The 81,808-nt window shown below is 44.0% G+C and carries 56 protein-coding genes and 3 pseudogenes; 16 read left to right on the plus strand and 43 right to left on the minus strand.

Annotated elements, in window-relative coordinates; all coding sequences use genetic code 11:
* Nucleotides 1-1,094 precede the first annotated feature (1,094 nt).
* The 3 genes from C5471_RS08130 to C5471_RS08140 all read right to left on the minus strand — a co-directional run bounded on the left by C5471_RS08130 (nucleotide 1,095) and on the right by C5471_RS08140 (nucleotide 6,799).
* Nucleotides 1,095-1,730, minus strand: a complete 636-nt coding sequence (locus C5471_RS08130; RefSeq protein WP_133813262.1) for a two component system response regulator — start codon at nucleotides 1,728-1,730, stop codon at nucleotides 1,095-1,097.
* 9 nt (nucleotides 1,731-1,739) lie between these two features.
* The gene (locus C5471_RS08135; RefSeq protein WP_133813261.1) at nucleotides 1,740-4,532 is read right to left on the minus strand and encodes a two component system sensor kinase; all 2,793 of its coding nucleotides are present in this window, start codon (nucleotides 4,530-4,532) and stop codon (nucleotides 1,740-1,742) included.
* 431 nt (nucleotides 4,533-4,963) lie between these two features.
* On the minus strand, nucleotides 4,964-6,799 hold the full coding sequence (locus C5471_RS08140; RefSeq protein WP_133813260.1) for an inverse autotransporter beta domain-containing protein: 1,836 nt from the start codon (nucleotides 6,797-6,799) through the stop codon (nucleotides 4,964-4,966).
* Between the two features lie 322 nt (nucleotides 6,800-7,121).
* Here C5471_RS08140 and C5471_RS08145 point away from each other — a divergent pair, with 322 nt between their 5' ends.
* The 11 genes from C5471_RS08145 (at nucleotide 7,122) to C5471_RS25055 (ending at nucleotide 19,590) form a co-directional block, all read left to right on the plus strand.
* Nucleotides 7,122-7,514 carry a DUF4150 domain-containing protein gene (locus tag C5471_RS08145; protein ID WP_133813259.1) on the plus strand — a complete coding sequence of 131 codons (393 nt, stop codon included), beginning with the start codon at nucleotides 7,122-7,124 and terminating at the stop codon, nucleotides 7,512-7,514.
* A 13-nt stretch (nucleotides 7,515-7,527) separates the two neighbouring features.
* Nucleotides 7,528-8,055, plus strand: coding sequence for a type VI secretion system lipoprotein TssJ (gene tssJ / locus C5471_RS08150; protein ID WP_133813258.1), 528 nt, complete (start codon nucleotides 7,528-7,530; stop codon nucleotides 8,053-8,055).
* Nucleotides 8,056-8,080: 25 nt separating this feature from the next.
* On the plus strand, nucleotides 8,081-9,430 hold the full coding sequence (gene tssK, locus C5471_RS08155) for a type VI secretion system baseplate subunit TssK (protein ID WP_166295770.1): 1,350 nt from the start codon (nucleotides 8,081-8,083) through the stop codon (nucleotides 9,428-9,430).
* Entirely contained in the window at nucleotides 9,427-10,590 is a 1,164-nt protein-coding gene (gene icmH / locus C5471_RS08160; protein WP_133813256.1) for a type IVB secretion system protein IcmH/DotU, read from the plus strand. The genes tssK and icmH overlap by 4 nt, the downstream gene beginning before the upstream one ends.
* Nucleotides 10,591-10,606: 16 nt before the next feature.
* Entirely contained in the window at nucleotides 10,607-14,167 is a 3,561-nt protein-coding gene (gene tssM, locus C5471_RS08165; RefSeq protein ID WP_133813255.1) for a type VI secretion system membrane subunit TssM, read from the plus strand.
* Nucleotides 14,168-14,179: 12 nt separating this feature from the next.
* Nucleotides 14,180-15,193 (plus strand): type VI secretion system protein TssA, encoded by a 1,014-nt coding sequence (gene tssA / locus C5471_RS08170; RefSeq protein ID WP_133813254.1) that lies wholly within the window; start codon nucleotides 14,180-14,182, stop codon nucleotides 15,191-15,193.
* A gap of 100 nt (nucleotides 15,194-15,293) precedes the next feature.
* The gene (tssB, locus tag C5471_RS08175) at nucleotides 15,294-15,851 is read left to right on the plus strand and encodes a type VI secretion system contractile sheath small subunit (RefSeq protein ID WP_133813253.1); all 558 of its coding nucleotides are present in this window, start codon (nucleotides 15,294-15,296) and stop codon (nucleotides 15,849-15,851) included.
* Nucleotides 15,838-17,346: a type VI secretion system contractile sheath large subunit gene (tssC, locus tag C5471_RS08180; RefSeq protein ID WP_133813252.1), complete on the plus strand. Its 1,509-nt coding sequence runs from the start codon at nucleotides 15,838-15,840 to the stop codon at nucleotides 17,344-17,346. Before tssB ends, tssC begins: the two co-directional genes overlap by 14 nt.
* A 35-nt stretch (nucleotides 17,347-17,381) precedes the next feature.
* On the plus strand, nucleotides 17,382-17,903 hold the full coding sequence (locus C5471_RS08185; RefSeq protein WP_133813251.1) for an Hcp family type VI secretion system effector: 522 nt from the start codon (nucleotides 17,382-17,384) through the stop codon (nucleotides 17,901-17,903).
* Between the two features lie 139 nt (nucleotides 17,904-18,042).
* Nucleotides 18,043-19,032: a type VI secretion system-associated FHA domain protein gene (locus C5471_RS08190; protein ID WP_133813250.1), complete on the plus strand. Its 990-nt coding sequence runs from the start codon at nucleotides 18,043-18,045 to the stop codon at nucleotides 19,030-19,032.
* Between the two features lie 237 nt (nucleotides 19,033-19,269).
* Nucleotides 19,270-19,590 (plus strand): type II toxin-antitoxin system RelE/ParE family toxin, encoded by a 321-nt coding sequence (locus C5471_RS25055; protein WP_133814219.1) that lies wholly within the window; start codon nucleotides 19,270-19,272, stop codon nucleotides 19,588-19,590.
* A 219-nt stretch (nucleotides 19,591-19,809) separates the two neighbouring features.
* Here the strand turns inward: C5471_RS25055 and tssH are convergent, their stop codons facing one another.
* From tssH to C5471_RS08235, 8 genes are read right to left on the minus strand one after another with little or no spacing between them, the layout of a single operon-like run.
* Entirely contained in the window at nucleotides 19,810-22,434 is a 2,625-nt protein-coding gene (gene tssH / locus C5471_RS08200; protein ID WP_133813249.1) for a type VI secretion system ATPase TssH, read from the minus strand.
* Nucleotides 22,435-22,494: 60 nt separating this feature from the next.
* Nucleotides 22,495-23,586 carry a type VI secretion system baseplate subunit TssG gene (tssG, locus tag C5471_RS08205; protein ID WP_133813248.1) on the minus strand — a complete coding sequence of 364 codons (1,092 nt, stop codon included), beginning with the start codon at nucleotides 23,584-23,586 and terminating at the stop codon, nucleotides 22,495-22,497.
* Nucleotides 23,583-25,451 (minus strand): type VI secretion system baseplate subunit TssF, encoded by a 1,869-nt coding sequence (tssF, locus tag C5471_RS08210; RefSeq protein WP_133813247.1) that lies wholly within the window; start codon nucleotides 25,449-25,451, stop codon nucleotides 23,583-23,585. Before tssF ends, tssG begins: the two co-directional genes overlap by 4 nt.
* Nucleotides 25,452-25,454: 3 nt before the next feature.
* A complete protein-coding gene (gene tssE, locus C5471_RS08215; protein ID WP_133813246.1) occupies nucleotides 25,455-25,988 on the minus strand; it encodes a type VI secretion system baseplate subunit TssE in 534 nt (177 codons plus the stop codon).
* A gap of 3 nt (nucleotides 25,989-25,991) precedes the next feature.
* The gene (locus C5471_RS08220; RefSeq protein ID WP_133813245.1) at nucleotides 25,992-26,627 is read right to left on the minus strand and encodes a DUF3540 domain-containing protein; all 636 of its coding nucleotides are present in this window, start codon (nucleotides 26,625-26,627) and stop codon (nucleotides 25,992-25,994) included.
* 24 nt (nucleotides 26,628-26,651) lie between these two features.
* Nucleotides 26,652-27,710 carry a pentapeptide repeat-containing protein gene (locus C5471_RS08225; RefSeq protein ID WP_133813244.1) on the minus strand — a complete coding sequence of 353 codons (1,059 nt, stop codon included), beginning with the start codon at nucleotides 27,708-27,710 and terminating at the stop codon, nucleotides 26,652-26,654.
* Entirely contained in the window at nucleotides 27,707-30,256 is a 2,550-nt protein-coding gene (locus C5471_RS08230) for a DUF2169 family type VI secretion system accessory protein (protein WP_133813243.1), read from the minus strand. The genes C5471_RS08225 and C5471_RS08230 overlap by 4 nt, the downstream gene beginning before the upstream one ends.
* A gap of 21 nt (nucleotides 30,257-30,277) precedes the next feature.
* Nucleotides 30,278-32,782 carry a type VI secretion system Vgr family protein gene (locus C5471_RS08235; RefSeq protein WP_133813242.1) on the minus strand — a complete coding sequence of 835 codons (2,505 nt, stop codon included), beginning with the start codon at nucleotides 32,780-32,782 and terminating at the stop codon, nucleotides 30,278-30,280.
* A 278-nt stretch (nucleotides 32,783-33,060) separates the two neighbouring features.
* Between C5471_RS08235 and C5471_RS08240 the strand changes: the two genes are divergently transcribed.
* On the plus strand, nucleotides 33,061-33,462 hold the full coding sequence (locus C5471_RS08240) for a hypothetical protein (RefSeq protein ID WP_133813241.1): 402 nt from the start codon (nucleotides 33,061-33,063) through the stop codon (nucleotides 33,460-33,462).
* 181 nt (nucleotides 33,463-33,643) lie between these two features.
* Nucleotides 33,644-34,582, plus strand: a complete 939-nt coding sequence (locus C5471_RS08245; RefSeq protein WP_133813240.1) for an Rpn family recombination-promoting nuclease/putative transposase — start codon at nucleotides 33,644-33,646, stop codon at nucleotides 34,580-34,582.
* 371 nt (nucleotides 34,583-34,953) lie between these two features.
* Here the strand turns inward: C5471_RS08245 and tccC are convergent, their stop codons facing one another.
* The 12 genes and pseudogenes from tccC to C5471_RS08305 form a co-directional block, all read right to left on the minus strand.
* On the minus strand, nucleotides 34,954-38,085 hold the full coding sequence (gene tccC / locus C5471_RS08250; RefSeq protein WP_133813239.1) for an insecticidal toxin complex protein TccC: 3,132 nt from the start codon (nucleotides 38,083-38,085) through the stop codon (nucleotides 34,954-34,956).
* 138 nt (nucleotides 38,086-38,223) lie between these two features.
* A complete protein-coding gene (tccB, locus tag C5471_RS08255; protein ID WP_133813238.1) occupies nucleotides 38,224-42,921 on the minus strand; it encodes an insecticidal toxin complex protein TccB in 4,698 nt (1,565 codons plus the stop codon).
* Nucleotides 42,922-43,013: 92 nt separating this feature from the next.
* Nucleotides 43,014-45,917, minus strand: coding sequence for an insecticidal toxin complex protein TccA (tccA, locus tag C5471_RS08260; RefSeq protein ID WP_166295773.1), 2,904 nt, complete (start codon nucleotides 45,915-45,917; stop codon nucleotides 43,014-43,016).
* Nucleotides 45,918-46,536: 619 nt separating this feature from the next.
* Nucleotides 46,537-47,004 carry a DUF6392 family protein gene (locus tag C5471_RS08265; protein WP_133813236.1) on the minus strand — a complete coding sequence of 156 codons (468 nt, stop codon included), beginning with the start codon at nucleotides 47,002-47,004 and terminating at the stop codon, nucleotides 46,537-46,539.
* A gap of 382 nt (nucleotides 47,005-47,386) precedes the next feature.
* Nucleotides 47,387-47,530 (minus strand): annotated as a pseudogene (locus tag C5471_RS08270) (DUF6392 family protein); the annotation flags it as partial.
* A gap of 108 nt (nucleotides 47,531-47,638) precedes the next feature.
* A complete protein-coding gene (locus C5471_RS08275) occupies nucleotides 47,639-48,103 on the minus strand; it encodes a DUF6392 family protein (RefSeq protein WP_133813235.1) in 465 nt (154 codons plus the stop codon).
* A gap of 91 nt (nucleotides 48,104-48,194) precedes the next feature.
* Complete coding sequence (locus C5471_RS08280; protein WP_133813234.1) at nucleotides 48,195-48,662, minus strand: DUF6392 family protein; 468 nt, start codon at nucleotides 48,660-48,662, stop codon at nucleotides 48,195-48,197.
* A gap of 133 nt (nucleotides 48,663-48,795) precedes the next feature.
* Nucleotides 48,796-49,692: pseudogene (locus C5471_RS08285) on the minus strand (PAAR domain-containing protein); the annotation flags it as partial.
* Between the two features lie 398 nt (nucleotides 49,693-50,090).
* Nucleotides 50,091-51,014, minus strand: coding sequence for a GNAT family N-acetyltransferase (locus C5471_RS08290; RefSeq protein WP_133813233.1), 924 nt, complete (start codon nucleotides 51,012-51,014; stop codon nucleotides 50,091-50,093).
* Entirely contained in the window at nucleotides 51,011-52,282 is a 1,272-nt protein-coding gene (locus C5471_RS08295) for a phenylacetate--CoA ligase family protein (protein ID WP_133813232.1), read from the minus strand. The genes C5471_RS08290 and C5471_RS08295 overlap by 4 nt, the downstream gene beginning before the upstream one ends.
* Before the next feature lie 29 nt (nucleotides 52,283-52,311).
* Entirely contained in the window at nucleotides 52,312-54,717 is a 2,406-nt protein-coding gene (locus C5471_RS08300; protein ID WP_133813231.1) for an acyl-CoA reductase, read from the minus strand.
* Nucleotide 54,718: 1 nt separating this feature from the next.
* The gene (locus tag C5471_RS08305) at nucleotides 54,719-55,849 is read right to left on the minus strand and encodes a LuxE/PaaK family acyltransferase (RefSeq protein WP_133813230.1); all 1,131 of its coding nucleotides are present in this window, start codon (nucleotides 55,847-55,849) and stop codon (nucleotides 54,719-54,721) included.
* A gap of 1,726 nt (nucleotides 55,850-57,575) precedes the next feature.
* On the opposite strand from C5471_RS08305, the gene C5471_RS08310 reads away from it, so the two are divergent.
* Complete coding sequence (locus C5471_RS08310; RefSeq protein WP_133813229.1) at nucleotides 57,576-57,920, plus strand: hypothetical protein; 345 nt, start codon at nucleotides 57,576-57,578, stop codon at nucleotides 57,918-57,920.
* A 384-nt stretch (nucleotides 57,921-58,304) separates the two neighbouring features.
* Here the strand turns inward: C5471_RS08310 and C5471_RS08315 are convergent, their stop codons facing one another.
* From C5471_RS08315 to C5471_RS08385, 15 genes are all read right to left on the minus strand, one after another.
* The gene (locus C5471_RS08315) at nucleotides 58,305-59,006 is read right to left on the minus strand and encodes a helix-turn-helix transcriptional regulator (RefSeq protein WP_166295776.1); all 702 of its coding nucleotides are present in this window, start codon (nucleotides 59,004-59,006) and stop codon (nucleotides 58,305-58,307) included.
* Between the two features lie 786 nt (nucleotides 59,007-59,792).
* Complete coding sequence (locus C5471_RS08320; protein ID WP_133813227.1) at nucleotides 59,793-60,944, minus strand: alpha/beta hydrolase family protein; 1,152 nt, start codon at nucleotides 60,942-60,944, stop codon at nucleotides 59,793-59,795.
* A 16-nt stretch (nucleotides 60,945-60,960) separates the two neighbouring features.
* The gene (locus tag C5471_RS08325) at nucleotides 60,961-62,406 is read right to left on the minus strand and encodes an SRPBCC family protein (RefSeq protein ID WP_133813226.1); all 1,446 of its coding nucleotides are present in this window, start codon (nucleotides 62,404-62,406) and stop codon (nucleotides 60,961-60,963) included.
* Complete coding sequence (locus C5471_RS08330; protein ID WP_133813225.1) at nucleotides 62,403-63,950, minus strand: class I adenylate-forming enzyme family protein; 1,548 nt, start codon at nucleotides 63,948-63,950, stop codon at nucleotides 62,403-62,405. The genes C5471_RS08325 and C5471_RS08330 overlap by 4 nt, the downstream gene beginning before the upstream one ends.
* Nucleotides 63,951-63,973: 23 nt before the next feature.
* Entirely contained in the window at nucleotides 63,974-64,222 is a 249-nt protein-coding gene (locus tag C5471_RS08335; RefSeq protein WP_133813224.1) for an acyl carrier protein, read from the minus strand.
* Nucleotides 64,223-64,255: 33 nt separating this feature from the next.
* Nucleotides 64,256-65,365 carry a beta-ketoacyl synthase N-terminal-like domain-containing protein gene (locus tag C5471_RS08340; protein WP_133813223.1) on the minus strand — a complete coding sequence of 370 codons (1,110 nt, stop codon included), beginning with the start codon at nucleotides 65,363-65,365 and terminating at the stop codon, nucleotides 64,256-64,258.
* The gene (locus C5471_RS08345) at nucleotides 65,358-66,710 is read right to left on the minus strand and encodes a beta-ketoacyl-[acyl-carrier-protein] synthase family protein (RefSeq protein ID WP_242688624.1); all 1,353 of its coding nucleotides are present in this window, start codon (nucleotides 66,708-66,710) and stop codon (nucleotides 65,358-65,360) included. Before C5471_RS08345 ends, C5471_RS08340 begins: the two co-directional genes overlap by 8 nt.
* Nucleotides 66,711-67,169: 459 nt before the next feature.
* Entirely contained in the window at nucleotides 67,170-67,997 is an 828-nt protein-coding gene (locus tag C5471_RS08350) for a cyclase family protein (RefSeq protein ID WP_133813221.1), read from the minus strand.
* Nucleotides 67,990-68,703, minus strand: coding sequence for a 4'-phosphopantetheinyl transferase family protein (locus C5471_RS08355; RefSeq protein WP_133813220.1), 714 nt, complete (start codon nucleotides 68,701-68,703; stop codon nucleotides 67,990-67,992). Before C5471_RS08355 ends, C5471_RS08350 begins: the two co-directional genes overlap by 8 nt.
* A 2-nt stretch (nucleotides 68,704-68,705) precedes the next feature.
* Nucleotides 68,706-69,482, minus strand: coding sequence for an SDR family NAD(P)-dependent oxidoreductase (locus C5471_RS08360; protein WP_166295779.1), 777 nt, complete (start codon nucleotides 69,480-69,482; stop codon nucleotides 68,706-68,708).
* A 618-nt stretch (nucleotides 69,483-70,100) separates the two neighbouring features.
* Nucleotides 70,101-71,543 (minus strand): alkaline phosphatase, encoded by a 1,443-nt coding sequence (gene phoA, locus C5471_RS08365; protein ID WP_166295782.1) that lies wholly within the window; start codon nucleotides 71,541-71,543, stop codon nucleotides 70,101-70,103.
* A gap of 109 nt (nucleotides 71,544-71,652) precedes the next feature.
* A complete protein-coding gene (locus C5471_RS08370; RefSeq protein ID WP_242688619.1) occupies nucleotides 71,653-71,964 on the minus strand; it encodes an alpha/beta hydrolase in 312 nt (103 codons plus the stop codon).
* A gap of 280 nt (nucleotides 71,965-72,244) precedes the next feature.
* Nucleotides 72,245-73,690: a 4-hydroxyphenylacetate 3-hydroxylase family protein gene (locus tag C5471_RS08375; protein ID WP_133813219.1), complete on the minus strand. Its 1,446-nt coding sequence runs from the start codon at nucleotides 73,688-73,690 to the stop codon at nucleotides 72,245-72,247.
* Nucleotides 73,691-74,135: 445 nt separating this feature from the next.
* Complete coding sequence (locus tag C5471_RS08380; RefSeq protein ID WP_166295785.1) at nucleotides 74,136-74,732, minus strand: DUF3156 family protein; 597 nt, start codon at nucleotides 74,730-74,732, stop codon at nucleotides 74,136-74,138.
* Nucleotides 74,707-76,200 (minus strand): APC family permease, encoded by a 1,494-nt coding sequence (locus tag C5471_RS08385; protein WP_133814217.1) that lies wholly within the window; start codon nucleotides 76,198-76,200, stop codon nucleotides 74,707-74,709. Before C5471_RS08385 ends, C5471_RS08380 begins: the two co-directional genes overlap by 26 nt.
* A 444-nt stretch (nucleotides 76,201-76,644) precedes the next feature.
* Here C5471_RS08385 and C5471_RS08390 point away from each other — a divergent pair.
* Nucleotides 76,645-77,304 (plus strand): annotated as a pseudogene (locus C5471_RS08390) (response regulator transcription factor).
* Between the two features lie 177 nt (nucleotides 77,305-77,481).
* On the opposite strand, the gene C5471_RS08395 reads toward C5471_RS08390, so the two are convergent.
* Entirely contained in the window at nucleotides 77,482-78,054 is a 573-nt protein-coding gene (locus C5471_RS08395) for a nuclear transport factor 2 family protein (RefSeq protein WP_133813218.1), read from the minus strand.
* A 702-nt stretch (nucleotides 78,055-78,756) separates the two neighbouring features.
* Here C5471_RS08395 and C5471_RS25275 point away from each other — a divergent pair.
* Complete coding sequence (locus C5471_RS25275; protein WP_422630915.1) at nucleotides 78,757-78,873, plus strand: DUF7706 family protein; 117 nt, start codon at nucleotides 78,757-78,759, stop codon at nucleotides 78,871-78,873.
* 43 nt (nucleotides 78,874-78,916) lie between these two features.
* Here C5471_RS25275 and C5471_RS08405 read toward each other — a convergent pair whose 3' ends face one another.
* The 4 genes from C5471_RS08405 to C5471_RS08420 form a co-directional block, all read right to left on the minus strand.
* Complete coding sequence (locus tag C5471_RS08405; protein WP_133813217.1) at nucleotides 78,917-79,438, minus strand: SMI1/KNR4 family protein; 522 nt, start codon at nucleotides 79,436-79,438, stop codon at nucleotides 78,917-78,919.
* A gap of 22 nt (nucleotides 79,439-79,460) precedes the next feature.
* Nucleotides 79,461-79,904 carry an RHS repeat-associated core domain-containing protein gene (locus tag C5471_RS24285; protein WP_242688620.1) on the minus strand — a complete coding sequence of 148 codons (444 nt, stop codon included), beginning with the start codon at nucleotides 79,902-79,904 and terminating at the stop codon, nucleotides 79,461-79,463.
* A 104-nt stretch (nucleotides 79,905-80,008) separates the two neighbouring features.
* Nucleotides 80,009-80,623: a hypothetical protein gene (locus C5471_RS08415; RefSeq protein WP_133813216.1), complete on the minus strand. Its 615-nt coding sequence runs from the start codon at nucleotides 80,621-80,623 to the stop codon at nucleotides 80,009-80,011.
* A gap of 16 nt (nucleotides 80,624-80,639) precedes the next feature.
* Nucleotides 80,640-80,906: a hypothetical protein gene (locus tag C5471_RS08420; RefSeq protein ID WP_242688621.1), complete on the minus strand. Its 267-nt coding sequence runs from the start codon at nucleotides 80,904-80,906 to the stop codon at nucleotides 80,640-80,642.
* Between the last annotated feature and the right edge of the window lie 902 nt (nucleotides 80,907-81,808).

Consider the following 81,808-nt stretch of genomic DNA (forward strand, 5'->3'; position numbering starts at 1 on the left):
ATATCGTGTTTTATGTTTAACGAACGCGGATTATATTCGCTTTTTATCTTTTTTGATGCTGTTAAATAACTGGCGAGAAAGCGCTTTAATATCCGTTTATTCGGGTAATGTTATTTTACGTGCGATTTCTTTTCAACTTTGGATTAATGGTTAATGATTTTCGATTAAATGCCATTAATGGTTATTTTTAAAAGTTGCATTTATTACGTTAAATCCGCTTTTGATATAAAATCTTTAATGCTTTTATATTCGCGTTTTTAAATGATGATGACAGTTAACCTGTTATCGGAAGTCGTTTTTTTACTCGATGGATTTAATTAGTATAGAGTTTTAACCGTTGTTTTTATCCTTTTTAACACCTGTTTTTTATTAAGTTTAATCATCATCGGATATTGTGTTTTATGTTTAACGAACACAGATTATATTCACTTTTTATCTTTTCTGATGCTGTTAAATAACTGGCGAGAAAGCGCTTTAATATCCGTTTATTCGGGTAATGTTATTTTACGTGCGATTTCTTTTCAACTTTGGATTAATGGTTAATGATTTTTCGATTAAATGCCATTAATGGTTGTTTTTAAAAGTTACATTTATTAAATTAAATCCGATTTTGATATAAAAGGTTTAATGCTTTTATATTCGCGTTTTTAAATGATGATGACAGTTAACCTGTTATCGGAAGTCGTTTTTTTACTCGATGGATTTAATGGGTATAAAGTTTTAACCGTCGTTTTTATCCCTTTTAACACCTGCTTTTTGTTAAGTTTAATCATCATCGGGTATCGTGTTTTATGTTTAACGAACGCGGATTATATTCGCTTTTTATCTTTTTTGATGCTGTTAAATAACTGGCGAGAAAGCGCTTTAATATCCGTTTATTCGGGTAATGTTATTTTACGTGCGATTTCTTTTCAACTTTGGATTAATGGTTAATGATTTTCGATTAAATGCCATTAATGGTTGTTTTTAAAAGTTGCATTTATTAGTCGAATCCGCCACTTACAAACACAAAAACAGCTCCATAATCGAGCTGTTTCTGCCTGCTATTTTTAATAGCCACTTGCCATCCAGCAGCATTAACGCTAACTGTATGATCAAGCTATCAACCCCAGTTTTCTTGAATATTTAAGTAATTCAGTCACCTTATGAACTTTGAGTTTTCGCATCATATTAAGGCGGTGAGTTTCTACTGTTTTAACACTAATACTTAATATCTCAGCAATATGGCGATTACCATTGCCTTCACTGATTAGCTGTAATATTTGACGCTCGCGCCGGGTAAGCAATGTGTTGTCATCATTTATTCCTTCCCCCAATAAGTGGATTGCTTCCTGATTCAGGTGAGGATCAATGTAACTCTTTTTGGCAGCAACGCTGGTAATCGCAGCAAGTAATATCTGCTGCGAACTGGTTTTCAACACATAAGCTAATGCCCCCGCACGCAGTACACGGCTGGCAGTCAGCTCATCGTCATGGGCCGTCAGGGCAAGTATGCGTAAATCCGGCCAGCGCTGGCAAAGTTGTGGAATAATATCTAATCCATTCAGCCCCGGAAGGCCAATATCAAGAATAACAATATCCGGTGCAAGATCCCGGCAGGCAGCATAAACAGACAGTCCATCATCAACCTGCGCGACAACCTGATAACGCGGATATGCAGCAAGAAGGTTCTTTATTCCATCTATGATCAGCTCATGATCATCCACCAGCAAAACTTTATAGCAAATCATATTAGGACCTCACGGAAAAGGTGCATTCTGCCCGTGTTCCTCAGCAGAGCACAGTGTTGCGTTAATCAATTTGCGTAGTTTCATCAGCTCATTTTTTTGCGGCAGCGAACCGTTATGTACCTGGTTTTCCATTTCAACAATCATACATAACAACGAATTAAGCCCTGCCTGCCCACTCACTCCCTTCATGGAATGTAAGAGCTTTTCTAATACCTCCTGTTGAGTCATATGTTGTTCAGCTTCATTGAGTAAAATTAATAATTCCCTGCGGACTTTTTCCTGCATACGCAACAAGTTTATGGACAATAGCGGTTTGTCTGTTTCCTGTTGCACAGTCAGATGAATATCACGCCGTAACTGATATTCAGCAGTCATCTCCAGTATCTGAGCCAATTGATTAATGGTGACCGGCTTGGATATGTAATCATTCATCCCAGCCTGAGCGGCACGTTCCTTTTCTTCCGCAACGGTATTTGCTGTCAGCGCCACAATCATGCAATCAGGGTCCTGATTGTCAGGAGCAATACGCCAAAGCCGGGTCGTTTCCAGGCCATCACATTGTCCCGGCATCAATATATCCATTAGCACCAGGTCAAAACGGTAACGCTGCCCCAACAATAATGCTTCTGCACCATCCTGAGCATGTTGCACTTCCTGCCCTAATCGGGTCAGCATCATGCCAATGATATCCCGGTTGGTCACCGCATCATCAACCAGTAATACCCGCATACGCCAAGGCTGTAGCGGTACATTATCCTGAACCGGTGGCGGAGTACCGGACAACTGACGTTCTACAATATCCCGCAGGCGACCGGGTAAAAACAGTAAATCATTAGCGGACAGCTCACCAACGTGCTTTTCCGGTAAACAGGTGAGACCCCACGCTATCAGTTGATGATGTAAGACAAGCGGCGCATCTATCTCTCCCTGCAACAACTCCGGCTCAGTAAAATCCATCAGTGGTAACTGAAATACCACACTAGTGCCAAAACCAAGAGCACTGTTAAATTCCAGATTACCTCCCATCATTCTGGCCAGCGTAGCCGCAATAGCCAGCCCAAGCCCCGTTCCTTGAGCATGTTCCTGCACCTGATAAAAGGGATTAAATACCAAGGCAATATTTTCTCGCGCTACGCCACACCCACTGTCAGTTACAGCAAAAATCAACGTGTTATCCGAGCGGGTAACAGTCAGACAAATGCCACCATCATCGGTAAATTTGCAAGCATTTCCCAATAGATTCACCAGAATCTGCCTAACTCGGCTTGCATCAAGCACTAATACCTGTGGAACATCAGCAGCGACAAAGGTTTCTAACATCAAATTTTTATTGTGCGCCATTCCCTGTATCGTCGCCATTGACTGATCCAACAAGGGTAGCAACTGACTGGTGGCGTACTGTAATTCAACCTGCCCGGCTTCAATGCGCGAAAAATCAAGTAATTTATTGATAATAAATAATAAAGATAACGTACACTGGTGTGCTGTCTCTGCAAGTTGCAATTGTTCATTGCTCATCTCACTGGTTTTCAGCAATTCCAATGCACCCAGCGTTCCACTCAGCGGCGTTCTTAATTCATGGCTGATCGTCGTCAAATGGCTACTTTTACGTTTATTAGCCAACTCAGCTTGTTGTTTTGCTTCTGTTAATGCCTTGGTACGTTCTGCTACCTTGTTTTCCAGTGTGGAATATTGCTGATTCAGGGTATCAAGTAACGCATTGTAAGCCCTGGCTATTTGACCCAGTTCATCACGCCGGTTCTCCGGTAAACGAACATCCAACGCACGTGGCCCAGTCTTATCGATAATATTCACAAACTGCCATAACGGTTTAGCCAGATAATGGTGCAACATCCAGAATATGGTCAGCGTTATCATTAATAAAATAACCAGCGCAAAGGGAAACTGAATAATCGCTTGATCGATGACTTCCTCAAATACACTTTTGGTAGGATAAAGCACCAATTGCTGCCAGCCAGGACCTCTAAGCTGGATACGTAATACCTGATAACCGGGAATATATTGCCAGCCATCATGCAACTTGACATCTTTCAGTAATGCTAAAATATGGTGTTCTGTATCCTGCGGTAATTTCCCTTTGAAAAACGGCAATAACTGCTGATTACTGTCCAGCCAGAGATCGATGTCATAATTAGTTACCGCTTGTCCATATGACAATAGATCATTGAACTTAATCGCATATCCGGTCAGCCGGCCTATTTTATCGCTCGCAGCAACAGAGATACTCCACCCACTGCCGGGAATATGCTCAGGCTGTCCCCAATAAATATTATCGTGGTTGGGGATCATGGGGAAATTCGCCAACTCAAGACATCGTTTGATAAAATAGTCATCTGAAATTTTTTCCGGGGGATAAATAGATATTCCCTGAGATCGCTTAAAAATAAAGCTGTCCAGATAATAAGCTTGTCCGGCAGCGCCATATGCCTGAATAAACCAGTTATCCTGGCTTATTTCGTGATCAGGCTGGCAAATACTGCCATTAATAGGAAGATATTTGCTATCAGTATTCGACGAAATATTTTTATTATTTTCATACTTTTCATAATAAGCGTCATAGCGCCTCGCCAGTTCCTGCGCATCTTTCTCTGCGCCCTCAAAGCGATGATTACTTAAATCTGCCCGTAAGATCGCAAGATGTGATAACTCATCCATCACATGTTGGTGTGCGTGTTTGAAAGAAAAAAATGCCGTCGCTACGACAGAAATCAACCATATAAGAAACAACGTCAATGATAGAAACATCGTGAGTTTAATCACTAATGATGAGCGTGTTCTCATTTTATAATCTCCTTATTATTCAGAGATATTTTCTTGTAAAAAACCCAAATGACTCCACGCCTATCACGTTAATTAACAGCAGATTTAGAACCTGCCTCATTGGGCTATATTTTTCCAGCACTCTATAATTTAAGAAAAACACACCAAAAGATAATAAATGCTTTACGGCAGATAACAATCAGATAAAATTTATCAGAATCTCGTAATCAAATTGTGACTAAAATCAATTTTACACCTCTTTAACATCAACAGAACCCAAACGAAAATCAATATTTGCCAACGAAACGTTTTTCTCATTACTGGCAACCGATTATGCAGAAACCGAGTTTTTCCTTTCCCACAAATAATGCTTATGTGGGAAGGGATGATCGCTTTTTACTCAGGTTTCCGGGTTAAACTACTTGGTAAATAGTTGGTATGAGAGTTATTTGTTATTCATCTTTCCATTCATCGCCACTGTCATCGTCATGTACTACATGATTACCTAGCACTCTATTAGTTTGTTCAAAGATAGCTTTAGCTTCTGGACTTAGCCTATTCATTCTTCTTCTGCCTTCTTGTTCTTTATCTATGTCTTCACTCGATCTCGTTTTACGCGATTTTAATTTTCTTTCGAGCTCTGTCATAAGATCTTCTCCTCCTTGTGGCTCTCCTGTTCCCACTTGGGACCTTCCCGTACCCCCTTGAGGTCCTCCTGTTCCTCCTTGAAACCCTCCTTGAGGTAGAGGTGGCGGTGGCGGGCCTGCTGGTTGACGCTGTTCATGTTCCAACCTCTCTTGTTCCAAGTGTTCTCGTTCCAGCCGTTCCTGCTCCAACTGCTCTTGTTCCAAGCGCTCCCGTTCCAGCCTCTCCTGCTCTGAATATTCTTGTTCCAAACGCTCCTGCTCTAACTGCCCCTGTTCCAATTCCTGCCGTTCTTCCCTTTCCTCCAATAAAGGTGGCTCTTCATCACCTTCACCGGTCCTCATAACTAATTTAGATTCATCGTCTTCCACCAGCTCTATTGCAGGCGCAGACAACACAACCGGCTCATTAATCAATATGACCATCTCACTACTATTTGATATATTTTCCTGTTCATCATGTGCCATAGCCGAAATCGTAAGATGGTTACTTTGCTGGCTGCTATAACGGGGAAAATGTACTGCGTAACTATTATCCGACAATGGGACTATCCTGCCGCCCCGCGCGCGTAATACGCTGTCATCCCACTGGATATATTTCAGGCAGTATTTTCCGTTGAAAGAGAAATTAATCAGTTTCCTCTCGCCACCAAATCCACTGAGTATTGTTGGCAAATTCAGGCTCAGTTGCGATCTTTCCCGATGCTTCAACACAATATTGTTGTTACGTTCAACCAGACGGTGACGATTATCAGCCAAAGTGCGTCTTACCGGTGCTGTCGTCGGATCAATCTGTTGGGATAAAGGCACTCCAAGCTGATAATTGAAGGACAAGCCAACCTTTGTGTCATCCTTGCCACTATGACTAAAAGTTCTATCAACACCTAATGAAATCAATGGAATAGGCGTATAATCCAGCCCCACCGTCAGTACTCGCGGGTCCTTATAACGATTCTCATGATTAAACAGCGCAACATCATCACCGAAATATTGCTCAAATTTCAGTTTACCACTCAGTTGCGGGTAAGAGGGAAGCCAGCCCTGAGCGCGGATATCATAACCATTCGCCACCCGTTCAGCATAACCATTCAATGCAGAAGATGAGTGCCAGTCCGTCAGACCGAAATAACCGTTAGCAGCCAAATGCAGATAATCACGCCAATACTCCAAGCCGATCCCCAACCGCTGGTGAGCATTGCCCGAGATCTGAGCATCGTAAAAAGTGTTGTAACCTATAGCCCAGTCTCCTTGAAAATGACGTTGACCAACCCCCAAGTTAACTATACTGCGCCCATCAAAGCGGCGAGCACCTGCCTGACCAAACAGGATACGCTCATCTCCATCATATAATGGATAAAAAAGATCGATTGAACCACTGGTCAATTCACCATCAGATAAAGGTAAATTAGCACGCACTTCCCCGGCGGAATCCTTTTCTGTACCCAGTTTAGGAATATCGCCTCCTTGTTTTACATTTTCATCAGTCTGAGGCTGTAGCCACCTTTTTTTCCGTTTATGTTCGCTGCCAATGGTATTAAGATTTTCTTCTTGCACCACGGGTTCTTTTTTCTTATTGGGTTTATAGCAACTTGCCAATAGCAATGCTACGCTGATGGCAGATACATACCCTATTTTTTTATTCATGAGCGCTTTTATTTAAATATCATTATATTAGAAATAGATCCAGGCACTGCCATGCCACTAAACAGAGAAAGACAATGCCATTCCATCCACACATTAATTACCAATTTTATCTCCTACGACTGCTGAAATTCTTCCGAAATACAACTCTCATTGAAATCAGCCAAAACCCTTATTTTTAGAATGAAAAAATCAACATCATTAATATTCAAACATCCACAATCACTTTCTAAGTAAAATAAGGTCAACACCTTATTGGTTATATTTTTTCCTTTGCTAATCTATTTGACAGAAATAGCAACACGTTAATTAGATAGGTGATGATATGTTTGCAAACTGTCAACTTTTTGGTATGGATCTGGCATTTCCAGATGTCTGTATGACACCTTTACCTATCCCAGTGCCCGTTCCCTATCCCAATATGACTCTGGGTCTGATGGCGACACCTCACACTTATAAAGTGCTGTTTATGGGAATGCCTGCACATAATATGGCGACAGTGACTAACTCAAGCTTCGGCGATAATCTTGGCATCAATCTCGGTATTGTTTCCGGTACCGTCATGGGGCCTTCACGCCATTTAATCGGCTCATTTACCACTTTAATTAAAGGATTTCCTGCAACGCGCGTCACCAGCCTGAGTTTGCAAAACAGCACCAACATGATCGGTATGCGTTTAATTCCCAGCCAGCTTAAGGTACTCCTGCTGGGCCTGTGATGGAGGACTTTCTATGCTGTTTTTTCCTCACTATAAAAATTACTGTTTTTCCTCTTTTATTCTGTTGAGCATATTTCTGACTGTGAGTTGCTCTGCAAATAAAGTGGAAAAAACTATTCCCTACACCATTAAATTTCAAGCTCAAGGAAATATTAACAATAGCGCGCCTTTAAGATTAAATATATTTCTGTTAAATGATCCGGATAAATTTAATCAGGCAGACACCTCTGCTTTACAAAAAACGCCTAATTCAGCGCTGGACAATACTGTACTTTATCGAAAATCAATCTTCTTTATGCCAATAAAAGGAAAAAATGATATCAGCATTACGATTAATACGCCGTCAGCAGAAAAATATATTGCCATTTGGGCAGAATACCAAAATATTACCGATAAACAGTGGCGGCTTGTTATTCCTTTATCATCATTTCCAACCGTATCTTATTTATCGGTTTTAAATCCTTTTTCATCCTCTGAGACTTCTCAGTTGATTACCGTTACTTCACACGGATTACGGATGACATCTGAATCTGCCAAATGAATCACACATGCTCAGGAGACTACCCATGAAAAATGCACACAAAGTTCTCTGGATGGAAGGCATGTTTTTACGACCCCACCATTTTCAGCAAGCAGATGAATATGTGGATGCACGCCTGCGTCAATGGGGAGCCCTGCAACGAGCCTACAATTGGGGATTTTCATCATTAAAACTTGATGAGAGCCAACTTGCTTTGGGGAAAATCTCACTGCTGGCCGCCAGTGGTATTATGCCTGATGGCACAGCTTTTGGATTCACTGAAACTGACGAGGCACCACCCGCGTTAACTATCAGCACTTCACTGCGTTCGCAGATTATCACTCTGGCTATACCGGCATATCTGGCCGGGCGCGAATCCGTCAGTTTCGATGATGCGCCAGACTCTCTGGCACGTTATCAGGCATTTGAAAAGGAGGTTAGCGACGTTAACTCTTTGGCCCTTGGCAGTACCACCCTGCATTGCGGCAAATTACGCCTGCGCCTGCTACCAGAAAATGAACTCAACGGCGAATGGGTTGCTATGGGAGTACTGAGGGTTTTAGAAAAAAATCAGGATGGCTCCGTCATGCTGGATACCGGATATATTCCACCGTTACTTAATTGTTGGGCAAATCCGTTGTTACAGAGCATGACTCACGATCTTTACGGTCTGTTACTGCAACGCAGCCGACAACTCAGCCGCCATCTGCAATGTAACAGCGCCAACACCTGTGATTTGTTACGGCTGGCGCTATTAAACCGCTTCAGTGCTCAACTTCAACACATCATGCATCTACCTCAACAGGCACCGGAAACGCTTTTTCTCATCTGGATCGGCTACGCACTGGAAATGAGCGCCTTTCAAGCACCCTATACACTGGAAGGAGAGCTACCCCGCTACAATCATCTGGATACTGGCGGTTGTTTCACCCGCCTCTGTACTTTACTGCAACGCAACTTGTCCATTGTGTTGGAAGAGCATGTTGTACCACTGCCCCTAACCAAACGTCTGCCAGGATTAAGCGTAGCATCATTGCCGGAACAAATGAGCCTGGATGATTACCATTTTATTCTGGTTGTGAAGTCAGAGATGGCGCATGACACTTTTATGGCTCACTTTCCGGCCCAAATTAAAATCGCGTCAGCCGACTGTATACGCGATCTGGTGCGTTTGCAGTTGCCGGGTATCGCCTTACGCCACCAGGTACAGATCCCCAGACAACTTCCCTATCAGAATGGGTACTGCTACTTCAAATTGGAATTCGACGATAAAACTGAACAGTCGCTGGAGAAATCCAGGGTATTTGCTTTTTACGTCGCTGGTGAATTTCCTGGTCTGAAAATGGCATTTTGGGCACTCAAACACCTGCCTGATGATGAGGATATCAGTATATGAATCGTGACTATCGTAATGCTTTAGTGCAGGCGGCTCATCCTCTGTTAAACGCTATGCCACATATTCGTTATACAGCCAAGCCGGAAGACTCTGGTCAGTTACGTCAACAATTGATCGGAGAAATATATCGCTTTGAGAAACAGTGCCAACAAGCGGGATTCAGTTATGAAACTGTCCTCGGTGCCCGTTATTGTCTGTGTACTTCTCTGGACGAAGCGGTCGCATTGACCTCCTGGGGAGACAATAGCATATGGTCAGGTAATGGCTTGCTGATTACATTCCACAAAGAGAGCAGCGGCGGTGAAAAATTTTTCAAGTTACTGGATATGTTGCTGCAACAACCCAGTAAACATATCGATCTGCTCGAACTGTTCTACTTCTGTCTGCTTCTGGGATTTGGTGGGCGCTACCGCCTGATTGACAACGGCCTCGCTCAACTGGAAACCCTGATCCAGCGTTTGGCAATACGCCTGCGTCAGGTAAGAGGGGAATATCCTGCCGCATTGAGCGCGCTTCCTCCTCTCGCAATCAATACCCATCAACCATCACGGTTATCCCGTTTTTTGGTGTTTTTCACGCTATCTGGCACATTGATGACCAGTCTGCTCTACATCGGTCTGAACACCCGGCTTAATCAGCAGACAGAACCCGTGTTGGCATCCATATACAATTTGCCACTACCAGAAGCCACCATACCAGCTGAAAGCTTTTCTGTTGCGCATCTACGGCAAGTACTGCAACCCGCGATAGAACAGCAGGACATCACCATCAGCCAAAACGCGGATCATGTCAGTGTTACCCTACAAGGGGGAGACTTGTTTGCTTCTGCATCAGCAACACTCAATCCGCGTTATCAGGCACCTCTCCAGGCTCTTGCCAAACAACTGAACCTGACTACCGGAAAGATCATCGTACGCGGACACAGTGACAACTTGCCAATTCATACACATGCCTATTCCTCCAACTATGCCCTGTCACTGGCGCGAGCGGAAACCGTAGCACAGCCGTTACGCACCGGCTTACTCCAACCACAACGGCTAAAGGTTGAAAGTGCCGGCGCAGAAGCCCCTTTAGTCCCCAACACCAATGCCAAAAACCGAGCCTTGAATCGTCGTATTGAAATTATTTTCAGCACCACGCCAGATAATTCAGATCAGTAGGCAGGAGAGAAAGAAAATGTTGAAAGCATTTATCGCCATCATCACCAATCGCCTGTTTTGGGGGGCTCTCATTGTTGCCGCATTGTGTCTGCTCATCTGGATCATGGGGCCATTTATTGCCATCGGTGATCTGCATCCACTGATGACGGAAACACAACGCCAAATCGCCATCACCGCGCTAATTTCGCTGTGGTTGTTACTACGGCTGTTACCTTTTCTTTATCAAGTTTGGGTAAATGGCCGTTTGCGCCGCCGCTTACACCATGTCAGTAATGTCGTCACACCAACAACCCGTAGTGCTGCCCAGTCCCTGACAGACAGCTTTAAACAGGCAGCAATCCTGATTAAACGCGGGCTGCGTCTGAATGGTGAACGGTTAACCACACGTCTGGGCAAACTCTATCTCTATCATCTGCCCTGGTATCTGGTTCTGGGTACCCAAGGATGCGGCAAAGACAAAGCCTTGCTAAACTCAGGATTAGATTTCTACCACACAACCTATCCCAGTCAGTTTGCTTTTCCTGAAACCAGTGCCGAATCACACTGCTCATGGTATTTCACGTTTCAGGGCGTCATCCTTAGCCCCGCCGGAGAATACCTTAAAGAAGGTAATCCCCTGTGGCAGATTTTATTGAAATTGTTAAAACGTTATCGTCCACGCCAACCAATCAACGCCGTTATTCTGGCGATCAGTGTGCAGGATCTACTGCAACAGGATAATGACGCGCAATACCATCAAGCTCTACTGCTGCGTAAGCGACTGATGGACCTGCGTTTGCAACTGAAAATTGATTTTCCCATCTATGTGATGATCACCAAAACCGATCTCCTGCCAGGATTCAGTAGCTATTTCAGCCATTTTTACGGCGAAGAGCTGGATCAGGTCTGGGGCTTTACCTTCCCCTGGCAGCAGGAACTGCATTCCCATACTGATTTACAACAGATGCTGGATGAACAGTACAACCACCTGCAACAGCGTCTGGATGCCGCACTGGCGGATACCTTATTAACTCAGCAGGATATCACTCAGCGGGAACAAAGCTTCGCCTTCCCGCAGGCATTTGCAACCCTGCGTCCGGTGCTAATGCGTTATTTGAGTATTATTTTCGCCACCTCTGGCTTTGATCGGCCGTGGTTGCCACACGGTCTCTATTTCACCAGCGCCAATCAAAAACAGGGGGAATCATGGCACAACAACGGCGTTATGCAGAATAATCTGTTTGACTACAGTTATGCGCTCTCCTCTGTAAGCAACAGCGATAGCAATGTAACCAGCCGCACTGCCCGCAGTTACTTCCTAAGAGAGTTATTTCAAAAAGTCATTTTGGCTGAAAGCGGGCTGGCCGGGATCAACCGCATGTATGCATTACGCCAACGCTTTGCCCTGTTAATAGGGTGTAGTTTATTACTCTCTTTAATGGCCGGGATCTGCGTACTGTTACTGACCAGTTATCACAATAATAACGGCTATCTGGCACAAATTACGGCTAGGCTCCCAGTGCTGGAACGGCAGGGACAGGCACTGAGCCAGCCATCAACCCGTGATCTGCCCCACTTGATCCAATATTTGACACAATTACAGTCACTCACCGCAAATCACCAAATTGATTCAGACAGCCCCCCACTGGTTTATGGCATGGGGTTGTATCGGGGCCCTCAACTGAACAGCACGAGCTATCCGGTTTATCAGCATGCGTTAAAGAATTTATTGCTGCCGCTGGTGACACAGCAAGTCGAGAGTATTTTGCGCCAACAAACCGATGGCGATAGCAACGAATCAACCTACGAGGCGCTGAAAGCCTACCAGATGCTATTTCAGCCACAACATTATGACGGCAAATTCCTTACTGCCTGGCTGATGCTGAACCTGTCTCATATCCCCGGTAGTGAAAAGTTGGATGAAACACAGCGCAAAGCACTCCAAGGGCATCTCTATCAACTACTGAATCAGAATCAGCCTGCCTGGTCTCAGGGCAAAGATCAGCAACTGATACAGGAAGCGATAAAAAATATCATGTGCTCCACATTTTCCCTGCGGGTTTATACCAGCATCAAAAAAAGACTGCTCAATAACGGACGTTTTAAATCCGTCAATCTGATTGATTTGGCCGGATCTCAGGCTGAATTGGTGTTAAAACGAAAAAGTGCCCTGCCGGATACCGCAGCAATCCCCGGCTTCTTTACACCAGACGGATACTGGCACGGCCTGATTGCACAAGTAGATGATACGGTAAAAGCACTGCATGACACTGATCGCTGGGTCCTCAATATACCGTCGCAGGTACAGGAAAAACCGGATGCGGCTTACCAGGTGCGCCAGCTTTATATCAGTGATTTCATGTTGGAATGGGATACATTTCTCAATGATATCGCCCTCATTCCAGCCAATAACCTGAACCAGCGTATTAATAATGTCCGTATTCTCTCCGGCGCTCATTCCCCTCTGCGCAATCTGCTGATCAATACCAGTCATGTTGTCGCACTCTCTCCACCGGAAGATAACGGCAAACTCGCACAACTGGGCCAGCAATTGAATGACGAAGCAACCCGTAAACTGCAAAACCTGTTTCCGGCTGTCAGCCCTCCCCCTACACTGCCTTCACCAGAACAGATTGTCAGAAACCACTACCGCGACCTGCTCGATCTGGCTCGTCCACAGGGCGATCACAGCGATACTATCGCCTTTGACGATCTATTCAAAAAACTGGGTGATCTGTATCGCTATCTCACCGCTTTACAGGAAAATGGCGAAAACACCGCTGCCGCCTCCGACACCATACTGACACAATTACAGGCTGACGCAGGCCGTCTGCCTGAGCCGTTCCGCAGCATGATCATGGATATGACGCAGGGTGCAAAAGGCGATACACAACAACAAGCTGTTTCACGCATACACCAACTCGCCGGGGCACAACTCAGTGACTTCTGCCGTGAAGCCATTGCCGGACGTTATCCACTGTCCCACTACAGCAAACGTGATATTACACCTGATGATATGGCGCATATGTTTGCACCGAATCAAGGGTTGATGGATCGCTTTTTTAATCAATATCTGGCGGATAAAGTCAATACTCAGGGTGATGAATGGCGCTTTTTCCCCTGGGCACTGGGCAGTACCAAACAGCAAGATCAATCACTGTTGAAAACATTCCGGCAGGCGCAATTTATCCGTGATGCATTCTTTAGTACGGCCTCTTCACAGCCTTCATTCTCTTTTACCTTGCAACCGCTGCAAATGGATAACGATATTCTTACCTTGTCGTTAACCCTTAACGATCAGCGCGTCAGCTACAGCCACGGTCCCCTGACACCCTGGTATTTCACCTGGCCCAGCAGTAACAACACCGGTACAGCCAAACTCACCATGCTGCTGGCGAATGGCAAAACCAAATCACTGGAAACCTTAGGGCCTTGGGCATTAAACAGGCTGATTGACGCTGGAAAGTGGGTTCAGGAAGACAGCATACATTACCGGATCACCTTCAATCTGGCAGGACATCAAGCCACATTGATACTCACCCCCGATAGCATACACAACCCGTTTGTCATACCGGAATTTACCTGCATCAAACCCTAAGGAGAACCTTAAATGGATATCGCACCTTTACTTAACCCGGTCAGCCAAGAACATCCTTGCGGCGAAGATCTGGAGTACAGCGCTGAATTCATCCACCTGATTCAACTGGCTCAAGGAAAAGCTGAACAGCAATTTGGCGACTTTATCATTCCGACACAGGAACCTGACTGGCACCAGATAGAGAAAAACGCACTGGCTCTGCTCACCCGTAGCAAAGATTTGCACATTATTATCTTGCTGATACAAGCCTGGTGCCGCCAACACGGTCTGGCAGGATATGCGCAAGGCTTGATGCTATTAGAACAAATAGTCGCACATTATTGGGAAACATTGTGGCCGGCCACAGAGCTGGATGGTGAACCCGATCCGCTGATGCGTATCAACGCGTTACAGGGATTAGGAGATGGTTTCGCACTGGCTAAACAAGTGCGCCTTTGCGAATTTGCCCGCCTGAATGGGATCACTCTCACAATGGCAGATGTGATGAAATGCCTGGATGGCAACAATACGGAGGAGAGCCCGTTTCCCGGAGGGATCGATCGGTTGATCGCTGAATTACAGCAAAGTGACGCACCGGTCACGAAGCTGATCCCACAAATCACAAACACCCTTCATTGTTTGTTTAACACACTACGTGGTCATCTTGGTGATAGCGGACTACCGGATATGCGCCGTCAGATGGCGACGCTTCATCGTCTGACGCAGCTTCTCACTCCCCAATCCGACACGGTTCAAACGACGGAGGATAGCGGGCATTCACTGCCGGACAAAGGCAACAATGTGCACCAACCAAAGGCCTCCAACGGTTGGCAAACATCCGGTATCCAGAATCGTGAACAAGCTCAACAGGCGCTGGAAGCCGTGCGACAGTACTTTCTATTACATGAATCCAGTCATCCGGCACCATTGATGATTGAGCGGATACAAAACCTGATTAGCCAGGATTTTATGAGCATTATGCGCAACCTTGCACCAGAGGCCACCGCTCAGCTTGAACATTTTTTTGGCCGAAAAAATCACACATAACGAAGGTGGAGAACACCACAGAATGAAGGCAATACACCAGAAAAACGGTTGTTATTCCGTCAATTATCTATAACCACTGATTTTGCCGATGGAGAATATTATGTCAGGATCAAACAGCGGGCAAAAATTCATCGCCCGTAACCGTGCTCCACGAGTACAAATTGAATACGATGTCGAACTATACGGTGATGAACGTAAGGTTCAACTGCCTTTTGTCATGGGCGTTATGTCGGATTTAGCCGGAAAATCTGCCGATCAACTTCCTCCCCTGAGTCAGCGAAAATTCCTCGACATTGATGTTGATAATTTCGATGACCGCATGAAATCACTGCGCCCAAGTGTCGCCTATCCGGTGGACAATACCCTGAGCGGTGAAGGCAAGATCCAGGTCGCCCTCACGTTCAACACGATGGATGATTTTCTGCCGGATGCGATAGCACGCCAGGTAGAACCCCTTAACCAACTCCTGGCAGCACGTACTCAACTCGCCAACCTGCTGTCCTATATGGATGGCAAAAGCGGGGCCGAAGAGCTGATCGCTTCTATCCTGCAAAATCCTGAATTGCTGAAATCGCTCAGTACCGCACCGCTGAATGATGCGGAATCCACTGATCCCGTCGCAGAACAAGATCAAGGAGGCACTAATGAGCCAATCTGAAATCAATGTTGCCAGTGAAACTCAAACTCAGACTACCAGTTACAATCAAGGTGAACTCAGTGCTCTACTCAGGAAAGAGTTTCGCCCTAAAACAGATCAGGCACGTCTCGCCGTGGAAAACGCGGTGAAAACCTTGGCACATCAGGCTTTGGAAAATAGCCTGACCTTATCGAGCGACACTTTCAGCACCATTCAGGCGCTGATTGCCGCCATTGACAACAAACTCTCTCAGCAGATCAATGAAATACTCCATCATCCTGACTTTCAAGCTCTAGAGGGCGCATGGCGTGGTCTGCTCTATCTGGTGAGCAATACCGAAACCAGCGAAATGCTGAAAATACGGATTATGAGCGTCGAAAAGAAAGAATTAGGGCGCACACTGAAATGCTATAAAGGAACGGCTTGGGATCAGAGCCCGGTTTTCAAACGGATTTATGAAGAAGAGTATGGTCAATTCGGTGGAGAGCCACTCGGCTGCCTAGTGGGTGATTACTATTTCGACCACAATCCGCAAGATGTCGAAATGTTGGGAGAAATGGCCCGTATCGCCGCTGCCGCCCACTGCCCTTTTATCAGTAGCGCCTCGCCTGGCGTTATGCAGATGGAAACCTGGCAGGAATTGGCAAATCCGCGCGATCTGAGCAAAATCTTTCTCAATACCGAATACGCCTCCTGGCGCAGCCTGCGTGAATCAGAAGATGCCCGTTACATTGGTTTGGTGATGCCACGTTTTCTAGCTCGCTTACCTTACGGTATCAGCACCAATCCGGTTGAAGGATTCGATTTTGAAGAAAAAACCGCAGGAGCCACGCACAGTAATTATGTGTGGAGCAACGCAGCCTATGCGATGGCAGTGAATATTAACCGTTCCTTTAAAGAATATGGTTGGTGCGCATCTATCCGGGGCGTCGAATCAGGCGGAGCGGTAGATAAACTGATATGTCACACCTTCCCGACGGATGATGGCGGTTTAGATATCAAATGTCCGACAGAGATTGCCATCAGTGACCGCCGTGAAGCGGAATTAGCAAAAAACGGCTTTATCCCGTTGGTTTACCGCAAAAACTCTGATTTTGCCGCGTTTATCGGCGCTCAATCACTGCAAAAACCGGCGGAGTATATGGATGCTGATGCCACAGCAAACGCTAATCTGGCTGCCCGCTTACCTTACTTGTTTGCCTGCTGCCGATTTGCGCATTACCTGAAATGTATCGTGCGTGACAAAGTGGGTTCATTCCAGAGTCGCGATGATATTGAACGTTGGCTGAATAAATGGATCATCAACTATGTTGATGGCGATCCCTCCAACTCCTCACAACAGACCAAAGCGCGCAAACCGCTGGCGTCTGCCGAAGTACAAGTCAACGAACAGGAAGATAATCCCGGCTACTATCAGGCCAAATTTTTCCTGCGTCCCCATTATCAACTGGAGGGATTGACGGTTTCCCTGCGGTTGGTATCAAAACTGCCCTCCTTAAAACAGAGTGGTGGTTAATTCTGCAACTCACTGAATAAATAAAGAATACGATTATGAACAACAGCATCTATTTGGATATCAAAGATATCTCCGGTGAATGCAAAGACAGCAATCACCCCAACGGCATTGATGTGCATACCTTTGAATGGAAACTGTCACAGCCGGTGGAAACCGGTAGCGGCGGCGGTGGAGGAAGTGGGCGTGCTAAAGTTCATTCTCTGGTGGTCTATGCCCGTATGGATAAAGCAATGCCAACGTTAATGCAGAAATTAGCGCAGGGTGCTCATCTTCCTGAAGTGAAATTAACCATGCGCAAAGCCGGAGGCGAGCAACAGGAGTTCACCACAATTACGCTGGGAAGTGCATTACTTGACAGCATCGAATTGGTTGACTTTAACCGCGATATTCCGCACCTGACAGAAGGTTCGGCTGCCATTATGCCCGGCACTATCGGTGTGAAATACAGCTTCTCACCGAATATTGCCAAAGTAGTTTATAAGGAACAGGATAATGAAGGAAAAAATGGCGCTGAGGTGGAATTTAATTGGGATACACAAAAGAACATCAGTAAATAATAAAACATTCACTGACAACTAAGTCAGTAAAAAAATAACCTCCCGCCCGGAATACGATATGTTCGTGTCCGTTAGGATACTGCATACTTTTTTGTGGCGGAAGGTTAAGTGATGACTCAAGATAATAAGCGACGTTGTTATGAAAATAACCTTTATCAATATTCCATCAGATAAGGGGATAGAAAATAGTAGTCATATTTTCTATCATCCGGGTGGAACTATCGGTACCAGCGAAAATAATCATTTTGTGTTGCCAGATCCGAATGGTTGTATTTCGGCATTACAAGCCAGTGTACATATTTCTACCCAGGGTGCCTGCACTATTACTAATATTGGAACTGCTTTCATGATGATTAACACTATTCCATTAGCACGTGGAGAAACCACCTCTCTGCAAGAAAATAATAAGCTCCAGATTGGTGACTACCACCTGACCGTGAATGAAATAGAGACAGCAAAAGATCATTCTGTCGAACAGGAAATGACAACCGATTTTTCCGGAGCACTATGGGACGAGTTAAATGAAACAGTGCCCACAGAAAAAAGTTCAGAAGCGCGCTATCAACTTTCTCCGGCAGATTTTATGTTGCCGAAACAAGGGACAGAACCCACGCTATCTCTTGATCAGCTCGCTGTACGCTCCATCGATCCAATACAACTTTTTACGGCCCAACGTCATAGTGTCGACAGCCATCCCCTGTTTCAACAGCCCCCTCGCCTTTCTGTCACACCGCTACAGTTGTGGGAAGAGCAAGTAAAACAACTTGATCCATTATGTTTATTCCAGAAAGATCCACCAACAGCGACAGCCAACGACATGACTGCACCACAGACATATCAAATACCAGACGGGCATGAGCAGGCAATGAAAGAAGCGCTTTTTTATTGTCTTAACACCATCATCAATCGCTTTAACCCATCCTATGATGAAAATAGTGTCCCTGCGGCATACTTCTGGCACATGAATGGCACGCAACACCGTAAGGCAAAGTTATGGGATAACTTTACTGATCGCTATCAGCAAACCGCCGAAGAGATACGTCAACAATCGCCAACGTTATTCAACGCTTTTTTCCTTAGCGTTTACCAGCAGAAGCTGAATGCTGCTTTCGACAGCAGCGATGATTGATAAAACGGGCGATAATTTTGTTCCATTAATGATGCCACTATCATCAGTCAGCCTCCGAGAAATATCGTCCTTGAGGTATTCGGTATCTACACAATAGAGATACGGCCAGACTCACAAGTGTTTCGGAGAGAACAGTGATCTGAGTTAGTGAAGAATGCGAAGCACGGAGATCGGTGAAAAGTGGCAAAAGGGTTGAAAATATAAGCTATAACTTATGAGGGTTGGATTTTGTGGACAGTGGTTTTAACCTCAAGGTTTCACGCTTTACGCATACAGTATTCAGGTCGTCCGGTACGCGCATTTTTTGCTTTCGATCCCAAACGACAAGCCATCGTACTGTGTGCCGGTGACAAAAGTAACGACAAACGGTTTTACAATACGATGATCCGCATTGCGGATGAAGAACTTACCGCACATTTAGCCGCGATGAAAGCAGGCGTTTCACGTGAGACGCTATATCGAACACTGTCACCTAAAGGCAATCCAACGCTGAAAACTTTGCGCAATGTCGTTGCAGCAACAGGATTCCAGTTCTCTCATATTGCTGTAATGATTTAATCTGACCAGATGAAGGGGCTGAAGCTTAATAGCACGGAAGTGTACAATTGGTCTTCAAACCTCTCCATCATAGCAGAAGCTAGCTCATCCAAAGCGATACACGGAATATACGGATGTCATAGTGACTTGCTCCCGCAGCTAAATCTCAATGATGACATAATATTTTCTCACGACTGTAGTGAATAAAGGCAACTTAGTTAACCGTTACGCTTAGCTATCTCAGCAAAAATGGCACTGAAATACCGCATTCTCCCAAATCACGTCCAATTGTGAATAATGCTGGTTCTCCATCGTTGCGGTAAGTAACCTGCGACTTATCTGCGGCAACAAAATATTCGTAATGATCGAATCGATCCTGCGAGCACCGGATTCCTGTTCCATACAACAAGCCATAATCTGTTGCGTCACACTGTGGTCAAATTGTGCCTCAATTCCATAATTTTCCCACAGACGTTGTACTATCCGCGCCAATTGCAGTTGCACAATATTTTCCAGTGCTTCGTTACTCAGTGATAAAAAAGGAATGATCGTCAGACGGCCAAGCAAAGCAGCGGGAAACGTCCGTAACAGCGGTTGACGTAACTGTTGCGTCAACGTTTCCACATCCGGCAAGCCATCCTGCCGGGTACAGACCTTGATAACTTCCTGACTGCCAACATTCGAGGTCAATATGATCAGCGTATTACGGAAATCAATGCGACGGCCTTCACCGTCTTCCATCCAGCCTTTATCGAATACCTGAAAAAACAGTTCATGCACATCAGGATGTGCTTTTTCCACCTCATCAAGCAACACTAGACTATACGGACGTCGTCGAACCGCCTCCGTTAACACACCACCTTCACCATAACCGACATATCCCGGCGGTGCCCCTTTCAAGGTTGATACGCTGTGTGGCTCCTGAAACTCACTCATATTGATGGTAATCAGGTTCTGCTCACCACCATACAGGCTTTCAGCCAACGCCAGCGCCGTTTCGGTCTTCCCTACTCCAGAGGGGCCACATAGCAAAAATACCCCCACAGGTTTATTGGGATCACCCAGATGTGCACGCGCTGTACGTACCCGTTCACTGATAGTGCTTAACGCGTGTTGCTGACTAATCACTCGCTGTCCGAGGCTGTGTTCCAAATTCTGGACAACATTGATCTCATTCTTCACCATCCGGCCAAGGGGAATACCGGTCCAATCCGCCACCACTGCGGCAACGCTGTGTGCGTCCACCGCAACCGTAATTAATGGCTGCTCTCCCTGCAATAAACTTAACTGTTGCCGGCAATCCTGTAATTTTGTCTGCCAGACCAAACGCTGTGGATCATCCTCAAGTCTTTCATCACCAGAAATCAGTTGCTGGCGTAAGCCGATAATCTGTTGAGCCAGCGTCATTTCATCCTGCCAACGCTGCGCCATTTGCTGCTCTTCTGCCTGCAATTCATGGCGCTGACCGTCAAGCTGTGCCAAGCGGGCACGATGATCACCACCCAGTTGCTGCTCACGGCAGACAATCTCATATTCAATCTGGAGTGCAGCAAGCTGGCGGCGATAATCTTCCAATACCGCCGGCAGACTGTGCTGACTGACAGCCACTCGTGCGCAAGTGGTGTCAAGCAGCGCGATGGCCTTATCAGGCAACTGGCGAGCCGGGATATAGCGATGGGAGAGCGAGACCGCGGCTTCCAGCGCCTCATCCAGTAATAATACGCCATGATGCTGTTCCAACTTCGCGGATAGACTACGTATCATCTGTAAAGCCTGCGCTTCGTCCGGCTGTTCAACCTGCAACACCTGAAAACGTCGCGTTAATGCCGAATCTTTTTCAATATGTTTTTTGTATTCCGCCCAGGTGGTCGCACCAATGGTGCGTAACTGCCCACGCGCCAGTGCCGGTTTCAACAAGTTAGCCGCATCACCAACCCCTTGCGCCCCTCCGGCACCAATCAGCATATGAATCTCATCAATAAACAGAATAATGGGAACCGGGCTTTGCTGAACTTCATTAATCACCGCCTGTAAACGTGCCTCAAATTCTCCCTTCATTCCGGCACCCGCCTCCAAACGGCCAATATCCAATGACCAAAGCTGAACATGGCACAATGACGGCGGCAAATCACCCGATGCAATGCGTAGCGCCAATCCTTCCACCAGCGCTGTTTTACCCACCCCCGCCTCACCGGTAATCAGCGGGTTGTTCTGCCTGCGACGCAGCAAAATATCAACCAGTTGGCGGATCTCTTTATCCCGCCCGACAACCGGATCAATTCGCCCGGCACGCGCCAGTGCAGTCATATCCTGCGCATAACATTGCAGCGAACTCTCTGACGTTGGTTGACAGTTTTCACTCTCTGCCATTGTTTTCTGAGAGCTGTTTTCCATACTGTCATGCAGGATGCGGTTCAAATCCTGTGCCAAACTTTCTGCGTTAATACAGGAAAACTGAGCAGAAATAGCCAGCAGATGCTGACGCAGATTAAAAGTGGTTAACAATGCCAGCAATAGATGCGCCCCACGAATCTCGTCTGCCGCAAAAGTGACTGAACTACACACCCAAGCCCGTTCTACTGCCTCATCAATATGAGTAGAGAGATCAGAAATCGCGCTGGCTCCGCGCGGCAATGCATCCAGAGAGCGAACGATATCCTGTGCCACCTGCTGCTCATCCAGTGCAAAGTGGCCTATGATTTGTTGCAAATCACCCACTTTCTGCTGCATCAGTTGATGCAGCCAGTGCGCCAATTCAACATAAGGATTGCCCCGCAGTTTACAAAATACACTGGCTCTCTCCAGGGCACTAAACAATGGCGGATTAAGTTTATTAAACAGTGACTGGCGATTGATATCTGACATAGAACCCTCGTCCATATTGTCCATATTGATAGAAAAGAAAACAGGTGCAGTCTGTTATGACTACGCAGCGTTATCCGGACGGAAACAGAGATCACTGCGATCATGATGGGGGATGTTAAGTCCTAACCAACAGCTCTGCCCCAGCGGCTGATGGCCTCCTAGTGAACATCCCTGATAATGCTGATGATCCAGCGTGATTCTGAGCTTCCAGGTATATTCAAGGCCGACATAACCCCGAACCCAGTCACACAATTGCCGGAAATCATCACAATTGGATGTGGTAAACCGTGAAGCCGGCAAGAAACGCTGATATGCCGACCAAGAGAGTGGGCCAAGCTCCAGACAAAATGCATATTGCACATCAGCCACAGCAATACCGAGACGGGCAGTATTCCCTAACCGGGCACCACCATGACCGTTATGCAGCCGCAACTGTTCATCACGGTCAATCGCCAGCCAGTGAAACTGATTTTCATGTAACGTCACCGGCAAACCAAAGTGGTAACGCAGCAAGCACAGCAAACCGTCTTTATTACGCGGATAACGGCTCAGGTGCCCGGCCATATAGTGATGTGTCCGCTCCTGACGGAGACGGTAGCCCGGAACATGTCCCATACCGATCAGACTGGCAAAAAAGTGATCGAAACGGCGGTTATCGTTACGGTCAAAGGAGAGACAAGGCTGGGCATCCGCCCACGCCCGCCAGAATAGCGTTATCAAACGATGCTGAAACAGATTGAAAAAGGCACTCAGCACATAATCTTTATGTTGCTTCTGACGTTGCCAGGCAAATTCAGTGACATGTAAAGGCAGGGGGCCATTCGGGCCAAACAGACCAAAGTTATTGATATTAATCTGATAGCGGATGCCATCTGGGTCAGGCACGATAGCCGCAATTTCTGCCGGCGCAAAGCATAATGCCGGCTGTTGCCCCAGACGCAATGGTTCATAGCGCGGTAAAGGTGCACGCCCCAATGGATAAGGGGCGCCTGACTGTGCATCAATACGCCGCAACAACTGAAACAAATCGAAATCCCACGGCGCTTTTTCTCTTGCTGTCCAAAAATGATCATCAAGTGCAGATGAAACGCTATGCGCTTTCTCCCCGACCAGTACTATCTGATTGTCGGCATGTATGGCAAATATCTTCATAACAGTGCCCTCACGCCATTACGTCCCGACCAGAACCCGATCGTTCCCCGCTGCACACTGGACAGCGTCGTTTCCGCAAAACTGTTCACGGTCACCAAACGGCTAAACAGGTGCGCCAGCACACTCCCCATTAACCAAGGAGATCGACCAGAAAATGCCTGCTCGTCTACCTCCAACTGCACACTAATTCCACGTCGAAACAGTGGCGTACCGGTCATATGACGATGTTGCGCTTGCAATCGACAACACCGGATACCACTAATCTGCTGTGCAATAACCGCATCCGCCTGACTGGCATGAAAACGTAATAGCCGCCGTAATTCCGTTTCACCCTGTTTAGTGGCGCAATCCTGCAAACTAAAGTAATTAAGCTGTAACTGATTGATCAACTGCCAGCAAACCCGGCTCTCTGCCAGAGCCGGGCGGGGTTCACTGGGACCTTTGCGCAACCGCACAGCGGAGACGGGAACCGAATCCTGCATCACCAGGCTCTCCTGTGCCTGTCGTTGCAGTAATAGCGGCAGATCACGATTGGTACACAGAACTTCCGCACTGAGGTATTTCAAATCACTGCGCCAGGGCGGATGATGCTCATCCGCCAGAGAGAGATAAACTTCACTGCCAAGATAATCAGAACGCATACCATAGCGGTTCATATTCTGTGGCAGCAAACGTGATTCACGGCGGATAGAAAAATACCCCGCATTAACCAATGTGTCATCATGCTGCGTGTGATAAAGGGGATGAAAAATGTAGCGCTCGTCACCGTCATGCTGGCTACCAATACCGCGTAATGCTGTGACGGAAAAAACCTCATAATCAAGCGGACGCATGTTATCAACCACCACATGGTATTCATGTTGCTGCTCATTGATCGTCATCGGTTCGGCTGCACGTGGAAAAAGATTGATGGCAGGGGTACAATGCAAAGCCAGATGGCTGACATCCACCACCTTTTCCAATTGTGGCGAACGCACATCCAACAAGATCTGAATTTCCAAGCACTGTCGCTTGCTTGCCTGCGCCAGCAGCGGCTGTAAACCACTGATGCTGAAAAACTGGAAACGGGCCGGAAAAGCAAAGTATTCCTGTAACAAGCGATACGCTTCAACATTGCGCAAATCAACCGGCAATAATGCCTGCTCCGGGGCAAAGCCCTCATGACATAATGCCTGTGGCGGTAGCAATAACCGTTGCACCGAACTGCCGGGAATATGGCACAACACCCCCTGACAGTGCGCCATCAGTAATTCCAGCAGTTGTAAGGCTGGAACATCACCGCCACTGAGGTAGAACATCAGCTCATCACATTGCAATTCGCCCAGTAACACATTATCAAAACACGATAGTTGAATACGCAAAGCACCCTGCACCTCAGCACCACCAAACGCAGAAAGAGGGATATCCGCAGGCACACCGCCCAATTCCACTAGGGATAAACGCAACGGCTGCAAACTCACATCCTGCGCGGTACGGTAACGGCAACTGAGCCCCTGCTTTTTCAGTGCCGGACTTTCCATCAGTGAACCACGAGGCACCAGAAAACCTTTGCTCAGATCCCCTTTCGTGGGATCGGGCTGTAATTCCACAATTGCCATTGAAGGCAAACCCGCAAGATAGTTAGGATAAAGCGCTTCCAGTAACTGAGCGGAGAAACGCGGAAACTCAGCATCCATCTTGAGTTGAATACGCGAAGTCAGAAAAGCGACGCCCTCCAGCAAACGCTCAACGTAAGGATCGGTCACTTCATTACCCTGCATTCCTAATCGCCCGGCCACACCAGGATAATGGCGGGCAAACTCATCCCCCATTTCACGCAACCATGCCAACTCACGGTTGTAATACTCCAGTAGTTTTTCATGCATGATTTATCCTCCATCCACCAGCTCAAAACGCCCGTTTTCCAGATCAACATGGCTGCTGAAAGTGAATGCCAATGGGCGGGAAGAACCCCGCAAATGCCCCCGGATTTCAAAGCAGAGAATATTGTGAGCATCCAGCTCCTGATTACCCTGTATACCCGTGATAGTTAATTCCTGCGGCATAATGCGCGGTTCAAAATAAATAATGGCTTCACATATCGTGTGTTCAATACTTTCCCAGCTCACCTGAGAAACAAACTTTCCTGCCAGTGCCCGGATACCGAAATTCAAAGTACTGGTACTAACATGCGGCCATGATGAGAGATCGGCTCCAGAGGAATAATGGTCGCAGTTAAATAACGCCTGCAAATTATGCAGTATCGACAGACGATACTGCCGAGCGCAGCTGCCATACGATGCCTCTTCCCGGCCATTGCTGTTTTCTGTCAGACGTTCAAGCAACATAGGAAAGGTTTGATAACCGGTATATATCGCCGAAGCTCTGCGTTCTCCGGTGTTTTTCTCTGATATTCTGCTCATCGTTCAGCCTATATGAATCTGTTCAGAGTCCACTTTTGTCACCGCCTGCGAGGTAATAATGGTATTACGTGCATGCAAACGGACATAATCACGAGCCTGACAATCCAGTTGTCCAACACGCACATGTTCTGTCTGTTCGACCTTACGCAATACACGCTGACTGATTTGCACCACGGTTTTCCACAATGCTTCCACGCGCCGGCCAAGCAAACAGGCTACATTGACCCACGCCGTCAACTCATCACCGCTGTAACGCATATGGGTGATATGACAATCACTCTGTTGCGCTGTGATCTGTACAGATTGACTATCAATACTGATCTGTTCAGCGCTATGGAGCATCAGCTCTCCTTGCGGAGCAATATGTAAATCTCCCGGAACACTGAGCGTCACCGGCTGCTGTTCATCAGCGCGGCTTAACACCGCCAGCACCCATAGCCGCTGGCTATCGTCACCACAAATCAGTACCTCATCACCGATTTGTGGTATGAGCAAACAACTTATGGCAACACTGCATTGCCAGCCACGCTGCTGATACTCCACGATCACATCCCCTGTTGGCAATGTATTGACGATCTGCCCCGCGGCCTGTTGAGGAAGATTAATCTCTAATGGGAACGATTTTTGTATTGCGTTCATAAGCTAACCTCATAATTAATAGCGCTAACTGCGCGCACTCCACGTCTCTGCCGCAAACAGTGCGTCATCTCGTTCCAAAATGCCCTGACGATCGGAAAATTGGCTGCCCTGCTGGCAAGCCCGGTGCATCAACGTGCGCTTAAAACGCGCCTGACGCAGATCAGCATTACTGATATCCGCCCAACTGAAATCGGCATAGCTCAAATCGCAGGCGGCAAGAGAACAGCCATCCGCTTGCGCATAACGCCACTGGCTTTGTACTAACGTGCTATGGGAGAAATCAGCCTGATGCAGACGGGCAGCAATAAACTGTCCATGATTGATTTTTGCCTGCCGGCACTGTGCTTCACGTAAATCACTTTCAATAAATAACGCGCCTTCGGCCTGTACCTCGTCCAAACAGGCACCGCGCAATGATGCGCCTTTAAAACAGCTTTGCGTCAGTATCGCCTGCCGGAAATCGGCGTGGTCCAGCTGGTTATCGGTAAACTGGCAAGCCAAAAAGGTCAGCCCCTGAAACTGACCTTCGCGCAGATCGCAATGTGCAAACACCCCCCGTTCAAAATAACTGCCTGTAAAGGTGATCTTGCGCAGATCCATGCCGAATAGAGTCAAACTCTGGCAACGGCAGTTATGCATAACACCATTGTGAATATCACTGTCACACAGTATGACTTTATCAAGAGTACTATCGATAAAACGCACCCGATTAAGCCGGGAAGCAATGAAATAGGTACAGCCAAGAACGGCGTTTTGCAAAGAGAGCTGTTCCAACTGGCAATCATTAAATACGCAGTTATCCAGATGAACGAGATCAAAACAGGCTTGTGACAAGGTACATTGCTGAAACGAACACCCTTTCAGCGTCATTCCCTGAAAAGAGGCATATGATAACTGGCATTGCTGAAACACAGTTTCATCAAGCCGACAACAACTGAGATCAACGCTGTCAAAGACAACATTGACAAACACCATACCGGCAAGATCCCGTCCTGCCAGCAAATCACTCGTCAGGCATGTATCTTGAATAATTTCCCCTTGCGCAATCAGCGCACTCAACTGTTCCGATGTTAAAGTTTTCATATTAATTTCCCGCTGGCACAAGGCAGGGTTTTGCACTGATCAAACAGAGCACCTTGTAACTGAGTATTCACATCAACACTGGATTGAGAAATATCGGCACGAAACAGATTGGCACGACGCAAATCCGCTCCGGCTAAATGAGACTTTTGCAGTAATGCCCCCATCAGATTGGCGTCTTGCAAATGACTATGGGTCAGCCGGGTACGAATGAACAGAGAATGACTGCCATTGACGGCACGCATTTGGGCAAAACTGAGATCCGCTTCGCTAAAATCACAGTTTTGCAATATGGCCTCTGAAAAATCAGCCGCTTCAAGAACGATGAGTCGGAAGTTACAACTGGTCAGCCGCGCATGCTGGAACAGACCAGCACGAATATGAGTCTTACCGGTAAACACACAATTTTCTAAATGTGCGTGCTGGTATTGGGCATGATCCAGTACGCTGTCCAGAAAAGTACAACTCTCCATCATGGCATGGTTGAAACGTACCGCAGTAAAACCGCCATTGATGACGGTCATGCGCGTCAAATGCGCATGACTGAAATCCAACTCTTCCGGCACCAGATCCATAAACAGGCAGTTTTCCAATCGTGCCTGAGAGAAGTGACAATGATGCAGCGTACACTGCCGCAACAAAATATCACTCAGAGCAGCTTGGGAAAAATCACACATGACCAGTTCGGCCTGCTCCAGCGACACACCACCAAGGCATGCTCCGGTAAAATAACTGTTGTGACACCGTGCTCCAATCAGGGAAGCATTATCCAGACAAGCGGCCTTTAGCGAAGTATTGTTCAATGAAGCATAAGCCAACATAGCTTCACTCAGATCGGCTTCATCCAGACAACAATGATCCAGATTGGCATTTTCTAACAGAGTACGTTGTAAATTGGCCTGACGAAGATCCAAACCAGAAAGATCCGCACCCGTCAGATCCATGCCACTCAGATCCCGTTTTGTTGCCATGCAAGTGATCACATGACGACGTAACACTTCCGCCTGTTCACCTTGTAACCTGGCTGCCGGCGAGCGCGTATCCGCTGATAGTCGATACATCTGATGTAAACTGCGGTGCGTGCGTTTCAACGCCTCTGGTGTCTGGGACTCCGGCGTTTTTTGTGACTGCTTGTGCAACAGATCCAGCATACGGTAGTAACTTGCCGGGCCAGCCGGGGGAGTACTGGCACGTTCAGCCGCCACATACGCAGTATTTTTTTGCTGAACCCGCTGCTGTATACGCTCTGCCTGCCGTTCCAGACTGGCAACCAGATTGGGTAATTGATCGGCCGTCAGCGCTTTTCCCTCTTTCTGCGGCAACCCGGCAAGCAGTTGATTGATATCCTGCTCTTGCCCCTGACTTCTCGCCTGATGCTGTCGGCGCAAATAGGTTTCACGCCTTGTCATGGTCTCCGCCAACGCACTGGGCGTAACCTGTACGTCATTATCTATCCAGGGCGCAATCAGGCTTTCATCCATCAGATCCTGCTCCCGCAGAGTAAAAAGAGCGCCCTTCTCTTTTTCTGCCCGTTGCGCCATCACCTGCTGATAATGGGTAATCGGACGCTCTGTCTGTGCCAACTCCATCGCCACCAGCATTTGATGTACATCCACAGCATCATCTTCATTAATCGGGCAAGCACCGTGCCAGATGAGCACCATCCGTTCCAAATGAGGCATAAACCATACCGTGGTGGCACGTAAATGGATCTCCTCAAGGCGCATTTCTTCACCGCGCTGGCGGGTAATAAAACAGCGTGCTTGCCAGCACGGTAACGTTCCCTGTTGTACCGCCTGAGTTGGATGCATATTCCAAATACGCCAGATGGCACCCAATGGTAAAGCAGGTTTCCCATCCCACCATTGATCCTGCCCAGCCATATTGAAGAGATGCCAGTCGGTATCACGGGCAAAACCGGGGAATTCATGTGCCAGCCACTGCTTATCGTATTTTTTCCCCATTAAACGACTACGTTGCGGCCAGCTAAAATCCAATGGTGCGAAACTGGCGGGCTGAACACGCTGATGCACTGAATGCAGAAGCTGATCGGGATGTTCAACGTTAGGTAATGGATGCCAAAATATCCCGTCACGGGCAATAGGTTCATCTCCCTTACCTAATGGATTTTCCGCAATACGGCTACCGCCGAACGCATTTTTCCAATCAAGGTGCATCTTCTCGAACGGTTGGGGCGATGAAGGATGCCCGTTCTGCCAGTAGCGATCACCAAACACCAGCAAACTTTTTTCTTTATCAGCAACCTGAATTCTCGCCATGCAAGCCTCTTTTTGCTGCTGATGATTGGTCCAGGCGTAACCGGTAGCAAAGAATTCTGCACAGGGTTTAGGAATCGAGAGATCCAGCACCCCACCGGTACTTTGTAACTCCTGCGCAACCAATTGCCACAACTCCGGTTCCGGCCTGATTTGTGGTGAATCACTCATATCCGTCAGCGCCATCACAGCCACCCCCAGATAGTTTTGCTGCTGCCAGCGCCACGGGCGGTGCAAGACACCCAACCGCAGAGGTTTCATGATTTTCATCATCGGTTCTCCTGTCTTGGTGCGTCAGATAAAAATACTTAAACCGCTGAGACTCAGATTCAGTGCCACGGCATTGATATTTATCTGGCCCATACTGAGGCTAAGAGTACTGGTTGACATATGCAGCGTGGTATTACCGATGTTCAGCATGTTATTCGACATCACCACGCCTTCATTTTTCATGGCAATGGAAGAGTTGGTATAGTTGAGCATATTGACACTTTCTGTCGTGCCACAGACGGTCAAGGTATTGCCGGCATGGGTTTCTATGTGGCCCTCAATTTTATGCACCATATCTTTGGTTTCGATGCACACCTCACCACCACAGTTAAGATGAGCATCGGCATCGGCCTGAATTTTCAGGTTATCTTTAACATGCTCTTGCCAACTACCCTCAATACTCCGTGTTACCGCTCCCTTAATTTCTACTTTTTGATCCTTATCCACGCGCTGCTGATCAACGCCATTGATCTCAACACTAACCCCCTTCTTGTAAACCACTGAGGTCGGGATCTTCTGCTGTTGCTGCTGTTCCGATGCTTTCTGATCCGCTACTTCCTCAGACGTCAATCCTTGCAATGTCGTCAACTTCTTTTGCGCTTGATTATCGGCATCGCTGCTTTCTTTGTTGAGATACAGGCTGTCTCCATAGATTATTTGCTTACCGGCATCAAACAAAATATTGCCCCGCGCATGATGGCTGATGTTTTCTCCGGCATGTTGGCTGATACTCTGGCTGGCCTGCGTCTCTGATTTACCGTGGATACGTTCATACCTGCCACCGGCAATAAAATCTGCACGCCCACCGGCAGCGATAATGGCAGTTTTTCCCAACCGGAAAGTTTGCATATCCGGCATCATTTTCAAGGTATTACACACACCATGATGTTTGAGATGAGTTTCGCCTTTTATCTCCTGAGCTAAGACACCATCGACCGTGATATTTTTATCGTGCTCAACGGAGATATTCATGTCGCGCTCAGCGTGCATGGTGAATGATTCACGTCCCGGCGCATCTTCGAGAAACAGAAAACTGGCATTTTCTACCCCGCCTTTCTTGCTACGGCTCATAAACCCCATCCGAGTCGCGTCATCAGGTAGCTGCCAAGGCGGCATACACTCCTCGTTATAAACCCGTCCGGTCACTAACGGGCGGTCCGGATCACCGTTAATAAAATCAACCACCACCTCTTCACCGATCCGGGGGATCTGCAAGCTGCCATATTTCCAACCGGCCCAACTGCTGGAAACACGCACCCAGCAGGAACTTCGATCATCCGGCTGACCATATCTATCCCAGCGAAACTTCAATTTGACGCGACCGTACTTATCGGTCCAGATGCTTTCTCCCGCCGGACCAGCAACTTCCGCCGTTTGGGGGCCACAGGTTTTCGGCCAGGGCGTTATTCGCTGCGGACGCCAGACAATATCAGCCGGTATCGCGTGGAATGCAGCCCGGAACGGCCCTTTGTCCTGAGGAGTCCTATTCAATTCGTCATACAGAGTGCAGTCATACAACTCATATTCCGCATGAGTCACCAAAAAAGACGGTGTATCAGGTGGACAAGGGTTATTTTGCAAGGTAAAAGTGCATCCCGGAGCCAATCCACATGCCGTCGTATTGCCGTACATCTGTTGCTGCTGCGCTTCAAACGCTTGTTGGCGGATTTGCGCATAAAACTGACCGTGCTGATTGTCGATATAACGTCCCGGCCATTCGAAAACATCCGCCTTATTAACCGCAAACGAGGCTGGATTGCTGCACACTTCCAATAAATGCGCCCGTGGTTTGCGAAAATCGTAATCATCCAGCGTATAAACCCGCGGCGTAATTTCCTGTGCTGTACTCCAGCACATAATACCTTCCTGATGATCAACCACGCCGGGCTGTGCAGCTAAATAGGGAATATGAGCATAGTCATCGTTAAATGGCCGATGTGCATTTGGAGAATCCGCCAGAATTAACGTATGCCCCTTTTCATGATGACTGAAATAATAGTAGATGCCTTCGTGTTCCATTAATCGACTGATAAAATCAAAAGCACTCTCCTGATATTGGACACAATACTCCCATTGATGATAATGGCTGCTGAGACGGTTTTCTATATTGATATGATATTCTGCCAGTAGAACGGCAATAATATCCGGCACACTCTGTCCCTGCCAAATACGACAATCACGGTTTTGGGTCAAATACCATAAGGAAGGATGCAAAGTGAAAATATATAATTTATCGTTTTCTTCCTGTAAATGATGTCCAATATAGTCAATACGTGTAATATCACCATGCAGGAAGCGGGAACCACCCTGTGCCAGCGGGATCTCCAGAGCCATACTCTTACCCAATAATGACTTCATATCGAGATCATTACGTGTACAGAGAAACTCTACTTTAAACTGATACAGCTGCGACAATGATTCACTGCCAGTTAATTTTCTGAAATACAATCTGTCGCCATCAGAAGTATTAAGCGGTATATGCGCAATAACGCGGACATCTGTACGATAATCGGATGTATGACTCGCCATAATCTTCTCCCATAAAACAGGCCCGTATCACTGTCACGGAGCGACACCAGCGCTGACATTCTCAGACAATTATAGGCTTTACCCATCCAGGCAGAACATCAGGTAATAACATGAATATTACGGTTATATCCCGGTTATTTGTTGCTTTCTTATGTAATATCATTACCTTCCAGAAAAATGCTATTATCTGGTGGTTATTTTGATATATTGTTAATTGCAACTCTGCTTAAATAGACTTTATATTACATGTGATTACTCAATATAGCAGGATCGGAATCATGAAAAATTTGTTTGTTATTATGTTACTTCTCTCTGTAATAACCGGGTGCGCGGGTAAAAATAACCCAGACAGACAAACGCAAGCCGAAGAGGGATTGAAATTTGAATTTTCATCCGGAGACAATTTTATCTTAACTCACTCCTGTACAGATAAAATAGATTACTTAGGGCCAGATGAAGGCGGTAATGACCAGATAGAAATAGCGATAAAAAACGATAAACAATGCTTTCCCCACTTTGATGTTTTAATCAATAAAAACATCCGCACCCAAATGACAGTATCATTTAAAGGTACTCATATTGTCACGGCGACTATTCAGACCGCTTTAGGTCCTTCATTCAGGATGGGAGTAAAAGATAAAGAGCAAGCTATGAGTATTGTGAAAACATTGAAAAATTAAAGAATAATATGAGGCGATTTTTGGGGCCTCTATTTATTTTTCGAGTAGGATTAAATCCCACACACCTAACTGGAGGGATACGATCAACGTTTTTGTCAAAGAAAATTCAAGACATCACAATCCGCTCGGTTTTTTGCTTAATATTCCTTCAATATAAAAGAAAATATGCTACCATTCACCGATGAAGAGAAAACACACACCAACGCCACATGACGCTGTTTTTAAACAGTTTTTAAGTCATATTGATACGGCCAGAGACTTTCTAGAGATACATTTGCCCGCGACATTACGGGCCGTTTGTGATCTGGATACACTGCGGTTGGAATCCGGATCGTTTATTGAAGACAATCTGCGGGCGCATTATTCCGACATTTTGTATTCATTGAAAACGGCGCGAGGTGACGGTTACGTGTATTGCGTGATCGAACACCAGAGCACTCCGGACAAGATGATAGCATATCGGCTTATGCGTTACAGTATTTCAGCCATGCAACGGCATCTGGAGCAGGGACATGAAAAATTGCCGCTGGTCATTCCGGTGTTGTTCTATCACGGGAAAATACAGCCGTATCCCTGGAGTACCCATTGGCTCGACTGCTTCGATGATCCGGCGCTGGCGAAGGAAATCTATTCCGGTCCATTCCCGCTGGTCGATGTGACGGTCATCTCGGATGATGAGATCCTGACGCATAAACGGGTTGCGCTACTGGAAATGGTGCAAAAGCATATCCGCCAGCGTGATATGGCGGAGCTGCTGCAAGAGTTGGTTATACTGCTGACGTATGATTACTATACGGATGAACAGCTAAAAAGCGTGCTAAACTACTTATTACAGGCGGGAGATACCGCCGATCCCGAGGGTTTTATCCGGCGACTGGCAGAACAGTCCCCGAAGTATGAGGAGGTACTGATGACAATAGCGCAGAAACTGGAGCAGAAGGGGCACCAGAAAGGGTTTATTGAAGGGCGTCAGGAAGGACTCCAAGAAGGATTGCATAAAGGCGAAAAACAGGGGATCCTGAAAATCGCGTGTACGATGATCGACATGGGTATCGACCGTGAAACGATAATGAAAACTACCGGGTTGAGCCAGAACGAGCTTGAGCAAATACGCCACTAACTCGTGCTGAGAACTCTTAATCAGCATTCAACGATGCGTGTTAAACGAGGATCTTACGGTGACTGTCAGAACAGTCACCGAAGTATGGGTATCGACCGTGAAACGGTGATGAAAATCACCGAACTGAGCCAGTGAGCTTGAACAAATATCCAACAAACTTACTGTTGATACGTTATCGGCATAAAAATGCTTGAGTCAATGCACGAAACACATAGAAGCGGCACATTTACATTCCAAGCGATAAGACCGAGTTTGAATCTACGTGTTTCTGAAATCTCTGTTCTTAAGCAGAGTTGGGGTTAATTAAAGTAACTGCTCCCTGCCCTGATATCTCCGCCCATATATTGGGCGAAGATATCCAGCGATGTTTGCTACAAAGAGATAGCTCGTCGTGCTGCTCCCACAGCACTGGTTCCATAATCTATCGCATTGGCGATCCCGGTTGTGGTCAGCACCCTGCCTCTGATCTGATTACCAATCATGCCGGCAACATTATCTATACCACTGCCGATAGCACTTAGCCCTCTGGAAATCCAACTGTCTCTTCCCATTGTTCTGTGCAGGCCGGTTCCAATACCACCCACAAGCCCGCCGATAAGGCTAAATATAGGCTCAAAAACAGGTCTGGCTACACTGAAATGCACTAATTGTCTGGCTAAACCTGCTACATATGGGCTAATAACCCGCCCTAAGATCCTCCCCAAAAATCCACCACCGGTTATTCGGTTAATAGCCATTTCAGCCCCCAGACCAGCGGCATAACCCACCGCATAGTTAGCTAAATGTCCGGCAGGATTACTGGCAACATCTAAACCAAAACCAACCCAGGAGCCGTAATACGTTCCAATACCTGCATGAATTCCTGCTCTGGTACTCCCTTGTGTACCCGTGATCATCCCACCAGCCGCACCTCCCGCCGCTGCCGATATTTCATGTGTAAGGGTAGAGGAAGTACCCAGTATGGTATCAATAGTGCCTACCGCACTCCCGGCCCCAATAGCTCCACCTATTCCACGGTCAGCATTATTGATTAATGATCCTATGGCTCCGGTGGCCGCACCGGCTGCTGATGCAACACCAACCCCTTGTGCTCTCGCACCATAAGCCGCAGCTGAACCCGCTCCGGCGGCAGCGCCAGCCGCTGACTGCACTAACGTCGATTTTCCCTGTACAAGACGGGCGAGTAATGCTCCCCCCTTTTCCAGGAGACTTCCCACGTTATACCCCATCAACGCACCGATCCCTGCCCCTATGGCAGCAACACCTAAAATGACGGGAATAGCCGCTCCAGCGGTACCTGCAATGGTGGCGGCAAGACCGCCAATCGCAATCCCTCCGGCAATGGCTCTGCCAATTTTTTGTCCCCGTCTCATTGAAGCAGACATCCCCTCATCCGGTTTACGAAACAGAAATGAAGCAAACCAAAATGTATTCCGATTTCGGTTCGGAGAAGGCGCTAATCCGTCGTGGTCAATCAATGTGATTGGGTTATTCCTTACCATCCGATACAGATTCAACCCATCCACGGTTCCCGCCGGATCCGCATTCAACCACCGCCCCACCCACGGCTGGTAATACCGGTAGCCGTAATAATACAGCCCAGTGGCATCCCGCTCTTTACCGGAGTAACGAATAAATTTGTAACTGGCTTCTGTCTGGTTTTTCGCCGCCCACACCGCCGTGCCGCCATACGGATAATACTCTTCCTGACTGAGAATCTGCCCCTCGCTATCCAGTTCAAGCTGGCTGGAGCCAAGAAGATTGTCGTAGCTGTAGCGCACCTGATTGTTGTTGATATCTTCTGGCTTACCATTTTCCCAGTGCAATACCCTTACCTGTGCGCGACCCGCTTCACCCACCGTAATCACTTGTAAACTTTTGGTTGTTTTATCTGCAACCTGGGTTGTACGTAGTTCTAATCCCGGCAGGTAAGTCACCCGTTGTACTTGGGTACTGTTACCGGTCTGCTGTTCACTCACTTTTAGCAATCGCATTCCATCACTGCCATAACGATACCATTCCCGATCACTGGCATCTTCACGGCTCACTGGCGTTACCTGTTGCAATTCCCCTCGGATATTCCAATTCAGGTTTTGCCCTGGCATTAACGTTTTCTGATGACCACCGGAATCAAATAGCACATCCACCTGGGTTGGATCTGTCGTTAATGTACTCAATACCGCCCAGTTACTGCGGCTTGAAACTGTCATGTCTGTGGTGTAATTATTTTGCGTTGCAGGTGAACTGTGCCGGATTTGAACCAAATTACCACCACGATCATAAGTATAGGTACGAAGGTAATTGGTATAGGTGCTGTCGTCGGCAGGGACAGGTATGGCTGGTGAGGGAAGTTTGCTGCTTTGCTGGCCGATATTCGCCATTTCACGCCCTGTCGCACTAATAAGCTGATACAGGGAATCATAAACATAACGATTCTCCGGCACCACTGTCTGATTACGCCAAAAGCGAGTGGCTTCCGCATCATTATGGATACTGATAACATTCCCCACCGGATCATACTCATAACGCAGATCCTGCAACACTTTGGCTGTTGATTCTCTGTTATCTGCACGTCGGGTGGTGATACCTATCAGACGTTGCGTTTCTGGTTCATAACTGTACTGCGTAATCACACCATTACCATGCTCTTCACGCAACTTATGACCTGCGGCTGACCAAGTTAAGGATTTAACAATAATCTGCTCATTCTGGCCTTTCACAGTCAACCAGCTACCTTTTAACTGACCGGCAATGTCATAAGCCAGACGTTGAATATTTCCTTTAGCATCGGTTTGGGTGAGTAAAGTGCCAATGGCATTGGTTGTACTTTGCGTCGTATAGACCTCACTTGCCAGCCTACTCTGCCAGACGGTTTCATCGTCACCCATCCAGTTCGCTTTCTGCTCTTCGGCCAGCAATTGGTGAGATTGGGATAAAATGGTGCCTGCCAGTGACTGGCTCTCCAACCGGGTAACTCCCGCCGTGTCATAGTGGCGTATACATTGACCGGAAAGGTTATAGTCTTTCTCCGCGGTTGTATTCTCAGCCCAGATAAAGCGCTCTGTTACATCGGGAGTCTCTTCATCGGAAACCCGTTCGCTAACAGACAACAGACGACCGGGCAAAGTGTTGCCTTCATAGAGACGAGTCTGATGAACACCTGTCGCATTAACGGTCATGACCAGACGGCCTTCAACATCATTTAATGAGATGATACGACCAGCATCAACACTCTCTGTCCTCAGGGCATTACCAGCCAGATCATGTTGCCAGATAAAATTAGGTTTCACCGCGTCATTGGTCTGTTTTGCATCATATAAACGCTGATCAATACTGTGGTTCAGATGTCTGCGGTTATCATATTGATGACGAGTGATACGGGTGTCAGTATCACCACTTGCCACAGTACGGTGAAAACCGATATCACGAACGGACAAGCCGCGATTATCCAACACGCTGACTGTTGGAGTTTGGGTATAAAGAGTAATATCAGACGTACTCATAATCATATTCCTTTTATTTTGTGTCAAAGCTTCCCTTCCAATGATGAAATGGAGAAAGATCGCAAGATTGATTTCAGGTATGACAGACGTTCTCCCACCCTGGCATGCCAGAGTGGGAGGTATTAGTTAAAAGTTGATTTAAACAAGTGTTTTCTTGACCTGCCCCGCAAAGCTAGCCCCACCGTCGCAGGCCGTGTAGTGCACCTGCACCAGTACATCGTCCATATTGGCCAACAGTGATGCCTGCATGTCATCCGCCTTCAGTGTGTTGCCATCAATATGCTCATCCACAGCGCGCGGGAAGCTGAGTGTCCATTTGGAAACCGCTCCGGTCCCCTCAAACGACAGATAACGCTCATCTTCCAGACGCAGCTCAAAACTACCGGCATCATTCAAGCCAGAAGAGAGTGCCACTTGCTGGCTGGCACGCAGGTTGGTGACAATATGAGTCGCATTGCCCTCTTGATCTGCCGAATTATTGAGGTATTTAACACCACGAATATCTGCCGTAAGCAACGTACTGCTACTGGTCTGGGTAAGTGTCGCCTTCACATTTTGATACGGCCCGATCAGGGTCGGCAATGTCACCGATACCGTTTTAATCTGGCGCAAATAATGTCCCGGATAGTCGTTGTCGAACAACTTTTCACTCAATGGAAAATCGACTTTGCCTTCGGTTTTTAACTTGTTGAAACCATCATCACCCAATAGAGTCCTGAGCGACACAGTACGGATCACATTAAGACGACGCTCATGACGGCCCAAATAAGCTGCTTCCATCTGGTGCAGGTTAAGTTGTAATGCCTCACCCACTTGCAACCCACGGTAGTGGTCATTCCAGGTACCAGTCTGGATAAAAGTGGTAGCGTAATCCCCCAGTTCATACTGCCAACAAGCCTGGGCAGACAAACACAGAGAAACCACTGTGTCATACGCCTGATAGTACAGCGCTGCCAGTTGACCACTCAACCACTGGTACAGAGTCGCCTGGGTAAAACGGGTGGTCAGGTAAGTCAGCATGGTCCGGATTTGTACCTGCTGCGCCTTCGCCTGTTGCAGAGAAGTCTGAGCCGCTTTCTCGCGCACCGCCAGTGCATCCAGTTGTTTGGTCAATGCCTCCACTTCAGACTGCGCTTGCTGATACTGGATTTGCCACTCTTCACGACGACGGCGGTAGTTCTCAGTGGTCGCCAGACGATCCGCCACCACGCTGGTGGCCTGGCCGGAAGCCATCAACCCGATAGCAATCGCCTCAGTCACCCCTTCATAACGTGAACCGCCATCGGCCAGACCGAAGATATTCGGAATCACTTTTAACGCTCCACTGGCGGTTTGTACACCGGTGGAAGCAGAAATCAGGGCTTGTGCTGAAGTTTGGGTGTCCATCACCAGTTGTTCCGCACTGGAGATGTTGTTTTGATACAAGGTGTAATAATGGTCATAACGTTGTTGCGCTGTTGCCTGACTGGCTTGCAACGCCAGACGATCCGCAGCCAGTCCGTCCAACGCCTGTTGTTGCAACGTGATGGCATAGCTGGACATATCCAACAATTGCTGTTGCGCCAACTCTTCCTGACCAGCACGTTCACTGCGCTCCAGCAGACTGAGCAGGTTCTGACCAAAACCGGTCAGCGTACCCACGGCGCTGTAAGCACGTGGCAACAAAGCGCTGAAACGGTACGGTGGCACCGTTAACATTGCACCGCTGACACCATTCGTCAAAGTGCCGGATTGAGCACGCTGGGCCAACAACGCTACCGGATCAGCAGGCGCAGCATACAACGGCAGGGAAAGTGGTTTGCCATCAACGGTCAGGTTATGACGCAAATTATATAACCGTGCATCCAACGTATCCCAATGGGACAACATCAGAACATTAAGCGGTTCAATAAAGTAACCATTATCTGCCAGTTTCAAGTGGCTGACATTGCGGCCCGACAATGCGGGTAAAGCAGTATTACTGTTACCCAGTTGATGTTCGAAGTCACGTAAAGCCGTTTTTTGCCCGGCGGCCAAGGTACCAAGGGCTTGCGGTATCCAGATGCTGCTCAACGACACATCTGGACGAGGCCCCAGCAATTCAGCGGCCAGATTGTAATAGACACGGGCCTGAGTCAGACCATCACGAGACAACTGGCGGTACCACATATCTCCCTGAGCAATCAGGTTGCTGACATAGGCGATAAACACCGCTTTCTGATATATCACCGGATTGGCATAGGCTTGAGTATCGGGATCGATAGGATCGCCCAAATGACGTGACAGATCGCTGTGTCCTTCAACCAGCGGACGCACATTCCAGTAAGCCGGAGCATGTTGCGGTTTGTTTTTCATGGCTGGATCAAAGATATAATGCAGCCACTTCTGTGCCTGTGAGAACTGCTGTTCGCTGGCAAAACGTGAAGAGATCAGGAACGGCAAGTGGAAAAACAGCTCCCAGAAATAGAGACCGTTTGAACCGTTAAAATCCATTGGTTCACTTTTGCCATTGGTGACTAGATCGGCCTCCAGAGAAGGATCCGCCTGCAAGGTATAATCCAGCAAACTATCCAGTCCTAAATTAGCTTTCTCAATCAAGGTGCGTACAAAGGTGGTGTTAAGACGGGTTTTCGCGGGTAATGATGAGGTCCAGAAATCCAGATATTGCACCAGACCACGCTTGCTATCGTAACGGGAAACCAAACGAGGAATAGCATCCGGTGCCTTACTATCCTGCAACGCAACATAGACATTGAACCACTTACTCACCCAAGAATAAGCCCCTTTTTTCCCGGATGGGCGGTCATAATGATCCCAAACTACGTTCAAACAAACCTGTAGGTAGTTTTTATTCGGATCGGTGGAAAAATTCGCTTCAGACAGAGTATGCGTAGTCGAGTAAGTTGCATTTTTGCTAAGTTCGAAAGTTTGGCTACTATAGCGTTTGAACAGATTGCTCCCATCTGCCGTCTCAGCATTGATTTCCTGATAGAATTTGCGATTATCAGCGATTTTCTTGAAGTTTTTGATAGTGGTTAGTGTTGGCCAATCTGGAGACGTAAATACAGATTCAAGCTTATCAAGACTAATAGCGTAATTTATTTTATCAGACCAATCTAGCAACCTTGTACCGTCTGGGATAGGTAAATAATAACTAGCAGGTGTATCCCCTTCCCAAGCGATATAACTGCCCTTCACAGTAACAGTATGACGCTCAGCAAGCAGGGGAGTAATAGACCATGCATCATTAACCCGCTGCTCTAACGCCCATGTTCCATTAGGAACAGAACTTCCACCATATCCGGAAGGAAAGTAGTTAATTGCTGCATTATGAAAAGTGTAATAATCTCCATCATGGTAATCTAGATAAAAACCTTCATCCCCTGACCATGAAAAGCCATAACCAGATTTGGAATCGTACACAATATCGTTATACCCAAACGTATGGCGGTTAACAAACCCCCCATTGGTCGTAGTTTGGATATGGAGTGTCAGACCATCTTGATCAATATATGCATAGGCTCCGGTAGTGCCCTGCTTCAAGTCATCAACTTTACCTACCCAGCCCGTTTTTTCAGGATCTTCTGTTGGCTTGCCCGGTTCAATCTTAGTAATCACATACTTTTTATCGTACACCGCAAATTGTAAACAGTTCTGAGCATCCGTTTCATCACGATAAGTACTGAACAAAAAGTTCTTACTCAACGGCTTGAGAATATGGCGATTGAAAGCTGAGTCACAATACAAGTAGCCGTACACAGTAGGGCGGTTCTGATATGGGTTTCCCGTAAAATTGCGCACGAATACACCTAACATCAGACGACCGTACGGGTTACTGTCCGTTTCCTCCGTCGGATCAATACTAAAGTCGGTGGTAGCCAGCAAATTCACATCGCGTAGCGTGATTCCATTTTCATTAATCAGCAAACTGGTACGCGATATATCCTGATCACCATCTCCGTTTTGTCGCGTCATCAGCGTAGTAGTATTCGGTGCCGTCCAAGTATCATCGTAGCGTTTATAGCCAAACTTTATGCTATAGGCATGCGTCTTATCGATATCTTTGCCACTCGCATCTTTCTGTACCGCCGGATCACGCTCAACCCAAGCCACATACAGCCGGTCGTTATAAAACACCGGACGAACCGTATGCTCTAACACCGAATCACCCGCCAGCGGCAACGTGATTTCCTGCCAATCATTCCAACAATTTGGTGTTACCGGATTCCCCGCCGGGTCCTGACGGTTTTTACTCAAGTCCATCTGACGCCAGTAGTAGCGATACGGTTTAGTGGTAGTGCGACCAATAAAGTAATAGATGGCTTGGTCAAACTTGTCCTGATTAATATAACCACTGAGCACATACAGATTACTCACTGCCTCAAACTCATTGAGATATGCCAAAGCTGCATCCTGAACCCGGTCTGGATCGAGTTGGTTCTGGTTTAAAGTCGTCTCCAGCTCAGAAAAATAATGGCTTTTTTCCTGCCGGGTGATGGGGGAAATGTAGTTTTCAGCGTAATTTCGCACCTCAGCACCAGCGGCCCAGATAGCATACTGATTATCATTGTCACGCCATTCGTTAGCCGTGGAGGGTTCCATCGCCTGACGCCCCGGCTCAGAGCCATTAACCAGACGGGTCATGTATTGCTGTATACTGGCAATCGCTTGTGCTACCCGGCTGGTCTCAACCTCATCAGCCACTTCCGGGTCAATCAGCAAATATTCGTACAAGTCTTCCACCGTCACTGGCTGACCACTGACGCCTTTCAGGGTTGGTGCCACAAAATTCATATAGCCGGTCACCAGCGCATCACGCTGGGATTCATTCAGTTGTTTTTCCATTGTCGATAACATAATTATCTGCCTTACTTAAATGGCGGTTTAGAAACAGCCCAATTGGGCCATCCGGAAAAATCAAATCCACTCAGGTAGTGAACTCTGCATACTCAGTTATTACCCTTGACATGAGATACACCAGCGACCAGCGCCTGACCGGTGCTTTGCCAAAGGGCATAATCACTGTCACGGTTCAGGACATAGCCTTGCTGTTGCTGCGTAACACCCAAACCGGTTTGACTCTGTGCTTGTTGCAGACGCAAAAGCGTATCCAGTTGCAGCGTAGTTTTGGCTATCCCACCTAATACTGCCCAAGCGGCTTGCAGCTCGTTAGCTTCCCAGCCCAACAGCGTTGCCAGCGTTTGTGCAGCATCAGATTGGCTCAACGGCGTGGCAGCATTAGCCGAACGCAAATAGGCCAGTACATCATTTTCAGTACCACCACCGGCTTTACCCACCTGGAGCAGCAAATCGCCGTAACGACTCAGGGTATAAAGCGTCCACAAACTGATATTTGTCACCGTTTCTGCGGCAGTCCCAAAATAGGCCGGATTATCCAGCAGGGTCTGTACCATTACGGGACTCAGAGTAAATTGTTGGGTCAACAAGGATCGGCGCACCACTTCACGTAATTGATGCAGATAGTTGGCTGGAATATCGGCGGCTATTTTGACGGTATCCTTCAATGCCCAAGTCGCACTGAGCCACTGATAGGTTGTTTGTCCACTCCAGCGCAGCAACAATGCAGGCAGTGACTGACTCACGTTCAGCGTCTGCGTCAACAGACTGACCGCAACACCTTGCTGAGTTTGCTGCGCCTGATTCAGCGTATTAGTCAGAGTAGTAACTGCCAGCTTCTTATCTGCATCAGACAGATTTTGTGTATTGACCACCCTTGCTATGACACCATCTATGCCGGCATCGGTCACCAGCCCCACCTTATCGATAAGCGGGCTATTACCTGCTGAGAGCAGAGTAAACCAGTCAATGGAGTGACCACTGGTATCGACTAATGGCGCGCCACTGCGGGATAACAATGTTGCATCCACAAACGTACTGCCCAGGTTCTGCCACACCTGACGGATAAAGTTCAACTGGTCGTCAGTGCCTTGCGTGGGGAAAGTGGAATTATCACTCAACAATAAAAGCAGGGTTTCAACCGATAAATTGTGCTGCTGTTGCCATTGAACGATAGCGCTTGATGCTTGCAGCAAACTCAAAATATCCGCCGCCAAAGGAGAATCTTTTTTCGGTCCTGTGATCGCCGGTTTGCCTGCCAGTTGCTGCCAAACGATTCCTGTGCCTGCATCCAATCGGTCAGCCAAAGCACAGAAGGCCTCCGGATCTATCCCCAATGTACGCGCCAGATTAGCCAGGCGGTAAAACGCCGACACAACCAACAGATTACAGTTCAGGGTACTTAGCGTGATATTTCCCTGTTGACGAGCAATATTATCAGCCAGCAACAAGAACTGACGATGATTGAGTCCCAACGCAGTGCTGATATGTTTGACACGCGCCCCATCACCACCCGTGGTTGATGTATAAACAAAATCCTGATTATCTACCAACAATGACGTATCAAAAGTGCCAATGGCATTAAACACCTGATCTAAGAACGGCATTGCTGGCGTAATAGCAAACGGCGTCACCACGCGCAACCAGCCGGCAAACTGCTTAGCGGTGACACCGTACTGCGCCTGATAATGTTTGAACACACCTAACATACGCAAGGTATTGTCGTTCATCAGCAAGGCAGTATTCGTCTCTCCCTCAGCATCCATAGCTGAAGTCACCAACAGGTCAACATCCTCATAGGGCAGATTCAACCATTTTTGCAGACGAACCATACGATTGATGCGGTTTAACTTATCATCTGCCAGATTATTAACCGTCAGAGCAAAATGAGCCTCTTTTCCACTACGACTAAGAGTAATAGCCTCCGGCTTGCCGGCATGAATAAAACGGGCACCGTATACAAATGGAGTCGCTGTAATGTCACCAGCGGTGACATTATCAGACTTAATAACCGTAGAACCCCCGACGGTAGAGCACAACATCAGCTCCACCTGGGGTACAGTCAGATTAGTTCGGCTGGTCAGTATGGTCATATCGCTGAAACTGTCCGCAGTAAGCGAACTATCACCATAATTAAGCTGATAGAAATCCTGACCAACGGTTTCAGTAATAATTTTCTGCTGTTCCGGCGAAAGCTGGCTCGCCATTATTTGCAATCGGGTCAACGCGCCGGCGGTCGCGTCGCTCAATTTTTCTTTTGCCGTTTCCCAGAAGTTTTGCGGCAGATCCAGGGTCTGAGGCAAAGTAATATCTTGCAAAGTCGTGCTCAATACCGACTGGGCGGTCTGAATTTGCTGATGACCGTAATGATACGGCAAATTATTCGGGAAACGGGTAGTGGAGAGTTTAGTATTTACCGCTTCCAGATCAGTCAGACTCAGTTTTTTCTGGATGGCCTTGGACAAGATTTCATTGACCAGTTGCAATTGCGGTATTACCTCATTGATTGCCTTATCATTAATTAACAAAGTTCCCAGATCTGGGCGACGCTCCGCCAACGTATTCATAATGGTGCCGGTACCATTCTTTTCCTGTTCAAGGACCAATTGATAGATATGAGTCAGATAGGCCACCGGCGCATCGTTCGCTTCCGGTGAACCACTTGGCGCTTTATCTTTCCAACCGGTATCTGCATCCAGAAACTGATTGGCATAATCTGGACCCGCTACAGAGAACGGACTTCTCAAGCTAACCTGAACAGCCTGGCTAAGAGAATTGCGGCGAAAATGGTGCAGTACCTGATGAGCATAGCCTACCGCCAGGTCATACATTTTCTCAGCATTGCGCCCAAGATCAGCACGATGCTCACGAATAAAACGCTCACGCGGTATACGTACCACATCAAACACTGAAGCATAACCAAGTTCGGTCAATTTACCGGGTAGGTTATGGATCTCTTCGGTACGGGAAATCAGGGGGCTGGCGAGTTGATTCATACGAACTCCTGAATTGAGATTTATCATGAGAAACAGGTTTTTTCGTGCAAAAAGATGATCACTATCGCTATGTTCAAGAGAGGTACCAGATCAAACATGCACATTAGGACATCAGGTCGTCTGGCCTTCCAAAGACGTCATATACAGCGACAATGTGTGAGGAAAAATATAATAAATCACAAAACTTGATTACATTAAAAAATAAAACACAAACAATAAAATAACTTTATCTTCATATAATTTACAAAATAAATATTTACTGATGTTTATGATTAATTTAACAAATAATCAATAATAGTTCGCAATATCACACTTTGAATAAGGTAATACCCAGTGTGTCGGAATATTGGTGAATGATAGTGACAACGGTGAAAAAATAGTCTTTAATATCAATGCAATAAAGATTGTTGACGTATCTTAATTATTTTTTAGCGATATAGTCTATCGAAGGGGCAATTAAAGGTGAGTTAGTCAAAAATATACTTGATATCTGAACAGCTAAGGCTCTAAATAAGAGTTTCTTTATTGACTCTAATGCGAGTAAAAATGTTACTTCTTTAATATGCTGTACCGTGGAACAAAAAAACTGTTAAAAAATAACCTTCCATCTATTATTCAACTACCAACGCACTTCCGACATAGGTAAAAAGGTAATTGATTTCACATGCTCCAACAAATCGTAATCAAACTTCATGCTAACTGGAATACAAAAATCCAATAGTGTGTATAGCTCAGTCCAACCAACATCCTTCTTTAGAAATTTTCGCGGTGGAAGAGCCTTTTTAGGCTTAGCAAACTGCTCATGAACCCATTGCCGGAACATCAATGGAATTAATGGTGAAGGCAATTCATTAGGAAACTTATACAAACCTTTCTTCTCATCGAGCAGGATCAGTGTAATTTCTTTCAAATGCTTTTCTTCCCTATAAAAAGACAGGAAAACGCCTTCTTTAGCCATATCCAAACATATAACCATATCACCGGAAAAACCACTTGGTTTGCTCTTATAAGGAATCAACCCTTCATCAAAAATTTCTTGATAGGACTTCCCCAAACTATTTATTAATGCCTCTACGTTGACTGTCATTTGTATAACCCCCGTTCTTGGTTAAGCTTGTGCATTTTGGCTCTGGCATCTTCAAGCTGTTCTTCTGTTGCACCATACTCCTTCAAAGCTGGTTTTATAGCATTAAACTGCTTTCAAATCTGATCTATTTGAGTCGGAGAATTTCGGCCTCCATAAGTTGTACTGAGCTTTTGATGCACCTCAGCCGGAATAATAATAGCAGCGACATCCTTAGCAGTATTTTTCACCTCTCTATTAATGGTTAATGATTTTCGATTAAATACAATTCACTCTCCTTTTGAAAAGTTGCATTTATTGAGTTAAATCCATCCTTGATATAAAAGCTTTAATAGGGGTAATGTAATTTACTTTAAATTCATCACCTCACTATAAAACACTAGCCCCCCTCTTTTACCATATCTAACGATATTGTTTTATCACCAGAAAAATTTCTTGGTTTCGTTTTATAAGGGATTAATCCTTCATCAGAAATTTCCTGATAAGATTTTCCCAGGCCATTTATTAACGCTTCAACATTGATTGTCATTATTTGTATAACCCCGACATTTGGTTGAGCGAATTCATCTGCGGTTTGGCTTTTCAAACCGCGAATGAAAAATATTTTAAGAAAAAACCACCTCCTTTCTATTAACTACTAACGCACTTCTGAGGCGGGCAAGAATATTACAGACTCAACACGCTCAAACAAGTCATAGTCAACCTGCATACTGGTAGGTATCCGAAAATCTAGTAGAGTATATAACTCTGTCCAACCAAATTGTTGCTTCATAATTATTTCAGGAGGATGAAATTTCTCAGGCTCACCAAAATTTTCATGAATCCATTGACGAGACATCATAGGAACTAATGACAATGGTAATTGATTGGGAAATTGATATAATGGCTTATTTCTATCAATCAAAGTAATAGTTACATTAAATAATGCTTTACTATCTCTTCTAAATGCCAAATACACGCCTTCTTTGATCATATTCAATGATATATAATAACAACCTGGATCTCCTTTAGGCTTCGTTTTATAAGGAATTAATCCCTCATCAAAAATTTCCTGATAAGACTTCCCTAAGCTATTTATTAGTGCATCTATGTTGACTGTCATTATTCATACTCATGATCTATTATCTGGGATAAGTTGTTCTTCAACCAACATATCGGTTTTCTGTCCTAAACTATTTATGATTGCAAAAACATCAATCATTATTTACCGGCTGTTCAAATAACAGTGCATCTACACGAAGATCAGATTGATAAAGGAAGCGAATTTCTGTATTTGGGTACTGATCATTTAGTTTACGAGTATAGGCATCAAATCCGCCTATTAAACCAATTACTGGAACTCGCTCCGGGCCACTACTGGAATCAGGTTCTCCCATAAATGCTCTGACAGTAACTTTATCCATTTGGTGAAGGAATGGAGCAGGCATATCACCACTATATGTACCAGTATCATCAACGGTGTTGATTAGTGTGAATTGAACAGAAATCAACACTTTTGATATAGCATCGAAAACTAAAGTAAGACCCGCCTCTGGTTCAACACTAAATCTGGAAGAGCCTTCGAAAGCAAACTCAAACTTTCCCGCTGGAATAAGTTTATTTTCGACTAACATATCTGCGGTCTTCCCCAAACTATTAATAATTGCAATAACATCCGTCATTATTTATACCACCCTTGCATTTTGTTAAAACGATGTAACTCTTCGTGTGCCTTATTCAGTTGCTCATCTGTATAACCCTCTTCCCGTAAACCTGGGATCTGGGCATCAAAATTACTGTCTACAGCAGCTTTCAGATCCAGCGAAAACGTACACGAGTCGGTGCTTCACCGTACTGTTCCGCTATCTGCCTCAGGCGATACGGATCTAAGTAATCCTCTTCACCCTGATTCAACGACGGTGAATAAAACAGCCCCATTAATCCAACCGTTACTGGATTCGGTGCCGCCAGCCAACGTCCTGCACTGATAGCGCCACCACCAATGTAACGCATCACCAGCGTTTCCCCTTCCGCTACCGCGCCACGGGCAGTGGCGGCCACGGCGGTAGCAGCCGCTTCGGCTTTATCTTCACCACGACGAAACCACCGCTTATACCACGGTAATTTTTTATCCCGTGGCTTATCCAGTTCTGGCGGGTGTTTCTTGCTTTGTGGCGGCGGTTCTGGTTTTTGCGGCGTCACCGGAGTGGGAGATGATGGCACCTGATATATCGCCATTCTGCCAAAGTTATTTGCCGGTTCAGGCCCGATTCCAGCATCAGTGCAACCTTTACCCCGCAGGCAGGATTTGGTAAACACCGGTATCGGCGGCGGGGGTGTCTGCGTTGCTGGCGGGCTTCCCATCTCCTTTACCGGGGAAGAGAAATTTTGCATCACCATATTAGTCGGAGCGATAACCCGGTCAGCAGCCTTATCCGGCTTCTCATAGCTGTCCATCTCCGAATTGATAAACCGGGCCCGACAGGGGCAAGTACTTACACTGTCCAATGTGCCAGCCAGCTTGCACCCCATGTCAAACACATCGGATACACCACCGGCAATGATGTAAGTGCCGGGATGTTTGCCACAGGTAACCTTATCCCCTTCACGAGCGGTTGCCCGCCCGTTAAATGTCATGGTGTGGTCACCGGTAATAATCTGACCACCACAGGTTGTTTTATCACCAACGAGCAGGAAATATCCTATTGCCATCTATTCACTTCTCCATTGATTTACAACATGGAGAGTGCATCTAACTGAAATCATCATCATGCTTTTGCCACTTATGGATCAATAAGTGATCAATAGTGCAATGAGTTTCACTTAAAAATATATAGGAATATTCCGAAAATGAGAGAAATAAGATTGATTGATGATTGTAATTCCTCATGTTTGATAACAATTTGGATACAATTCATTATCAAAATGAGAATTTAAGAAGCAATGACGAATTGGCAGAAGTACACAGTAGATTTTTTTAAATCATGGTCAGACGGTTAACTACTATCCATTCAAAGTGCTGACCCAAAGACCAACACTTTGTCATTAATCTGCAACGTTATTCAAGCTCTGACGAGCATGGCTAAACTAATCAAATCATTGCAGGAGAGTTACCCTCCTGCACAGGCAAACATACTTTGCTGATGTAGATTGTGGGCAAACTGGCAGCTTAAGGTCAGTTCTTTTTTGCTATGCCCCCGAACCAGTAAAGCTTCCCAACGGTGATGATGACCGGGTACAAACCCCGTACAGGCAAATCCCGCTTGCTGCAAAATTTCCATAGCCTGGAGAGTCCCTTCCCCTACCGGCAGTTTCACATAGACCAGTTTGTGTGCCGGTAGCTCTGCCACCTCTTTTACCCGATCGGTTGTCTGCTTTTCTATCCACACTTCCAACCGACATCCATGATTGGTTATACGGATATCCGCATCAGCCAACTCCTCCGGTTGCAGAGGCTCTTGACCAAACACTTGAGTCACCGATGTCAGCCACCTTTGCCAACCGGAAGGCCAATGTAACTCTGGAAACGGCCAGCTTTGTAAAGGCAAACAACCCAGAACAATGCTTTCCGGCCGAGCCTGATCAAACGGTGATGTTACATAGTCCGGCAGCAACCCCGTGGTGTGAAACCCCAGATTTTGGGCCAGACGCTGACTATGGTTATGCGACGACACCTGTTTAATCGTGAGTATGCTTAACCCTATTTTTTTGGCCTGATCACACAAATATCGACCCAGTGCGGTAGCAATACCCTGCCCACGCGCCTGCGGATGTACTGCGATCAACGCCAGTTCAGCACTTAATGAACAACGTTCATCCCGCCACAGTGCCGCATGCCCCAACACTTTGCCATCCTGTACCGCAACAGCAGAATACCAGTGTTTTGCCGCGTTATAGCGGCCAAGCATGGTAGGTAAATAGACTTCCGGGTAGACATAATCTTCACCGTAAACAGCCCGAAATAACGCACTAACACCGGTAGAGTCCTCTTCCCGGAATAATCGAATTAATGGCATTCCTGGATTCATGTTCATGCTGCCTTCTCTTCAGCACGATAACCACGATGATCAACCACTCGCATCAATTTACCGGAGCGTGGATGAGTGACCATATCTTCCAAAGCGCAGTAAGTGACGTCCACATGCAGTAATCCCTGATCACATAACTTTGCTATAGCGGGTTGAGCCACTAACAATGCTTGACGCACTGATGTTGTGGATGGCACCAGTAATGGATCGCCAGCTAACAAAAGTTTTATCTTATCGATACCATCCTGACGGCTCAGTAATAGCTGCCAGGCCAGTATGCCCGCTTGCTGGCGCAGTAAATGAGCAATATGGTCAGGAAAAAGGGATAACGTGCCAATCCGCACCCGGTGAGCACTGCCCGCCCGCCCCTGCAAAGCGAACTTGCGACGTGGCCGCCCAGGTTCTTCACACCAACAAGCCAGATCGCCAGTAGGGTAACGGATAACCGGCATCAGACGCCGTTGCAGGTTGGTAACAACCAATATGCCGTTTTGTCCAGACGCGGTAATCGGCTGACCACTGGACTCATCAATGATTTCAACAATCGTATCCGTATCAAAAACCCGATGTTCACCGTGATCACAATCGGGAGAAGCAGCACCAATGAGACCGGCATCAACACTAGCACAACCAATTGAGCCAATGCGTGCATTGGGGAATACATGGCCCAATAGTGTCAACTGCTCTGGAAACAGGCTTTCACCACCGTACAACAGGCGCTCAATACCCGGCATGATCTGGCCGATCTGCTGCAAGGTACTGGCAAAACGTAACAGTTGCGCCGGCACCCCGGCGAGAACGTTAATCCTCAGGCTGGCAATCGCGTCAGCCAATGCCCGATCATCAACTGAACAGGTAAACGGAAACTCCACCACCGGCACCGGTGAATAGGACAAAGCACCGTGAATAAATAATAAGCTGGTATACAGATCACCGGCAAAAAACAGATTGGCAACGCGATCATCAGGCTGTAGTTGCTGTGCCAGCCCTTGACCAAATGCACGCACAAAAGCACGCCATTCATTGCAACTGAACACCGACAACCTACCCTCACTGGTAGAGCCACCGGTTTTGAAAACATGACCTCCGTTGATCGGACCAGTCAATACCGGCCAGTTTTCCAGTGGTTGCGACTGCTGCCAATAGTCAGCAGGATCGATTAATGGTAGATCAGTCAACGTCCAGCCAGAGCAGGGCAGATCACCATAAAGATCCCTAAAGAAAGGAGCATGATTGCGGGCATATTCAACCAAATCGTGTAGTGATAATGTCATGATTTACTCAAAAAGTAATATTATGGGTCTCAGGTTCGGCTATCCAGCACCAGCGGCGTTTTGCCACTTTGCGGGTGACGACGGAACTGTCCGGCTGGCGTAGGGATAATTTCCAGTTGAAGCATTCCACCACTGACAACCTGATTCAGCATTCTATGTTGCATAAGATGCCCGCGTACCTGGTTAACATCACCATCAGCTAACACATGGATGTATTCGCCACCACCAGCGTGATCCCCTATCAGCCACTGCACTGGAAACGCCAAACTGGCTGACAATTCAGTTGGATTCACAAAAATAGAACCTACCCGTATCAATGTCCCATGACGACCTACCAATCTAAAACGCGGTGCCGGCAACCCGCAGGCACAAAGACCGGGTAGCCAGTAGCCCAAATCTCCCAAATCGTAGCGTTGAATCACCTGCCCTTCCCGGGCCAAAGGCGTGAACACTAACCGACCGGTTTCGCCGGGCTGGATCGGTTGATCACTATCCAGAGCCAATATTTCCAGCCACTGAATATCAGATAACAGATGGAATTCCCCATCGTGGCAACAAGCGCAAGCATGGCCCAATGGACCGGCATCAACGGAGCCATAAATTGCCGAGCGGATCACCTGAATACCAAAACTGGATAAAAACTGACTCCGTTCTTCACTAATATGCTCACCACCAGAAAAAATTTTACGCACACCACCATAGGCATGTAACGCAGCCTCTTCACGTTCAAACAGCTGATATATAGTGCTTGGCATCCCCACCAGCGTATTGACCCCCTGAGTGACAATAAAATGCCTGATTTGGCTAAAATCATCGTTTACCGGGCCGCCCATCGGGTAATGCGGCACGGATAACTTATCCAGAATAGTGAAGAAACTCAGCAGACCACCATACAAGTTGCCGCCATACAGCAGATTCATTACCCGGTCCTGTGCCGGATCTAAACCAGCGGAAAACAGACCATCCGCCGCTGCCTGCATCTGACTGTGATAATCTCTGTGACTGAAACCCGCCAGTTTCGGCGTACCGCTACTGCCACCGCTGCGGAAAAACACCTGTGCTTTTGACGTTACCCCATTTTGCTGAAACTTTTCTTTATCCATCACTGGGATCCCGGCCAGTTCCGGAGGATTGACCGCCAATGTATCCAGTGTGACATGGCCCGGCAATTGCTCTGCTTTCAAGCTGACTGAGACACGCCGAGCAAGCCGGGTCAATGCATAAACACCGTCATGTGGCTCACCTTCATAACCATCGTGCATCGCCCCAGCCTGACATACCCGGCTGACACCTGCGGCCAGCAACTGGCGACTCAACATCGGCAGTTCATTTGTTTCGGCGATCAAAGCACAACTTTGCAAATAGGGGCGCCACGACAACAAAATTTCCACCAGTCGCGCACGTGGCGCCGGGCGAATTTGCAGGGTACGATACAATGGTGATGGCGCAAGCTCCTGACGTTGCACCCAAGCGACCCGCCACCCATCCCCTTCTTCTACCGCACCCGTCAGACCAGCAAAAGTGTGATCTAACTGCAAAAATGCCATCTGGCTGCTGATTTCAGCCGCTTGCTGTATGTCCGGTTGTAAGGCCGGCCATGCTGGTGCCCGTCGTGCCAACGCAGCAGCCACGGCGCTCACCACCTCCCGCAAAACGTTTTCATCAGTGCTGTCTACCAACAAACACTGTGGGCTGGAACAAGCTTGTTGATCAAACCGGCAAACATCATCAGCCAACGCATCGTAATCAGCATCGTCGGCAGACTGCGGATCCAGATAGGCAAAGCTGATACGATGTCCCCAGTCGATCCAGCGACAACCCGGTCGCAATTGACTACGGATGGCGGTCAATGCGGTATGACTTCCCCAAGCTGACACCCCATCAGCCCATTCCAGCAATGTTGACAGCTGATCAGACGGTAAAGGTAATACCGAGACATAAGGAGCCAACTTGCCACTCAGGTCATAACGCAGGAATTCCGCCAATAACTGTGCATTGAGGCCGTGATCACTGCTACTGGGGCGTAGCCAGTTAACATTACCTACCAGCAAACTCTCCAGCACAGCCATAAATGGCAGCAACGGCGCATTAGCCGGTGTGATATGCACTACCAGTCCCAGAGGTTGCCAGGTTTCAAAACGGGGCTGTGTATAGTCAAAACGACGCAGGGAAAATGGTTGTTCGCCCAACTCGTGCCGTAACTTTGCCTCCAGCAAATCACGACGACAAAAACCGCGTAAAGCGGCGATTGTCGCTGTATCCAGCGCAAGCTCAGAAGCGATGGTATCGAGACTGTCGGCAAAGCGCCCGGCACAGTCCAATACTTGTTGTACACTTGGGGGGCAAGCCAGCGTATCCGCAAGGCTGTTTTTAAGTTCGGCCAATACAGCGGCGGGCTCCAAGTCAGATATGATCTTGCCATTAACTAAATACATTTCAGGACTCCTTTATCAACTCAGAGGCCGCAATCGCGCAGCTGCGGCTTTTACTTGTACCGGCACGCCCCAGTAACTCAAACCAATCAGTAGCCAACCCACAACCGCATTCAACGGCTGAATGCAGCACTGCCAAATCGCTCACCACGATACTGTGTGCCGGGCTGGAGGTGATATAAGGCGATGTCAGATGCAGAAAACCAGGTTTACCATAGGGTTGAACCGCCATATTAGCCGTATCACGAATATAGGCGCGGGCATAAGTTGGCACATGAAAATGGTGATGCCGACACTCAACATAAGGCACCGGATGTTCAACCGAACCGTAACCATCCCGGCAACGCTCGTCAGGGATCCCCAGTTGTTCACCTAAACGCTGATACAACAACGATTTTGGAATTGCTTTATCGGCGTGCGTTTTCCAACCGCCCCCTAAAAATACCAGTGACTCAGGATGCAACTGTATCGGTGGCAGGCCCATGTCCTGCATCCGTTCCAGTGCAAACCACAGGAATGCCGGAAAGCCCAGCATACGCACCGGCAGCCCTTGCACAGCAAATTCCTGCAAAGATCGGATCACACCAAACGGATCAAATTCATTGCCTTTTCCATTGTGGCGCAGTGCATAACAGGCTTGATTCACTGGCGCGTATTTACATAGATACTGATCGGTATAGGCGGTTCCCAGAGTAATCGCTCCGGCGGGTTCATAGCTCAACAGTAAGTAGTTACAAGGCTGTTGCGGCGTATTCCAGCCGTAATACTCGAAAATGCGCTCAACCATATTCTGCGCCGCCTGTATACTGCGTGTATCGTAACGCATACGGCTTTTTTGACCTGTTGTCCCGGATGAGGTCAATTCCAGTGCATCCTGGCCGGTGGTACTGAGCAACAACTGACGTTTAAAATAATTTGCGAAAATGGGCGGCAAACGCGACCAATCGCTCATTTTTTCCAATGTTTGATCGTCCAGACCATTCGCCTTCAACCACTGGTGATAACCGGGAGTGTGTTCACAATGGTAGCGCGTCAGCTCGCGCATGGCCGCGTCAAACAGTTGGTCACAAGCACTATCTGCACGATAGGGATGATCAAGCGCGCAAAAGGCGTCAACATAAGCAAGAGAAGTCAAAAGTCATCTCCAGAAATAAGGAAAAAAGGGTATTTACTCCCTTAAAATAATAAGTAAGTTGTTTCATCATCCGGCAAGTAGCAACCAAATATCCTGCCGCAAAAAATGACAGCATGTTGAATACAACGACTTAACCAAATAAAAATGAGTCACCGTTTTGGGAAAAATAATATTTAGATTTGTTAATTCCTTGTAAAGAAAAGAAAAACAAATACAACAATTATGATTTAACAAAGGCCAATGTAATAACGAACTTATATTTAATAACTTTATCATCGAACCTAATCATAATTACTTATACGCCAATAGCTCAAAAAACAGTTAAAAACAAATCACCAGATACAAATTCACCATCAATAATTAACATTTAATAAACAAATAGAATTCTGGGATCGCCACAATATTCACACATAATCCATCGTTAATATAATAATCAATAGCGTTATTTTTCAATAAATTTCACCAATAGGAAAAACATCTTTACCAGAAAGATAACTATTAAAATCAATGGTGTTTTTACTTTTAACAATCAAGTCATTTCAAGAAAAGTATCATATAGTCTATTTCTATCCAGTAATGAGAAATATGCCGAATTACTTACAGCAGTATAAAAAACACAGATTGAAAATCTGTATTTATATTACCGACATTTACATCACCTAAAAAAAGCAATTTATGATATGACTAATACCAATCAAGTTTTTTTAACAACATAAAAAATCCATTAAAAAATTAGAAATAAAAAACATATTTCTATACACACGATAGAAATCTGCTTTTATATAATTACTTTACTTAATTTATTAATTATTCACGTTAAGATTTCTTTATAAAATATTATCGCCCCTAAGAATAAATAAAACATCCAAATAACAATTGCTAATAAGCTATACCATATATAACTATATTTCAATAAAAAACTAAAAGTTTTTATTATGTTAAAATCACAAAGATGCACAATATACTGCTTATATTTTAAATATTGTTACCATTTACCACTTTACTTCACCATTTAACCCAGAATTACAATCCTGTATTATCAACACAATAAAAATAACAATAGTAAACTAGTTAAAATCTATTTCATCATACGACATATGAATATTGGCTTACTTTTACCTACGTGATAGTTTTATTATTTAATAATTTCATCATTAAAAAAATACAAAATTCACACTTTAGACATTATTACCACTTGATCTACGGAGTTTAATTTAAAATTACAATTCTATATTATTTTGAAAAAACACAATTCAACTAAACACTTTTTTATGGGGAATATCACCAGTCAATTTAACAAGTTATATTTCAGATTCCCTCCCTAGAAATATGGCGGCTGGCTGTCGTTCACCAGCCCAAAAATTACCAGCTCAATTTCCTGTGGCATTCAGATAAAATATAATGACGATATACTTTACATTCCGTATTTTTACGCTACTATAAAAATATCTGATATATAATTTTCTATCTGTGCTCATAAATATAATTAAATTATAAACAATGCATTACCCAGGACATTCATAAAATGTCATGACGAATAGATTATTTACGAGAAACTTATCCAAGTTAACATAATGAAGTATAAAAATATATTTACTTTGTATCTATTTCTACTGTAATTATCGTCATGGCTATTGAATTTATAGCAAAAAAATAGCAATTGCAGAGAAACTACGGTTATTTCTATGATTATCAACAGCTTTATCCATTAGTTCAGGAGCCTAAAATGAAAGAAATTGATAAAAAAGAAAAAGGTGAAATGCTTGGCGTTAATAGCCATTACTTTTTCGTTGTTAATATAACCAATAAAATTTTAACAGGTGATGTGGTTTGGAATAACTCTGGAAATACGAGCGCACTCAATATCGATGGATTATATCCAGCAACAGCTTCACTTCTTCAAGAATTCTATCCTGAAAGCGGGAAAACTGATTATTGGCAGTGGACTAAAAGAGGAAGGAAATATCAATTAGATTGTTATGACAATGATATATATGTTGCTGTTGTTATTAGCGATTATGGCATTGGTGTATTACCTTCTGGAACCAGCCCAGACACATGGAAATGGTAGATTTTCTTCCATTGAATTATTTATGTAAGTAAAAATAATTATATAGAGAATACGAGGCCTTAAGCCATAAACTAAAGCCGGTTCAATAAACATCATGATTTTTATTGAACCGGCTTAAAATAGGGTAATTCGGCTCTCCAGGGCTTGCTTGTCCAAAAAGTCGTTCTTGCTTCTGAACTTAAGGAAAAAAATCAACTTTCGGTAAATCTGACAAAAAAACTAAATTTCTTAAACTTACAATTTAAATAAAAGCAGAAAATTCAGATAATCATCAAAACCTACTAAAGTCATAAATATATATCTTCAACCAGACACTCAACAGAAATAACAATCATGCTTGCATTAGATAAATATCCATATCAATTGTTTGGTAATCATCGTTTATCAAGATAAATAATTCTCAGACAATCCTTCTTTCTCACCCCATTTCTTTAGCAATAATATTCGATCTTGTATATATTTTTCCGATAACACTTCTAATTTTTCTATTTTTCCCACTTGTAACTTGACAAATTCATGACTAAATTCACACCAAGAAACCAAAAAGAATTCATTATTGAAAAAAATCGACAATGGACAAGTCGTTTTCACTGTACGTACACTATTTAAATCAAAGAAAGTTATCACTATCTTTTCTTTATGATATATCGCTTTCCTAATATCAGATAATATCGAATTATTATCAGTAACTTTACTATAACTTTCCGTTTTTACAAACATTGGCGAACAGTATAATTGAGCGCGCTGCTCTTCGGGAAGTACTGCCGCGATCTTAGATATAAAACTATGAGCAGATTTAGCCAAAACAACATCATTTTGTTCAATAACCCATTTGTTACCTAAAACTAAAGCATCAATTTCATCCATTGTAAACATTAAAGGAGGCAACATAAAACCCGGTCTTAATGTATAACCTAAACCTGGTTCACCTTCTATATTTGCTCCCTGACTATTTAGCAAAGCAATATCTCGATAAAGGGTCCGCAAACTTACATTTAAATCACCCGCCAGTAACTTACCACTGACAGGATATCTTCTTTGTCTTAAGTATTGCAATAATGCTATGAGTCTTTCGGTTCTTGACATTTCCGTACTCCTCATTTTAATAAAAAATCAAACAAAAAAATCTTTATTAAATAAATAATATTGAGTTACTAACCAACTATCTAATAGAACTATTTACTCTTCATCATTGATTAATGGAACAATGTCGAGACTTCACTATAAAACCATCAACTGGAAATCTTATATTTAATATAGATTTCAATTATCTGAGTTAACGAAAATAGTATTTTCGCCTTTCATAATTACTCTACCCTATCAAGAGTGAATGCTCGATACATTACATTGAAGCATGGTAGAGGTAGGTATCGAATCATAGAGCAAACATTTAAAATATATATAGTGATAATCAATACAAAAAATAAAATTTACCTTCAATAAGTAAACTTACTATGTATTGACAATATAAGAAAGCTTAAATATTAAAATCAAGCTTCATGCTACCAGTCAATATTTAAGCAGAAGAAATATGAACTTATTATTCGGATATTTCGCTTCGTAATGTTTATGAAGATGATTTCATTTTATGACTTACAGTAAAAGAGCCGTGCAACTAAAAGACATAACTAAAATAAGCTTTACCTTCACGTTCATTGAAAAAATAAACAGCGAACCAAGACAGTACTTAGGAAAAAGCGTTAACTTTTGAACACACGTTAATATAGCAACCCAAAGGGCAAGGAAAACGAGTCATCCTCACGTATTATATGTACGATACGGATCCTGCGCACTGTCTGTGTTCACTATTCATTTATAAGAACAGTCTAAAACAATTACACCAACTAAAATAGGTGCTAAGTATAAGATAAATTAATTTTTCTTACCGCCATTTAGTCTAAATTGTTCATTAACCCAATCTAAAACTTGTATCATATATTCGTTTATTTTATTTAAACAAACATGAGCTTCTGATTCATAACATAATAATTTATGATCATCTCCCCATAAATGGTCTAATTCTCTAACTTTATCAATCGAAAATATATCATCTAATGCGCCATGAACAGTAAAAACCTTTGTTTTACAAGTTAAAGACAGGTCTAATTTTATTTCATCAAAAAGAGACTGCATATGATTATCTTGCATAAAGGCAAACTGAAAATCTGCTTTAAGTCTTCTGGGTAATTTATCAAAGTCTGCTATTTCAGGCCCACCAGACAAATTAACTATACAGCAAAATTTATCGCCAATTTTTTGCGCAAGACGTAAAGCAAAATAACCGCCGAAACTAATTCCTAAGAAACAGAGAAGGCCACTATTAATTCTAGCATCATCTTCTAATAATTTAAGTATAGAGGTAACATATAATTCCATATCAATAGCTAATGGCGATTTTCCAAGGTTTACTCCTTGCCCTGGTCCATCAAATATAGCTACCGCCATACCTTTTTCCAAGAAAAGTTCCGCTAAAGATAATATTTCAATTTCAGTCATTGAATCCAATCCATTGGATAAAATAACACAAGGTAAAGGATTATTCTCTTCTTCTTTATACCCTTTAGGAAATATAAGGAAGAACGGCATATGAAATTTATCAACAATAATATACTGATGCTCAACCAGTAAATCACTATATTTTATACCGGATAAAAAACATGAGCGAATATACTCTCTGAGCTGGATCTTTCTACTTTTATCACTGAAATACATAAATTCAGCCCAATGATAACAAGCAGCAGCACTCTTCAAAGCACGAACATAACTGACTTCATTTTTAGCAGAATTAGCGATACTGATATAATTATCACCCACTTTTGACCAATTAATCATCCACTCATGCCAGAATTCTTCGGATGATAAATCTAAGTTTTCCTCCTGAAAATGACTCAATGCCTCAACCACATCTCCCCAATGAACCTGAGGTGCATATTGAGAATTTAAGAAAAAAAGTCTTGGCATAAAATAACCACAAGTAGAAAAAAGTGCTGCCGAAATTCTATTTGGTTTATTCTTATTATTCATTGTATTTTCCTTTAATTTACTGGATACGATCGTCTAACCACTCTTTGCAGGCAAAAACCATTTTCTTACTATTTGCTGAAATAGCATTCTTCACTATTTCTTGTTGTCTTAATTTATCTTCTATACCAAACTTGATTGCACATAAATTATGATCTAATTCAACACGATGATTAGAAACAATGAATGAGCCACTTCCTCTGCTAAATATACGCCATGAACCGCTATGAGATTTTAATACTAATGGAGGCTCTGGTTGAAAATATTCAATCAAGAAATTATCTCTATCACAGAATCGTATGCTACGGAAAGTCTCATTTCCATTCGGCGTTGACACCTCCATATTAAACTCTTGGTGCCTATCATCATTGTGAATTATTTTCACTGAATCACAATGAGGTAATATCTGATCCCAATCATTGATATTTAAAAAGATATCGTAAACTTTATCAATTTGATGAGGAATATAATATCCTGTTGTAAAAGTTAATAAATCTGATTTATTATTACTTTCCACCTTACTCTTTATACTGTCCATCTCCATTTGAGTATTGTCATTAGTAAATGAGATAATAAAGAAATTAGCCTGTTCATGATTATCAACATCATCAATAATCCCGCTTATATCGTCTAATAAAGACCAATTCCTCTGTACCGTCAGAAGACAACGTTGATCATTAATAGGAATAACTTGCCATCTCCCACTCATTGCCTTTAATAATGGCATAGGTTTAAGCAGGACATAATCAATCCTATAAATAGAATCAAAATAATATCGCTTTGTTTGCCAGCTTACTGTTTTATTATTTTGTCTTGCTTTAATTTCAACAAGTTCTGAATCGTCTATTCTATTTAATACCTCAGTACTTTCACAAAATGAGAAAATATCAGGCCAATAAGAGACATCTTTAACCAAAGTATATACATCCTTTGCCGGTGCCTCACATATTATTGAATGAGTCAGATTTCCGTTTAAATTTCTTTCCTGGCCTTCATTTATTTCTACAATATTCTTTATATTCTTAAGCTCCTTAACTGAGTTAAGATCAATTCCTCTACTAATAAATTCATGAGCCTGCTGAGTGGTTTCAACACCAGCAACTAATCCTGTTATTTCTGGTTCAATATCATAATCATGCTCTAACATAAGCATACATTGTTGAGAGTTGATCTTAATAACCCGCCATGACGTCTCCATCTCTTTGACTAATGTCATTGGCTTGGTCAGTTTTGATTTTATACTGAGTGTTTCTGCATGAAATTTACGCTCTGATACCCACTGCATAATGATACCGTTAATTAATGCTTTAATTTCTATTTTTTCACTGTCTTTATCTCTAAAGATAGCCTTCACTTCCTGACAAGGCTCAAATATTTCTGGCCACTTTTCAGAATTGACAATAACCTGATATACTTTTTCTACCTGTGTATTACAGATGATTGAATGTGATTCGTAATAATTCATTGTTTATTCCTCAATTTAAATAATTTCTTAGGATCGATTGATTTAATTAACTCTGATTTTAGTATCTTATCGTTATGGCTTTTCGGAAAAGACTCACCAGTAACATAGAACCAGTCAGGCCATTTTTCCTGACTTAATTTAGCACTCAGAAATGATGAAAGAATATTTTCAATTTCAGGTAATAATTTCTTCGATATATCGCCACTCATACAGGCAACAGGTTGGTTAATAGCAACACCATTTTCATAGAAAGAAAAACCAACAACAGTAGCAATATTCACATTGGGTACTCTTGATAAAATAGATTCAACTTCTTCAGGGTAAATCCGATGTCCGTTAGCACTCATAAATGTATTTTGCTTACGTCCCTTTAAAATTAAATAATCATCGTCATCGATATAACCCAAATCACCGGTGGCAAACCACGCATCAGGAGGCGTAATTTCCCCTGAAATCACATCATAATATCCTTCCATTATACTGTTACCTCTTAGTATAATTTCTCCAATATTATCAGATGAGCCCGTAATGGGTTTAATAGCAACTTCCAATGTATTATCAATCTTTCCAACACAATAAACTGAGTCGAGATATTTTTTATCACGATGATCTTGCTCATCCACCCAGCAGAACGGACCATAAGTTTCACTTAATCCGTATCCCTGCATCCATTCACAGCCGATTAATTTACGTCCTTTCTCAAGTACACTGGGCGGCATAGCCGCAGCCCCATAAGCAACAACGTGTAAGCAAGTGAGATCAATATCCTGTTTTTCTGCCGATTTAACAAATAATTTCATCGACTCTGGGCGTAACATAATATGCGTAATTTTATTATGTGAAATATAAGCAGGCCATTTCTCTATATTCCTGTCTTCTGGTATAAAAAGTATTGACTGATGTAATAATGCACCGAAAGAGAAAATCACGCCGGTAGTATTATTCAATAAACCTGACATGAATATTTTAGCATCCTGAGTAAACTTTAATTTTTCTGTTACTGTGCAAATTCGTTGGCATACTAAAGATTCTGAAATGCTAATTGCTTTCGGTTTACCCGTACTTCCACTCGTAAAAAGTACAATAAAATTAGCAATAGATTGTGGTGAATAGGTAATAACTGGGGTTTCTTCTATATCATTAGCATTGATCTCATGATCTGAAACATCAATAACATTAATACCGTTTTCTTTTAATTTTTCAACAAAATGTTTATCTTTTTTAAGATAAACAACAAAATCGTATTGAACTTCATTAGTAAAATTGATCCATTCATCGATTGTCGCTGATGATAAATTATAGGGCATTAACAAATGTAATCCCATAGCACTGGCCGCCGCCAAGAAGAAAATACCTAATTCATCATGTTCAAATATAACGATAACTTTATTATCTTTATGAATTCCTCTATTGTGTAAATTATCAATTAAATGGGAAACAGAAAATATTACCTCTTTTCTTGTATAATGAGAATCCTTAGTGATAATACAATCGTTATTTAAATTATCACGCTCTGAATGTAACAACATAGAAATTAGCTTCATTTCTGCTTCCCTTTGATTAACAATTAATTTTTATCACTTAAATTTGCTGAGACGAAATCAAGGACAGCTCTTCCTGTTTCCCAATTACTGAATTGACTCTTAGTCACAGAAACACCAAATTCTTTCCCAATTTCTTTTGCTAAGTCAGCTAATTCCGTAGAATCCATATCATAAGCTTGAGCAAGATCTGCATCCATATTGAAATCATCAAAATTAACATTAACAAAAGACGACAAAATAGTTTTTATTTTTACTTCTGGATTGTTATTCATATATTTCACTCGCAAATTTAAATATTTTATAGATTAAATAGCTGAAAGACTCAACGCACATACATGACCTTTGTTACTGAGACGCTGAATGACTATCTGATTAATATTTGAAAGTTCATTTATTGTAATAGGCTGCTGTTCTCCATTATTTTCTGATAAGAATGACGAAGCCAGGACTGAATCAATCACGCCACTGACCGAAAATTGATTATTTAAATAAGGTCTCAGATTTACAAAAGATGTTTTTATATCTTTATCTGAAAATACTTTACTCGTTATTTCCTTTTCATCATCATATACTCCATCCATAATAAATGCAGAATTCTCATTATGGCTGAATAGTTCAGCAGTATATTCCAAGGTGTCACTTCTTGTATTTTTATCAGGTGAAAAATAATCAATAAAGCCGGTTAATTCACACAATATCGAAGCGCCACGTTCTAAAGCATGTTGCATTTCTTCTATAACCAGAAATGCAGCCCCTTCCGAGAAATTTTCTGGTAATTTTTCGCCAAATATTTCAGAGTTTCTTGGTGCTGATCTCTGCTCAAGTAAATTTTTAACTAATGGGCTCGAAAGATGTTCTGACGCACCACATAACATAACTTCCGCTACACCATTAGAAATAGCTTCAGCCGCATAACCTATTGCTTGTATCCCTGCCACATCCGATGTAGAAAATGTTTTAGATTGTGCACTAAAACCATAAAGAAGTGATAACTGCCCCTGGAGTGCAGCAGGGAACCATGCCGTAGCGACATAAGGACCCATTCCCTGTATTCCTTCAATATGGAGCGCTTTAACTTCGTCTTCAATATGTTTCCATCCACCAAAGCAATTGCCAACATATATCCCAACGCGATTAGGATCAATCTTGTCTAAATCTAATCTACTCTCTTTTAATGCCATCTCAACAGCGACGATACCATAAATAGAAAAGTCATCAATTTTACGCTTTAAGCGACTATTGATATATTTTTTTTCATCGGGATCACTCAATGTCCTGATTACAGGGCTTGAGGTCATATTATTTATCGAGTTTTGGCCCAAGAGCTTCTGCATCAGATTTGACTTGATGGATGTCACATCCTTGCCATCAGGATGTATTGCGCCAACACCGGTAACAACAACTCTTCTACGCATTGTTAACTGCCCTCATAACAATAACACTGTGAATACCGGAAAAACCACTGGACAATTTTAACGCGGTGTCAATAGGATATGCGCAACCTTGATTAGGGATATAATCTAAATCACAATCAGGATCCGGGGTTTGATAATTAATTGTTGGGTGAATATATTGCCTTTCTATTTCCAAGCATAATGCAACAGATTCTATAGCATTAGCGGCAGCTAAAGCATGACCTGTCATTGACTTTAATGAGTTAATTGGAATATCAAATGCTTTTTCTCCCAAAATAAATTTAATTGCATTTGACTCATTAATATCATTTTGAGCTGTAGAACTTCCATGCGCACTAATATAATTTACTGCTGATGGGGCGATCCTGGCATCTTTCAATGCCATATCAATGCATCGTGCCATTGCCAATCCATCAGCGGGCAAATCCGTCATATGATAAGCATTATTGACTGATGCATACCCTACTAATTCAGCATAGATATGTGCTCCACGCTTCTTCGCATGTTCATAAGACTCTAAAACTAATATTCCACAGCCTTCAGCAATAACAAATCCATCACGTTCAAGAGAAAAAGGACAGGTCGCCGATTGCTGATTTTCCAGTTCTCTTGATGACAGTGCGCCCAAAGCCTCAAAAGAGCCAATAGACAGTGGACAAAGCGGAGCTTCACTCGCACCAGCCAGCATGACATCAGCTCTTCCACTACGAATATGTTCAAGAGCCATGCCTAAAGCGTCGAGCCCTGCCGCACATCCCGTCGATATATTACTCACCGACATGGATGCACCATACTTTTTCGCCACAGAGGTTGCCGCAGAACTGAAATCAAAACTATCGTAATCCTCTGGTTGAATTAAATCAGGGCTGATCTCTTCTTTGCCTCCATTGGTAATTCTGAGCAAACACTCTTCCATTCCAGCAGCATCGGCAATAGCGGTTGCTATTGCAACACCAAAGCGTTTACCGTCAATTTCTAAAGGCGTTAAATTTGCATCTTGCATTGCCATCTCGGAGGCATCCAAAGCAAACCGCAGATATTTATGCTCATTTTGCAAAACATATTCTTTGTTATCGATATCACCAACCTTTCCTATAGCTCCGCTTTTGAATCCGAATTTTTTTCTTCCCCACTTATATTCACTGACCCCCGATTTCCCATTATGAATATTGTCCCAAAATTCATTAATGCCAATACCTGTTGGTGAAATAACACCTAACCCTGTCACCACCACTCTCTGTGTTTGAGATTCATTTCTGTTATTTATTATCACAATAGTTATCTCGATAGAAATAGAATACAAATTTATTGTCAGGTAAGTTTTATTCACATAAAATTTACCCATTTTCACTTAAGAAAATCCCTATCTGAAAGTAGTTATCTCAAACTACTTTGATTATCTTTAAATTAATATTTGTCATATATATATATTTGATCTTTATCTCCTAACCAAAACTCTTGAGAATGAGCACCAGGCCCAACCATAACTCCCTTTACATATCAATTTGCGTCTCTCACTGACTTATCATCTGCCAAACATGCAAGAATGGCATGAATATTCCAGATTAAACCAAATTAAGTTAACTCCATTCGATCTTTATAGATAATAATTCAGCCTTTTTCTTAATCGCTCAATTTACTCTTAAAAATCATCCAGAAAGGAGATGACAAATTTATTACAATAGAGCTGATATAGCTGCTCACAATAAAATACAGCAAAGATAATCTATCTTTCGCTGCTTTATATAACCTTAACCATTGAAACTTCTTTTATATTCACAATGCACTCAGTTTTATCAGTCAGTTATATATTATTATCAAATATTGCGACAACCCGACTCCATGAAGCGTCCGCTTTCTCTAATTTTATTGGAAAACAACACACTTTAAATCCATAAGGTTTAGGGATACTGTTTAAATTGCAAAGTCGTTCTATTTGCAAATAAGGGTGATCCCGTCCGATAAAATGAGAAGGCCATAAGCAAGCTTTATTCCCTGTCTTTTTATAATCGTTGATCATCTCTATAAAAGGCCGATCAAAACTGAATGCATCTGTTCCAATAATCTTTACGCCTTGCTCTACTAACCATTGAACAGCACTGCTTTCAATAGCTCTATAGTGAGTAAAATAGGATTTTGAGCCTATTAATTTATCAGCGCCAGTACTTATAAGAACAATATCATTTTCTTTTATTTTATAATTGATTTCCTTTAACTGGTTTTCTACCGCCTGTTTATCAATTAACTGATCATTTTGGCTAAAATCAAGTAATACACCATGACTATAAAACCAATCTAAAGGAATATCGGTAATGGTTGCCGGCTGCTCTTGCCCTTTATGCCACCCATAGTGATAAGGTGCATCAATATGTGTTCCAGTATGAGTTGTCAGTCGATAATACATAAGTGATAATCCCATACCATCAGGGAAATCATTATGATCAATAATCCACTTTTTACGTTTGAATAGCTTTACAAAAACTCTTTTCCACCATGAATTCGTATGAAAATACAAATAACTCTCACCTAATTTATTGGCACCTGCTTTATGATCGACTATTTCCCTCGTGACTTTTTCAGGCTCCCAAAAATTACTATCTATAGGAACACTTAAATCAATAATATTATCCATCTTTGTTCCTTATAATTTCGGAGTAGTTTCTTCTCTTAATATTCGGAGTGGGAATTATCTTCTTTTGAGACAAAGCACAAACAAATTCCTGATTATGAATTAGCAATGTACTTTCCTCCAGCTCTCTCATATTTTTCACAGAAACAGCGCTATTAATCAATAACTCTTCATGCAAAGTCGAAGCAAATAATTTAATATATGCTTCAAGTCTAACCCAGTAATATAATGATATTAAACAATAATAACTTCTAAATCCGGGGCTGGCATCTAATGATTGTTTTAACATGATGCCTTTCATATATTCCAGTTTTTCATCCTTAATAAAATACTCAACAATTTCTGAGATTTTTATCTTAGAGGGAGTGACTTCAATATCAACACCCATTTCTCTTGAACTAAGGCCAATGACACAATAATCTCCCGAGGCACTCAGTGAAAAATAGTATTTGAAGTCTTTCTCCGTGGATATATAAGGCTTTCCGTTATCATTCGTTATTATTTCATAATCCGATAGATATTGATTTAAAACATAACGCAATGCAACCCTTCTAAATATAAATTTTTTTCTTCTATCCGCTAAACAGATCTGATTATGGCGAGTAATATCAGAACCATAAACTAACTGTTCAATAGACACTAAATCAATATCATCGATTTTTATAATCCAAAGATCAAAAAAATCAGATGATAAAGAAATATTTCTCATGATTAGTAATTACCTAATCCACCACACACATTAAGCGCCTGAGCGGTTACAGCCCCAGCGAGCGGAGATGCGAGATAAGAAACCATTTCAGCCACTTCATTAGGTTCAACATATCTTCCGATAGGAACGCGTTCCTCTACTCTTCTTTTCGTTTCTTCTTTATCGGTACCCCAAATCTTGGCGTAATGTTCTCTGACACGCACTGCCATGTCACTTTCAACAAACCCAGGGCAAACTGCATTCACGGTGACGCCTGAACCATTACGTGCTAATTCAAGCCCCAAGGATTTGGTGAGACCGACAACACCATGTTTAGAGGCGGAATATGGCGTGCCATAAATAACACCTTGCTTGCCGCCGGTTGACGCAATATTGATAATTCTTCCACCAGATAGCATTAGCTTTCTTGTCAGAACTTCATGTATGACAAAGTAAGTACCATTTAAATTAACGTTTATTACATTTTGCCAAGTTTGAGGACTTATTTCAGCGGTAATTCCACCACCGGAAATACCTGCGCAATTCACTAGTACAGACAGCTTATTATTTTCAAGATCAAGTTGATCAAAAGCTTTGCTGACATCTTCATGATCAGAAACATCACAAACTATTTTTTTTGCAAATTGATTACCATATTTATTACGTAGCTTACTAATTGCATTATCGAGACGTTCAGGAGTGCGTGATAATAATATTGGCTCAAAACCATCCTCAGATAGTTTTTCTGTAATTGCGAAACCAATATCTCCTGTCGCACCGGTAATAAAGGCATATTTCATCTGAATTATTCCTATCGTTATTTGTATTATTTTTATTTACAAAAAACTACGGTTACCGCTTACTAGTATTATTCATAAATTAGTGACAATTTCTGTCAGCATTAACAAAAAATATTCACAACTTTCCATTTATACCAATAATATATCAACGTTATATTTACAATAACTTATGATATCATCATATTCCATCATGTAATTATATAAATTCATCATATTTTTTAACCAAATAGTATTTTATAGTTATGCTTCACTATTGATTAATATTTATATGGATAGAAACATAACCATTTAATCTAAAAAACAGACGATACAAACCAATATTTGGCATATCAATATTGGTTATAAAAAACGAAAAAAATAGGGAATGTACTACTTATACATGTTATTTAATCGATAGCTCAATATATTGAGATTCTCTAAAATGGATCCGGTTTGCAGCATATACAGGCGAATGTCTGACATAATGATGTTAACCGTTTTATCGGATTTGTAGGGTATTTGGGGTTATGAGACTTGTACACAGGTCTACCCGCTAATCAGAAAATCTGACTAACGGGCGGGATCTTAAAAAAACCTTACTCTCAACTTGTTACCATTCAACACATCATCTGGCAAAAATTACTTCAACTCCATCGCATCGCGTATGGTGAAATGCAAGTCTGTCTGGTCAGTCAGACCAACAACATTGGGGGCCTGAGGACCATAAGCAGCAACCCGAATCTGAGTACCAGTATGTTCCTGATCTTCACCCTCAGAGTCACTGTAGCTAACCGCCATTATTGAACCATCTTTGGTAATTAATGCCTGAGTTAACCCCGGAGATTTCACATCAGCTTCTATAATTTGGCTAGAGTGGGCATGATCGGCTGTAACAATAACCAACGTATCACCATGTTCGCGGGCATATTTCAGACCAACTTGCACCGCTTGATCCAATACGACGGTTTCCCCAATCTGCCCACAAGGGTTAGCTTTGTGATCCTGCTTATCGATAGAAGCGCTCTCCACTTGCAGGAAAAAGCCATTCTTATTCACTTTCAGCAGATCAATTGCCTTCTGCGTCATCTGTGCCAACGTTGGCGCATCAGGATCCCGTTTGGAGTTAACTTTACAGCTCACCGGTGGGTGATCAATATTACCGTGATAAACCGCTTTAGGCCCTTCCCAAGCAATATCCATATTGCTTTCATGGAACAGGCCCAACAGCGGTTTTTCCTGGTTTGCTTCAGTAATTGATGTCAGAGACTTAACATCTCTTACCAACTGATAGCCCTGTTCCCGTGCCTGCTCTTCCAGTGTTTTACCCTTTCCAGCGCCAGCAACCGATTTCTGGGCGAAAGTCTTGGCACCGCCTCCCAATGTGAGATCAGCACGAGCCATCAGCAATTGTTCGGTGATAGAACCGCGCCCACCCTTTTCCAGTGCATTAGTCGGGCATTTTTCAGTTGTCTCTTTTGGACCATAACATTTACGGCTGGTTACATGTGCATAAAGTGCTGCTGGCGTCGCATCCTGAATTTCCGCCGTTGTTACGTTACCTGTCGCTTTGCCATTCATTTTTGCCAGCTCAAGCAAAGTTTGATGATCTTTACCAAATACATCAACTCCCAGCGCGCCATTATAGGTTTTTATACCGGAAGCCCAGGCGGTGGCAGAAGCGGCTGAGTCAGTCGCATAGTTGGGTTTATGGGTCTTTTTATCCAGAGAATAGTGAGTATATTGACCAGTGAATGGCAAGGCATCGATCCCTTTGAAAAATCCACCAGCACCTTCCGCATAGTTTCGGGCGATAGTAATTTCAGAATCCCCCATACCATCACCAATAAACAGAATAACATTCTTGGCCTTATGATTATTAATTGCCGCTTTCAATGCCTCAGTCTGATTTTGAGTCATACGGCGAGCACCACCAAATTCCGTAATATTCCCTTTTATTGCCCGACCTTCCACCATAATTTGATTAGCATCCTGATTACCAGCTGCCAACACGGGTAAACTGACACCTGAAATTAAAGCTGACATCATCACTGCAACCAAACTTTTCGTATACTTTTTGGACATAGAATTTCCTTAATGAGAAAGCAATCGGAGTAAAAATCATCTTTAAGTCTGATAAAGGGATACTAAATAAACTATGTGACAATTATGTGAAGAAAATAGATCCAATTTACTATTTTGTTACCAACGACTGTGTTCGGTGATAAAGCGTCTCACACCATGAGATATAATTGTGACCACTGGAGACTTCACTGGATTCAACCGGATAGCCCTTCTGCAATAACGTTTTTTTCATGTGGCGGTTATTAGGCAAAATGCTCTCCCGATCACCCCGGCTGACTTCAAACAAACCCGCCTGTAGATAAAAATGAAATGGTTTTTTCTTCGCTTTAGCAAACTCACGAATCAACCATTCCGGCTCTCCTCCCTTCGGTGCCCACCAATATGAACCAGACATACTGAACACATTACTGCCAACTGGCATTTTCCTGCCTGAGATTACTATTATCAATAGCATAAATTGTGTGCTGACTTTTCTATACGAAGATAAATATGTGAAAATATTTCAGAGAAATTAATTCTCTAGCAAAATGCACGGATAGATATATGAATAATTCAGCACATTGAGATAATTTTGATAGAATCTGCTTTTTAAGCAATTAAACGACGCATCTTTAGCAAAGAAACGGGATATATTTCATCCCGCATCTTAAAATTTTATAAAAATTAAGACGATTAACTGCATCTGGAATTAAATACAGAATTTAGCTCACATCAATAGAATCTAAAATCCCTCTGCTCATACTCTTGGCAAAATCCCAATCATATTTATCATAAAGACGAGACAGAGCGACAAAATGCGCGCCAGAATAGAACATTTCATATTGAGTATGACGTGATGCAAACTCAGAGCCAATAGCATCCCACACTAATTTCAATAATTTCACTCGTTCAATCGGTGCTAATGAGGTTGAATATTGCGTTTTTTCTATTAAGTCACGGATTTCTGGGTTTGCCAAGTCAACATAACTTGACGGTAACATAATCACACCACCTCCTGAGAGTTTTCTGATGTTTTCTACTACCTTTGGATAAATTGACTGTAGTACCACCTGGCAAGCATATAATTGTAATCGATTGGGAATATAGTATTCATTATGTCTATCAGGATTATTAAGCAAGCCCCGAAAGAGTCCTTCCATATTAGTGGCATAACAAGCAAGTTCAGCTAATGATTCTCGAACAGCAGGAAGCTCATTGACACCAGTGGCTTCGGTTACTGAATGGGCCAAACCCGACAAGAAATGCAGCTTAACGGCATACCGGGCCATGCCTTGAACATCCATTAAAACATCAGCGGCAGTTACCTGGAATTGGTCGCGACACATTCCCGTATTTTTATAAATAAAAACTCTTTCCCACGGAACGAAAACATCGTCGAAATAAACTACAGCATCATTTTCGTCAAATTGGTGTGATAAAGGAGAATCAAATTTATTGCTTCCCATTTCATAGGACTTTCTGGAAAGAATTTTTATCCCTTTCGTATTCAACGGTAACGCAAAAGACAATGCATATTTATCATCAACGAATTCTTTGAGTGGATTGAACACACCAACAAAAACCTCTTCTGCAAGGACAGCTGCGGTCCCTAACATCTTTGCCCCTCGAACAATGATCCCTTGCGGTTTTTCCTCCAGCACACCAAGAGTATGAAATACGTTTTTTATATGCTCACTGGGCGTTTTAGATCGATCGCCTTGTGGGTTAACTAATGTAAAAGCCAAATAAATATCTTTATCGCGAGCATATGAATAGTAATTTCTTAATGCCTCTGCTCTTTCTGGGGAATATTCCTCAAATAATTCCAGGTGAGTTATCATGCCGGTGATAGCAGCAGAAACATGATCTGGGCTTCGACCTAACCAGCCACAACTCTGCATTGCCCAAGCATACGCCGCCTCGCCTCGGGCAATCAATTTCTCGCGGGTAACAGGAAGCTCCCAATATAATCCCACGCTCTTACCATCAGGCGTTTTAAATGTCATTCGATCAGCATGTTCTGCCTGGTAATCATAAAGTGAAGCAACACTCCTGATTGCATTCCGAAAAGCAGGATGATCTACGTGATTAGTGATCTTTTCTCCATTGAGAAAAATGGTTCTTCCATCACGCAAGCTCTCAATATATTGCTCACCTGTTCTGGACATAATAATTTCCTCCGAAATTGAATAAATGTTAGATAGATTCTGGAATGGTAACTGATATTTAAATTTTCCTATTTATATTATTCTAAATTTTTATATCTACTATATATAAGTTTAGCTGGCATAATAATTATTCGATAAGAGATTTCAATAAATTTATCTGAATATTTGTGATCGCTATCTTAGTTTATGCATAGGAATACGATTTATTGTGGATATACCTTTTTCATCATGCGGATGAATGTAAATTCACTGAATTATATACATCCCCGTATGGGTTAAATCCTACTTGATGATTTAAAGGGTAAGTTTGATATTTTGTCCTTTACTATGACTCAATTGTGTTAGCGTCCATCACATCATATTGCTTATATGTTCCAATAAATTTCACGTATAGACTCAAATTGCTGTTTTTTCTGATATTCACAATGCAGAGAAATTGCCTAAATTAAAGCTTTCCCATTAACTGACTAAACATCAGCAACGTACTGAGCAACAGATGACGTTGTTCAGCCGTCAGGCGTAAATAACGGCGACTGGCTGGCAACCGGCTGACAATCTCAGAAGCGGCAAAATGCTCCATCTCAAACTGCCATTGCCCCTGATGAATATTCAATGTGAGATCCCGAAAATCTAATTCCGCCAACGTTTCACCAATTAACGGATACTCATTAAGTAAATCAATAACCTGTTGCCCAAATTCTGCACCATGACAACAATAATAAATCACTGTTTTTCGCCGAAATATCCCTTTAACTTTGGCTTTAATAACTATTTTTTCCTTAAGTGACGTTATTCCCTGTAAACGAAAATAACAACTGACAATGTGAGCCAGAAATAACGCCTTCGGCTTTTCATAAACTTCAATCTGCAATCCATCAGGCAAAATGATTTGCATACTTTTTGCTGATAAACGCTCGCAACAATAAGGTGAAAGATTCTGTTCCAACCGGCTCAGGGTAACACCGGCCTGATAGCCGGCAGGATAGCGGGGCTTATTCAACCGTCGCCACACACGATCAGACAAGGGAACGAAGCGGCTCAAGTTTCACCTCCGGCAATTCACCTTTAGCAAAAGTATGCGAAAGCACCAGCTCAACGGGTACCGGTTTAAACGGATTCACCCGTTGTACACATAACGTCCAGAATAGAGCATAGCAGGCAGTCAGACCCAATATGATGGCGAATGGAATATACACTTCACTTGGGTTCATTCCCGGCGGAGTGATATGAATAATCGCCAGGATAATCCCCACACTGGAGATGATCTGAGGTAACGGGAAAAACGGTGATTTATAGGCACGATGCAAATCAGGCCTGCGGATACGCAGTAATATCACCGAACATGTCACCAGCAAATAAGCCACACACCAAGCACATACGGCAGCCAGCACCAACGGCATAATCCGGCTCAAATCACCCTGAATAATAAAGGCATGTAAACAAGGGATCATTACGGCAACCAGAATCCCAAATATTGGTGTCTTAAAACGTGGATGCAGGTAAGCGAAAATCCGCGGCAATGCGCCATCCAATGCCATACCGTAGAGAATACGAGGCACCGCCGCCATCAGGGTATTAATCGTTGCCGCTCCCGCCAGTAATAATCCGATACCAATCCAATATTTACCAAAATCACCCATCACCTGACCGGCAAAAGCAGGGATCGCCATTGGTGTTTCCAGTAAACGAACATTATTTTCTGCATCCACCAGCACATTCTCTACCTGATGACTGATTGACGCCCCATATATACCCATACAAAAAGCCACGCCACACAAGCCCGTCATCATTGCTCGCGGAATCACTCTTGCCGAGTTTTTAATTTCAGGCACCATCGGTGTCACCAGCTCACAGCCGACAAACATAAACATCGCCATACCCACCAGACTCAGTACCGCCAATGGATCGCCCAGATTCAGCTCGTCACCAAACCAACTCTCCAGCGGCACAGCAAACGGTATCAATAACCCACAAATACTGAAAATAACCAACGTGCTCCACATGCAGAATGTCAGCACAATTTCGACTTTACCGAACGCTTCAATACCCAGCGCATTCAGTAATCCGAATGTGATAACCAGCCCAGCCCCCACCATCCACGACGCGTTATGGCTTTCTATCACCGTATTGAGGTTCTCAAAATTAACTAACGCCATAACGCCGGACAGGATCGTTTCTGCCGTACCAGCAAAAATATGGACAATTAAGTAAGCTGAAAGCGCGCCGGTAATCGCCCAGAACCGTCCCATCCCACAAGAGATATAATCATAGACAGAGCCGGATGTAGGCAAAATAGCTGCCGCCTCAGCAAACGTCGTTACCTGAGCCTGCATCATGATAAAACTGATCAGCATTGCCAGGGCGAACGTATCACCACCGATGCCAAAACCACTTGTCGCAGTCAGAATAACCGGGCTTGCCATGATAACCCCGACAGAACTTGCCAGTGTGGTAGGAAACCCCACCACGCCCTTTTCAATGTGCGAAGTAAGCCGTGTTGACATATTCATCATGTTCCCTTTTATTCCAGTCGTAAAAATAACGCTCACAACAGTTCATATGTAAATTTTTTGTAAACTTTATTGAGGGTAAATACACTATAGAAAGTGAACGGGAATACCGACCATCGCCCTAAAGAACGATATCCAAAGGGAGATGAGTGACTGAATAAGTATGATGAAAAATACAAACAGATAGAGGAAAATAAAAATAACCATTTAAATATCAATCAATAAAAAACAGATCCGTTTATTAATATATAAAGAAATTATTTCAGATATGTACCAACATAGTGTTATTAGTGAGTTACCATCACCTTAGGAAATTTCGTTTATTGCAATCTACATCACATTATTAATATGTTTGTTTTGTGTTAATTTTGCATTTTAATTAGTATTTAACTAATCATCGATATTGATTTATCCAGTTAGGTACATTCTAAAGAGAGAACTTTTTTGTCTACCGTACTCCCGGCAAGCCGTGCAAATGCCTTAATCAGTAGCTGCCTGAACACCATTGCCCATCTGGTTCCTATCTCAGCAGCAGCATTCTATCTGGTGAACAATGAGTTACACCCTGAGAATTACATTCTGTACGGTATTTCAGACGCAACACATGAAAATTATCTGGCGCATTTCCAGCATTTAGATCCATTAAGACCTGCCAATTATCAGCAAAATGGGATAAATATGGTTGGCATGGATCAACAAACACTTACGAAGAATAATAAGTATTACCATGAATTTATGTTGCCAAATAACATACAGGACATTGTGGAAATATTTATCCGCCAGCATAACCGGATTATTGCCGGTGTTTCTCTATTACAGGATACGCCATTTACCCCAAAAGACCTTAACCGCCTCAGTACTATCTTGCCACTAATTGAATTAGCCGCCAGAGATTTACTGCCTGAAACACCGGCTATTCTGACTGCGAAAGAGTAGGAAATTATTAACCTGGTAAGAGAAGGATCAAGTAACAAACGTATTGCTCAAGTACTTGATATTTCCCTGTCTACGGTAAAAACCCACCTGCGTAATATCTTTGCCAAAACTAAAGTCACCAACCGCACCGAGCTGGTTTCCTGCGGGTTTATTACTCGACACTTGTAATTGATCGGATAGCCCATAAAACGTGGTGGCCGATCAGTAGAAGTCGCACAAGAGATAGTTTGGTTATATTGCGCATGCAAGTCATCATGCACTTAACCACCATTGGGGAAAACCCAAACATATACATTGCAACATTTACGGACTCGCCCTTAAGCAAGTCCGTACGAAGTTGTTGAATCAATTACTAACACCTATCTGTTTCATAAGTTCAGCATCGTCCCAGAACAGATACTCTTCATCCATAACCCCTTTTTTGTTCCAATGCCCAAGTGTTACCATCGGGAGGTGATAGGCCTTACCTGTAGGTTGAATCACCTTACCATCCGCGAGAACCATGGGTTTCGTAAATGTCCCATCATCAAACCCCGTGACAGCGGTCCATTCCGCATCAGCAGTACCAAACCGTACCGGGTGCTCTGTAATTCGGTTATCAGGGGCAAATGTCCACATATACTTTAGATCTTCAATATGCTTTCGAATGCCCTTAGTAATATGACCATCAGGATAGTGAACAATAATGTCCATGGCATGGCTCTTATGTAGCTCCCACCATCTTTGGTCTGTGTAGACACGGAAATCAAGGTCGTCAAAGTTAGCCAGATTCCTAGCCAGAGCTTGGGGGATCCCTTTGACTTTAGGTGTTGGTTCGCCTACTTTCGTGCCGGGCCAATTGTTCTGCACCGAAAATGCCGCCGCGCTGGCAGTGAACAGTAAAAGCGTGAATAACGATAATCTATTGTGACCTTTCATAGTCTTTCCTCTTTAGTTAGTGCTAAAGGAACTCAAAGATTGTTCTGTAACGAGTTAAGTATTGTTGTACTCCTTTCATTGGATAGATTAAAAATAATTGTTCATCAGTTTGCTTGTTGCTTGACCTTGATTAGATGGAGAAGAACCGCTATTTAGAAGAAGTAAGTGACTAAGATGACTCACACCGGATAACCATCGTATATAAAGCAATCAATTTCCCCATGCTACGCCTAATAGTAAAACCTGTAAATAGTCATTTTATGAAATTATAACTACAAAAAACTAACCACTATTGATTGGCCGTTTCTACATCAAAATCGACTTCCATCAGTTTCAGGCAGGTAATCAGAAGGGTTGTGGGTTGAATCGACACGGATTTCGTAGACACCTCTGAGTCATATAAAATGCCTAGCAGAAAGAACTGAGTGGATAACCGAAGAGAGGGACATGTTAAAAAAAGCCGCAGCGTACTTCCCGAAGCTATCAGTGTGTTGTGGTCTAATACCCGGACAGTGAGGCTACACAGCAACAGCAAATACCAACAGGCCTAGCTGCGGGAGATTAAGCTGCGGATGTGTGAGGTGCTGGCTGAGTACAATGCGGGCTAAGGGAGGGGATAAAATGAAAGTGGTGATTGAACATTTACAGAATATTCAATTAACCCACATTGAAGCGCTGGCCTTGGCCTAACGGATTACGCGGCTGTGCTGGTCAGAGATACGGGCATGTGCGGTGAATGACGAGGAATCATATCAGATCAAAGATGCCATCGGTAAGCTTCAATTTGCCCTGTCTTACCGTGGGTATGCACCACGGTAGATCATCAATCAGGCTGGAAGATCGCGAGGACCTTCCGAATATTCTATAATCCTTGAATTAGCTTCATACCTTTATCTTTAGTTTGTGAGAGTATCTTTTTAAAAAATTCTCCGAAAGAATGAGATATTTTATAAAGGTTTCCACATTCATCTACTTCATTAAAAGCAATATCTTGCACATCATCTTCAACATGTAAGTGAGTTCTATCCCAATAATAGACACCCTCATGTTTTCCCTCGGTTACTAATATATAAAAATTACCTCCAGGATCTGTACCAATGATAAAAGAATTTTTTATGAATGATAATTCATCCAAATAATCATTATTCATTTCAATTAAGTTGAAATTTTCATTTTCTATATTGATACCAAACAAAGAATCAAAAGCGATTTCACCATCATCAACGCCGTGGTATGTAAGATTACACACATCCGGATCTTCAACATAAAATCCGTTATATTTCTTCAAGAAAGCATGGTAACTTTCAGGAAGAATTATTGAATAATGCTGCTCAATAGATAAAATTTCACTGTCATCTATATTAATACCATGATTTATTGGCATAAATTTACTCCAATACTATTCTTCAACATTTTTTTCTTAGCGTTGATGCGCCACCACGGTGAGTAAAGTTGCCGTGTACTTTTCTAGGCACTTCTTGCATTGTTTTTCCATTTTCATGATGATTTCCTTTCAGATTAGGAACATCTACACGTTGTCTTTCATATGGAGAGAAGTCAGGGTAACCATTAGGGTAACGAACAACATTACCAGACATATCTTTATAAACCCAAGTTTGGGTGTCTATTTCTTGCCAGACTGTACCACCTTTATTACTCCACTTGACGATATCAGGAGAATTTAGTGGTTTTCCGGTTAATCCCCACGGATCGATCCATAACAGCGGATTCGGCGCATACGTGTATAAGTTCAGGCCCCCATTCAACCCAATCGGGTCGATCCACGACACCGGATTAGGCACATACGCATACAGGTTCAGACCCCCTGCCAGCCCTAGCGGATCCGGCATAATAAACCGGCCTGTCTCCGGGGCATAATACCTGAACGTATTAAAATGCAGCCCGGCGCAGTGCAGGTTTTGCCGTAAGATCTGTAGGTCCTTCCGGTGCTTACTTACCGTAAAGGCACAGGCAACCGACTAGTTAATGGCCTCAGTTGCTCCCTGTCATCCCACAGCCCCGGAAACACCTCGAATTTCAGGTCATCACGGTTAATACCGGTATCAAAATAACGGCACAGGCGTTCTCTTAGCGATTCAGGTCCCCACATATTGGTCAACTCGTATTTTTCAATGAGTTCCCGATCTTCCGGTAATGAAAGATCTTCTTTTATAATAGGGGCTTGGGTAACACTTATATTACCATTGGGACCAAGATCAATTAATTTTCCACCCATAAATAAAAAATCCCCTTTTTTTCCAAGATAGCTCCCTACATCCATAGAACTATAAGGCTTTATCCAATATTGTTCATAAGGCTTACTACTTGAGATAACGGATTTATCTTTTATTTTTTCTTGTACCAGATACTTATTAATGACATTGCCAACAAATACACGAAATAAAGGAGTGATGTCATTTAAATCAATATTTCTCCATGTACCATCCGTGTTATGGATATTATAAAATCGCATTGCTGGGCTGGTTAACATTTGCCCTATGGTGTACAGGTTATCCCGTAATTTAATATTAATCAGATCACCAGATTTCCAGATAATTCGTTTAGTCATATTTTTCAAACAGCCATTAACAACGGCTGCCTCCTTTGCCGTTGCGTTTGGATGTTTGATTCAAATGATTATCTGCTGCTTTCAGGTACTCTTTTCGTCGAGCGTTCTTCTGACCAACCGGATTCTGCTTATTGGCAGTACCTTCCAGTCCCTCCAGTTGTTCAAAACGCTTCTGTTCGAGCCCTCGTGCTGTATCTTTACCAGACTGCCCGTAACCGTCATATAAAATATCTGGTGGTATGTCACCAAAGCGACCAAAATCATTACCATATCGATATTTCAATACCTCTTGGGCTGCCTGTTGTCCCTGCTTACTGGCATAACCGACATACGGTTTACCGGTAGTCGCATCAATGCCCTGATAGGTGATATGCGTTGCCGTTTTAGGATTACCCGCCCAACCTAATGGGTCTTAGGGACTATCCCGACGCCATCATACCGTTGAGCGGACTTTTCCCCTTGATTTAGCAGCCTTTTTCTCCGCCGCGTTTTCCCACCCTGTTAAAGAACCTATCAACTCGTCCCGACGGGCACTTTGCCGATTGTAGCTCACTTTTCCCCCGAGGTCATAACCGGGTTTTCGCCCGCTTTTCCTGCCCGAACCGGGTTTTATTGGGAACCCGTGGCGGCGGGGCAGCTTGCCTGCGCCGCTGACGCGGGTTGGCCGGGTGCGGGCTGGCGAAGCCCGCAGGTGACGCTGTTCAGCAGGGAAGCCCCTGGGGGCTGCACGGGGCGGAGATGGCGAGCACGGGGACGAGCAACGCAGCGCAGCGTAGTGCGAGCCGCGCGCAGCCAGTGCAGCGGGGGTGGGGCAGGGGGAATAAACTGCGGCCAGCTTGCTGGCCTGCTTTCAGGGCTGTTGACCCTGGCGGACTCACCGACGACGATTTAAGGTAGATTTGGGCACCGGAGCCGCCACGGATGGCGGCGACTGCGGCGGTGGGCGCTAGCATTGAGGCTGACAGCAGTGGGCGCAGCCCAGTGCGCCTCTCGGGCTAAGAAGCTCAACCCGGCGGCCAGCCGCGCACCGGGGCCAAGGTGACCGCGCAGCGCCCTTCGGTGGGCGGCGCCGACATAATGTTTGTTACGCGTTGGCGGGCCGTTCAGGCCCGCTTTCGCGTAATGCCACATTATGTTGAATGGTGGCTGACCGGCAACGATGCTGACAGAGGACACCGAAGTTCA

This window comes from Photorhabdus tasmaniensis (genome assembly GCF_011189505.1).
Classification (GTDB): Bacteria; Pseudomonadota; Gammaproteobacteria; order Enterobacterales; family Enterobacteriaceae; genus Photorhabdus; species Photorhabdus tasmaniensis.

Bases quoted from the DNA above. Each gene is read 5' to 3' on its own strand.
- C5471_RS08295 (WP_133813232.1), bottom strand. From the start codon at position 52,282: ATGACATTATCACTACACGATTTGGTTGAATATGCCCGCAATCATGCT.
- C5471_RS08325 (WP_133813226.1), bottom strand. From the start codon at position 62,406: ATGAATTATTACGAATCACATTCAATCATCTGTAATACACAGGTAGAA.
- C5471_RS08135 (WP_133813261.1), bottom strand. From the start codon at position 4,532: ATGAGAACACGCTCATCATTAGTGATTAAACTCACGATGTTTCTATCA.
- C5471_RS08310 (WP_133813229.1), top strand. From the start codon at position 57,576: ATGAAAGAAATTGATAAAAAAGAAAAAGGTGAAATGCTTGGCGTTAAT.
- C5471_RS08145 (WP_133813259.1), top strand. From the start codon at position 7,122: ATGTTTGCAAACTGTCAACTTTTTGGTATGGATCTGGCATTTCCAGAT.
- C5471_RS08275 (WP_133813235.1), bottom strand. From the start codon at position 48,103: ATGACAGTCAACATAGATGCACTAATAAATAGCTTAGGGAAGTCTTAT.
- tssM (WP_133813255.1), top strand. From the start codon at position 10,607: ATGTTGAAAGCATTTATCGCCATCATCACCAATCGCCTGTTTTGGGGG.
- C5471_RS08300 (WP_133813231.1), bottom strand. From the start codon at position 54,717: ATGTATTTAGTTAATGGCAAGATCATATCTGACTTGGAGCCCGCCGCT.
- C5471_RS08230 (WP_133813243.1), bottom strand. From the start codon at position 30,256: ATGATGAAAATCATGAAACCTCTGCGGTTGGGTGTCTTGCACCGCCCG.
- C5471_RS08405 (WP_133813217.1), bottom strand. From the start codon at position 79,438: ATGCCAATAAATCATGGTATTAATATAGATGACAGTGAAATTTTATCT.
- C5471_RS08345 (WP_242688624.1), bottom strand. From the start codon at position 66,710: ATGGGTAAATTTTATGTGAATAAAACTTACCTGACAATAAATTTGTAT.
- tssC (WP_133813252.1), top strand. From the start codon at position 15,838: ATGAGCCAATCTGAAATCAATGTTGCCAGTGAAACTCAAACTCAGACT.
- phoA (WP_166295782.1), bottom strand. From the start codon at position 71,543: ATGTCCAAAAAGTATACGAAAAGTTTGGTTGCAGTGATGATGTCAGCT.
- tccA (WP_166295773.1), bottom strand. From the start codon at position 45,917: ATGAATCAACTCGCCAGCCCCCTGATTTCCCGTACCGAAGAGATCCAT.
- C5471_RS08320 (WP_133813227.1), bottom strand. From the start codon at position 60,944: ATGAATAATAAGAATAAACCAAATAGAATTTCGGCAGCACTTTTTTCT.
- C5471_RS08385 (WP_133814217.1), bottom strand. From the start codon at position 76,200: ATGAATATGTCAACACGGCTTACTTCGCACATTGAAAAGGGCGTGGTG.
- icmH (WP_133813256.1), top strand. From the start codon at position 9,427: ATGAATCGTGACTATCGTAATGCTTTAGTGCAGGCGGCTCATCCTCTG.
- C5471_RS08185 (WP_133813251.1), top strand. From the start codon at position 17,382: ATGAACAACAGCATCTATTTGGATATCAAAGATATCTCCGGTGAATGC.
- C5471_RS08225 (WP_133813244.1), bottom strand. From the start codon at position 27,710: ATGAAAACTTTAACATCGGAACAGTTGAGTGCGCTGATTGCGCAAGGG.
- C5471_RS08220 (WP_133813245.1), bottom strand. From the start codon at position 26,627: ATGAACGCAATACAAAAATCGTTCCCATTAGAGATTAATCTTCCTCAA.
- C5471_RS24285 (WP_242688620.1), bottom strand. From the start codon at position 79,904: ATGCCGGATCCGCTAGGGCTGGCAGGGGGTCTGAACCTGTATGCGTAT.
- tccB (WP_133813238.1), bottom strand. From the start codon at position 42,921: ATGTTATCGACAATGGAAAAACAACTGAATGAATCCCAGCGTGATGCG.
- C5471_RS08395 (WP_133813218.1), bottom strand. From the start codon at position 78,054: ATGAAAGGTCACAATAGATTATCGTTATTCACGCTTTTACTGTTCACT.
- C5471_RS08245 (WP_133813240.1), top strand. From the start codon at position 33,644: ATGAAGAGAAAACACACACCAACGCCACATGACGCTGTTTTTAAACAG.
- C5471_RS08265 (WP_133813236.1), bottom strand. From the start codon at position 47,004: ATGACAGTCAACGTAGAGGCATTAATAAATAGTTTGGGGAAGTCCTAT.
- C5471_RS08130 (WP_133813262.1), bottom strand. From the start codon at position 1,730: ATGATTTGCTATAAAGTTTTGCTGGTGGATGATCATGAGCTGATCATA.
- tssE (WP_133813246.1), bottom strand. From the start codon at position 25,988: ATGAGCAGAATATCAGAGAAAAACACCGGAGAACGCAGAGCTTCGGCG.
- C5471_RS08235 (WP_133813242.1), bottom strand. From the start codon at position 32,782: ATGGCGAGTCATACATCCGATTATCGTACAGATGTCCGCGTTATTGCG.
- C5471_RS08355 (WP_133813220.1), bottom strand. From the start codon at position 68,703: ATGAGAAATATTTCTTTATCATCTGATTTTTTTGATCTTTGGATTATA.
- C5471_RS08340 (WP_133813223.1), bottom strand. From the start codon at position 65,365: ATGCGTAGAAGAGTTGTTGTTACCGGTGTTGGCGCAATACATCCTGAT.
- C5471_RS08240 (WP_133813241.1), top strand. From the start codon at position 33,061: ATGAAAAATTTGTTTGTTATTATGTTACTTCTCTCTGTAATAACCGGG.
- C5471_RS08375 (WP_133813219.1), bottom strand. From the start codon at position 73,690: ATGTCCAGAACAGGTGAGCAATATATTGAGAGCTTGCGTGATGGAAGA.
- C5471_RS08290 (WP_133813233.1), bottom strand. From the start codon at position 51,014: ATGAACATGAATCCAGGAATGCCATTAATTCGATTATTCCGGGAAGAG.
- C5471_RS08140 (WP_133813260.1), bottom strand. From the start codon at position 6,799: ATGAATAAAAAAATAGGGTATGTATCTGCCATCAGCGTAGCATTGCTA.
- tccC (WP_133813239.1), bottom strand. From the start codon at position 38,085: ATGAGTACGTCTGATATTACTCTTTATACCCAAACTCCAACAGTCAGC.
- C5471_RS08280 (WP_133813234.1), bottom strand. From the start codon at position 48,662: ATGACGGATGTTATTGCAATTATTAATAGTTTGGGGAAGACCGCAGAT.
- C5471_RS08315 (WP_166295776.1), bottom strand. From the start codon at position 59,006: ATGTCAAGAACCGAAAGACTCATAGCATTATTGCAATACTTAAGACAA.
- tssG (WP_133813248.1), bottom strand. From the start codon at position 23,586: ATGAAGATATTTGCCATACATGCCGACAATCAGATAGTACTGGTCGGG.
- tssB (WP_133813253.1), top strand. From the start codon at position 15,294: ATGTCAGGATCAAACAGCGGGCAAAAATTCATCGCCCGTAACCGTGCT.
- C5471_RS08415 (WP_133813216.1), bottom strand. From the start codon at position 80,623: ATGACTAAACGAATTATCTGGAAATCTGGTGATCTGATTAATATTAAA.
- C5471_RS08190 (WP_133813250.1), top strand. From the start codon at position 18,043: ATGAAAATAACCTTTATCAATATTCCATCAGATAAGGGGATAGAAAAT.
- tssH (WP_133813249.1), bottom strand. From the start codon at position 22,434: ATGTCAGATATCAATCGCCAGTCACTGTTTAATAAACTTAATCCGCCA.
- C5471_RS08360 (WP_166295779.1), bottom strand. From the start codon at position 69,482: ATGAAATATGCCTTTATTACCGGTGCGACAGGAGATATTGGTTTCGCA.
- C5471_RS08370 (WP_242688619.1), bottom strand. From the start codon at position 71,964: ATGCCAGTTGGCAGTAATGTGTTCAGTATGTCTGGTTCATATTGGTGG.
- C5471_RS08335 (WP_133813224.1), bottom strand. From the start codon at position 64,222: ATGAATAACAATCCAGAAGTAAAAATAAAAACTATTTTGTCGTCTTTT.
- tssF (WP_133813247.1), bottom strand. From the start codon at position 25,451: ATGCATGAAAAACTACTGGAGTATTACAACCGTGAGTTGGCATGGTTG.
- C5471_RS08350 (WP_133813221.1), bottom strand. From the start codon at position 67,997: ATGGATAATATTATTGATTTAAGTGTTCCTATAGATAGTAATTTTTGG.
- C5471_RS08330 (WP_133813225.1), bottom strand. From the start codon at position 63,950: ATGAAGCTAATTTCTATGTTGTTACATTCAGAGCGTGATAATTTAAAT.
- tssJ (WP_133813258.1), top strand. From the start codon at position 7,528: ATGCTGTTTTTTCCTCACTATAAAAATTACTGTTTTTCCTCTTTTATT.
- tssA (WP_133813254.1), top strand. From the start codon at position 14,180: ATGGATATCGCACCTTTACTTAACCCGGTCAGCCAAGAACATCCTTGC.
- tssK (WP_166295770.1), top strand. From the start codon at position 8,081: ATGAAAAATGCACACAAAGTTCTCTGGATGGAAGGCATGTTTTTACGA.